At 55.5% G+C, this 115,343-nt stretch carries 104 protein-coding genes and 5 pseudogenes (2 of these 109 cut by a window edge); 60 read left to right on the top strand and 49 right to left on the bottom strand.

Features of this window, described 5'->3' with window-relative positions; genetic code table 11:
• Positions 1-824: the 5' portion of an AraC family transcriptional regulator gene (locus EQW76_RS17080; RefSeq protein WP_143122992.1), read on the bottom strand. It extends 142 nt beyond the left edge of the window; 824 of the gene's 966 nt are visible here — the first part of the coding sequence; it begins with the start codon at positions 822-824; its stop codon lies beyond the left edge, outside the window.
• Between the two features lie 1,334 nt (positions 825-2,158).
• On the opposite strand from EQW76_RS17080, the gene EQW76_RS17075 reads away from it, so the two are divergent.
• The 5 genes and pseudogenes from EQW76_RS17075 to EQW76_RS29800 all read left to right on the top strand — a co-directional run.
• The gene (locus EQW76_RS17075) at positions 2,159-4,081 is read left to right on the top strand and encodes a HAMP domain-containing methyl-accepting chemotaxis protein (RefSeq protein WP_143122991.1); all 1,923 of its coding nucleotides are present in this window, start codon (positions 2,159-2,161) and stop codon (positions 4,079-4,081) included.
• Positions 4,081-4,563 (top strand): chemotaxis protein CheW, encoded by a 483-nt coding sequence (locus tag EQW76_RS17070; RefSeq protein ID WP_142831083.1) that lies wholly within the window; start codon positions 4,081-4,083, stop codon positions 4,561-4,563. The genes EQW76_RS17075 and EQW76_RS17070 overlap by 1 nt, the downstream gene beginning before the upstream one ends.
• 159 nt (positions 4,564-4,722) lie before the next feature.
• Positions 4,723-6,423: a PAS domain-containing methyl-accepting chemotaxis protein gene (locus EQW76_RS17065; RefSeq protein ID WP_142831084.1), complete on the top strand. Its 1,701-nt coding sequence runs from the start codon at positions 4,723-4,725 to the stop codon at positions 6,421-6,423.
• A 1,069-nt stretch (positions 6,424-7,492) separates the two neighbouring features.
• Positions 7,493-9,376: a HAMP domain-containing methyl-accepting chemotaxis protein gene (locus EQW76_RS17060; RefSeq protein ID WP_244616975.1), complete on the top strand. Its 1,884-nt coding sequence runs from the start codon at positions 7,493-7,495 to the stop codon at positions 9,374-9,376.
• A 1,141-nt stretch (positions 9,377-10,517) separates the two neighbouring features.
• Positions 10,518-10,666: pseudogene (locus EQW76_RS29800) on the top strand (IS5/IS1182 family transposase); the annotation flags it as partial.
• A 200-nt stretch (positions 10,667-10,866) separates the two neighbouring features.
• Here the strand turns inward: EQW76_RS29800 and EQW76_RS17045 are convergent.
• The 4 genes from EQW76_RS17045 to EQW76_RS17030 all read right to left on the bottom strand — a co-directional run bounded on the left by EQW76_RS17045 (position 10,867) and on the right by EQW76_RS17030 (position 12,976).
• The gene (locus tag EQW76_RS17045; protein ID WP_142831122.1) at positions 10,867-11,301 is read right to left on the bottom strand and encodes a transposase; all 435 of its coding nucleotides are present in this window, start codon (positions 11,299-11,301) and stop codon (positions 10,867-10,869) included.
• Between the two features lie 551 nt (positions 11,302-11,852).
• On the bottom strand, positions 11,853-12,296 hold the full coding sequence (locus EQW76_RS17040) for a PIN domain-containing protein (RefSeq protein ID WP_142831086.1): 444 nt from the start codon (positions 12,294-12,296) through the stop codon (positions 11,853-11,855).
• Positions 12,293-12,553, bottom strand: a complete 261-nt coding sequence (locus tag EQW76_RS17035) for a type II toxin-antitoxin system Phd/YefM family antitoxin (protein ID WP_142831087.1) — start codon at positions 12,551-12,553, stop codon at positions 12,293-12,295. Before EQW76_RS17035 ends, EQW76_RS17040 begins: the two co-directional genes overlap by 4 nt.
• Positions 12,554-12,589: 36 nt before the next feature.
• Positions 12,590-12,976 carry an SDR family oxidoreductase gene (locus EQW76_RS17030; RefSeq protein WP_244615414.1) on the bottom strand — a complete coding sequence of 129 codons (387 nt, stop codon included), beginning with the start codon at positions 12,974-12,976 and terminating at the stop codon, positions 12,590-12,592.
• Between the two features lie 223 nt (positions 12,977-13,199).
• Here EQW76_RS17030 and EQW76_RS17025 point away from each other — a divergent pair, with 223 nt between their 5' ends.
• Positions 13,200-14,732 (top strand): altronate dehydratase family protein, encoded by a 1,533-nt coding sequence (locus EQW76_RS17025; protein WP_142831089.1) that lies wholly within the window; start codon positions 13,200-13,202, stop codon positions 14,730-14,732.
• A 12-nt stretch (positions 14,733-14,744) separates the two neighbouring features.
• Here EQW76_RS17025 and EQW76_RS17020 read toward each other — a convergent pair whose 3' ends face one another.
• On the bottom strand, positions 14,745-15,740 hold the full coding sequence (locus EQW76_RS17020) for a GntR family transcriptional regulator (protein ID WP_143122990.1): 996 nt from the start codon (positions 15,738-15,740) through the stop codon (positions 14,745-14,747).
• A gap of 302 nt (positions 15,741-16,042) precedes the next feature.
• On the opposite strand from EQW76_RS17020, the gene EQW76_RS29410 reads away from it, so the two are divergent.
• Together EQW76_RS29410 and EQW76_RS17010 are read left to right on the top strand one after the other, a co-directional pair.
• A complete protein-coding gene (locus tag EQW76_RS29410) occupies positions 16,043-16,231 on the top strand; it encodes a hypothetical protein (protein ID WP_203452798.1) in 189 nt (62 codons plus the stop codon).
• A 480-nt stretch (positions 16,232-16,711) separates the two neighbouring features.
• A complete protein-coding gene (locus tag EQW76_RS17010) occupies positions 16,712-17,038 on the top strand; it encodes a metalloregulator ArsR/SmtB family transcription factor (RefSeq protein WP_142831091.1) in 327 nt (108 codons plus the stop codon).
• A 331-nt stretch (positions 17,039-17,369) separates the two neighbouring features.
• On the opposite strand, the gene EQW76_RS17005 is transcribed toward EQW76_RS17010, so the two are convergent.
• Positions 17,370-18,134: a lytic transglycosylase domain-containing protein gene (locus tag EQW76_RS17005; protein ID WP_244615416.1), complete on the bottom strand. Its 765-nt coding sequence runs from the start codon at positions 18,132-18,134 to the stop codon at positions 17,370-17,372.
• 1,092 nt (positions 18,135-19,226) lie between these two features.
• Between EQW76_RS17005 and EQW76_RS17000 the strand changes: the two genes are divergently transcribed.
• From EQW76_RS17000 to EQW76_RS16980, 5 genes are all read left to right on the top strand, one after another.
• A complete protein-coding gene (locus tag EQW76_RS17000; protein WP_142831093.1) occupies positions 19,227-20,378 on the top strand; it encodes a hypothetical protein in 1,152 nt (383 codons plus the stop codon).
• 171 nt (positions 20,379-20,549) lie between these two features.
• Positions 20,550-21,638 carry a glycosyltransferase gene (locus EQW76_RS16995; protein ID WP_142831094.1) on the top strand — a complete coding sequence of 363 codons (1,089 nt, stop codon included), beginning with the start codon at positions 20,550-20,552 and terminating at the stop codon, positions 21,636-21,638.
• A gap of 905 nt (positions 21,639-22,543) precedes the next feature.
• On the top strand, positions 22,544-23,464 hold the full coding sequence (locus EQW76_RS16990; RefSeq protein WP_142831095.1) for a hypothetical protein: 921 nt from the start codon (positions 22,544-22,546) through the stop codon (positions 23,462-23,464).
• A 99-nt stretch (positions 23,465-23,563) separates the two neighbouring features.
• Positions 23,564-24,253 carry a hypothetical protein gene (locus EQW76_RS16985; protein ID WP_142831096.1) on the top strand — a complete coding sequence of 230 codons (690 nt, stop codon included), beginning with the start codon at positions 23,564-23,566 and terminating at the stop codon, positions 24,251-24,253.
• 136 nt (positions 24,254-24,389) lie between these two features.
• Complete coding sequence (locus tag EQW76_RS16980) at positions 24,390-25,418, top strand: glycosyltransferase family 2 protein (RefSeq protein ID WP_142831097.1); 1,029 nt, start codon at positions 24,390-24,392, stop codon at positions 25,416-25,418.
• Between the two features lie 25 nt (positions 25,419-25,443).
• On the opposite strand, the gene EQW76_RS16975 is transcribed toward EQW76_RS16980, so the two are convergent.
• Positions 25,444-26,901: an efflux transporter outer membrane subunit gene (locus EQW76_RS16975; RefSeq protein ID WP_143122989.1), complete on the bottom strand. Its 1,458-nt coding sequence runs from the start codon at positions 26,899-26,901 to the stop codon at positions 25,444-25,446.
• A 711-nt stretch (positions 26,902-27,612) separates the two neighbouring features.
• On the opposite strand from EQW76_RS16975, the gene EQW76_RS16970 reads away from it, so the two are divergent.
• Positions 27,613-28,761 (top strand): glycosyltransferase, encoded by a 1,149-nt coding sequence (locus EQW76_RS16970; RefSeq protein ID WP_142831099.1) that lies wholly within the window; start codon positions 27,613-27,615, stop codon positions 28,759-28,761.
• A gap of 263 nt (positions 28,762-29,024) precedes the next feature.
• Positions 29,025-29,828, top strand: a complete 804-nt coding sequence (locus EQW76_RS16965; RefSeq protein WP_142831100.1) for a YdcF family protein — start codon at positions 29,025-29,027, stop codon at positions 29,826-29,828.
• A gap of 30 nt (positions 29,829-29,858) precedes the next feature.
• Here the strand turns inward: EQW76_RS16965 and EQW76_RS16960 are convergent, their stop codons facing one another.
• From EQW76_RS16960 to EQW76_RS16950, 3 genes are all read right to left on the bottom strand, one after another.
• Positions 29,859-30,791 carry a 1,3-beta-glucanase gene (locus tag EQW76_RS16960; protein WP_142831101.1) on the bottom strand — a complete coding sequence of 311 codons (933 nt, stop codon included), beginning with the start codon at positions 30,789-30,791 and terminating at the stop codon, positions 29,859-29,861.
• Between the two features lie 23 nt (positions 30,792-30,814).
• Positions 30,815-31,912, bottom strand: a complete 1,098-nt coding sequence (locus EQW76_RS16955; RefSeq protein WP_142831102.1) for a glycosyltransferase family 4 protein — start codon at positions 31,910-31,912, stop codon at positions 30,815-30,817.
• 101 nt (positions 31,913-32,013) lie between these two features.
• Positions 32,014-33,348: an NAD(P)-binding protein gene (locus tag EQW76_RS16950; RefSeq protein WP_142831103.1), complete on the bottom strand. Its 1,335-nt coding sequence runs from the start codon at positions 33,346-33,348 to the stop codon at positions 32,014-32,016.
• Positions 33,349-33,843: 495 nt separating this feature from the next.
• On the opposite strand from EQW76_RS16950, the gene EQW76_RS16945 reads away from it, so the two are divergent.
• Entirely contained in the window at positions 33,844-35,283 is a 1,440-nt protein-coding gene (locus EQW76_RS16945; protein WP_142831104.1) for a lipopolysaccharide biosynthesis protein, read from the top strand.
• Between the two features lie 450 nt (positions 35,284-35,733).
• Here EQW76_RS16945 and EQW76_RS16940 read toward each other — a convergent pair whose 3' ends face one another.
• The 4 genes from EQW76_RS16940 to EQW76_RS16925 form a co-directional block, all read right to left on the bottom strand.
• Positions 35,734-37,467, bottom strand: a complete 1,734-nt coding sequence (locus tag EQW76_RS16940) for a Wzz/FepE/Etk N-terminal domain-containing protein (protein ID WP_142831105.1) — start codon at positions 37,465-37,467, stop codon at positions 35,734-35,736.
• Entirely contained in the window at positions 37,464-39,503 is a 2,040-nt protein-coding gene (locus EQW76_RS16935; protein ID WP_142831106.1) for a glycosyltransferase, read from the bottom strand. The genes EQW76_RS16940 and EQW76_RS16935 overlap by 4 nt, the downstream gene beginning before the upstream one ends.
• Complete coding sequence (locus tag EQW76_RS16930; protein WP_142831107.1) at positions 39,500-40,903, bottom strand: hypothetical protein; 1,404 nt, start codon at positions 40,901-40,903, stop codon at positions 39,500-39,502. The genes EQW76_RS16935 and EQW76_RS16930 overlap by 4 nt, the downstream gene beginning before the upstream one ends.
• A 335-nt stretch (positions 40,904-41,238) precedes the next feature.
• Positions 41,239-41,961, bottom strand: coding sequence for a sugar transferase (locus EQW76_RS16925; RefSeq protein WP_142831108.1), 723 nt, complete (start codon positions 41,959-41,961; stop codon positions 41,239-41,241).
• 316 nt (positions 41,962-42,277) lie between these two features.
• Here EQW76_RS16925 and EQW76_RS16920 point away from each other — a divergent pair, with 316 nt between their 5' ends.
• The gene (locus EQW76_RS16920; RefSeq protein ID WP_142831123.1) at positions 42,278-43,351 is read left to right on the top strand and encodes a glycosyltransferase; all 1,074 of its coding nucleotides are present in this window, start codon (positions 42,278-42,280) and stop codon (positions 43,349-43,351) included.
• 52 nt (positions 43,352-43,403) lie between these two features.
• Entirely contained in the window at positions 43,404-44,786 is a 1,383-nt protein-coding gene (locus EQW76_RS16915) for a polysaccharide biosynthesis/export family protein (RefSeq protein ID WP_142831109.1), read from the top strand.
• 661 nt (positions 44,787-45,447) lie between these two features.
• Here the strand turns inward: EQW76_RS16915 and EQW76_RS16910 are convergent.
• Together EQW76_RS16910 and EQW76_RS16905 are read right to left on the bottom strand one after the other, a co-directional pair.
• The gene (locus tag EQW76_RS16910) at positions 45,448-46,686 is read right to left on the bottom strand and encodes an FAD-binding protein (protein ID WP_143122988.1); all 1,239 of its coding nucleotides are present in this window, start codon (positions 46,684-46,686) and stop codon (positions 45,448-45,450) included.
• A 735-nt stretch (positions 46,687-47,421) separates the two neighbouring features.
• Positions 47,422-47,835 (bottom strand): helix-turn-helix transcriptional regulator, encoded by a 414-nt coding sequence (locus tag EQW76_RS16905; protein ID WP_224129640.1) that lies wholly within the window; start codon positions 47,833-47,835, stop codon positions 47,422-47,424.
• A 798-nt stretch (positions 47,836-48,633) separates the two neighbouring features.
• On the opposite strand from EQW76_RS16905, the gene EQW76_RS16900 reads away from it, so the two are divergent.
• Positions 48,634-49,191, top strand: coding sequence for a fasciclin domain-containing protein (locus EQW76_RS16900; protein ID WP_142831111.1), 558 nt, complete (start codon positions 48,634-48,636; stop codon positions 49,189-49,191).
• A 69-nt stretch (positions 49,192-49,260) separates the two neighbouring features.
• On the opposite strand, the gene EQW76_RS29040 is transcribed toward EQW76_RS16900, so the two are convergent.
• The 3 genes from EQW76_RS29040 to EQW76_RS16890 form a co-directional block, all read right to left on the bottom strand.
• Entirely contained in the window at positions 49,261-49,419 is a 159-nt protein-coding gene (locus EQW76_RS29040; protein WP_153816490.1) for a hypothetical protein, read from the bottom strand.
• Between the two features lie 161 nt (positions 49,420-49,580).
• Positions 49,581-50,840 carry a flagellar hook-length control protein FliK gene (locus EQW76_RS16895; RefSeq protein WP_161991068.1) on the bottom strand — a complete coding sequence of 420 codons (1,260 nt, stop codon included), beginning with the start codon at positions 50,838-50,840 and terminating at the stop codon, positions 49,581-49,583.
• Between the two features lie 660 nt (positions 50,841-51,500).
• Entirely contained in the window at positions 51,501-52,631 is a 1,131-nt protein-coding gene (locus tag EQW76_RS16890; protein WP_142831963.1) for an alkene reductase, read from the bottom strand.
• Between the two features lie 96 nt (positions 52,632-52,727).
• On the opposite strand from EQW76_RS16890, the gene EQW76_RS16885 reads away from it, so the two are divergent.
• A complete protein-coding gene (locus EQW76_RS16885) occupies positions 52,728-53,642 on the top strand; it encodes a LysR family transcriptional regulator (RefSeq protein ID WP_142831962.1) in 915 nt (304 codons plus the stop codon).
• 353 nt (positions 53,643-53,995) lie between these two features.
• Complete coding sequence (locus EQW76_RS16880; protein WP_142831960.1) at positions 53,996-55,018, top strand: SDR family oxidoreductase; 1,023 nt, start codon at positions 53,996-53,998, stop codon at positions 55,016-55,018.
• Here the strand turns inward: EQW76_RS16880 and EQW76_RS29795 are convergent.
• Positions 54,932-55,828, bottom strand: a complete 897-nt coding sequence (locus EQW76_RS29795) for a transposase (protein WP_244615532.1) — start codon at positions 55,826-55,828, stop codon at positions 54,932-54,934. The genes EQW76_RS16880 and EQW76_RS29795 overlap by 87 nt on opposite strands.
• A 50-nt stretch (positions 55,829-55,878) precedes the next feature.
• Between EQW76_RS29795 and EQW76_RS29790 the strand changes: the two genes are divergently transcribed.
• The 3 genes from EQW76_RS29790 (at position 55,879) to EQW76_RS29780 (ending at position 56,869) form a co-directional block, all read left to right on the top strand.
• The gene (locus EQW76_RS29790) at positions 55,879-56,307 is read left to right on the top strand and encodes a recombinase family protein (protein ID WP_341799002.1); all 429 of its coding nucleotides are present in this window, start codon (positions 55,879-55,881) and stop codon (positions 56,305-56,307) included.
• 90 nt (positions 56,308-56,397) lie between these two features.
• Positions 56,398-56,643, top strand: a complete 246-nt coding sequence (locus tag EQW76_RS29785) for a hypothetical protein (RefSeq protein WP_244615531.1) — start codon at positions 56,398-56,400, stop codon at positions 56,641-56,643.
• Positions 56,636-56,869, top strand: coding sequence for a hypothetical protein (locus EQW76_RS29780; RefSeq protein ID WP_244615530.1), 234 nt, complete (start codon positions 56,636-56,638; stop codon positions 56,867-56,869). The genes EQW76_RS29785 and EQW76_RS29780 overlap by 8 nt, the downstream gene beginning before the upstream one ends.
• 795 nt (positions 56,870-57,664) lie before the next feature.
• On the opposite strand, the gene EQW76_RS16860 is transcribed toward EQW76_RS29780, so the two are convergent.
• Complete coding sequence (locus tag EQW76_RS16860) at positions 57,665-58,993, bottom strand: PLP-dependent aminotransferase family protein (protein WP_143122986.1); 1,329 nt, start codon at positions 58,991-58,993, stop codon at positions 57,665-57,667.
• Between the two features lie 100 nt (positions 58,994-59,093).
• Between EQW76_RS16860 and EQW76_RS16855 the strand changes: the two genes are divergently transcribed.
• The 6 genes from EQW76_RS16855 to EQW76_RS29775 all read left to right on the top strand — a co-directional run bounded on the left by EQW76_RS16855 (position 59,094) and on the right by EQW76_RS29775 (position 64,661).
• Entirely contained in the window at positions 59,094-60,074 is a 981-nt protein-coding gene (locus EQW76_RS16855; protein ID WP_142831956.1) for an ABC transporter substrate-binding protein, read from the top strand.
• Positions 60,075-60,113: 39 nt separating this feature from the next.
• Positions 60,114-61,007, top strand: a complete 894-nt coding sequence (locus EQW76_RS16850; RefSeq protein WP_142831954.1) for an ABC transporter substrate-binding protein — start codon at positions 60,114-60,116, stop codon at positions 61,005-61,007.
• Entirely contained in the window at positions 61,004-61,933 is a 930-nt protein-coding gene (locus EQW76_RS16845; RefSeq protein ID WP_142831953.1) for an amino acid ABC transporter permease, read from the top strand. The genes EQW76_RS16850 and EQW76_RS16845 overlap by 4 nt, the downstream gene beginning before the upstream one ends.
• A complete protein-coding gene (locus EQW76_RS16840) occupies positions 61,930-62,724 on the top strand; it encodes an amino acid ABC transporter ATP-binding protein (RefSeq protein ID WP_142831952.1) in 795 nt (264 codons plus the stop codon). Before EQW76_RS16845 ends, EQW76_RS16840 begins: the two co-directional genes overlap by 4 nt.
• 99 nt (positions 62,725-62,823) lie before the next feature.
• Positions 62,824-64,005, top strand: a complete 1,182-nt coding sequence (locus tag EQW76_RS16835) for a M20 aminoacylase family protein (RefSeq protein WP_142831982.1) — start codon at positions 62,824-62,826, stop codon at positions 64,003-64,005.
• A 344-nt stretch (positions 64,006-64,349) separates the two neighbouring features.
• Positions 64,350-64,661 carry a hypothetical protein gene (locus tag EQW76_RS29775; protein ID WP_244615529.1) on the top strand — a complete coding sequence of 104 codons (312 nt, stop codon included), beginning with the start codon at positions 64,350-64,352 and terminating at the stop codon, positions 64,659-64,661.
• Between the two features lie 64 nt (positions 64,662-64,725).
• Here the strand turns inward: EQW76_RS29775 and EQW76_RS29770 are convergent, their stop codons facing one another.
• From EQW76_RS29770 to EQW76_RS16815, 3 genes and pseudogenes are all read right to left on the bottom strand, one after another.
• Positions 64,726-64,905, bottom strand: coding sequence for a hypothetical protein (locus EQW76_RS29770; protein ID WP_142831950.1), 180 nt, complete (start codon positions 64,903-64,905; stop codon positions 64,726-64,728).
• A 12-nt stretch (positions 64,906-64,917) separates the two neighbouring features.
• Positions 64,918-65,252 (bottom strand): annotated as a pseudogene (locus EQW76_RS29765) (PIN domain-containing protein).
• A 38-nt stretch (positions 65,253-65,290) separates the two neighbouring features.
• Positions 65,291-65,584 carry a type II toxin-antitoxin system prevent-host-death family antitoxin gene (locus tag EQW76_RS16815; protein WP_142831978.1) on the bottom strand — a complete coding sequence of 98 codons (294 nt, stop codon included), beginning with the start codon at positions 65,582-65,584 and terminating at the stop codon, positions 65,291-65,293.
• Between the two features lie 403 nt (positions 65,585-65,987).
• On the opposite strand from EQW76_RS16815, the gene EQW76_RS16810 reads away from it, so the two are divergent.
• The 15 genes from EQW76_RS16810 to EQW76_RS16740 all read left to right on the top strand — a co-directional run bounded on the left by EQW76_RS16810 (position 65,988) and on the right by EQW76_RS16740 (position 81,556).
• On the top strand, positions 65,988-67,133 hold the full coding sequence (locus tag EQW76_RS16810; RefSeq protein WP_244615528.1) for a transglycosylase SLT domain-containing protein: 1,146 nt from the start codon (positions 65,988-65,990) through the stop codon (positions 67,131-67,133).
• The gene (locus tag EQW76_RS16805; protein WP_142831946.1) at positions 67,130-67,501 is read left to right on the top strand and encodes a TrbC/VirB2 family protein; all 372 of its coding nucleotides are present in this window, start codon (positions 67,130-67,132) and stop codon (positions 67,499-67,501) included. The genes EQW76_RS16810 and EQW76_RS16805 overlap by 4 nt, the downstream gene beginning before the upstream one ends.
• Before the next feature lie 2 nt (positions 67,502-67,503).
• Positions 67,504-67,824 carry a VirB3 family type IV secretion system protein gene (locus EQW76_RS16800; RefSeq protein ID WP_142831944.1) on the top strand — a complete coding sequence of 107 codons (321 nt, stop codon included), beginning with the start codon at positions 67,504-67,506 and terminating at the stop codon, positions 67,822-67,824.
• Between the two features lie 3 nt (positions 67,825-67,827).
• Complete coding sequence (locus tag EQW76_RS16795; protein ID WP_143122984.1) at positions 67,828-70,347, top strand: VirB4 family type IV secretion/conjugal transfer ATPase; 2,520 nt, start codon at positions 67,828-67,830, stop codon at positions 70,345-70,347.
• Positions 70,325-71,497 carry a transglycosylase SLT domain-containing protein gene (locus tag EQW76_RS16790; RefSeq protein ID WP_142831940.1) on the top strand — a complete coding sequence of 391 codons (1,173 nt, stop codon included), beginning with the start codon at positions 70,325-70,327 and terminating at the stop codon, positions 71,495-71,497. The genes EQW76_RS16795 and EQW76_RS16790 overlap by 23 nt, the downstream gene beginning before the upstream one ends.
• Before the next feature lie 22 nt (positions 71,498-71,519).
• Positions 71,520-72,311: a conjugal transfer protein gene (locus EQW76_RS16785; RefSeq protein WP_142831938.1), complete on the top strand. Its 792-nt coding sequence runs from the start codon at positions 71,520-71,522 to the stop codon at positions 72,309-72,311.
• The gene (locus tag EQW76_RS16780; RefSeq protein WP_142831937.1) at positions 72,308-72,550 is read left to right on the top strand and encodes a hypothetical protein; all 243 of its coding nucleotides are present in this window, start codon (positions 72,308-72,310) and stop codon (positions 72,548-72,550) included. The genes EQW76_RS16785 and EQW76_RS16780 overlap by 4 nt, the downstream gene beginning before the upstream one ends.
• On the top strand, positions 72,526-73,599 hold the full coding sequence (locus EQW76_RS16775) for a type IV secretion system protein (protein ID WP_142831935.1): 1,074 nt from the start codon (positions 72,526-72,528) through the stop codon (positions 73,597-73,599). The genes EQW76_RS16780 and EQW76_RS16775 overlap by 25 nt, the downstream gene beginning before the upstream one ends.
• 58 nt (positions 73,600-73,657) lie before the next feature.
• Positions 73,658-74,392, top strand: a complete 735-nt coding sequence (locus EQW76_RS16770) for a VirB8/TrbF family protein (protein WP_142831933.1) — start codon at positions 73,658-73,660, stop codon at positions 74,390-74,392.
• On the top strand, positions 74,389-75,222 hold the full coding sequence (locus EQW76_RS16765; protein ID WP_244615526.1) for a TrbG/VirB9 family P-type conjugative transfer protein: 834 nt from the start codon (positions 74,389-74,391) through the stop codon (positions 75,220-75,222). Before EQW76_RS16770 ends, EQW76_RS16765 begins: the two co-directional genes overlap by 4 nt.
• 8 nt (positions 75,223-75,230) lie before the next feature.
• Complete coding sequence (gene virB10 / locus EQW76_RS16760) at positions 75,231-76,568, top strand: type IV secretion system protein VirB10 (RefSeq protein ID WP_142831931.1); 1,338 nt, start codon at positions 75,231-75,233, stop codon at positions 76,566-76,568.
• Positions 76,565-77,614: a P-type DNA transfer ATPase VirB11 gene (gene virB11 / locus EQW76_RS16755; RefSeq protein WP_142831929.1), complete on the top strand. Its 1,050-nt coding sequence runs from the start codon at positions 76,565-76,567 to the stop codon at positions 77,612-77,614. Before virB10 ends, virB11 begins: the two co-directional genes overlap by 4 nt.
• Positions 77,583-80,393, top strand: coding sequence for a type IV secretory system conjugative DNA transfer family protein (locus EQW76_RS16750; RefSeq protein ID WP_142831928.1), 2,811 nt, complete (start codon positions 77,583-77,585; stop codon positions 80,391-80,393). Before virB11 ends, EQW76_RS16750 begins: the two co-directional genes overlap by 32 nt.
• An 84-nt stretch (positions 80,394-80,477) precedes the next feature.
• Complete coding sequence (locus EQW76_RS16745) at positions 80,478-80,822, top strand: hypothetical protein (protein ID WP_142831927.1); 345 nt, start codon at positions 80,478-80,480, stop codon at positions 80,820-80,822.
• 392 nt (positions 80,823-81,214) lie between these two features.
• Positions 81,215-81,556 carry a helix-turn-helix transcriptional regulator gene (locus tag EQW76_RS16740; RefSeq protein WP_142831925.1) on the top strand — a complete coding sequence of 114 codons (342 nt, stop codon included), beginning with the start codon at positions 81,215-81,217 and terminating at the stop codon, positions 81,554-81,556.
• A 35-nt stretch (positions 81,557-81,591) separates the two neighbouring features.
• Here the strand turns inward: EQW76_RS16740 and EQW76_RS16735 are convergent, their stop codons facing one another.
• The 5 genes from EQW76_RS16735 to EQW76_RS16710 all read right to left on the bottom strand — a co-directional run bounded on the left by EQW76_RS16735 (position 81,592) and on the right by EQW76_RS16710 (position 84,792).
• On the bottom strand, positions 81,592-82,107 hold the full coding sequence (locus tag EQW76_RS16735; protein ID WP_142831975.1) for a hypothetical protein: 516 nt from the start codon (positions 82,105-82,107) through the stop codon (positions 81,592-81,594).
• A 425-nt stretch (positions 82,108-82,532) separates the two neighbouring features.
• A complete protein-coding gene (locus tag EQW76_RS16725; protein ID WP_142831922.1) occupies positions 82,533-82,844 on the bottom strand; it encodes a hypothetical protein in 312 nt (103 codons plus the stop codon).
• 216 nt (positions 82,845-83,060) lie between these two features.
• Positions 83,061-83,468, bottom strand: coding sequence for a hypothetical protein (locus EQW76_RS16720; protein ID WP_244616974.1), 408 nt, complete (start codon positions 83,466-83,468; stop codon positions 83,061-83,063).
• Entirely contained in the window at positions 83,465-84,088 is a 624-nt protein-coding gene (locus EQW76_RS16715; RefSeq protein WP_244615525.1) for a thermonuclease family protein, read from the bottom strand. The genes EQW76_RS16720 and EQW76_RS16715 overlap by 4 nt, the downstream gene beginning before the upstream one ends.
• A gap of 23 nt (positions 84,089-84,111) precedes the next feature.
• On the bottom strand, positions 84,112-84,792 hold the full coding sequence (locus EQW76_RS16710; RefSeq protein WP_142831918.1) for a nuclease: 681 nt from the start codon (positions 84,790-84,792) through the stop codon (positions 84,112-84,114).
• 115 nt (positions 84,793-84,907) lie between these two features.
• Here EQW76_RS16710 and EQW76_RS16705 point away from each other — a divergent pair, with 115 nt between their 5' ends.
• The 5 genes from EQW76_RS16705 to EQW76_RS16685 all read left to right on the top strand — a co-directional run bounded on the left by EQW76_RS16705 (position 84,908) and on the right by EQW76_RS16685 (position 88,858).
• Positions 84,908-85,240 carry a hypothetical protein gene (locus EQW76_RS16705; protein ID WP_153816493.1) on the top strand — a complete coding sequence of 111 codons (333 nt, stop codon included), beginning with the start codon at positions 84,908-84,910 and terminating at the stop codon, positions 85,238-85,240.
• A gap of 80 nt (positions 85,241-85,320) precedes the next feature.
• Entirely contained in the window at positions 85,321-86,070 is a 750-nt protein-coding gene (locus EQW76_RS16700; RefSeq protein ID WP_142831914.1) for a ParA family protein, read from the top strand.
• Between the two features lie 76 nt (positions 86,071-86,146).
• Entirely contained in the window at positions 86,147-86,479 is a 333-nt protein-coding gene (locus EQW76_RS16695) for a hypothetical protein (protein WP_244615524.1), read from the top strand.
• Positions 86,480-86,562: 83 nt separating this feature from the next.
• Entirely contained in the window at positions 86,563-86,877 is a 315-nt protein-coding gene (locus tag EQW76_RS29145) for a hypothetical protein (protein WP_244616973.1), read from the top strand.
• Positions 86,843-88,858 carry a hypothetical protein gene (locus EQW76_RS16685; RefSeq protein WP_143122982.1) on the top strand — a complete coding sequence of 672 codons (2,016 nt, stop codon included), beginning with the start codon at positions 86,843-86,845 and terminating at the stop codon, positions 88,856-88,858. Before EQW76_RS29145 ends, EQW76_RS16685 begins: the two co-directional genes overlap by 35 nt.
• 114 nt (positions 88,859-88,972) lie before the next feature.
• On the opposite strand, the gene EQW76_RS29760 is transcribed toward EQW76_RS16685, so the two are convergent.
• From EQW76_RS29760 to EQW76_RS16665, 4 genes are all read right to left on the bottom strand, one after another.
• Positions 88,973-89,101 (bottom strand): transposase, encoded by a 129-nt coding sequence (locus EQW76_RS29760; protein WP_244615534.1) that lies wholly within the window; start codon positions 89,099-89,101, stop codon positions 88,973-88,975.
• A 170-nt stretch (positions 89,102-89,271) separates the two neighbouring features.
• On the bottom strand, positions 89,272-89,484 hold the full coding sequence (locus EQW76_RS16675; protein WP_142831910.1) for a hypothetical protein: 213 nt from the start codon (positions 89,482-89,484) through the stop codon (positions 89,272-89,274).
• A gap of 29 nt (positions 89,485-89,513) precedes the next feature.
• The gene (locus EQW76_RS16670; RefSeq protein WP_142831908.1) at positions 89,514-90,053 is read right to left on the bottom strand and encodes a hypothetical protein; all 540 of its coding nucleotides are present in this window, start codon (positions 90,051-90,053) and stop codon (positions 89,514-89,516) included.
• Between the two features lie 204 nt (positions 90,054-90,257).
• The gene (locus EQW76_RS16665) at positions 90,258-91,262 is read right to left on the bottom strand and encodes a class I SAM-dependent methyltransferase (protein ID WP_142831906.1); all 1,005 of its coding nucleotides are present in this window, start codon (positions 91,260-91,262) and stop codon (positions 90,258-90,260) included.
• A gap of 292 nt (positions 91,263-91,554) precedes the next feature.
• On the opposite strand from EQW76_RS16665, the gene EQW76_RS16660 reads away from it, so the two are divergent.
• The 4 genes from EQW76_RS16660 (at position 91,555) to EQW76_RS16645 (ending at position 96,044) form a co-directional block, all read left to right on the top strand.
• Complete coding sequence (locus tag EQW76_RS16660) at positions 91,555-92,475, top strand: AraC family transcriptional regulator (RefSeq protein WP_142831904.1); 921 nt, start codon at positions 91,555-91,557, stop codon at positions 92,473-92,475.
• 74 nt (positions 92,476-92,549) lie between these two features.
• Entirely contained in the window at positions 92,550-93,764 is a 1,215-nt protein-coding gene (locus EQW76_RS16655) for an MFS transporter (protein WP_244615523.1), read from the top strand.
• 9 nt (positions 93,765-93,773) lie between these two features.
• Positions 93,774-95,174 carry a hypothetical protein gene (locus EQW76_RS16650; RefSeq protein WP_142831902.1) on the top strand — a complete coding sequence of 467 codons (1,401 nt, stop codon included), beginning with the start codon at positions 93,774-93,776 and terminating at the stop codon, positions 95,172-95,174.
• Between the two features lie 381 nt (positions 95,175-95,555).
• Positions 95,556-96,044, top strand: a complete 489-nt coding sequence (locus tag EQW76_RS16645) for a helix-turn-helix transcriptional regulator (protein WP_143123038.1) — start codon at positions 95,556-95,558, stop codon at positions 96,042-96,044.
• Positions 96,045-96,135: 91 nt separating this feature from the next.
• Here EQW76_RS16645 and EQW76_RS16640 read toward each other — a convergent pair whose 3' ends face one another.
• The 4 genes and pseudogenes from EQW76_RS16640 to EQW76_RS16625 form a co-directional block, all read right to left on the bottom strand.
• Positions 96,136-97,371: a CapA family protein gene (locus EQW76_RS16640; RefSeq protein ID WP_142831898.1), complete on the bottom strand. Its 1,236-nt coding sequence runs from the start codon at positions 97,369-97,371 to the stop codon at positions 96,136-96,138.
• An 81-nt stretch (positions 97,372-97,452) separates the two neighbouring features.
• Positions 97,453-98,298 carry a transporter substrate-binding domain-containing protein gene (locus EQW76_RS16635; RefSeq protein ID WP_202617178.1) on the bottom strand — a complete coding sequence of 282 codons (846 nt, stop codon included), beginning with the start codon at positions 98,296-98,298 and terminating at the stop codon, positions 97,453-97,455.
• A gap of 111 nt (positions 98,299-98,409) precedes the next feature.
• Entirely contained in the window at positions 98,410-99,120 is a 711-nt protein-coding gene (locus EQW76_RS16630; RefSeq protein WP_142831896.1) for an ABC transporter permease, read from the bottom strand.
• A gap of 4 nt (positions 99,121-99,124) precedes the next feature.
• Positions 99,125-99,790 (bottom strand): annotated as a pseudogene (locus EQW76_RS16625) (ABC transporter permease subunit).
• 248 nt (positions 99,791-100,038) lie between these two features.
• On the opposite strand from EQW76_RS16625, the gene EQW76_RS16620 reads away from it, so the two are divergent.
• Positions 100,039-100,950, top strand: coding sequence for a LysR family transcriptional regulator (locus EQW76_RS16620; protein WP_142831892.1), 912 nt, complete (start codon positions 100,039-100,041; stop codon positions 100,948-100,950).
• A gap of 781 nt (positions 100,951-101,731) precedes the next feature.
• On the opposite strand, the gene EQW76_RS30235 is transcribed toward EQW76_RS16620, so the two are convergent.
• From EQW76_RS30235 to EQW76_RS16595, 5 genes and pseudogenes are all read right to left on the bottom strand, one after another.
• A complete protein-coding gene (locus tag EQW76_RS30235; protein ID WP_348539568.1) occupies positions 101,732-101,839 on the bottom strand; it encodes a hypothetical protein in 108 nt (35 codons plus the stop codon).
• A 279-nt stretch (positions 101,840-102,118) separates the two neighbouring features.
• A complete protein-coding gene (gene treS, locus EQW76_RS16610; protein ID WP_142831890.1) occupies positions 102,119-104,194 on the bottom strand; it encodes a maltose alpha-D-glucosyltransferase in 2,076 nt (691 codons plus the stop codon).
• A gap of 95 nt (positions 104,195-104,289) precedes the next feature.
• Positions 104,290-104,784 (bottom strand): cupin domain-containing protein, encoded by a 495-nt coding sequence (locus tag EQW76_RS16605; RefSeq protein ID WP_142831889.1) that lies wholly within the window; start codon positions 104,782-104,784, stop codon positions 104,290-104,292.
• Between the two features lie 218 nt (positions 104,785-105,002).
• A pseudogene (locus EQW76_RS29750) lies at positions 105,003-105,113 on the bottom strand (transcriptional regulator); the annotation flags it as partial.
• A gap of 16 nt (positions 105,114-105,129) precedes the next feature.
• The gene (locus EQW76_RS16595; RefSeq protein WP_142831887.1) at positions 105,130-105,330 is read right to left on the bottom strand and encodes a hypothetical protein; all 201 of its coding nucleotides are present in this window, start codon (positions 105,328-105,330) and stop codon (positions 105,130-105,132) included.
• A gap of 434 nt (positions 105,331-105,764) precedes the next feature.
• Between EQW76_RS16595 and EQW76_RS16590 the strand changes: the two genes are divergently transcribed.
• Positions 105,765-106,691, top strand: a complete 927-nt coding sequence (locus EQW76_RS16590) for a TIGR03571 family LLM class oxidoreductase (protein WP_142831885.1) — start codon at positions 105,765-105,767, stop codon at positions 106,689-106,691.
• Positions 106,692-107,441: 750 nt separating this feature from the next.
• Entirely contained in the window at positions 107,442-108,359 is a 918-nt protein-coding gene (locus EQW76_RS16580) for a DMT family transporter (RefSeq protein ID WP_142831883.1), read from the top strand.
• 96 nt (positions 108,360-108,455) lie between these two features.
• Here the strand turns inward: EQW76_RS16580 and EQW76_RS16575 are convergent, their stop codons facing one another.
• Together EQW76_RS16575 and EQW76_RS16570 are read right to left on the bottom strand one after the other, a co-directional pair.
• On the bottom strand, positions 108,456-108,854 hold the full coding sequence (locus EQW76_RS16575) for a hypothetical protein (protein ID WP_142831881.1): 399 nt from the start codon (positions 108,852-108,854) through the stop codon (positions 108,456-108,458).
• A 582-nt stretch (positions 108,855-109,436) separates the two neighbouring features.
• Complete coding sequence (locus tag EQW76_RS16570; RefSeq protein WP_142831879.1) at positions 109,437-109,751, bottom strand: cold shock domain-containing protein; 315 nt, start codon at positions 109,749-109,751, stop codon at positions 109,437-109,439.
• Positions 109,752-109,989: 238 nt separating this feature from the next.
• Here EQW76_RS16570 and EQW76_RS16565 point away from each other — a divergent pair, with 238 nt between their 5' ends.
• Complete coding sequence (locus tag EQW76_RS16565) at positions 109,990-110,415, top strand: DUF4174 domain-containing protein (RefSeq protein WP_161991008.1); 426 nt, start codon at positions 109,990-109,992, stop codon at positions 110,413-110,415.
• 1 nt (position 110,416) lies between these two features.
• Here the strand turns inward: EQW76_RS16565 and EQW76_RS16560 are convergent, their stop codons facing one another.
• A complete protein-coding gene (locus EQW76_RS16560) occupies positions 110,417-110,815 on the bottom strand; it encodes a copper resistance protein CopC (protein ID WP_142831876.1) in 399 nt (132 codons plus the stop codon).
• 835 nt (positions 110,816-111,650) lie between these two features.
• Between EQW76_RS16560 and EQW76_RS29745 the strand changes: the two genes are divergently transcribed.
• Together EQW76_RS29745 and EQW76_RS29740 are read left to right on the top strand one after the other, a co-directional pair.
• The gene (locus EQW76_RS29745) at positions 111,651-111,842 is read left to right on the top strand and encodes a hypothetical protein (protein ID WP_209185758.1); all 192 of its coding nucleotides are present in this window, start codon (positions 111,651-111,653) and stop codon (positions 111,840-111,842) included.
• Between the two features lie 587 nt (positions 111,843-112,429).
• Positions 112,430-112,738 (top strand): annotated as a pseudogene (locus EQW76_RS29740) (hypothetical protein).
• A 427-nt stretch (positions 112,739-113,165) separates the two neighbouring features.
• Here the strand turns inward: EQW76_RS29740 and EQW76_RS16545 are convergent.
• The 3 genes in view from EQW76_RS16545 to EQW76_RS16535 are tightly spaced (at most 15 nt apart) and all read right to left on the bottom strand, a layout consistent with a single transcriptional unit that may run on beyond the window.
• Complete coding sequence (locus EQW76_RS16545) at positions 113,166-114,518, bottom strand: LLM class flavin-dependent oxidoreductase (protein WP_202617176.1); 1,353 nt, start codon at positions 114,516-114,518, stop codon at positions 113,166-113,168.
• Positions 114,519-114,533: 15 nt separating this feature from the next.
• Positions 114,534-115,310, bottom strand: a complete 777-nt coding sequence (locus tag EQW76_RS16540) for an ABC transporter ATP-binding protein (RefSeq protein WP_142831860.1) — start codon at positions 115,308-115,310, stop codon at positions 114,534-114,536.
• Positions 115,307-115,343: the 3' end of an ABC transporter permease gene (locus EQW76_RS16535; protein WP_142831859.1), read on the bottom strand. 809 nt of this gene lie beyond the right edge of the window; only the last 37 of its 846 coding nucleotides appear in the window; its start codon lies beyond the right edge, outside the window; its stop codon occupies positions 115,307-115,309. The genes EQW76_RS16540 and EQW76_RS16535 overlap by 4 nt, the downstream gene beginning before the upstream one ends.

The raw sequence follows: 115,343 nt of genomic DNA, 5'->3' as shown, positions 1-115,343 counted from the left end.
GCGCCGTCCAACCTTAGTTGCCTTTCATACTGACTGATCGTCATGCCAACGAACTGCCGAAAACCATATTGCAGACCGCGTAGACTAACACCACAAATATTTGCTAACTGGTCGACTGTGTGTTCCTGATGTGGGCATTCTCTCATGTATTCGATAGCGCGCCTTACGTGCCGGGGCGCTACAGTTACGTAGGGTTGCGAGAGACTGTCCGAAAAATTGTGTGGCCAAGCCTCAAGCACAAGATCGACGATGGCATTCGACATCTGCTTTGCAGCAATTGGTGTCTGGTCTATCATGGATCCGAACGCGCTTTCTGACAGGAACGCATTGATTGCCGCGATGCTGTGGATTTTGCCGCTGCCTCTATCCACAACAGATTCAAATGTCACGGTAGCGGTTATCGGTCGGTCCAGAAGCAGGGACAGGCGCTCGATGATCAGTACTCGGTCAACAGATAGCGTGGAATTCCGTAATCCCGAACAAAATCTTATGCTCTGGATTGACTCTCCAAACGATGCGGTTGCGAAGTTGGCGTTGGTTTCGAGAGGATATCTTCCCGCTCGGATTTGAACATCGCCGGAGGCAGGAAACATGAAAAAAAACGACGGCGCCTTATTCTCTATGGCAATTTCGAAGCCGGCCTTGAATTCGGTGGTATTGAAATCGATGCCCGGCAGCCGTCCGAAGACCCCTTTCATGTGAATGGTTCCGTCGAGGTGATCGGGCTCGACATGGCATGGAGAATACCTCCTGGCAAAAAACTCTGCGACTTCCCCTGCGTCGCGGTTAACGAACGACAGGACGGAAGATGCCACTTTGTTCATATCAGTTTACCAAGAAAAGCAGACATCAAAGATAGATCGCAACACAAGACAGACCCACGATCGCGGGTATTCTCTGGATCGCAGATTGGACATATACGAACTCTTGTTTAAAGGCCGAATTTTCATTTCTCACAGGATAATTGTCAGTCAGGATGGGATCCTTTCGATGAAAACCTTTATTTACAGCATATTTTCCACAGTACTATTCAAATCCTCCTCATGCCGCAGAGCAACAATGAACAACTAGCCCATCCGCAGTGGCCGATGGACATAAACTTACAGGACTGGTCAACGATCTGGTTCCAGGAAGCGCATCAATGCTTCACAATGTAGCCCCTCAATCGGGGAGACCACTGGGAGATCAGAATATACGAATTGGTATGGATCCGTCAAAGAGTGTTTTCATCTGCATGGGGTGAACCCTGACGAACAACGAATCTTGCGCAGAAAGCTTTCGCGACAGCATGCTTGAGCTCGCAAAGACGGGCGGTTTCGAGGCGCGCACATGGTGGCGAACTGGGAATGGTTACACTTCTATGGCGACATCAACTGAATTGTTGCCTCCTGGTCTACGGGACGAGCGGCTGGATGACGTGGGCCGCCCGGGCACTGGGCAGCTATTTCACCTCAATTTCCCGCGCAAGGTATTGCAAACTTGTAGCCTTAAAAGTTGGCTTTCGGGCGGACAAGGAATCCACAAAACGAAGCCGCTATACAGTCTGCGCATATAAAAGGAGGGAGCTTCTCAAATTATATTTTTATTAAAAACTTCAACTAATAGTGTCTCTTATAAGATTAGATTTACGCCTTCGACTTCTATTCGCAGATACAGTCTATCGAATTTGAGGGCCCTGTAAGGATCTGTCTCAATATAATTCCATATTAGATCGGTTTCAGAACTATGGTCGCCAAAACCTCAATCTATCGAGAGGCCAAGATGCAGCAAAACTAACGAAATTCTCATTTTCCTCTTTGGCATAAGAGGCGTATTTTTACGTGAATCTCCCCTGTAAGACATAAGTGCAAGTCTTCATGATAAAATTCGAGCGCAAGCGCATGAAAAAGAACGAGTTTCACCGTAGCTATTGACGCGAGGTTGCTCACCCAATCGACAGGTATTCAACCTGTCGCAATAGTTGAAGCCTTGCAATCTGCGCGATTAGAAGTTGCGCAGAAGAATCTCTGGATTCCAATCTATTGACCCGTCTTGAATGCCTACCGTGGGTTGGCACGCGAGTGAAACTTAGTCTGTTTAATTGACGCGAGACCAAGTCTCTTCCTGCCAGTCCTTCACCAACAGCACAACGAACCATTCCGTATAAAGGTATACGATCGTGAAACGACCTACTATCAAAACTGCCTTACCTTCCGTTCTTCTGCTGATGGGCCTCATCTTTGTGGGCTTCGCCACCTATGCCGTGAACCAACTGGAGGCGATCAATGGGAATGTTGCCGATATCGCCGGTAACTGGCTCCCTAGTGTGACTGCATCAATGGGCATGAACGTCGCGCTGGGTGACATGCGCGTGGCATATAGAGATGATGTATTGTTCACGTCTAAGGAAGAGATCGCTAAGGCAGAAGCGGCGATAGCAGCAGCGTCAACGGACTTTCTCGATGCCAAAGCGCGTTATGAGAGCTATCCGATGACCGATCCTGAAGTGGCAGCGATAAAAGAAATTACTGAGACGTTTGGCCAGTATCAAAGTGCCGGGCGGGATGTTATCATCGCATCGAAGGCAAACAATGACGCACAGGCAACCTCACTTCTTTATCAGAAAATGAATCCTCTTGGTTCTGCAATCGGCGATGACATCGATTTTCTTGTCAATTTGAACGCGAAAGGCGCAGCAAAATCCTTCAAGGACAGTCAATCTGCCTACAGCACCACGTTAACGATCACCTACATCGCTATTGCGGTGGCGCTTTTGATCATCGGCGCGTCGATCTATTTCGCCTTCTTCGGGATAGCGCGTCCGATACAGGCTATTACTCGCTCCATGACACACCTTGCCGCCGGCGACACTTCCACGGAAATTCCTTTCGCAGGGCGCGCCGACGAGATCGGCGAGATGGCAGGCGCGGTAGAAGTCTTCCGTCAGGCAGCCGTGAGCAACAAGCGCCTGGAACAAGAAGCCGAAGCCAGTCGTCTGCAATCGGAAAGCGACCGAGTTCGTCTAACGGAGGAAGCGGAAGCGGCGGCTCAGCAGCGCCTTCATGAAGCGACCGCAGGTCTAGCATCCGATCAGCGTCGGCTGGCGGCTGGCGAACTTGATTTCCAGCTCAACAGTGCCTTTGCACCGGACTTCGAAGCCTTGCGTCATGATCTGAATGGTGCGATCACACAATTGGGTGAAACGCTGCGGGCCGTCGCTCACGCCGCTACGCAGATCGATAGCGGCTCGCGCGAGATCAGCCAAGGTACTGAAGACTTGTCGAAGCGTACCGAGCAGCAAGCTGCCTCGCTGGAAGAGACGGCAGCTGCTTTGGATGAGATCACGGTCAATGTCTCGAACTCATCAAAACGCGCTGAAGAAGCAAGAGGCGTCGCTGGGCAAGCAAATACAAGTGCTGCCCACTCTGGCAAGGTGGTCGCCGATGCTGTCGGTGCGATGCAGAAAATCGAGCAGTCCTCCAACCAGGTCTCAAACATCATCGGTGTCATCGACGAGATTGCGTTCCAGACCAATCTTCTAGCGCTCAATGCAGGTGTCGAAGCCGCCCGTGCTGGGGATGCAGGCAAAGGCTTTGCTGTCGTCGCGCAAGAGGTGCGGGAACTTGCACAACGGTCTGCCCAGGCTGCAAAGGAGATCAAGGAGCTGATACGCAATTCGTCCGTCGAAGTCCAAAGCGGCGTCAGGCTGGTCAGCGAGACCGGAGAGGCGCTGAAGACCATCGAAAGCTTTATTGTCACTGTGAACCAGCATATGGATGCAATTGCCACTTCCGCACGCGAACAAGCAGTCGCTCTTGCCGAGGTCAACACCGCCGTCAACCAAATGGACCAGGTGACCCAACAAAACGCTGCCATGGTTGAAGAGAGCAATGCAGCAAGTGCCAGGCTTGCTGGCGAATCCCGGGGTCTTCGCGAACTGCTCAGTCAATTTCAGCTCGGCGGCAACATGGCATCGCAGACTGCGGTGCTTCGGCAAACAGCCTCGGCCATGGCTGCACCTCGGCGCGCTTCGCCTTCAACAAACCGGGCGGCTTTGCGCGGCAGCCTCGCTTTGAAATCTGAAGCATGGGAGGAATTTTGATGCTCGGTTCTGGTAGCAAAAGCCTTAGTGCAGGCGAGACACTGGAGATCATTGCTTTCCGCTTGCACGATCAAGAGTTCTGCGTGCGCACGACGACCATCCGCGAGATTCGCGGATGGGGACCGGCGACGCCTGTTCCCCGTGCACCTGCCGAGGTTTTGGGTGTGATGAATTTGCGTGGAACAGTCATCCCGATAATCGATCTGGCAATGAAGCTCGGGATGCGCGCCACAGAGCCGAACGAACGCAGCGCGATTGTCGTCGCGGAGGTCAATGGCATGGCAATGGGGCTGGTCGTCGATGGGGTTTCTGACATTCTGACAATCGCTTCATCCTTGCTGCAACCGGTCCCCGAGATGGGCGCGTCTGCATCAGCTGATTGTTCGGACGGGATTATTACCCGGGAGAGCGGAATGATCTGCTTTCTCAATCTCGAGCGGATGCTTCAAGTGACGACTGTAGAAAATCAGATTGCGGCGTAGCTACCGCGTTCACTGCCATTAGCACCGCCGCTAAATTTCGTCAGATAGGTTGAATTTCTCGTGGGAAAAGAGTCATGCCGCAGTGCAGGGATACCGATCCGCACGTCATAGAGAGCCGGATTGTCATCCGGTAGCGAGGGTCCCGAAATGAGCTTCTTGATGACCGGCTCCAACAGCGATGCCATCGTCTCCTGTCTAGACAGATCCCAGGCTATCATAGAATTCCGCATGGACGGAACCATCCTGCGGGCCAATGCAAATTTCTGCTCTGCATTGGGCTATGAGCCATCGGAGATAGTCGGCAGGCATCATCGTATCTTCGTCGATCCGGTAGAGGTGGTCTCTCGGGAATATCAGCAGCTTTGGGAGAGCCTGCGGCGCGGGGAATTCCAACGCCGCCAATTCAGGCGCATAGCCAAGAGCGGCAAGGAAATCTGGATTGAGGCATCTTACAACCCGGTGCTGAAACGAGGACGCCCTTTCAAGGTGATCAAATTCGCCACAGACATCACCGCTTCAAAGCTAAGGTCGATGGACGACGCGGGCATTATTACCGCACTGCAAAACACCCAAGCTGTGATTCAATTCAATCCCTTGGGGGAAATCCTCGACGCAAACGATAACTTCTGTAATGCGCTCGGCTACAACATCTCGGAAATCCTAGGAAAACACCACAGAATGTTCTGCCCTGCAGACTATGCGAATTCCGAAGACTATCGCCAGTTCTGGCAAAAATTGGGCCGAGGCGAATCGTTCGCAAATGAATTTCTGCGAATTGGCAAGGGCGGCAAGGAAGTCTGGATCCAGGCAGCCTATAACCCGATCATCGACACAAATGGTAAGGTCTGCAAGGTAGTTAAAATCGCAACCGACGTCACCGAGCGGATGGGAGCTTTGTCATCCGTGGCGGGTGCATTGAAGGCGCTTGCCAACGGTAACCTGATGCAGAACCTTGAAAAGCCATTCGTACCAACAATGGAGGCGCTTCGCCAGGATTTGAATGAGGCGATCGCTAAACTGCGGTCTGCGATGCAATCCGTCGGACACAACGCAAAGGTTATTGCATGCGGATCGCGCGAGATCCGGATCTTTGCAGACGAACTGGCCCGACGCACCGAACGGCAGGCTGCAGCGGTCGAACAGACCGCAGCAGCACTTGAAGAGATTACCAGTACGGTGTTGGATTCGAACCGACGCGCGGATGAAGCTAGGTCATTGGTCGCCTCCGCTAGTACGGATGCCGAGCGCTCCGGTCTCATCGTTAAGAAAGCGATCGTAGCGATGGGCGAAATCGAGGGTTCCTCTCAGAAGATCTCCAACATTATCGGTGTTATCGACGACATTGCCTTTCAGACGAACCTTCTTGCCCTCAATGCTGGCGTTGAGGCCGCGCGTGCCGGAGAGTCCGGCAAGGGGTTTGCTGTCGTTGCCCAGGAAGTCCGCGAACTGGCGCAACGCTCCGCCAAGGCCGCCAAGGAGATCAAAATTTTGATCAACGCGTCTGGCGAACACGTCAAGCGCGGTGTCACATTTGTCGGGGAAACGAGCAAATCGTTGACGTCGATTGTTGGCCAAGTCAAGGAGATTGACCGCGAGGTTGAGGCGATCGTCAAAGCCTCGAAAGAGCAAGCCATTAGCCTCAAGGAAATCAATCAGTCTGTCAATATGGTGGATCAGGCCAACCAGCAAAACGCGGCATTGGTGGCAGAGTCAACTGCTGCTAGCTATGGTCTGGCGCAGGAAGCGCAGGCACTGTTCGGCTTACTTGGCCAGTTCCAGGCCGAACTTCCAACGAATAACCCCGCCGTGCAACCAGACAATACAGCATTCCACCAGCAGCATCGCCTGCTCGCGCTTTGATGACGAGGCTGAAAATGGAAATGCCCCCGAAGCCAGCAAGCCCTGCAGAAAAGAAGGAAGAATTCTGAGCTGGCATCGGCGGCACGGCCAATTGGAAAAAAGTCAAAGCAGCACGTCACAATGCAAGGACTTTTGGGCGTTTCTCCGATAGCTCGGCAGGTAACCGAATTTCAAAAATGTTTTGCCGACGTTAAGAACATACGTGCCTCGACGAAACTCAAGCTGTTCACCCGAAATTTGCCTATTCTGATGCGAAGCCGGCAAGACATTTCGAATTCGTGCCAGCGACGATTTCGGCGTGTATGCTGCTAGTCGCGTGGTCAAGCATGAGTTCTTTGCGCAGGGGTGAAGAAAGTTTGCTTTCGCGTGCTCTCGCCGGATAACTCGTTCCGTTACCCGTTACCCGTTACCCGTTACGCGTTACCCGTTATCCGTAAGCCGCAGCATTTGTCGTATATATTGCATGGTCAGCTTTCCTTTTGCATGGCATGTATCCCCTCATGGATATCGAGGCGATACATACCAAGGTTGCCGACCTAGGAGAACTTGAGTGCCAGAGACTAGCCGAATAATGATCGGAATGGGGGCAGGTTTCTGAGCCGGATCCGCATTCGGACTTTTCTCCGAATTCAGGATGACCATGGGCACCAGATCGGGCAGTTTCTCCGCATTCATCTCTGCAAAGCTACTCGCATAGCGAATTTCGACGGTGAGGGAATTTATGGTGAGTTCCAGTCCAACTTTCCTATGGAAACCCTTTTTATATAACTCATTTGACGATCTGTCAGACTCTCATAGCGCAGTCTGGTCGAAATATACTGCGAGTGCTTCGCACCCATGTTTAGACCGAACTCCAATGAACGTCGCACTGCTGCAGCGCTGATCTTGCCGTCGAACTGCTTGTTTCCCGTCTTCGAACGCCGGCAGCTCTCGCCTCGGGTGCGGCGCTTACCAATCACGCAAAATCGTATCCGAATTATGCAGATTTTCAGAATACTAACGGCCGACTAACCTTTAATTTACGACGTGATCCCAAATATATATGCACCCTCTAATCTGGGAGTTTGCTGTGCGTTTCAGAGACCTATCGGTTTTGTCAAAAATCCTCGCCCTTCTAGTGCTGCTTGGGGCCGTTGCCGTCGGCGCCATGGCCCTGACCGGCGAAAGACTGAAGGAAACCGACCGTGCCTATGGCGATCTGATCGACGGCAAGGCGCGAGCGGCGGGCCTTTACGCTACTGCAAACCGCCAATTGGCGTGGACGGAACGATCGCTTCTTCAACTGATCTGGTCAACCGCGCAGGACACCAATGACCTCCACAAGGCAGAGTATATCGATGGAGCCAAAGCTTTCGAATCACTTCTCGTGGAGACAAGAACCCTTCTTCCGCAAGAGGCGAACGAAATCCAGGGGTTCGAACAACGCTTCCATGCCCCGTTCTCCGACGGTTGTGACAAGGCGATGTCGATGGGAGCGGCATCAACGACACTCGAAGGCAACGCCAAGGCGATGGCAGAAATGAATCGATCCTGCGCGCCTGAACTTGCTTTGCTCGCCAAGGACATCACGGCATCCTCCGCACTCTTGCTCAAGGATGTGGCGCTGGAAAAGACCGCAATCGGACATGCGACACACAACATGATCCTCTTGACATACGGGCTCGTTTTGGTCGGACTGGCTGTCGGGTTCGGCATTGCCGTGGTTGTAGCGCGAAGCGGCATAGCAAATCCGATACGGACGCTAATCAACGTTACCGAGACAATGGCGAAAGGCGTTTTCAACGTCACCGTTCCGGGCGTCGAACGGCGCGACGAACTGGGCGCGATGGCGCGTGCCGTCGAGGTGTTCCGTCAAGGGCTGGCAGAGACCGAAATGTTACGCTCGTCACGAGATCAGGCCACGGCAGCCGAGGCAAAACGCCTGGAAAAGCAGCGCATGGCGGAAGCGGAAGCTGCAGAACATCTCAGATTCGCCACATCAAATCTGGGAGACGGCCTAAAGCGGCTCGCCAGCGGCGACCTGTCGTTCCGACTGACGGATGCGTTCGCGCCAGATTTCGAAATGCTGCGTCATGACTTCAACCGCTCTCTTGAACAGCTTAGCACAACTCTGTCTCGGATATCCAGCTCCATTGCCACCTTGGACAGTGGAAGCCGCGAAATCGCCGACGGTGCAAACGATCTCTCCAAACGCACGGAACATCAAGCAGCGTCGCTGGAGGAAACGGCCGCTGCACTGGACGAGATTACCGCCAACGTCAGCAACTCGACCAAGCGAACGGAAGAAGCCCGCTCCGTCGCTGCGCAGGCCAATCAGTCGGCAATCAGGTCGGCGGAAGTGGTGACACAAGCTGAGGAAGCCATGCGAAAAATTGAGGAGAGCTCACAACAGATTTCCAATATTATTGGCGTTATCGATGATATAGCGTTCCAAACGAACCTTTTGGCCCTAAACGCCGGCGTCGAAGCCGCGCGCGCGGGCGATGCGGGAAGGGGATTTGCAGTAGTCGCGCAGGAAGTGCGCGAACTCGCTCAGCGCTCGGCCAACGCGGCAAAAGAGATAAAAAACTTGATCCAAAATTCCTCGACAGAAGTAGAAGGCGGGGTGAAGCTGGTGCGGGGTACTGGCGAAGCATTGAAGACAATTGCCGGGTACATTGCTCAAATCACGACTCAAGTTGAATCGATCGCGATATCGGCGAAGGAACAGTCAGTGGGTTTGGGGGAGGTCAACACTGCGGTCAACAGCATGGATCAAGTTACCCAACAAAACGCGGCCATGGTCGAGGAGTCGAACGCAGCCACATCGTCACTGGTGCAGGAAGCAGCCAAGTTGCGCGATCTCGTCGATCAGTTCGATCTCGGTAACGTTAGCGCTCCGCAGGCTTTCACGGTTAGAATGAACGGATCGGCCATGGCCGGAAGATCTCTCCACCGGTTGGAAAGCAGATAGCCGATCGGCTATTTGCGTGGTTTTTCCAAGAGCTGAAGATCTACACAGATCAACTTCGGCGGGCATTCTAAACGCCTAAATGCAAGGCGGCTCTCTGGCAGCAGGTTGCAGGACATGGGCAAGAGCACAAGTGTAAGGCTCAGAACCCCGATTTGTTGGGAGCGGATAATGCGTGGACAGCCTGCCTTTTGGGAATTGGATGATCGTTACGAGCGGCTGAGTGCCGTCGGCAATCCCACTGAGCCCGCCCGACATTTTAACGTGACACCACAGGCGGGCAATGAGGGCCTGGCATTCCCAGGAGCGGAACTGTGCATCCACCCGAGCCGGTTCTTGTCCTCGCTGGACTAGCGCCGGCGGCGTTCTACAGACGTGATCACTCCAATCGAATGCTTCGTCATAGGACTACTCCAACTGTTTGCGCTAGGACTTCCTATGTTCCCATCAACTTCGCAAGACGGCCTTCACCGGGGGCGCATACGTCTTGCGGGCGCAAAAAAGTTATTCCGTTCAGTTCAGGGGTTCGAGTTTGGATTCCCAGACCTTGGACTCGCGCCTTTTTTGCGATTGAGCCCGCGGGGAGGATGGGACCTCACCGCGGGCTCTGTTGGCATCGCATATCTCCGGAAGTCATTTTCCGAAACATACATCGTTTACTAGACTTACGAGGAGATCAAACGGAAATACGCAGTGAGCGCTTAACAGCCGAGATCGACTTACCGGAGCAATGTAGACTTCATGTCAACATTCCACACCCCGAGTTTTGGCAATCCAAACTTGCCTGTGGCTTTATGAAAACCCGTATGGATATACGAAAAATGCATAGCATGCCTCAATAGTGCAATAATGTCTGCTAAGTCCACGGCTTGGGACGCGACCGCACATTTCTCTCTTTGAAATGTTATACATAGTGACGCATTGCTGGCCAACGCAGCCATTTCTTAGGCGGCATTCGCACCTCTGCCGTTACCCCTTGGCGTAGCCTTTAGCCCGTGGTTCAGAGAGGATTTTATGTCGCAACCTCAAACTTTGAGCGTGTGTCCGTCCTAGGGGTCGTTCTCGCATGGGACAGAGGCCAGCACCAGCCCCTCGAGATGTCGGCTCTGGAATTGACGCAAGTTGCCATTTGCAGGAGCAGGACATGCGAGGCAGTGATATCCAAACGGCGGGTCTGTTTTCTTATTGGAGCTGCGAAGCACGCGTTCCAACGAACGATCCCCTGCCGCAGTCCGCGCGATTTTAGACGAGGCGTTGGAAGTTCTGTCCCCAAATTTCGAAGCTATGTTTTCAGGCGACGATGGAGGAGGTGGGCAAGCTCCAGCAGAGGCCACTCCATTTTCACTCGAGAATCGATACGCGTGCAGGAATGGCACCTATCGGACAATTTCCCAGACGGCTGTACCAGACGACGGCTTCATCCACGCCGTCGGCCGCGTGACCGAGGAACGGTATGTGGCGGCAACGCTGCGCCAAACCGAGCTAGCATTGCTTCAGGCCCAGAAGATGGAAGCCATCGGCAATCTGACGGGTGCTGGAACCCGCATCACGACGTCTGAGCCAATCTCCAACGTCAAAACCTGCACCTTCGGCCCGTCGGAGGCCAGCTTCGGCAGCGGCAACCGATTGACAGGCTCAGGCGCATCCGGAGCGATTGCCAGAGGTACGCATGCCGGCTCGATACCATCGTGCGCGGACGGCGTCGTTGCCGCCGCAAACGGCAGCACCAGAATGCCGTCGCGCACCTGACGTCGCCAATCGGAAAGCTGGTTTGCTATAACGCCGTGACGGCGCGCGACCTCAACAACGCGAACACCAGGCTCAAAGCTTTCCGCCACGATCCGCGCCTTCACATCATCCGGCAAACGCCGGTTTCCGCGGCGCGGCTCGACAACTTCGTAGCGACCAACAAATCCATCATCTGCCATGCAAATCTCCAGATACAACTGAAAACCTTCTCGCATATGCAGCGAGCTCAAAATACACCAAATCAAATGGGGCGGAGACGGCGCTTACGCCCATCTCGACTTTCGTGTCTGCTGGTGACGGCATCTATATGGTTGTTGCAGGATCAATACAGCCGTTTCATGTGACGGAAGGCGCCATGAGTTGAGCACGCTGATATTTGCGATAGATTGGGCGAGATGGCTGATGACAATTTCCTTTTCGGGAATGACGGCAATCATCTGCCCTTAGTGCCCGTGAGCGAAGTATCGAAAGGGTTGCATGTCTTTGCGGTAAACCGATGGCCGGGTATTTTGTGCTTCGCCCCTATGACCCATGGTCCAGCAAATATAGCCATACCCGTTGGAACCGTCGAATGAGTGCAGACGGCGGTTTCCAACGGGGAAGTAAGCATCGCGCCCCTGACGCTCGAACTCACGCGAGTCAGATCACTCGCCGAGGTACTTGGCCTGGAATGCCTCGGCGGGCGCCTAGAGAAAGCCACCAAGATTACAAGCTTTAACAGTCGTGAATATCAAGGCGCGACCTGATCCGGGGATTTAACCGCCACTCCGAACGACAAGAAGTGTTTCAAGTTCTTAGTGATGATCGTCAAATTATGAACACTTGCAGTGCCAGCAATGATCGCGTCTGCAGCGCCAGGCCCATATCCTGCGGATATGGCTTTTGCTTCCAACCTGCCGGACTCAAGTGCGACAACATTGTCGATAGGCAGTATGTGATCGCCGTTTCCAGCGATTAGCCCCAGCAGCCAGCTTCTTATCCCCGCCGCCTTCGCTGTGGCGCCTTTCGCCTCTAACAGCCGAATGCCTTTTTCGATCTCGTGAATTGTCATTGCGGACATATAAATAGCGTCTAGCTGGTCTTGCTCATCAGCCCACTTTGAAAAGCTCTCGGACGCGTCGGCATTATATGGCGAAAACAGTGAGATGGCGTTTGTATCGAGGAGGAACCTCACAGGTCAACGTCACGCGAGGGGGTTGGATTGCGAGCGAACACGTCCTCGTCGAGATCGACCGGAAATGTTTTCAGGTGTTGAACAAGACTAGGGCGATCCTTCCGGAGTGCCTTTTTTGCCGCCTCAGCGGCTCTCACGCTGACGAGGACCGCGGTGGCGCGCCCATGCCGCGTAATTGTCACGAACTCACCGCCAGCAGCTTGGTCAATTTGATGCGAGAAAGACGCTTTCGCGTCCTTTAAACTAACCGTCGACACTATGGCCTCCTCTAAATCGGGTCACAAGTGACCTATTTACTCATCAGCCCGCATAAAATCAAGATGGTAGTGGACGAGGCAACTGGGGTGCTGCACTGCGAACACGAGGGATCGGACGTTCAGGCCGAAGGTTATATCGAAATGATCTTCGGAAATGTCTCCAAGGGGTGCGTATTCCGATAGGCCTGCATTGACGACGAGCACGTCGATCCGGCCTCGGTCAGACCGGATCTGCTCAAAGACGCGCTGAAGATCTGCGTCGTTGCTGGCGTCTGCCTGGATCGTGGTGATGCTAGCTATTCCGCCTGGGTCTGGTTCGCTTTCCGCGCCCTTGCGGCTGGTCGCGTAGACTTGTGCTCCCTCTCTGGCGAACCTCTCAGAAACGGCTCCGCCGATGCCACTGACACCGCCCGCAACCAGCACCGAAGGTGATCTGCAAAGGATGCCTAATGGTGATTACCAGAGCGTGCGCAATGCGCGATCGATGAGCAGGGGCCGGTAGTCGGGAGAAAGCCAAAATTGAACTGCTAGCCCAAGATGCCCTCCCGTCAAGCTCGTCTCCCAATTTTTCTTGACGACAGTGATCTAACATGATTGCTTATTGCCTGCAAAAGTCATTATTTGAAACTGTTTCTAGAAGGCAGCCATGCCCATTTCGAACTCACCGGTGATCCTTCTCAACGCCCTTGACGACGTAGGCGTGGCGCGTGCCATGGTGAGGGCTGGCGCAGCGACTGGCATTGACGGCCTTGTCGCAGCAGATCAGATCCCGCGTGGTCACAAGATCGCAGTACGTGACATCCCGGCCGGTCAAGAAATCCGAAAGTTCGGCCAGTCGATAGGGATTGCGACGCAATTCATTCCAGCCGGCGGTCATGTGCACCTCCACAATCTTGCCGTCATCGAATCCGAGCATCAGCACCAGTTCAGCGTCGATATCGAGGAAAGGGGCATGCTGCCCGAGACGGCGCGCCGCACGTTCTTGGGCTTTGATCGTGGCGTAGGCGGCATCGGCACACGCAACTTCATCGGCATCATCACAACGGTGAACTGTTCTGCTACGGTTTCCAAGGCGATTGCAGAGCACTTCAACCGGACTGGTGGGCTTGAAGGTTACGACAATGTCGATGGTGTCGTTGCGCTAACCCATGGCGGCGGCTGTGCGATCAATACCAAGGCAGAAGGCTACCTCATGCTGATCCGCACTCTGCAAGGTTATGCGCGGCACCCCAATTTCGGCGGAATCCTGATGATCGGACTTGGCTGCGAAACCAACCAGATCGGCCCGATCCTCGAACACTTTAAGCTGGAGGAAGGCAAGCGCTTGCGCACCATGACGATCCAGCACCTCGGCGGCACACGCAAGACGATCGCGGCGGCCAGCGAGATGATACACGACATGCTGCCGGAGGTGAACGCTGCGAAACGCACGCAACAACCCCTTTCCGGCCTGAAAGTGGCGCTGGAATGCGGTGGTTCTGACGGTTATTCCGGCATTTCCGCAAACCCGGCGCTGGGGTACGCATCCGACCTAATCGTGCGCAATGGCGGCACTTCGGTCCTCGCTGAAACGCCGGAAATTTATGGCGCCGAGCATCTGCTGACCAGTCGTGCTGCAACCCCGGCCGTCGCAGAACAGCTGCTGTCGCGGATTGATTGGTGGCGTGATTACACAAAACGAAACGGCGCTGAACTCAACAACAATCCATCGCACGGCAACAAACTTGGCGGATTGACAACAATCCTCGAAAAGTCATTGGGCGCCGTTGCTAAGGGCGGCACCATGCCGTTGAAGGCCGTCTACGAGTATGCCGAAATCGTCACTGAACCCGGCTTAGTCTTCATGGATACGCCCGGATACGATCCCGTCGCGGTAACGGGCCAGGTGGCCGGCGGCTGCAATGTCATTTGTTTCACGACCGGCCGCGGTTCCGTCTCCGGCTTCAAGCCTGCCCCCTGCATTAAGATTGCGACCAACAGCGAAATGTATGAACATATGCAGGAGGATATGGATATCAACTGCGGTGGCATTGTTACCGGCGAGGATACGATCGAGGCTGCGGGAGAGCGGATATTCGAAGACATCATTGCCGTCGCATCGGGCAAGAAGACACGGAGCGAAATCTACGATTACGGCGACAACGAATTTGTTCCGTGGCAGGTCGGCGCGGTGACCTGACCAGCGAATAGATCAAACGATGAAGCTGCAATCGTCCGGCTGACAAGTTTGCCGCACGGTCGCGGCTCGCTCGACAACCTTAGATTTGGACCCGTGGATATGGCTGCGCATGGCCAGCATCAGCCCATCCTTGTCGCGACGGCGCATCATGCGGAAAACGGTGATATGCTCGGCCAGAAAGGGTTCGTATTCTGGCATCTCCATCCGGATACCGAGCACGTGCTTGCTCAGCGTGAGAATGCAGTGGGTGCGCTGCAGAATACTGAGAAGCTCCTTGTTCGGGCAGGGCTGGATGCTGCGAACATGCAGATCCAGTTCAAGATCATACATAATCGCGGACGAAACATTGGGATAGGTCTCGAGCGTCTGCGAAAGGCGCGTTAGCATCCTGTCGATATGATCGTCCGGCACCGCATCCATGGCGCGTGCAAGCGCCAATGGCTCGACTTGCTCGCGGACTTCGTAAAGATCGGTGATGCGGCGGCTGTCCAAGGGAACAATAGACCAACGGAAGCTGTCATCCTTTTCCGTGATACCCAGTGTTTCAAGTTTGACAAGCACATCTCGAGCGACGGTGCGACCGACCCCGTAGCAACGGGCCAGCTCCAACTCGTTGATACGAAAACGCCCGAAAAAAGATCGATGGACAACGATTCGCTCCACATCCTCGTAAAGTGCCTGCCATGCAAACAAAGGCCTGTCCTGCGCATCAACGAGGTGTCCGAGGCTTTCTGTGATATTGACGCGCTTAATCTTGGTTCCAGCCGGGCCGACGACAAAACCGCGGCCTTCGAAGCGGTTAATCAGGCCATCTGCTGCAAGGAGCCTTAGAGCTTGGCGGACAGGAGCTCGGCTGCTGCCCAGAAGTTCGGCGAGAGGGCCTTCCAGCAAGACGGTACCAGTGGAGACGCGTCCGCCTAAGATGTCATCTTTCAATTGGTTGTAAAGTTCCTGGTAAAGGCTCCGCTTGCGCATGGCGTTGACGGGTTCAAGATCTGAAACGGTCATTCCGGCCGAGATCCTCCTTCCCTCGTTCTTTTAACGTCAGATGAAAAGACGGCAAATACTCGAAAATCGACAGAGCGACAATCAATGAGAATTTTTAGCAGTCTACGCATTTCTTCCAAGAGGAGCAATAAATTCCAAATTGTTAGATCAAGGAACCGATAACAGCGGCGAAGTAAGAAGACCGCCGAGAGTTCCAGTGGTAGACAAGGCGTGTGAGTTTTCCGGCATCAGACTTCAAAAAACACCTGCTCGCTATTTGATGTCCAGTCCTGATCAACGCCCGCCGAGTTACGCGCCGCCAGATGCAGATCGCCGGATCGAAAACGCTCAGCGCATTCCTGAGGACGAGCGCGGAGCTGATGCTTGCGACGTTTCGGGATATCCGGGTGGAGGGTGCGGCTGACGGTGTGGAGTTTGACGTCGATGCGCGTCGTGTCGATCGTATCCGCCAGCGACGCCTTTGCCTGCCGCAGCTCGTTCTGCTCCTGTAGAGATTCGACTTCGGCGATCAGATCTCGTTCCTTGACTTCTTCTCCAAGCGAGGCGTTGACGGCCTATAATTACCCCGTGACCTGTGCACCAACCTTTGCCGATCGGGACGGTTCCAGAATGCCGTTGGCGTTGACTGTTTCGGTAAGCGCTCCAGGAGAGCACCAACTCTGACAGCTCGATTGACATCCCGATCGCTGAAGACCATTTGATTAGCAATGCATGAGTCTCTGGACGCAGTTCCTTCACCACAAGGCCGCCGCACGGATTATCGAGGCGGCGCAAGTCTCATTCGATTGAATAGACGTAAATTAATTCACGCGAGGCATGTGAAAACTCTCACTTCTTAAAGTGGAGTTTAATGTAAGATTTATAATGTTTGCGTCGCGTCAGGTTGGTGATCCTTGCGCGTTTCGCGCGGGGAAAGCAACAATCATGAGATTGGCTGCCTGCAGGATAGGATTGGATAGGATAGGATGTCTATGGCTACGAGACGATACCAATCTGTTTTGAACATCCAGGAGGCCGCCGCGCTTCTCGATGCTATGGCGAACGCCAACAGACTCCATATTCTCGATATACTTTGCCGAACCGAGATGTCTGTGGGGCATCTCGCCAAAACCATCGGCCTCAGCCAGTCTGTTCTGTCACAACATCTCGCAAAGCTTCGGAGCGCCAATCTCGTCCAGAGGCGCCGTGATGCGCGAAATGTCTATTACTCATGCAATTCTGAGCCGGTCTTAAAAATTCTCGACATACTTGCCGAGGTCTTCGACGACGACATTAACGAAGCTCGCCGCATCGCCTAAGAGGCTGCGGACCCTGAAGCAGTTCGACGCCGAACTGACGAGCCTTGGTTATGAAGGCCAGTACAATCCAGTGCAGCGTTCGCTTGCAAGTGGAGCGCCGCTTTGCAGATCGAGCTGCAGGCGATTGGCTGGAACGTTCGCGCCTGGCGAAGCATTTCAGTTCGTTTTGTCGGAGGACTGGGCGATCATTGGAAGCGAGCGAAGAGAGCTGCAGGTGGCGCATGCCAACCTCGGCTATTCCAGAGCGTTGGTCGCCCGGTCATATCCCGTGCAAACGCACGAGATGCTGTTCGTTGCGCACGCTAGCTCAGGATGTCTGCGCGTTCATGCATTAAAAGTTCTTGAACACCAAACATGGAAAACCGGCGCGCTCCACAATTTTGCAGGCGTCTTCCGCATCTCTACGCTGCGTCCTTCCTATTCGAGCAGAATAGCGCGGTTTATATCCAAAATCCCGATCTATCTTGCGCAGAATCAAAGGTGCCTCCGTGTTTAAAGGGGCCGGCAACCTGGCAGAGATCCGTGTAAATAACGCCCGCGCAGTCACACTATTTGGTGCTGCTGCCAATTGTGCTCCCCACGGCATCCAAACACCTTCAGATTGATCTGCTGGCTCCACGAGACGTCGTGTGGCAGCAAGCGCGACGCAGGCATCCATGAACGCGCGGTGTTCGTCAAGTGGCGGAAGGATCAGGTCGCTCGGCGAGCGCCTCCACTCGTCTGCGGTGTGCCCCGTGATCCCAAAAACATAGTTCCTGGATTCCAACGGTAAGCCTCCGACAAGCAGGAATGTCGAAACACGCTGCTCTCCAGCATTATAGGCTGCAGCTGCGAGTCCAAGATTACCGAAGCGGGTCCGAAGCTTCATCAAATATTGGGATGATGCCCGGAGGGCCTCCAATACATCAAAGCTGTCCTTCAGACCACGAAGCGCTGCGGTAGCCGGCATGAACTGCGCTATGCCCTGAGCACCCTTTGGGCTGATTGCTTCCGCCCTAAAACGGCTTTCGCGCCATATTAGACGTGCAAAGAAGTCAGGCGGTAGCTGGCTTCTCGTCGCAAAGGTTTCCATCGCGCTGCAAATGTCGCGGTTCAAGCTTCCGGCATGAATGCAAAGTACCCGACCTGGGGCGTCAACCATCGAATAAAGACAAGCCGGGCTGGCTCTACCTCCCCACGCAGCGACTGTAGATAACTGAATGAAAAGGCAGATGGTAAGGGTTACGAGACCGGCTGGGGCGATGCGCCTTATCAAGGGAAGCTCCCCGAACCTTGCACCGCTTTTCGAAGGTGGATCTGCGGTTGAAACCTAGGCCTTATCTCACTGCCACAGTCGACGCATTCGCGAAATAATGCAAAGGGAAAATACGACGTAAGCGTCTAGAAGGCTCTCACCGCGCTAGCTTTTTCTTTCCCTAAATGGGACAATGGAACTCGCGCTTGACGCCTGTCAGTCTGATAGATGACTGGTTCTATGGGGCTTCCTGAAGGGCAGAACATTGCTCTCCTCGAAGTCGTCAACCAATGGTGCCAGTCTCGGCGCAAAAACCGCTAGCAGAACAAACATCGACGACGCTGCGGCGGGAATACTAAGTAGTGCGATCATCGCTAACCCTAAAAGTGTTCTACAACACGGAAGAGCAGACCGTACGTCTTGAACCTTGCGCCAAGCCGCACGAGGAGACATCTTGTGCGATGTCTGCTCGATCGACGTCCCATAAAAGGCGACGGCATTGAAAATGGCAACAGTATGAGATCTGGCATGCCCCTCGTGCAGAACGAAACTCCATCTCGCTACGTCCTCCAAGAGCTGCGAGATTAAGCACCTATTGCGGCCCACAGAGATCGCGTCGTTCTGCGCGGCGCGCGGACACCGTCCCTGTCACAGATTGGCCGACCACCCGCCGCTCGCATCATCTGGCAAAAGCAAATATTTCCGATAGAATAGAGTATTGGGTTTCGATGGGGTGGCTGGAAGATATCTCGGTCAGAATAACAGGCATCACTTGACATTCCGCAATATTTTTGGAGTAAAGTTATTCCGGTATGGTTGACTCCATGAGTAATTAATCTTACCCGATTAAAATAATGACACTGACATGCTTGTGTGTAGCCAAAACTAGTTCCTAGTGAACGCGGCTAAAAATGTCTGAAAAGCTATCCATCTGTTTTTATGCAGGAATGTGTTGTGGATGAATTGACGCAGGAGTTGTATATCGCGTCGCGCAAATTGCAGGAAAGCCCAGTGGCAATCCGGGTTTTTGCGTTTACACAGGGAGCCACCAGTTGGGACGCATTCGCTCAAAGATGCGAAGCGTCTTTCCGTTGCGCCTTTCATGCATCCCGGATGTGGCAGATTGACTACAACCCGTTGATGAGACTGGTGCGGCTGGACATTATATTGTGTACCGCCGATGATCAGGTGAAAATCGGTCAATGTGCGGTCGGAATTCGTAAGAGCGACCATGTGTTCTGCGATGCCATTCAGGTGCTCCCGGACTATCGGCATCTTTGGTCGTTGTCGATGCGGGCGGTGCTTAGCCATCTGGGAGATGGATACTATCGCTATGGATCTGACTGGTGTCTGGATAAATGCCGATCTGCGGAGCTCCACGCGCTCGCTGGAGTGTCCGTCATATCGACAGCGGCAGTCGATATGATTGCGATTGATTTCAAGCGGTGGGAGAGTTTTGATGCTTTTTACAAGGAGGTCAGCAAAAATGCCCGGCGAAATGTCCAGAAAGCCGAACGGTCCTATCCAGGCCTTGATTTTGCAATCCGCCGCCAATGGCAGATTTTCTGCGACCTCGTTCCACTTGAGCTTTCTAGACTTCGCCTTTTTAAAAAGAAGCGTATTTTGACGTCGCGAGCGAGCCTGGTCATTCGGTCGTTGAGCCGGGTCCTTACCACCTCAAAGTTTAGCTTCACCGCTCGGAACGTCAGCGGTGACAAAACGCTGGCTCGCTTTATGGGAATTACGTTTGGACCGATCATGTTCTTCATGGAGGCCGCAGCGGCAGAGGATCACGGCAGTGGTGCCGCGTCGCACCTTCTAAAGTGCATGATAGAGACAGCTTACATGCAGACGACTGGTCGCGGCATGTTCGTGTTTGGACCTGACAATCACGAAAACGATGCGGACCCCGTGTGGCAGGGACTTGCGCGTTCGAGGTTGCAATGGCAAGCCAAGTCGTATCCGATCTCGGTCGTTCAGTGTCTGTTCAAGAATGGCGTTACAGATGCGGGGTTGAGTGAAGGGCGGCAATCAGATTCTTCGTATTTTGTGACAAAAACGGAGAGATTGAATGGCCTGGACACCCTTCACCCTGCCTCATCATGATAGAAGCCGCATGCGCTAAGGCTTGCTGGTTATCTGCTTTCCTTAGTGGATTACATGAAGGTATACAAAATCACTACCTTAAGCTTATATCTTGCAAGGGAGTAGCAATTTAAAGATTGCCGACGGTGCTGCCCTCAGAATAGTGCCGGATTACTAGGGGGGTATCGGAAAATGCGCGTTCTTCATTTGGCCAATCATTGTCATCATGGACATGGAAACGTTCACCTTGCTGTTGATCTAGCCTGCATTCAGGCGGCGAGTGGTGACTTTGTGGGCTACGCGAGCCATGGGGGCGAGTACGAACAGGGTCTAAGCGCGATGGGGGCGCATCATATTAAACTTATGCAGCGCGGCAAAAATCCATTTAAATTGGCGGCTTCGCTTGTTTCTCTTTCGCTTCTGGTAAGGCGGAGTAAGTATGACATTGTCCATGCGCACATGATGGCCGGCGCGATCTTTGGTTATTTCGCGACTAGATTTTCAAACGCTAGGCTGGTCACGACGGTCCACAATTCCTTCGACAAACATTCGTCGATCATGAAACTTGGCGATAGGATCGTTGCGGTCAGCAATTCAGATACGGCCCGCCTTCGTGAAATGGGCTTCAAGAAAAGTAAGGTTGATGTGGTACTGAACGCAACACTGGGCGGCTTCAGGACAAGCCTTTTACCGGATAAAGCCGTATTCGAAAAACCGCCAGGAATACTTATAACGACGGTATGCGGCCTTCATGCGCGAAAAGGTGTGAACTTTTTAATCAGCGCTTTCGCTGTGTTGGCGGCGAAATATGAAGTCACACTTTGCGTTGTGGGCGATGGACCCGACAAAGACGAGTTGGAAAGGCAAGCCGAAAAGCTTGGCCTAAGCGGTCGCGTTAGATTTTTGGGTCAGATCAACAATCCAGCCACCGTGCTAGCTAAAACGGATATATTTGTGCTGGCGTCCCTAGCTGAACCATTAGGTCTCGTAAATATCGAAGCCCGTAGCGCTGGATGCGCAATAGTTGCAACAGAGGTCGGAGGGATTCCCGAAGCCCTCGATGAAGGGCGGGCCGGGTTTCTGGTTCGGCCAGGCGATCCAAAAGATCTCACGGAAAAATTGGAAATCCTTTTGAGAGACCCTGAGTTGCTGTCGCAGATGAAAGGGCGCGCCTCGTCGAATTTGGATCGGTTTTCCATAACCAACCTATATTTAAACTATAGTGCGGTCTACGGCAGAGCCCTCACGCGCTCAGCGGGTTCTTTGGGCACTTTGCGATAGCAAGATGAGGTTTCGAGAAAGCAGCATAGCCATCGTTCCGATCACTCAAACCTCCACCGAGGTGGTCGATGCTGCCGGGATGGCGATGGATCTCTGCGTTACCGCTCATGATCGCGACGGATGCACCCTCCTGCGCCCCAGCCCAATCTTGAATAGACACGCACTTCTCGGTCGAGAGCTAAGCCCAGGAAAATGCCCGATGGCTGCAAAGATCGCCTGAAGATGGGCTGCGTCGACAACCGTCGAACTGCCGAGCGTTATGAAGGAGCGCCCTCGCAAACTGCACCCGGCAACGGAATTAAATTCCGTAAAGTGCATTACCAAGTCTACTCTATAGGGATTTAAACCGACTTTGCATTCCCGCCAATGGAATAAAACAAGTAAGCGCCCCTGAGGTACAGGGGCCCCAAAAAAGCAAGCTTCCAGCTAGGCCATAAAAATACAAACTGAAATAAAGGAAAAAGAAGGTACAGGATGCAATACACGTTCTCATTATGATCGCGCCAGGGTCTCCACCACACCTGCTAATGAGGTCGTCAGTCTGCATCTCTGAGTAATTGTACATTTTCATAAGGCTATCTATTCTGCGTTGCTTCGGAGTTCTGTCTTGAATGCTCAACGTTCCGGAATTGCAGGACTTATGCTTCTAATTGAATTGATGGAGTTCGCCATTTCATCAGATAAGCGTTTATAGTTGGGTTTGTGACGGCTATCGCTGCTCTATCCGAACAACAAAAGCGCAACGTAAGCTTCCTTTTACGATTATTCTTGTCCATCGTGCAGGCTAATATACGAAGGAAGAGTGAATTATGTCAATTTTAATCGGAAATTAAGCTTGAAATATTAAGACTGTGCGATAGTGTGAGCTCCAGCGTTGTGCCAATATTATTCGGTCGGAGGTTTGCATGGCTCCTGTATTGGCACCCACATTGGCGGTGGTGCGCTGTGGAGACCAAAGTCTTCATGAAAGTTGGTGCGGAGAAGGACGGCAATTCGATGTGGCGGTAAGTTACTTCGGAACTGACGAAATAAAGCTATTTCCTGAAGCAAATTATGTGCATCGCGGCAAGGGCGGGAAGTGGGACGGGATCTATGGCTTTTTTAAAGAGCATCCTGAGGCACTGACAAGTTACGAGTACTTCTGGTTTCCAGACGACGATATCAGGGCTACGACCAATGATATAAATCGACTGTTCGCGGCGGGTCGGAGTTACGGTCTCTTAGTGTATCAGCCATCTTTGGACAGCAATTCCTATTATTCTCATCTGATCACGCTTCAGCACCCGAGCTTTGACCTGCGGTATAGCAACTTCGTGGAGATTATGGTGCCGGTGCTCAGTCGAGCGATTCTGGCAAAGACCCTGGAAAGTCTAAAGGATTCCAAGAGCGGTTTCGGAATGGATTTCGTTTGGCCAAAACTGGCGGTTGAACTTAGCGGAAAGCTCGAATCCGTTGCTATTCTTGACAGCGTGACCGTCTGCCATACACGTCCTGTGGGCGGAAAGTTGCACCAGTTCATCAAAAAGGTCGGGGGCAACACCGCAAACGATGATCTGGTCTCCACCCTCGGCCGGACACGCATGAAGCGTGACTCGTTGATCAATGGCGTCGCCGTGCCTCGCATACGTGTCTTATCTGGTGTGGATATCAGCGGAGCTCATCTGTCTGGTCCACGACTTTCGGTGCGAATTGCGGGCGATCTCATCGGACGGTACCGCAACGCGGTCCAACCCGTCTATCTGACGGCAGCCGTCAGGCACGCGTTGAAGTCGCTTACTTTGCCGATCGCTGCGCCAGATCGGCCGATGGCATCTGAACCGTCATGATGCGCAAATGGTCAAGGAAAGACTCAGCTTCTGACGCCGTAACAGTCCTCGACACCTTCGGCGGTTATCGTGGCGTGGCTTCACTGAAAAGGACAGGCAATGGCCATAATTCGTCCTAACAGATCGAAAACACTGAGCACTGCCGTCTTTGAACTAAATGATCCAGTTTTGGTAGGGACCACGTATCCTGATGAGATCGTCATTTATTGCGGTTCCTATAGAGAACTATGGCGATCTGTGATTGTGTGCGCGGTGCTTGTCGCTTGTTACACAGCCAACATTTCGGCTCAGCAGCACGGTTTTTTTCGCGAGAGCGATATGCTAAACCATTGGGTGACAGGTCTATTTTGTGTGTTCCTCAGCATCCTGGGGTGGTCTGTGGGCAAACGAAATCCGTGGAAGCCACTCTTCACAGTGAGGACCGACGGGATCGTCTACCACCGTTTCTCCGGTCAGATTATTTATTGGTCGTCAATCAAGCAGGTCACGCTGCGCGCAGCAGGGGTCGCCTCACAGGCCTCCATGATCGACATCCTCATTAAAGATGAGGCTGACCCGATCCTTGTGCGAAGAGCGACTGTGAAAAGCGCGTTGTTTTCTCATGTGCCGGGAAAGCCGAATATAAGTATTCCAGACCAGCCGATAGGTGGTTTGCCTTGCACGGATTTGAAAAGCATGTTGCTTCGGGCACACTATCAGCATTCGCATCCAGATGTCGACGCCACCAATGTCGTATCGCTTTGCGCGTTTCGATCGAAGAAAAGCCAACTGAAATCTCTTCCGGAGTAAGCCTCGTGTCCATCATCGTTCGAGTTGCATTTCGTTTCTGCTCACATCGTGGTCCGCTGCGACGTCACGATCATGGCATGGGTGCTCAGCGACAACGGGGGCATCGTGGTTAGTTTATGTGGCTGGAGTGAGATCAATGATCGTCGACGGCAAGCCGCGTTTTAGTGTCATTATTACCTGCTACAACTATAAAGATTATGTAGCCATTGCTATCGAGAGTGTCCTCAATCAGCCAAGTGCTGATTTTGAGCTCATTGTGGTCAATGACGGATCGACCGACACATCGTGGAGTGTCATCAGCCGCTATTCAGACAGAATAATAGGAATTAACACCGAAAACCGCGGCTTTATTTCCGCGTGCCTTACCGGTCTCGCGGCGTCCCGAGGTCAATACGTCCTCTTCCTCGATGCTGACGATATCTTGGACGAAAAAGCTCTTCTGACTGTGTCCCCCTATCTGGAGCCCGATGTCACGAAAATTCAGTACATGCTGCAGCCCATAGATGCACAGGGACAAGAGATAGGGGACGCCTTCCCGCGTTTGACTCCCGATTACGACAATCGAAAGATGATCGAGAGTATCAATCGTCACGGATATTATCCTACTCCGCCAACCTCAGGCAATATTTACCGTCGCGATGTGTACCTGACGATTGGCGCCATCGACTACGATTTCGGAATTGATGGCATTGCTTACTTAGCAGCCCCTTTCAAGGGCCGGGTGGTGCACATTGATCAAGCTCTGGGACAATACAGGATCCACAATAACAATATGTCTGGGTTTGGTTCAAGTTCTCACCTCGGGATGGAGAAGACGATGCGGGTATTTCGATTGCGCCTTGCACATCTTGAAAGGCTGAGCAGGGACGGAAAACTCTTGGACGGCGCGATGTTTGAGATGAAGCCTGATTATTTGTATCTGGTGGAGCATGAGGTTTTTGCGCAAATCCTCAAGGGACAACGTATCGATCTCCCCCTTCTTCGTCGGTATTGTCAGCAGATTGCGCAATCATTTTCGAGCGTCGAGACCCTGTCTCGATATCTGGTCGCCGGCTTGTTATTTCTGTTGCCCAACAGTGCTGCGCGAGCCATTGTTGAGTTCAGGATAAATCCTAAAAAAAATTCGCCGCTACGCACGATGATCAAACGGCTGTTTCGGCGATGATCCCTGTTTTTACAGGCAACTTCGACTACTCGTTAGAAACGCCGAGTTTTGCAACATGCTTTTCGGCTGCGGGACGCGACTGACCCTTGCTATCCGTCGGTAAGATAAGCCCGGCGCCAATGGCGACATTTAAAGCTGCGTAGTCGGTTGCAAGTTGCTGGACTGCAGCAGCCAGATTTTGCTGGGCATTGGTAACGGAGCGTTGTGCGTCAAGAACATCTAGTAATGAGGAAGCTCCGTCCTTATAGCTTGCCGTCGACAGCGATACAGCGTCGCGATAAGACCTAACCTGGGCACGCAGTGCTGCTATTGTTTGCGGGTCGCGGTTGACGGCCACCAAACCATTTTCGACTTCTTCGACGGCGGTAAGCACAGTTCCTTTCCATGTCAGGTAGGCAACCTTGGCGTTGGATTCGGCGATTTTTACGTTTGCCCGCAGCAGGCCACCATCGAGAATTGGCAGGTTTAAGGCCGGGCCGAAAGACCAGGTGGTCAAGCCTCCGCCGCGACCGGCCGTATGGATGTAAGAGGGGGAGATACTGCCATTGAGTGTGATGCTGGGTAGCAGCTGGGCTTGAGCGATTCCTATCTGTGCGACAGCGGCGGCGAGTTGTCTTTCATCACGACGCACATCCGGACGATTGCGGATCAAATCCGCTGGGACACCCGCAAAGACTCCACCTTTGTATACTGGCTGCGTTTCGCCGCGTTTCATCAGCTCAAGAATTTCGGCTGCTGGCGCGTCAAGCAAGGCCGCGATGTGGTGAACCTCCCGGCGATAGCTTACTTCCAAACCGGGAACTTCCGAAAGTGTCGAGTTGACCAGTCCCTCCGCCTGAACAACATCCAACCTCGAAGCAGCGCCGGCAGTGAGCTGGAACTTTGTAAGGTTAAGCGTGTCTCGTCGAGATTTTAGGTTTTCCCGGGCGATCGAAATACGAATCTGATAGTAGCGCGCATTTATGTATCCGGTGACCACGTCCTGCACGTAAGCCAGGCGGGCGACATCGACAGTCGCAAAGGCAGCATCGAGCGAGTCCAACGCACCCTCACGGGCTCGACGGTACTGCCCAAAGAAATCGAGTAGCCATGAAGACGTTGCTCCCCCGCGAGACGTACTGGTGCTGCTCGCCGCTGTGCGGAGATTTCCCGTTTCACCGCTTATGGTTTGGTCCGCGCCAACTGCGATGTTTGGCAACCCACCAGATCCAGCGACGACGACATCACCTTGGGCTGCGTTGATCGCCTCAATCGCAGATAGAATGGTAATATTCTGAGAGAGTCCCCTGGTGACAAGCGCCTCCAGTGTCTCGTCGCTATAGGCGCGCCACCATTCCCTGGAGACGATACCATCAGAAGATCCGGCGCTCGGCTCTGAAAAAGTGGCCGGCAAAGGCATGATTGGCGGCTTATAATCAGGGCCACTGACGCAGCCCGAAAGAACCAGGAGGATGGCAGGAGCGCACCTTGAAATAAAAACCACGCCAGATCCCCCAAAAGCTTGTTTCAGCGAGGAGATCGCACCGTTCTGGTTATCACCACCTGAATCGTGTTGCTGCGCCTCGAATCGAAATTCACAAAACCATTCGCTCCGTCAATGAAGCCATTAATGGGTTAATAAAACGTATCATTCAAGTATGGAATCACAGAATGAAAGTTGTAATTCAAAAAAAACCTTTGACGGAATTACACAGTCGTAGCTGTATATAGCATATGGTGAGTACAGATAGTCTAGAAGATGGAATCTAGCCTTATTTCTAAACATGAGATATTTTGAATATTGTAAATCGTGTTGCGGGCATGCAGAAAAGCGGAAGGCGCTGCAAGCTGCGTTTCGCATATAGCCATGGTGCACGCGTTACAAAACGGTAAGCTGGACGATATTTTATGCCAAATATTTCTCGTGGTGTGACCGAAGACGGCGCTTAAACTGTCATGAGCAGGTCACGGGCACCATTATTCGCACCCCGCCTCTTTGGAATTTGATCAGTCATATTTCGCAGTCATTCTATTTCGAATGAAATAAGAATTCAATTGCCCGTTGATTTGCACTAGGGGTAGATAAGATAATAGCTCTGGAACTTGCGGAGGCACTCCTCCTCAAGGTGCTGAGTTAGACGTTATTTTGTGAAAAATGGCCTGAAAGAACATTCTATTACGGTAATTTATCTTTAGGCGGAGTTTTATATCGCTAATGTCGTCAATCGTCGTAAATAAAAAAATAAAAATATTATATATACAACAAAATACTAAATCATTTGCCGGCGTGGAACACGTTGTGGATACAGTTTGCTCTGAGATTAGTCGCAAGTTTGGTGCTTCGATCGAATTGGATGTGCTCTACACATCCGAGCACAAGAATAGACCGAAATCCCGTCCCGCTTATAATGAGATCACCCGCATCAGTCGAAATACTCTTCATATGATGAAAATTTGCCGGCGCACCGTGTCATGCAAGGACTACCAGCTCGTCGTCGTGCCTCAGATAGAACCTGCAGTTCTAGTGATGATCGCGTGTCTTGGTATCCCTCAGCGTATCGCCGTCTATTTGCATGGAAATCCGCATAGGGAATGCAGTCACTGGAAGGCGAAGGTGTTATTTTTCCTCATGAAGTTCTATTTTTTGCGGCACGTGTCCGACGTTTTTGGAACTTCGCCGCGGCAGTTGGAAAGCTTTAGAAAGATGTTTGGCAGTGAGGTGCGCCAGACCTGGCTGCCAAATCCCGTCAGACGGTTCGACGATCAATCGAATTGTGCCATCGATCAGGACTTTGTGACCTTCGTCAATGTGGGGCGCTTCACCCACCAGAAGGGGCAGGATATTCTGATATCTGCATTCTCGGAGTTGGCAAGAATACGAAAAAACGTAAGGCTGAGGATCGTCGGATACGGAGAAGACGAGGCCGCCTTGCGCCAGCAAGTTTCACAACTGAACATGCAATCTGTGATTACTTTTGACAATCTTCCGGACAATCCAGCTCCCGCGTTGTCAGCGAGCGATGTTTTTGTTTCAACATCGCGCTGGGAAGGATGGTCGTTGGCGATTTGCGAAGCTCTGCGATTTGGCATGCCGGTGGTCTCCACTGATTGTCAGTTCGGTCCTAGCGACATCCTCACCGACGAAAAGCTGGGACGTCTGGTTCAGGCTGATAAGATTGAACAACTGGTGGCCGCTATGGCTTATTACGTCGACAATCTCCGCTATGAGAAAACGTATTCAGATTATCGGAAAGCTTATGTTTCTCGCTTTGACGTCGATCGGATCGTTGATGTCCATGCAGCGGCGATACTGACAGCCGCGGGCAGGGCACCAGTGAAAATGGGAGACGTACCGGCGTTCTAGGCTCGGTGATCGGTTAGAAAGTGTGAAAGCCGGTGGCGCAGGTTTGGCCGTCCCTCGAACCAATTGGCAGAGCAAGGCTATCGAGCCCTCTAGTCGGCCATCACATGAAACCGGTGAGAACCGATAATGAGGTAGCTAAGACGGTTGGCTGACCGTAGTCCAATCGTTGACGGAGACTTTGGCATTGGCAAGTCAATTCACGGTGGGAACGTCGTCCGAACGCTCCGACTTCCAGGAAATCTAATCCTTTTTAGGCGAACAAAATGTTCATTATTTCAAAAGTCATTTGGATACTTCTGCAACCTTTTTCTCTTTCTCTCATTTTTTGCGTCTTCGCACTTGTTGCCATCTGGTTCCGCAGACGGCGGCTCAGCTTGTTGCTTGTCCTGGTGCCGGCTTCCATTCTTCTTGTCGCTTTGTTCACAACGACCGGGGTTGTCATGGTTGAAGCTTTGGAGGATCGCTTTCCGCGCCCTTCTGCTGATCCACTCGATGTTCAGTGCGCCATCATATTGGGGGGTGGTTTTACCAACGACGTTGATACAGTCCGAGGGGGATACGAAATGACGGATGCGGGGGACCGGTTTGTGGAAGCACTCCGACTGGCCAACAAGTTTTCTGCTATGCGCATTATCGTATCAGGAGGGGACGGTTTTATTACCGGCGGTTACTTGGGAGATGGAATTATCGCCGAGAGGATGTTCACTGTCTTTGGAATCAAACATGACAGGCTACTGCAAGACAGCACATCCCGCACGACCTTCGAGAACGCCATCAATACCAAGAAACTCCTCGAGGCCAATGGTTTGTCCCACTGCCTTCTCGTTACCTCTGGCTTCCATATGCCGCGGTCTGTTGGTATATTCCGTAAACTGGGTATCGATGTGATACCATGGGTTACCGATTATCGCACAATTGGAACGGAGAGCTTGCGATTTGACATATCTCAGCCGGAGGCAAACGCATCACTCCTTGGCGTGGCTGCGAAGGAATGGATAGGCATGGTTGGCTATTATATGAGTGGTCGAACCTCTTCGCTCTACCCAGGTCCTAGTCAAAATCAGTAAGAGCGGCGCGACACCAATAACGGTCTTAGTTCAGGTGTAGACCCGGACATAGTCGACGCGCATGTGGGCCTCATAATCGTTTGGATCTAGCTGAGTGGGATAGGGAACGTCGGCCCGCAGCGCCAATGTTAGTATCGGCCAGTACACATCGTTGTTAGACTGCATCTCGGCTGCTCTTCCGATCGTCCAGTTTACAGGTTCGAGGGTTTTGGGGTCGATAACTGGCTTGCGCTCGAAATAGAGCCTGAACTTTGCGTCTTTCACAAGAAGTCCGTAGCGGAAATATCCCTTGGTGATGTCGACGTCGGTCGGAACGCCAACGCCTTGGTGATGCTCGTTCGGTTGTCCCCATTCGTGCAGGTAAGCCCCGTATAGATCACTTTCCGATCCCTTTTGCTCGACGATGTCGAGCTCGACAGTGGTCTGTGGGTGAAGAATGCTTCTGCCGTTCATCAGCCAGAATGCGGGGAACGTCAGGAAATGGGCCGGAAACCACATTCTTGCTTCGAAATATCCCTCTCGCCAGCCCTGCAGGATTGTCCCATCGGGCTTGGCTGTCTGAATGTTCCCAGATACCCACTGATATTCTGGATTATCGTTGCCATAATAATTTGGCACATTCATTTTGCGACCCAGATGACGGACCGACATTTGCAATGCCTTGCCATTTTCTGTCGAGGGGTCGTCAATGATCGCATATGGATTGTAGCCATCTTCGCCGTTGATCCGACTGAACGCTGATCGTCCATAAAAGCCTGTATCAGATGTGCTTGGTTTTGCGCCGGCGTACCATATGGCGGGATCCAACATGGCAAAGTTCTCGTCAAATGTCAGCGACATGTCCTTGGTGGGGTCTTCGGTTTCATCAGCTTGCACATCAGTGCCTATCATGATCAAGGTGCCTGCCGCTGCAAGCGCTGCCGATCCAATCAACACGTCGCGCCGGGATTTCAAAACTGCCATCGTATCCTCCAGGTCTATCAGTTTCATTTTGTTGCCGGGTACGTGGAGCCGCTTACGATCGGCGACTTGTCACGCAGGGCGCTCTTGTAAACGTCGAGCGTTTCGGCAGCCACGCGCTTTATAGTCATGCGCTCAATGTTGAACTGGCTCTTGCGTTGCCATTCCTCAACCAGCGACGGGCTTTCAAATAAACATCTAAGTACTCTTGCCCAACCGACGATATCTCTCGGCTCGACAAGCAATCCTGCCGCACCGAACTCAATCAACTGCGGTATGCCATCGACGTTCGCTCCGATGATTGCACACCCCGCCTCCCGCGCTTCCGAAAGCACAAGGGGCGCGGGGTCGGCATGCGAAGGCAACGCGAAAATATCCGCACTTGCCATCCAACGGAAAGGATCATCTTGTGGACCCATAAAAAGGATGGCGCTGGCGCACTCCATCCTTGAAGCCATGTCGCGATATTCTTGCTCGAACGGCCCGCCGCCAATCACATACAGCCTCGAGTTCGGGACATCCCGGTGCGCTATTTGGAACGCCTCGAGCAGATCTGGGAGCCCCTTCCTGGGGTGCAGGCCGCCGACGAAAAGGACGTTGGGAGATTGCAATGCCAATTCAACATGTGTTCGGTTCCCGGAACGGGCACAACCGATTGTTCCGTTCAAAACCACACGCAGGCGTCGAGCACTGATGCCACGCTTGATCATGGAAGCGCCAACCGCGTCGCTCACCGCTATGACGCGTGAACCCAACCCCATCAAGATAGCACTTTTCTCAAACTCATTGTGGACAGTTGTGATGAGGGGAACGCCCGCGATCTTGCACACCGGCCATGCGAGCACTGCGCTCGTCATCATATGGGCGTGAACGATATCAGGTTGCCAATTTCGGACAAAAGCGCGCAAGGCAGCAATTGACCTGAGTGCGGACAGGGGCGAGCGCTGATGGGAGAGAGTGGTCTGAGAAACCGAGTTTTGAGATAGCAGCTCATCGAAATCTCCGCCCCCGCTGGCCAAACAGACATTATGTCCCAGCTTGGCCTGAGCGCAAGCAAGATCCACTGCTGCATGGACATGGCCGTTGGAGCGATTTGTGTGATTGAGAATATGCAATATGCGCAAATACGCCTCCGGGCATTTTGTGGTGATTGCTGGACTTTCAAGCCACGTTCGGACTGCCGCCACGTCAGGTCAGAGAACCGGGCGTAAATTGAAGCAAACGGTTAAGCTGCTGGACGGAGCGCTTCTTCGGCCTCCACAGTTGAAGATCGTGCAGTGGGTTGATAATTGAACCCGCCTTGTCGACCGAAAGATTCAATGCCGAATACGCGCAGTTTTTCTATTGCCTCTGCTGCATGTTGGGCGGCTCCCCGTCTGTAGATAGGATAGGCATGGCTAAGCACGCGGGCGCCTTCCAATCTAAGCTCGCCTTTGAAAAGGCCGTTTTCAGAGACGTGTTCACGAAAATCTGCTTCAGCGCTCTCAATCGTACCGCCTGCGTGATGGGCGATGACCTCGGCACCAAAATACTCTCGAGCGTCAACCAGGCCGTAAAAATCCGAATGCATAGTCAGCCGCTTCCAAGCGCCTTTGTACGAGAAATTGTAGATAATTGGCTGGCGGAAACCGCGGTCGCCTTTGAAACTGAAAAACAATCCGATCAGCGTTATTGTTTCGAGAGGAGGGCCGGGGTCCAAGCCGCATAGTGCGACCGTCCGTTCGATCGGAATGGTAGATATAAGTCTGCTGGTGACGACGATCCGATCTTTCGTGCGCAACCGAAACTGACTTCCGGCTTTCTCAATGCTTCTCATTTGCGCCGACAAACTGACAGCGACCCCCTCGGTCTCAAGCTTGTCAACAGCCACTTTATACAAAGCGCTGAAGCCGGCTTTCGGCCTGGCCAATTGCCGATTTGGTTTGCCCGAAGGTCGTCGCGGGAGCAACCGCGCTAGTAGCTTTCGCAACGACGCGTGCTCGCTGATCCACATCATGCGCTTTTTGGCCAAATCGATATCGATCTCTGTGGTCGAGATGCCGTAGAAGCGCTGCATGTACGACTCCAGCCCAGAACGTCCCAGCAGGTATTCCCCTATCCAGAAGCGCGCAAAGTCGTGCGCATTGTCCATTCGCCGCCTGAAGAGACGAGAAAAGATGACCGATGCGAATATCCTGACGGTGCCCACGGGGCCACTACCAAAGATGTCATCGCGGATCGAGATTGGATAGCTCGTCACCATTCCCTGTGGGTTCAATCGCGCCCACTCCGGCTCAATTGGTAGATACAGAGATAGCAATTCTGGGAAATAGAACAGGAGCGGTGAATCATCCTGGAAAACTAAGCTGCCAATATCAAAAGTATAACCATTTGAGGACCAGTCCAGGTGGTTTCCACCAACGTGCTCATAGTCGTCAATGATGAGAATGTTACGGTGTCCTTGACGCGATAAAATGGCCGCCGATACGAGCCCCGATATTCCAGCACCAAGTACAACTGCGTCAAATTCTTCCTCAAGGAAATAGGATGCGCGGTCCTGATGAATAAGGTTGTCGGTCATAAAACGTCCCCGCTCCGCCGCTAAATTTATGATATCTCAAAAAAAAGAATTTTAAAGTCTAATTGGCAGAACAGGCGAGATATCTGCATCGTTGTTGAATTTGGTTCTGATCGTAGCGCACTATTTGTCCAAATATCCGAGATTTTCTTTGACTATGGCTGAGCGGACCGATTTTATATCCTGTAGCCTATATGTAGGAAAACGTGGTACGTCTTGGTGATGCATTTCCAGTGTTCTTCGACGTCTCCGTTCGTACTTGACTGATATTTTCGCGATCAAAGGATGGATAAGTGCAGCGCCAACGCCTTGATGCCCCCAAGTCCAAAGCTCGATTGCGGGTGACGGCCGATTTTCTGCCGGTAGGATACTCTCTAGAAAGGTCGCTTTCGAAGATTGGCCCTGCTTGCTGTTTTTCGCTCAGCATTGCCCGACGCTCTTTTGTGAAAGTAACGTTGCGTGGCTGCGTTTTGTCACGTGCCAACCAAGTGAGCCACAATGCTTGCCTTTAAAGCGGTTCAGGGTGCTAGCTGGCTAATCGTCTCGCGGTTCGCAGGAAAAATAGTCGACTTCTTTACATTGCTAGTTTTGGCACGGATTTTAACACCATCGGACTTCGGGCTAGCCGCCTTGGGTATGTCTCTTGTTGCAGTGGTGGACACTGTGCTCGAGATGCCCGTGACCCAAGCGCTATTGCGCTTAGACGTAATCGATAAGACGCATCTCGATACGGGTTTTACGTTGAGCATCCTGAGAAGCGTACTGATTGCGATCATCATCTTTTGCGCTGCATGGCCCTTTTCATTCTTCAATGATAACAGCGCGCTTGTACCCCTTGTCGCAGTTTTGACGGTTGGCCCCTTCGTCAAAGGTTTCAACAGCCCCGCGATGGTTCATTTCGCGCGTGATTTGGACTTTAGACGGGCCTTCATGATGGAGTTCAGCGGCAAATTTTTCTCATTCTTTTTGACGATCTCGATCGTCTTATTGGGCGGTGGATACTGGGCGATTGCTGCGAATTTTGTGTCAAACTGCATCATTTCGGCAATCGTATCCTATGTACTGGCACCCTACAGGCCGGCATTCTCACTGGCACGCTTCTCAGACTTCTCGAGTTTTATAGGTTGGTTCAGTGGGTCTCAGCTTGTCTCCGCATTGAATTGGCAATTCGACCGCGTTTTCATCGGAGCGGCCACAGATAATGCAACACTTGGCCGATACGCGATTGCAAGCGATTTGGCTGGGTTGCCATCGCAGAGTGTGATTGGGCCTGCCATGCAGTCTGTCATGTCAGCATTTTCGCGTATTTCCGGGGATGTGGAGCGTCTCAGGCTCGCATTTTTAAAGACTGCCCGTTTTGCGATGTTGATATCGTTGCCGATCTGCGTGGGGATTTCCCTGACGGCAGATCTGCTGACGGAGATATTGCTTGGTGCAAAATGGCAAGGTGCTGCGCCGGCACTGAGTATCCTCGCCCTGTCAGTGATCACGACGCCGTATTTCCAAACCCTTTATTCGGTGGGTTTGGCGGTGAATCGCCCAAATATTCTCTTCAAACTAAATGCCATAGACCTGATGTTGCGGATTATTCTAATTTCGACGGGTATCTTGCTCTACTCCTACATAGGCGCGAGCGTAGCGAGAGTGCTCCTGTCTGTCATCATGTTCGGCTTCTACGTTTTGGAGGCTCGCCGATTGCTGTCGCTCAACATAGTTGTTCAGTTAAAAAATCTCTGGAAAGTGGGGGCAGCCAACGGGTGCATGGCGGTCATCGTTCTAGCATTGCGTTACCAACTTGTCGGGTATCCATTGAACCATACCGTTGAGTTGGTGATGGTGTCTGCGGCTGGAGCAGTCGCCTATACGCTTTCCCTTCTGGCACTGGGGATGAGACTTTCCGTCGGCCGCGGCAGGTTCGAAATCATTGACCAGGCATGAAGCCCTGCTTGACCGCGAAACCGGTTGACGTGACCGCTAGTGTGGTCGGCCAGTTCGTCCGTCGGGGCTGATCGTTTCACCCTAGCGGGGACCGGAATTCATTGGGTTGAAGCCGCCAAAACGCTTCATTACTTTTCCGTTGTCCGAATTTCGATGGTGAAGTAACGCGCTAACAAGCATAGGACAAGGAATAGTTAGGGTCGATTTGAAAGCCCCGGAATTTCCTCAACTTGAAAAAGCACTGTTCAGGGCGCTGCATCCACAAGCACACCGCGCTGGTAGTTGGTTGTAAGCATAATCTGACGGGCAGTGGACGCGGGACGTCGCGGGCTGCGTCTTGAAGCAGTCGAGCGAGACAGCATTCCTTCGATCAAGGTTTCGTCTGTCATCTGGTCGAGCGCCACCACCGCAGCATTTTGCTGGTTCTCAGGTGGCGGTGGCTCGCCTTTACTACGCCTTGGCACGGTTAAGGACGGTCCCAATTACATTTGCTCCGGCCCTGCGCAGTTGTTGAATTGTGTCAATGGCCTCATCGATTGTCGTGCGTCCCTCAGTAACGACCACCACAACAGCATCAGCATGTATGGCCAACGCCAACGCGTCTGTCGATCCTGTCAGCGGTGGCAGATCTAACAAGACATCGCTGGAGATGCGAGCTGTTTCAATGAGACGAGAGACTCGACGATCTCTGAAGTCGGCGAATAGATTTGATTCCGCATTCTTCGAGTGAATAGGGAGGACGGCGATGTCATCACAGTCGCCATGTGTAAATATGACTTCCTCGGGCTTCACGTCTGCGATCAAGATGTCCGCGAGATTCGTCGCCATGGATGTCTCTTGCGAGGCATTGTCAGGCAATTCGTTCACATCAGCTTTGAACAGTGTGACATGGCGGCCGCTATGGCTGATCAATTGGGCCAAACTCAAGCAAAGTGTCGACGCTCCGCTCGGTGCGTCCCAGCTGGCTATGGCAACGACGACGCTTCGTTCGCTGCGGACCGACGAGCAAGCAATCTCGATGGACGTTCGAAGATTGCGGACTGCAGCAGCGTATGGACTGCGGGGTTGACCAACAACCATGGCAGCTCTGTAGCCATCTGACCGCCAAGTTGCATTGCTGCGGCTACCTGCATCCGGAAGGATGCCGAGGCAGACTACACCCGTCTCTCGTGCCAACTCCTTGGCACTGCGAATTTTGCGGTTGAAGGCCAGGTTAAGTGCAAGGCTGAACAACCCGATCAATAGACCCAGCACTCCTCCCAAAGCGATGATGAGTGAGGTCCTGGGGCCGGACGGGCTCAACGGCGCCAAGGCTGCGCCAATGACGCGGGCATCCGCGTCCGGCGTTCCGATCGCTGGTAACGCTCCGTTTTTGATCGCTGTTGTGGCAGCGTCAACCTGCGCGTTGAGTGCATCGAGACGCCATTGTAAGGCCTCGGTACCGGAGATTGCCATCTGCAATTTAAAGGCGACGGATTGCAAGATGTAGGCTGAGACGGCCGCATTCGCTACAACTGCCGGCAAATCTCTCTCAGAGGATGAAAAGTCTATTTCTATGACATAGGATTGGCCAAGACGGCGAGCCTCGATGTGTCTGGTAAAGTTCAAAAATGCCGCCTGGCGAGCATCAGTTGTCTTTCTAAGCTCTTCCTCTACCCCCAGGCCGACAGGGGTGGGAGTGGCCTCTGCCATGTCGAGTGCCGTGGAAGTCCAGGGAAACGCGGACCTCAACCGGCTTTCCGCCACAGCCCTTAAACTGGAGAGCATTACGCTCACCTTGGATGGAGGGCGCGGACCGAATTCCGGATTTTTCTGCAGTTCGAGCGTGTCGAACACGGTACTCAAAAGACGCTCGGAACGAATGATTTGCAATTCACTGTCGGCGCGGTTCAAATCGAGCCCCTGTGCACCGCCGTCCTGACCAGACACGGCAGCTTGGCGCCGAGGTTCCAGGAGAAGGGTCGCCGTCGCTGTGTAAACCTTCGGAAGCGAGTGCGCATAGACCACTCCGAACGCAAGACCGACTGTGGTAAAGACGACAAGTTTATATTTATGACGAGTTGCAAGCACCCCAGCTGAGCGTAGAAGTGCAAGTGGTCCTTCGTTGACAGTTTCTGCGGGGGTAGTGTCAAAGCGCCATAGTCGCGAAGCGCGCTCCCAAGGTTGCGGACTGTTATTCGTCATCTCGACTTCGCTCCTACATTGACTTTAAGCGTACGGCTTGCAGAGGACAGCATTGCGGCCTTCTCAGGCGTGATTTTCCCACACACCACATCTGCGATGGCAATCAAGTTGCCCTTGGCTCGCCCGCGTCGGTCAATAAACGGCTCCGGCTTCAGGGCTTTTACGAAATTGCTCAGCATGTTTGCACCGATGTGCGTAAAGACCCGCTTTGACGACATGGTACCCTTCAATAGGAGATAAATGGGATTGGCGATCTGAGAGTAGCCGAGGCGGTCTCCTGCGACGCGGCCGCTTTTGACTCCCATATGGACGCCGAAAGCATCAGCGCCCTTGACGAGCCGACCGCCCGGTTTTGCAATGGCTGCTGCAAAATCCCGGTCCTCAAGCCAGCCATACAGTACCAACCGCTCATCGAAGCGCGTGTCGCCAATGGCGCTGACGCGAAACGCCATATTGCAGCCGTAAGGACTGTAGGGCTCTATCCATGTCCAATCGCAAGGCGGGGCGGAATCGATGAGACGGAGGCCCTCGTCGAAGGAGACGGCATCTCCAGTGATGCCGTCTTTGAGGACGCGACCGGTAAAGCCAATGACCTGGCTTTCGTCGCGAAACGTCGCGGCGGCCTTCCTAAGCCATTCTTTATCTGCGATGAAATCGTCGTCGAAAAAAGCCACGATCTCGGCAGTCGGCGGCAATGCGCCAAGCGCGGTGTTTCGCTGTGCGGCAAGACCCGGAGGGCCCGTCAACACGGTCACCGCCGGGTTGTCAACAAGATCGCCGGCATCTGCAAGATTGACGCATGAGACGATCAATGCCTCAGGCGCAAATGTTTGCGTACCAAGCAGATATTGAACAGTCGCCTTCACAACCTCAGGCCGTCCCCTTGTCGCGACAACCACGGCCGTGCGGGGAAGGCGTGGCTGCGGTGGATTATAGGATTGTGCCTGCGACGAGGGTCTCTCGAGCAAATCGAGATAAACTGCAGCTGCGTCGCACCATCGAAAGCGTTGCGCTTGCTCGTGACCGCGCCCGACAAGATCGGTACGCAATTCGGGCGAAAGCACCAGGGCCCGAATGCTGTCGACCCAAGCCTTAGCATCGTTCGGGGACGCCATTAGAGCTGCATCTCCACAGACTTCGGGCATGCTGGCACAGTCGGACGCGACAACCGGGCAGCCGCGCGCCATAGCTTCGATAATCGGAAGGCCGAAGCCCTCCGTAAACGATGGAAAAGCTAAGCAGAGGGCATTGTCGAGTAGATAGGCTAGATCGTCGTCTGTCACGCGCCCGATAAATTTTACGTTGGGCCGACTTTGAAGAATGTCGGCCGCGTAGATTCCATCTCCGCCACCGGCAACCACAAGATTGATTCCAATCGCATCCAGATCTGGCGCCGCATTGACGAGCAACGACAGATTTTTGTGGCGCGCCCGTGATCCCAGAACCAGTACAAACGGACGTCCTGTCGTTGCTTCCAGGACTTGAATGAAGTCAGGTGCAATCTGGGCTTTTGCCGGATCCCATTTCAAGGCGTGTTCATGTCCATTGGGAATAACGGCAATATCTTTGAGGGAGACGGGCAAATGCCGTGCGATTTGACGGGCTGCAGCGTGAGACACGGCGGTGACGCGGGCTGATCGTTGCGCCAGCACCGGCTGCAGTGTCTGATAGGCTGCGCGGAACGTGCGCCCGTAGCTCTCGGGGGACGCAAAGACATTTGCGTCGTGAATACACAGGATTTGATCGGTCTTTAAAAGCGGCGCCGTGTTGCACAGGTTCAAAAGACGCCCCTGGCATCGCACTGGCAGTATGATTTGCTCCCAGGAGTGGCCAGCGAGTGGGCCAGCCTCAATGAGGCTCAGATTCGCCAAGCCGAGATCGCGAGCGCCCCGTGGCGATACAATCTTCACGCGCTTCGCAGATGTCGCCAACAACTGATCCAACGCTTTGACAACATTTGTCGCGTACCGCTGCACGCCAGTTGCCTTCTGGACAAGGAAGCGACCGTTGATCGTGAAGGATGCCGTCTCACTCATGACTTAACTCCTAGGAAAGGATAGGGTATTGCGGCTGTCCGTGTCGCGCGCTCTGGCTCTGCTGTGGCTAAGGCTGCCAGCAGATAGAAGAACAAGCCTTGGTCAATTGCCGAAGACACCAAGAGATCTCCGAACATCAAACCTAGACAGCCATTACGGGCCGAAAGCCGGACATCTGCGGTAAAACTTCCAGGAAGGCCGCGGCGCTTGAGCAAAGCACCATAGGTAAAAGCGCAATAGAAAAATAATCCCGGTAGCCCGACATTTGACAGCAATGCGAGCAGCAGGCTCGAAGTACGCGCGGTCCCCAGACCAACACCCAAGTAATAGCTATCTACAAAATTCTTAATGCCGAGCGCGTTCCAAGAATTGCGTTCAATCCCTGAATCGGTTGACGCTTTACCAAGAACAACGAGGTCGGCGTAATTGTAAACGATCTTCGACAAAACAGGGTCGATAGCGACCCAGAGGCAAACCGCCAGCATGATGATGGGAAGGAAAATAATTGCCGCTGTTGTTAAACTGCGAGTCTTCTGACGACCGCTCAACGACAGGGCGGTCACATAAAGAAGAACGAGGATCACAGGAGCGCCGGCCAGGCCTGTCGATGACGTGGACAAAACGACAAGGATAAGCGAGATCAAACCGGTAAGTCCGGTCAAAAAAGGGCGTCTGCCACACAGCCAAAGCGTTGTGCAGAAAGCAAACGTACCAAGCGCCGTGCGTGCGAACGATGACGTTTCGGTAAATGATCCGACGATGCGCTTGACACCTGCAACCTGTTCATCCGTATGAAGCGTGTATCGTGCGTTTCTCATGAAGCTCAGAACCGCTTGAGTTCCCGTGCTAAAGGTTGCGATATCGAGAAAGGCGAATACGACAATGAGCACCGAGCAAGCCAGCAACCCCGCGACAAGAGAATTGAAGCCTCGATGAGTTGATGCAACGGCAACGGTGATGGTAAAACAAATAAAATTACCAACCATGTAAACGCTTTGCGTCAAATTGCTGGACACAGTGGTCAGGGGAACGGTGGATCGAGTTTCGCCATAGACTGTGCTGCCAAGCGGCACGATCTGTGTAGCGCCTTCCAACAGGCGCGGTAAAAAGTAGGCGCTGATCAGTCCGTAGATGACCAGACCAGCAAGCCAAAAGCCAGGCTCGGAGGGGCGCAATGCCTGGACAAGGGCGCGCGCCTCCTCGCGCCGGGTCATGACACCCAATGCCAGAAAACCAAGAATAACGTGGCCTGGTTGGATATTCGCTGCGCCAACGAGCATTGCCGCAGATGCGCCGAAAATCGAAGCGATGGCCGCCGCGATAATTGTTGTGTTACTTCCCCGAAGGAGGCAATAAAATCCTATCAAGATCGTTGCAATGCCGATCGGCTCGACACTCATGCCAGCACACGCAACGGTGTCGCCACAGACTGATGGCGAAGCCAGAAATATCTGCTGAAATGGTTTCGAACCACCGCCATCAACTGTACTCTATTAAACACGATATTTCAGGGGTTCGGTGAGCCTCACGTCGACGCGTCCATGTCTGGTGAGACATGCCTGTCAGAGGTCGACATCGGTTCACCTCTATCGGTAGTCTTTACGCTGCGACCACGCGCCGGCCGTAGCGTTTATTTATTGGTCGTCGTACCGACCGCATGGCACGACAGCGTTGGTCTTTGACAGCACTTGTTCTTGAGAGCGAAGAGGCGGGAAATGGTTGTCATCTCCCATGCTCAATAGCTGCCACGCGTACTGAGAACGGCCGGAATAGTTTTTGCCATAATGACGAAATCGCCAACTAAACTTCGCTCTGCCACGTAGCGAACGTCAATTTCGACACGCTCGGAATAGCTTGTCTCGCTTCTGCCGCTCACCTGCCAGAGACCCGTCAATCCCGGTCGAACGGCTATGTAGTCAGCAATGTGAGGTCCGTAGAATAAAGTCTCGCTTTGTGTGATAGGGCGAGGACCCACCAAACTCATATCCCCACGAAGCACATTCAATAGCTGTGGAAGCTCGTCGATGCTGCTGCGACGCAAACTGCGCCCAAATGCCGTTACCCTAGGGTCTTTCTTGAGCTTTCGACTCGCATTCCATTCTGCTTGTATCTCTGGATTATCCTTCAGGTGCTTCTCCAGGACCTCATCGCTGTTTTTCACCATAGTGCGGAACTTGAAGCAGTGAAACGGCACGCCGCGCTTTCCGATGCGGCGATGGGCTATCAGGATAGGCGCCCCTTGGGTCGCCAGTAAAATCAGGGACACCATTGTGATCAATGGCAGCAACGCCACCAGAGCGATTAAGGCTAAAAAGGCATCTATCAGGTATTTGAAGAAACTTCCAAATCTATCCTCTGCTTTTCGGTGATCTACAGTTACCGGCGGCGGGATAGATGCAATATTCGCAGTAGGCTCCTCCGATGCGTCAAAGCCAGTGATCAGATCGACGCTTTTCATTCGATACTCCTCAATGAGCCAACGCTAACCACCTACGGAGGCTCGGCTTTACACTCTGAAGATAGGTTAACAAGTAGTAAAGGGTTTGACAATAACATAATTAAACAGCATCATTTCCTCGCGACATTTAAACGTAGGTATGCAGTTAATCAAAATTCGGAGTCGTCCGATATATTTAGGTGAAGCAAACTGAATATGTTCTTGGATGAAGTATGGTTTATGGTCCTTTTGCTTCATATTCGCGAAGCACAATTCAATAACATAATCAATGGGGTTGCGTTTGCGTGTAGCTATAATACATTACTGGCTTGTTGGAATGCGTGGTGGCGAAAAGGTCCTCGAAACACTCTGCAGGATGTATCCATCTGCTGATATCTACACACATGCATATGACCCAACGGTCATATCAGAAGTAATAAAGAGTCATAAAATTGTCACTACATTTATAAATCGGCTGCCATATTCTACTAAGCTATATAAAAAATACCTTCCATTGATGCCAATGGCCTTAGAGCAACTTGATCTAAGTGAGTATGATCTTGTGATAAGCAGTGAATCGGGGCCAGCAAAAGGAGTTCTGCCTATGCCGGGCGCGGTTCACGTCTGTTACTGTCATTCCCCCATGAGATACATCTGGAATATGTATAATAAATATTATGAGAGCTCTGGATTGGTCACGCGAATGCTGATGCCTCCGCTTGCTCACTACTTGCGCAACTGGGATGTTGCGACATCTAACAGGGTCGATCACTTCTCTGCTAATTCCGCAACCGTTGCTCAGCGTATCAAAACTTACTACCGGCGCGACGCCCAGGTAATCCATCCTCCTGTTGATACCAATGCATTCAAGGCGGCCGCCATGCATGATGTCGGCGATTATTATCTGATGGTCGGAGAACTGGTCAGTTACAAGAGGCCGGATTTGGCCGTGATTGCCTGCAACCTCCTGAAAGCCAAGCTTGTCGTGATTGGCGGCGGAGAGATGCTCGAGCGAATAAGAAAACTTGCTGGACCGACTGTGACTATCTTGGGGCCGCAACCGTTTGACGTATTGAGGCACCACTATGCCCATTGCCGCGCGCTCATCTTTCCAGGGGAGGAAGATTTTGGGATTGTTCCTGTGGAGGCCATGGCCAGCGGTCGTCCTGTTATCGCCTACGGGAGAGGAGGGGCGACAGAAACGGTTATCGCGGATGAAAGCGGGGTCTTTTTCGATGTCCAGACCACGGAGGCGCTTATAGACGCCATCGAGAGGCTCGAAAAGATTGATTTCAATCCCGCCGCTGCTGTCAGGCGTGCCGGAGACTTCACCACCAATGCCTTCGTGGAGAGGTTTGGCGCTTTTGTCGATGAGGCGATCAGTCCCGCTCGTGCGATGAGGACGGCATAAAGATGCTGATTGCGAAGATTGCCAAACATCAAAGTTCAATTGGGGTGTAACCATGCGTTCAGCAGTTTGGGAGAGAGCCACGTCTAACGTCTTGTTGTTGTGCCAGCCATTGCGACGGCTGCGTATAACCCCAACCTGGCGCCTGCTGCTTGGATCGATTTTCGGCCTGGCGATCCTAAGTGGGTATTCTGCCCTCGCGGAAGATTACATCCTCGGTCCTCAAGATAAATTGAAGATCCGGGTGTTCGAATGGCGACCGGTAACCGGCACCGCATTTGAATGGGTCCCGTTGAACGGCGAGTTTGTTATCTCTGCCGCAGGAACCCTGTCGCTGCCGATTGTCGGAGTGGTACCGGCGAGTGGGCTTACCGTCGATCAGATCTCAGATTCGATTGGCGAGCGGTTGAAGAACCAAGTCGGTATGCAAAAGCGACCAAACGCCTCGGTTGAAGTGTCGGAATATCGGCCGTTTTTCATCGCAGGTCTGGTGACCAAGCCTGGAAAATACGCTTATAGTCCTGGCCTGACGGTGGTTCAGGCGCTCTCCATGGCAGGGGGGATGACAGGTCCTGTCGATGTGAACGTGATGGGTCTGCAACGTGATGTGCTCACAATGCGGGGTGATCTTCGTGCTTTGAATATCGAGCGTTTTGGGCTCCTTGCCCGCCAAGCGCGGGTCGATGCCATCATCAACAATCAGCCTTCCGTTGTCTTTCCTCCAGAACTAACGACCCATTCGGGTCAGGCAATTGTCGATCGCATCATGAAAGAAGAGGCAGACCTCTTCGATACACGCCAGCGGTCGATCAGCGCTGAGATCGTCGCACTCAATGAAGCAAGAGTTCTTGCTTCGAACCAGATCGAGGCGCTGCAGTCGAAAGCCACGTCCCTGGCAAAGCAGATTGACTTGGCCAGTAAAGATCTTGGAACCGTCAATAAGCTGGTATCTGCCGGACTGAGCGTGTCGGCGCGATCCTTGGGCGCCAGCCAGAATCTGGCAGACCTCGAAAGTCGAAGTCTTGATGTTTCGCTGGCCAATTTGAAAGCCCAGCAAGACGTTGCGAAGGTTGATCGGGACATAACCGATTTACGCAATCGCTACCGTGTGGATGCGTTGACCGAAGCCGCGGACGTCAGGGCGAAGATTGGAGCCAATGCTGAGAAAGTGCAGACAACGCGCGCGCTTTTAGACAATATTGCGCTACAAGCGCCTATGGTCGCCAACTCAGCCGTGGAAGACGGGTTGCAGTCATTTGAAACGACGATTGATCGACTGGTGAGCGGTCATACCAGGACCCTCGCGGTGGGCGACAATGACGCGGTCGAACCCGGCGACCTCATCCGGGTTGAAAAATTGCCCGAGACAAATCTCGGTGCGCCGCAGACAAATTCTCGCAGGCCGGGCCCGTCAGACCAAAAACGCGACGGCTTTTAGAACCGGTCTTCTAAGTTCATCGATTTTTATCGCTGCGCGCGGGCAGAGATTTGCATAAATCGGGCGACTGCTATAGACAAGATTGCACTGCTATTGTTGGCGGGTCTCGGAGCTAACTGTTGATGCATTGGAGTTTCTTAGTCTGGATTTTGGTGGGCATGGTGTGCGCCATCAGACTTCCAATACTCCATTTCACGCTTGTCGTGATTGCCGGCGTTTGCGTCTATGCAGTCCTTTTTCAGTCGTCTTATGTTTCCGCCGGACAATTGTTGGTTTGGTGCCTCATCTACGGCGCGCTTCTGCAGTTTGGGTATGTGTGCACACACTGTATCTTCTATCTCACCTACATCAGAACGGCGGTCAAAGAACGACGCTCGTCCAGTCAAAAAAATCGGTCCGGATCTTAGCCTGATTGAATGTGCTGATCGAATATTTCCAACGACACATGACAAAATCTTTTTCCTTCCCAATCTGGTGAGGATGTCATCTGTGCTCCGTTAAGCGCTCGATAATAGCCACCCTTAGCCCTTGTTGGTTGCGATGGGAATTGACAACTGGCCCCACCGATATTGTCTTGAAAGACAATTTGCCGGTCAAATCACACAGTCTGACCGTCACAACCATCTGGCACCCGGTAGAAGGCAAGGTGACGCGCGCCGCGTTAACGGATGGTTTTGAAGAGGTCATTTTTGTCCAGCGAGCGCCTGACGCAATCGAATGCTTCCCACTGAGGAAACGCCGATCTCATATAGGCTTCGTCCGGAATCTTGTGATCTTTTCCCCAGTGCGGTCGGGCTGAAAATGAGCGCATGAGATCCTCGAAAGGGCGCAGGATCTCATCTTGTTCGCTTCGTTTAATCATCCAATAAATATTGAAACAGACAGCATCCTGGCCCGCATTTGGGCCAAGGTAGGACAGGTTATTGCCCTTGACGAATTTCATTTCCATAATTTTTCCGAAGTTTCTGCTAGCAAATTGACTTGCTGCGATACGATCCACAACACGCTCCCAGTCCTTCGTGTCGACCGAATATTGCATACTGATCCGAACGTCACTTTTTGATCGTGCTTTTGTCGCCGGCACGTTTGAGCGTATTATGTCTTGAGCCAAATGCACAGCCGGGCGGATTATCGATCTCAGCATCGACTGCCGTCTTGGCTCCCAAACTGCATTTCGGTGGCTGACATAGGGATTGAAGCCCTCATGCCTATCTTGCCGCTCTTCCAGGCAATCGACCTTTATCTTGTTTGTGCCGAGCGACCAGTGGACCCAGACGTGCGAATATCGCGACAACACGGCAGTGCGGGTCGCCATAAATTCGTCGAGGTCGATCTCAAGTTTGGTGTAGCGGACCCACGGCATATCAATTGCTTGAAAAACGACTTTGGTGATCACCCCAAGCATGCCGACTGAGACCCTGGCCGCACACATCTCGGCCTCAGACACCAATTTTCTATCGAAAGTCTTGAGCTCACCGGAGGCAAGCACGACGTCCATCGACACAACGAAATCGGACATCGTACCGCTCCGGTGGTTTGTGCCGTGCGTCGCCGTCGCCACCGCACCGCCCGCTGTCATTTCTGGAAGAAAAGCGAGTGATGGTAGACACAGGTTTCGCCGACCGAGCGCGCGTGTAATATCGCCCATGCGCACGCCGGCGTCGACCGTTATGGTCTTTGCAGCCCTATCGATGACACAGAGCCTTCGCAATCCATCCAATTGCAGAGAAATTCCATTTGTGAAAGAGTGTTCAGACCAAGAGTATCCAAGGCCCATAGGCCGAATTTTCAAACCGGAAGATGTCGCATAAGTCACAGCGCGAATGACATCATCTATAGATCGCGCGTGTATTACCTTGGCTGGATAGAAAGTCTTGAAGCCATCATATATATATACCATATTTTATCCAAATACAGAACTACGATTGCGACGAATGAAGAAACTTTCTCGAAGGTATATAAATGAAATTGCACCGTCTACATAAAATCTGTGCGCCTGAGAAATTTATTTAACTATCCCGAAAGATCATGCAATAAAGATGAAAGCGCATTCATCTTATATATTGTTTTGCCTTTCGGCGGAATATTTCCGAATAGTATTGCCAGCTTTTTCTGATCAAGTGACACGTTTTGATATGATATTGAGTGTTCCAGCATGCCGACCGCTGGCAGATTTCCAACTCTTGAAGACTATTTATTGGGTTGTACTGCGAAGGGTTCCGCCCGATAATTTTATCCTGTAAATCCTGTAAATCCTGTAAATCCTGTAAATCCTGTAAATCCTGCACCTCGCGCGTCGATGGGCGACCTTGGCCTATTACGCTCGCTGCTGCCAACCTTTAAACTTTGCCCAATGCGCGGCAGAGTTTCACCGAAGTCGGCGAGATCGTCATCCTTAAATGGATGCGAGAACCTTTGTGGTCCCAATGGAACCATTCTTTCGTACCGTCAGCGTGGACTGTCCGCAGGTAAGTGGCCTCACATGTCGAATTACGGTATTCTCCGCGAAAGTTTATTCATTGGTGAGACAAAGCCCCTTCACGCCGCCAATGTCGGCGGCAGGCTGTGGAGTAACCTGCCGTATCGGACGAATGGCGATGATTATCGACGACACACTCGGTGGGTGCTTTAGCAATCAATCTTCAGCGTGGTCCTTTGCCAGCGCTGCGACAAGACCTATGATGCGCTTTCTGATTTCTGACGATCGGATGCTCGAGAACGCACGGTTGAGATTGCTGCCTTCAATGGTGGCAACGAATTGCGTCAAGTCCCTGAGCGGGGATATCGCATCGCCATCGTCGTGATCAGGTTGCTGCTCATTTCCTTCAAAAAAATAAGAGACGGGGACTTCGAGGATCCGAGCGATGTTGCTCATACGACTGGCACTGACGCGGTTGGACCCCTTCTCATATTTTTGCACTTGCTGGAACGTGACGAACAAACCATCAGCCAAGACAGTCTGGCTCATTCCCTTGATCCTGCGCTGCAGCTTAATGCGCCTTCCGACCTCAATATCGACCGGATCTGGTTGTTTCGAACTCGCGGTCAAATGATCTTTTTCCTTTTCAGATCGACGGTCAATCGTTATCGATTTATTGAATAGCCTTGGAATGAGCAATGATTCTTATGCCGTTCATGCATATCCCGGCCGAAATTCTCCGAGTTTGTTAAGAAATACCTTGGTTATTATCTCAGTCTAGCTTGACAGATATGCAGGGCATTTGCCCTTACGACGATCGTTTCGTGGCTTCATCGAGGGCGTTCTGTGCCGTCATTATACGCTTACTTCAGAAGCGGAAACATCAGGGTCCGCACGTCCCATCCCCGACGCTCTCACTTTTGACAGGTCAGCCGCAGCACACCAGGAATGCGATGACCATTCCGAGAGCGATAATCGCAACATTTGCAGAAACACCTTCATGGCGGACAGAAATGCAGGGCGGGCCAGGTTGCCGCGCAGCCGCGGTATCGCAAAAGCACAGTTGCGAAACAGGGATCAACGGTAAAGATGCCAAGATGAGAGCAACAGTGCGGTTTTCGTTAGGTGATCGGACTCGTTGACTTGGAGACGTCGTGCTTGATCCCTATGTCTTCCCATTCGGCGACGCCGGCTGAAGGCAATCTCTATCGCGAGACCTTCACACGTGTGCCGTAACGAGGGTGGACTTGTCTAGCAATAAAAAGTTCGCTCTCAGTGCTGCGTTCCTGTGTCGTCAAAATTTCATATTTGCTTTGAAACCATTGTTAGCGAAGGGCCGTAGCTATCGCTGTATCCATGACGGATACGCGCCATCGGCGTTAGGGAGAGGCCTTTATTCGAGGGGCCAGAAAAACCGGGAAGAATTCCATGATCAAGTCCACACTACGCATAGTCGCAGTCGCGGCTACGCTTGCAGCAGGCACCATGCTGGCACATGCCGAAAACCCAATGGTTGGTGGCGCGGCAATGTATGCTGACAAAAACATCGTCGAAAACGCTGTCAACTCAAAGGACCATACGACACTGGTTGCAGCCGTCAAAGCGGCGGGCCTCGTCGAAACCCTGGAAGGTAAAGGGCCTTTCACCGTCTTCGCACCAACCAACGAAGCCTTTGCGGCTCTGCCGGCAGGTACGGTCGACACGCTCCTGAAGCCTGAGAATAAGGACAAGCTGGTCAAGATCCTGACCTGCCACGTGGTTGCTGCCGACGCCATGGCGGCGACCGTCGAAAAGATGATCAAGGACGACGGCGGCAGCCACAACATCAAAACCGTCGGAGGCTGCGTGCTCACGGCAAAGGAAGACATGGGCAAGCTCACCCTGACGGATGAAAACGGGACCGCCGCTACTGTCACCATCGCTGACGTGAAGCAGTCGAATGGTGTCATCCACGTCATCGACAAGGTACTTCTGCCAAAGATGTAGTCCCAAAATTGGGCGCATTCTATGCGCCCAATTGCCAGGGCCACGCGTGTCGCCCGGACTCAGAGCCGCTTAAATAGCTTGCGGCGGTTGCCCTTCTCGATTTTCATTAGGATCGAAAGGAGATGCTGCCATGAATATTTTGCGGCTTTTGTTGGAGGGCAGTTGCGCCAGTGGCTGGAGTGCCGGCAACTCTGCAACAATCACCGGCGCTCCACTCTCGATGGTCACTTGCGACCGTTCCGATCTTGTTGCGACGGGCGACACGACATCGGCTGAAGATCGCAGGCTTGATGTGCGGTCAAACTTGTGCAACGCTCGCTACCTGCGAAGTGTAGATGAGCCGACCACTCGACTGCCAGGCAACATTTGGTCAAGGCGTGGTCAAAGTGTCAGAGATAGACGCCCCCGGCACGAGCCTGCTGAGCACCGCCAGCAACGCTATCGTCCGTACCCACGTTACCTGCGCGCGAGATACCATCTTGATCACCGGCCTGTCGTCCTGAATTCTGTCTGCGAGCCTGGCCATCGCTGCCCTGCCCCTGGCTTGTGCCGGGTTGTTGCTGCTGCTGGCCCTGGGGGCTCTGCTGGTTGTTGCTCGATGTTTCCGGCGCGGTGTAGGTCACGGTCATGCGATCGACGCTGTAGCCCTGCTGGCGCAGTGAATCGATCATCGCGCTCTGGTCGTTGCTGAGCTGCCTGTAGGCCTCGGCAGAATGGACCTTGAGATCGACGGAAAGCTGCTCGCCCGAAAGCCGCATGGTTGCGGTGACAGTCCCCAGATTATCCGGGTTCATCTGAATTTTCAGAGTGTTCATGACTTTGCTGGCACTGGTCGTCGCCGATGCTCCGGTCAGCGCAGCATTGGGCTGCATGGCCGCTGCCCAGTCCTTGTTGCCCGTCAGCGAATTGGCGACCAGTGCCGAATTCGAGCCATCGGCGAGGCCGACGAAGCGTCGGGAGTCGAGGACAGTGACGGTGGCCCCGGTGTCGCCGCTTGCCGATTTGATGTCGAGCTGAGGCGTATCGTCGGCATTCCGGCTCGCAGAGAGATCCAGCGACTGTACCTTGCCACTCGCCCGGTCGACGTTAAACGTTACGGGGGCGTCACCGTCGGTAGATGTGCCGGCAACGGCATTGCCCTGGCCAGCGCTGCCCATTGACGGCGCCAGCATGGCCATGCCCACGGCAACGGCGTCGCCGCTGTCGTCCGCGGCGTCGGCCGGAAGCGCATTTGCAACAGAGGCCGCGCCGGGATCGATCTTGCCATTGCCGGTGTGGAGCTGCCCGGCTGCGGCAAGGACGCTGGCGGAGGTCTGCGCGGGGATGGCAGCGGCCGACAAACCGGCTCCGAGCAGCGACAGCACGTCGGTCACGGCACCGCTGGCGGCATTGGGGTCGGATGCATTGGCATCGGCGTCCTTGCTATCGTCGGCGGCAGCGCCGCTTTTGCTGCCCTTGACGCCGGGAAGATCGCCTTTGACGGGCGTGGCTGGCTCGCCTGTCGCCGCGCCGGCAACGACATCGGCCAATTGCTGGGCAAGTCCAAGTGGCGAAGTTGCCTCAAGATCGCCCGCTTTCACCGAGGCTCTGGATGTCTGGTCGTTGACGGCGTTGGCTGCCGCGGCGAGAAATTGCGCGGAAGCATTCACGCTGTCATTGCCGGGCCATTGCACTGCAACTGACGGGAGTGCCAACGACGTTGCATTCGCCTGATTTTGATCGCCTGATGCGCTTCCTGCAGCGATGGCCTTTGCATCGCCCGTTGTCGGCGTCGTCAGGTTTTTGCCATCCTGATCACTTGCCGATCGGTCGAGAGCGTCCCCGAAGCCATGCGGGTCATCACTCTGCCTCCCGTTGCCGCCAATTCCATTCTTTGGAGAATTCACACCGACTGCGCACGCCGAACCCGTTGCCATGCTGACGTCCGCCATATCTTTTCCTTTTTTCCCCGGAACTCAACTGCAGAAAAGCGCACACATGGGCATGTGTCTAGGATGACTATCAAAGAAGGATCCCGCCGGTTCGACGTTGCTAATCGAATTGAACCGCTGTTGCGGGCTCCTTCATTCTGTCGCAAACGCTATTTGCCATTTGTGATATTTGATGCGGTTGCCTCATTCAGGCCTCTGCCTCAGGCTTAATCCTTAGAACTTGCGTCAGGCTTTGCGCATCATGCGGATGCCGAGAGGGTACATCCTGAGGTTGAGGAGTTTTAACGAGCGCCCGTGGCTGGGGACGTTCAGATACAATATTGGCCCCTCCCGCGGCAGTCACAAGAGGCCGGACGTGATCCGACCTCGAGAGACAGTTCACGCGGCGGCATAGGGCGGGTAATCGATGTAACCGTGGGCATCGCCACCGTAATAGGTAGTGCGATCCGGTGGGGTCAGCGGCCAGTCATTTCGCAGCCGGGCCACGAGGTCCGGATTGGAGATGAACGGCTGGCCGAACGCGGCCAGATCGATCGTGCCGTCTGCGATCAGCTTGTCGGCGCGCGCGCGTGTCATGTTGCCAGCCAGGATCAACGCCGTGGCGGGAAGGCTCTTGCGGAAGTCGCCGAGCAGACGAACGATGCTGTCAGAGACCGTCTCTCCGTTGGTGTCCTCGCCTCCGACGTAGCCCGATTGGTCCATGATATGGATGTAGGCGATGCGCCGTTCGCCAAGCGCCGCGGCCAGTGCCGAGTAGGTCTCCTCGATCTCGCCGTGATGCGGCATGTCGAATAGCTTGCCAAAGGGCGACAGGCGGATGGCAACACGCTCGCGGCCGATCCGGGAGATCGTGGCATCCACTACTTGGAGCGCGAACCGCAGACGGTTTTCCATCGTGTCGGCGGCGTAGCGGTCCTTGCGATCGTTGACCTCGGGGTTGAGGAACTGCTCGAGCAAGTAGCCGTTGGCGCCGTGGATTTCGATGCCGTCGAAGCCTGCTTCAATGGCGTTGCTGGCGGCATTGGCGAAGTCGCCAATAACACGCTCGACCTCCTCTGTCGAAAGCTGGCGTGGTTTCGTTGTTTCGATAATGGCCGGAATGCCGTTCTCATCGTATCCAAAGGCGGTCGCGCCTTTGGCGATTTTCGAGCTAGCGCTGACGGGATCGATGCCACCTGCCTGGATCGAAGGGTGGGACACACGGCCGACATGCCATATCTGTGCGAACATCCGGCCGCCCACGGCATGCACGGACTGTGTCACCAGACGCCAGCCGGCAATCTGCTCGGGCGTGAAGATGCCGGGATTGAAGAGATAGCCCTGACCCTCACGCGAAATCGGAGTGCCCTCGCTGACAATCAACCCAGCTGTGGCACGCTGCGCGTAATAGAGGGCGATTGTCGCGTCGGCAGCATCGTGTGGAGCGCGCGAGCGGGTCATTGGTGCCATGACCACCCGGTTGGCAAGCTGCGTTCCGGAAAGATTGAATGGGGTGAAAAGATCTGTCATGCGGTGTCCTCGTTTCGAACTGACCATCTTTATAACGCCTGTCGCGCAAAATATTTATAGGCTACAGTTCCGATCATTGCGGAAGAAAGGTGGTTTATGGCAGAGCCCGTCGATAGTCTTGCCTCGCTCCGAGCGTTCGTAGCCGCAGCCGACACCCGAAGTTTCAAACTGGCGGCCCAGGAGCTCGGACTTTCCTCCTCGGCAATCGGCAAGGCCATTGCGCGGCTGGAGGGACAATTGGCGACGACGCTGTTCCATCGAACGACCCGCACCATCTCGCTGACCGAGTCGGGCGCCATCTTCCTGGTCCGCGCCCGCAGAATGCTGGAAGAACTTCACGCCGGAGAAGCAGAGTTAGCGGAAGCGGCGGGAAGCCCACGTGGCAAGTTGCGCGTCAGCCTTCCTTTGACCGGCTCGCTCTTTACCAGGGCGCTCGCGGCGTTTGTCGCCGAGTACCCACAGGTCGAACTCGATCTGGACTACAGCGATCGCATCGTCGACGTTGTCGAGGAAGGTTTCGACGTTGTGATCCGGACCGGGCACACCGGAGACTCCCGGCTGCTTCACAAAACCCTCGGTAGCTTTACCTGGCTCCTTGTGGCAGCACCCAGTTACCTGGAGAAGCACGGAGAGCCGAGAGCGCCAGGGGAGCTTTTTGACCATGTCTGCCTACGCCAGAAATTTTCGTCCGGACGTATAGCCCCGTGGCCGTTGAAATCTGCGCCGGGACAGCAGGTGCCGGTTAGTCTGAGCGCAAGCGTCATCGACCCGCTCCTCGATCTAGCTCAGCGCGGCGGGGGTATCGGATGTTTTCCGGAATTCCTCGTGCGAGAAGGGCTGGCAAACGGACGGCTACGCTGCATTCTTGAAAATGAGGTCGACCGTAACGGGGTCCTGACGATGTTATGGCCAGCAAGCCGTTTTCGTGTGCCGAAGGTCCGTGCTTTTGTGGACTTAGTGTCGAACGAGGTCAGGGCGGAAGTCGCTGGTGCTAAGCGGCTTTTACTATGAAGATCCCGACCTTATGTTTATTGCACTGGTGCTCAAGAGCTAGCGCCGTCAGACCTTCTGGCCTCGGTCCGGACGGCCAAAGCTTTGCGCCGAACCCGCTACGTGCGCCGGCATGAAGACGGCCGCTTCTTGGCTTGGATGTCGCCGGCGGTGATCGAATACAGCACCATCTTAAGCCAAGCTCCAGAGCTGCCCACCCTTTAAGATCGAGCGCCCGCACCCGTAAATGACCACTCGGGGTTTTGGTATCCCTGCTATTTCCCAACTATTGCCCGATTAAATGCCTGATGACGGAGCCCTGGAACGGAACGGCTCATAACTGGTTGTCCGGTGACTCAAAAAAGGAATATGCAATGACCAAGCATGACGAGACGTCGCCACCAAAATTATCCCGCCGGGCCGTCGTAGGCGGTGCTACTGCAGTCGTAGCCACTGTGGCTTTGGCATCACGCCAAACAAACGCGGCGCAACCATCTACCGCAAATCCGACTGAGGTGAAAATCAGCAACCCGACAGAGCTCTATCCAAAGCCACCGTTCAAATCGCAGACGCAGCCTTGGCCTGGCCTCGCTAGCAAGATGGATCCCAAGCCAGATCATGGCGAGACTAGCTACAAGGGATCGGGACGTCTTGCCGGCCGCAAGGCCCTGATCACCGGGGGAGATTCCGGCATGGGGCGCGCGGCAGCCATAGCGTTCGCGCGTGAAGGTGCAGACGTTGCAATCAGCTATCTGCCCGATGAGGAGCCTGATGCCCGTCAAGTCATAGAGCTCATTAAACGAGAGGGTAGAGTAGCAGTGGCGCTACCCGGCGACATCCGGGACGAAGCGCGTTGTGGCAAGATTGTCGAGGAGGCAGTGCGCCAGCTTGGTGGGCTCAATATCCTCGTCAACAACGCCAGTCGACAACAACAGCGCCCGTCGCTTCTCGATCTCTCCAGCGAAGATTTTGATGCAACGATGAAGACCAATCTCTATGCGATGTTTTGGCTGACAAAGGCGGCGCTTCCGCATCTGCCAGAAGGATCGGCTATTATTCAGACAACGTCGGAACAGGCTTACGACCCATCCGAAGACCTGGTCGATTACGCGATGACGAAGGCTGCGATGATGTCCTTCACCAAGTCGATGGCAAAACAGCTCGGCCCGAAAGGCATCCGTGTCAATGGCGTCGCCCCTGGACCGATCTGGACACCGTTGCAGGTAAGTGGAGGTGCCACGCAAGTCAAACTCATGTCCTTCGGCGGCAACACCCCGCTTGGCCGGCCTGGCCAGCCTGCCGAATTGGCGTCAATTTACGTCCAACTCGCCGCTGCCGATGCGAGCTATGCGACTGGTCAGGTGTACGGGGCAGCCGGCGGCAGTGGCCAACCGTAAATGCAGGGGTAGCAAAGAAATCAGCTGCCAGTCGATCTCGCGGCGGAAGAGCGCATCAATGTACTGGTAGGAGACCGATTTATCGGGACGATAGAAGGTCACGTCTACCCTTTTGCGCATGCGCGGCATCAGCTTGATCACGAGTATGCGCGCCAGCCAGAAGACGGGTTCGCTCTGACACTGCGTGTCGGGATGCAGGGAGTCCGGCTGGACGGTGGAGCGGTTTTTCAGGAGGCCATCGAGGAGATGGATGGCCTCCCAGACGCCGTATGGAATGAAGGTCATGAACAGCGCAATGTAATTGTCGGAGATATAGTGGTAGGCAATGCCACCGTGGGCGCCATAGCGTATGTGCTGCCAGACCAGCAGATTGTTTTTGCGCAATAAAATGTGAGTGCTATCTGCGATCACCGCCTGACCGGCGTCCCACAGTTTCGGCAGCTCGAAACGGTCATAGACATTGATCAGGTAGGTCATTGGAGCCTCGAGCTTGATTACATCGATATGCTGGGCATTGAGCCAGCGCAGGGTGTCGGCGCTGGCGATGCCAATGGCATAGCGGGCGGTCTGGAGATCCTGGCGCGCTTCAGCAAACCCGCCAGCGTCAGGCGGCCGGAAGCACCCCGCGCTTTGCCGCGGATAAAGACGAGTTCGACTTCGCTCAGACCGTATCGGCGTTCCAGCTCCTATCGGGTGAGACGCTCGTCGGAGCGAGGGTAGGCAGTGCGGTCGATCGCTGTCATAAAGGTGTCCGGAAAAGGGTATGCCGAAGGGGTCGTGGAAACTGCCTAAATCAAGGCTGCGGGGCATAGCGTTCCGCCGTCCGGAAAGGAATACGTTAAAGGACGGCTTAAGCCGGCATCCACACCGCAGCAAAACCATTCGGAGCTCTATCTGCGCGTTTCCAAGCCCGACCAGAAACCGGACCTGAATGTGACGGACTGCGAGCTTATGCCGAGCGCGCCGGTCTCGATATAGTCGGAGACTATTGCGACATCGCCGTCTCGGGACGCAAGGAAGGCCGCCGGAGGCTCAACGCCCTGATGACCAGCGCCCGCAACCGCGAACTCGATTGTGTGCTGGTCTGGAAGTTTGACCGCTTCGCACGCTCCACGCGCCATCTCCCTACCGCTCTCGAAGAGTTCGACCATCGCTGCATCCGCTTTCATCAGCGTCCAGGATCAGATCGATACCGCCAGCCCGATTGGCCGGGCCATGTCCACCATCATTGGCGCCATGGCCGAACTGGGAGCCATCCCTGTTCAGCGAGTGGGTCACAGCCGGAATGAAACCCGCCGCCGCCCGCGCAAAAACATCTTGGCCGGCCGAAACTCCTGCGCGGTTGGTCAGAGAAATCGAAACGCTTGCGGCCTTCACCGATGACCATGGAGGACGGTACGCCGGTCCTCGGCAGTCTGGAAATCAAGGGGCGGTTCCTGGTTCTCATGGTCAATTCCGCCCAAAGGGCGCGGAGAGGCATCGAGCTCCTGCAGAACGTTCTCGGCAAAATGGTGCACACGCCGCTCACCAGCATTCAGACCATCGAACAGGCTAAACAAGCCTACGCGGGTTGGAAAACGACAGCTGACGACATCCCATTGGAAGTCGCCGCCACTCGTGCATGACAAGCTCGACAAGCAGTACCATGCCATCCTCGACGAGCCCGTTTGCATGCTCGGCAGCAAGTCCCCGCGTGCCCCCGCCGGTACCAAGGTCGAGCGCGAAAAGGTCGCCGAGTGGCTCAAATATCTGGAAACTCAATCCGCCAGCATCGGCGCAGACGACCCCATGGGCACTTATTATTTCTCATGGGTGTGGGCAGAATTGAGAGTCGAGGATCTCAGGCGATGAAACCAGCAGCCCAAGGTTCTTCTTGACCGGTCTTACATGTATCCTGCTTCTACCCTGATTTCGATCACTTTGACCTCGGCGGGAGAGGCGGCATTTTCCGCCACCGCGGCGGGGAACGTTTTGTAAATGCCTCAGCCGCTCAGCATGCTGCGCATGATGCCTTAGGCGAGCCGAGAGCTCGCGGCAGTCCCTCAAACGCAGTTGGCGACCCAGGGTCTCCTAACGCATAGAGACCCGAAACGCGTCCCAAATCCACTGAGCCAGATCACTAAGACGCCACCGCACAAGCCCATCCAGATATGGCGTGGGGCCGCGCTCAATGCTTTGTGCAAGGGCTGTGCGCTGGTCTTCATTCAGCAGTGACGGCTTGCCCGGAGCCGTTTCGTTAATCAGCCCGTCGGGACCGCGTGCGTTGAGCGTACCAGCCAGTTGCGCACGATCTGAACTGTCACACTGCCGATCCAAGCAGCATTTGTGCGAGAGCCGCCGAGCACGATCGGTATCTCGCCTCTGCCGAGCCAGACGCCGCAACCCATCCCCGTCATCGTCTGACCGCAAAGAAATCGCCGAACCCATCGCAAACCCCTGTTTCGCCATCGATACAGGCTCGCCGGATTTTGGAAATCCCAAGATTCTGCATTATTAAAGGTCGGTAGAAGTCTGTGACATCGATAAAAAGACCGCGGATGCCGCGTCATGAGGCGTGGTTTCGACGCGCTTCGTCCAATGGATGACAGATGTCATCGGGGTGACCAGGAATCGACGAGGCGCCATAGCTTGGAGCTCAGTTCAGGCTTAATCATGAGACACTCCGAGGGCGATCGCATCTGCGACCTCTATGCAGCGATCGGAGAGCGTCGCGGTCGCAACCCGCAGGTAGTTGCCCGGCAACAGCGAAAACTTGGCTCCGGGATAGACGGCGATCCCGCGTGCCGCAAGAGTGACCATCGCGAAAGCTTCAGATGAAACAGGAACCCACGCGCAGAGGCCGCCGCCGTGTGCTGCATCTATGTTCCGATCCTGCAGCGCCTGGACGAGGTCACCACGCCGCTGTGCATAAATCGCCTTGGCAAGCTGCAGAGTTTCTTGTGTTGCCGGATCGCGAATCAGCCAAGCGCCGGCGGCCTGCAGAATGCGACTCGTCCAGCCGGCGCTAAAACTGCGGTAGGACTGGATCTGTTCGACGATCGCCTGTGAACTCGAAAGTACGGCAAGACGCAAGTCCGGTCCGTGCGTCTTTGAAAAAGAGAGGATGTGGATGACCCGCTCAGGAAAGAGATGCCCAAGCGACTGCCGAGGCTGGTCGGCAATGTCGGCAACACCATCGTCTTCGACGATCAGCGTATCGGTGTGTCGAAGGATTTCGGCTAGGCTGCTCATTCGCTCGGCGCTGACGCTTTGGCCGGTGACTGAGTGCACGCGCGGCTGGAAGACGAAGGCTACGGGGCGGTACTTCATAGCTGCCTCAAGGGAGGCGGGCAGGGGGCCGTGGCGATCGCATTCGACGGGAACAATGCGGGCACCACGATCTTCCAGAATGTCTAAAAGTCGCATGGCGGTTGGATTCTCGATCGCTACGGCGGCGCCTGGCATGACCAAAGCGTTCATCATCGTATAAACGGCGTTATAGCCGCCGTTGGTTGCGAGAAAAGCCTCGGGCTGGTAGGGCCAGGTCTCCCGGACGGCGGCTTCCAGTTCCGGCAAGATACGGCTGCGTTCATAACTGTTCAGATTCTCTGCGGATGCCCCATAGACCATCGCTTCGGTGAGCTTTGGAAGCAAGGCTATGTCCGGTACCGCAGCCGTCAGGTTCAGCACGTCCATGCCGTAGTTGCCGGAGCTTGCAAGCCGTTCAGGCTTTGCGATGAAACGATCGCCGCGCACCCATGTGCCGTTGCGTCCGCGGCCGCTGATAATTTTCTGGCGTCGCAACTCGCTCCAGGCTTCAGAGATCGTCGCGGGGCTGATACCGAGCGCAAAGGCGAGATCGCGGATGGCAGGCAGCTTGGTGCCGACGGGCAACGCGCCGCCGCGGATGAGCGCGCTGGTCTCGATCGCAATACCCCGGATCGTCCGATCGGTTATTTTTTCAGCAAACCAAACTGCATCCCGAATTTCGCTCATTTTTCCATCATATTTAATGTTCAATAACGTAATAACATTTGATCAGCTTGATTTGAACATTTAATCATCGGCCTACAAGAATAATTCTGAGTGGATACCGATGACGATTACTCTTCGACTTGCCCTGCGTGACTGGGACTATATGACGCCCCTTATCCTTGGCGATGTTTCGTCGTCGAAGCTCGATATCAAGGTCGAGCGCGTCGGCACGCTCATCCCCCATGTCGGCAAAAGCGATACATGCGACGCGGCTGAAATGTCGTTCAGCCGCTATGCGCAGTTTTGCCTCGACGGTGAAAAGAGCGTGGTGGGCATTCCGAATTTCATCATGCGCGGTTTCCGCCATCGTTGCGTTATCACCCTAAAAAACAGCCCAATTACCGAGTTTTCGCAACTCGCCGGCAAGCGTATCGGAGTAACCGGCTGGCGTGACTCGGGCAACACATGGACGCGTGCCGCTCTTCGCCGCGAAGGTGTCGATGTCCAAGACGCGATGTGGTTCGCGGGGCGACTCACCGAGGCGCACCCGATCACAGATCGTCTTGATGGCTTCGGACGGGAAGGTCGCATCGAGGCAGCTCCTGGCGAGCGACCCATGATTGATCTCTTGATGGAGGGCACGCTCGACGCCATCTTCACACCTTTCATGCCTGATGGCTTTTTTGCCAAAGACTCCCCCTTTCGCCAGCTTCTTTCCGATTTCCGAAGCGCCGAGCGTCGATATTTCAAAGAGGTGGGATATGTGCCCGGCATGCACCTCATCGGCATCAAGGCAGAGATCGTGGAAGAAAATCCTTGGATCATCTCCGAACTGAGTGAGGTCATCGACGAATCCCAGCGCGTTTGGTTGAGCAAGCGCCGCAAATATGCCGATACCTCGCCCTGGATGTTCGACGAACTGCTTAAGTCCTCGCTTGAACTGCCGGAAGGTTGGGACGCCAGCGGCCTTGCCGCAAACCATAAGATGATTGTCGACTTCGCCGGCGAACTCCACGCGCAGGGCATCCTGCCGAGACAGCTTTCACCGCTCGAACTCTTCAAATTCGACACCGATGGCAGCCGAACTGCCCTCGCAGTGTAACTTCGATCACCAGAACGGCCATCAAAAAGGGGAACGACCATGTCGCTGAAAACAATGACCTCCTACCTCGCCTTGGCAGGCATGATCATTTCGGGCGCCGCGATGGCTGAGGACGCGGCTTTGCCTAAGCTATCGGTCAACGCGGACCTGCATGCCAAACTTCCTGATGCCATCAGGACGTCAGGAAAGATGATCTCGGTCAACAACGGTTCGTTCCCTCCCTACGAGATAGTAACCGGCACCGTGATGACCGGTGCCAGCGCCGATCTGACTGAAGCACTCGGCAAAGTGCTCGGCGTCAAGATCGAGCACGAAACCGTTGGTGGTCTTCCGGCATTGCTAGCCGGCGTGAATTCCGGCCGCTACCAGTTCGCCTTCGGGCCGGTCGGCGACTACAAGGATCGTGAATCGTCCAATGACTTTGTCGATTGGGTGCAGGAATTCGTTGTGTTCGCCGCTCAGAAGGGTAACCCAAAGGGTATCACCTCACTGGATACAGCCTGCGGGCAGCGTATATCGGTCATGGCAGGCGGATCTGCCGAGCGGGTGATCAAGGCTCAGTCTGACAAGTGCAAGACCGACGGAAAGAACGCTGTCCAGGTACAGTCCTACACCGACCAGCCGAGCTCGATTTTAGCCGTCCGCTCCAAGCGCGCCGATGCATTCTTCTCCTCGCAGGCACCGCTCACCTATTTCGTGAGTCAGGCCAATGGCCAACTCGAACTGACCGGCATTGGACAGAAGAACGGCTTTGAGGATATTTTCCAGGGCGCCGTCGTGCCGAAGGGGTCGCCGCTCGGTCCGATCATGGTGGATGCCATAAAGGTGCTGATGGACAACGGCACCTATGCCGCAATCATGAGGAAGTGGGGCCTCGAGAACAATATAATCAAGGCGCCTGGCATCAATCTCGGCGGACAGCTTCCCAAATGAGCACGAATATCGAACCCCATGCACCGCCTTCGGGCGGTGCAGACTTCCGCGATGTCGCAACGGCCTACACACCGTTAAGGAAAGGGCGCCTTGCCCTTTGGGCGGTCATCGCGATCATTGTTGCGGATTTCACCTGGATCGTCGCCAACAATAAGAATTTTGGGTGGCCCGTGGTCGCCCAGTATTTCTTCGATCCAACCGTCATCAGTGGCCTTTATGTCAGCCTTGGGCTGACTGTGATCGCCATGGTCATCGGCGTCGTGCTCGGCCTGTTGATCGCCATCATGCGAATGTCCGATGACCGGCTGGCAAGCGGTTTTGCCTCGCTGTTCATCTGGTTCTTCCGCGGCACGCCGCTGCTGGTGCAGTTGATCTTCTGGTACAACATGTCGACGCTATTCCCACAGCTTTCGATTGCAATCCCCTTCGGCCCGTCGCTGATCAGTTGGGACACCAACTCGGTCATCACCCCGATAACCGCGGCAATCGTCGGCCTCGCGCTCAACGAAGCAGCCTATATGGCGGAAATCATCCGCGGAGGTCTCCTGTCGGTTGATCGCGGCCAAGCGGAAACGGCCGAGGCTTTCGGAATGACCAAGGCGCGCGTCCTGCGGCGGATCGTCATCCCGCAGGCCATGCGCTCGATCGTACCGCCGACCGGCAACCAGCTGATCAGCATGATCAAGGCCACGTCGCTGGTCAGCGTCATTGCCATGGCTGACCTGCTCTACTCGGTACAGTCGATCTACAACCGGACTTTCGAGATCGTACCCATGCTGATGGTCGCCGTTCTCTGGTACCTCCTGATTACATCGGTGCTAAATATCGGCCAGAGCTATATCGAAGCTTACTACGGTCGCAGCGACCGTCGGCCCGGCGGCACGACAAAGACTGTTGCAGTTCCCAAAGAGGAGGCGAGCCATTGACCGCAGTATCCACTGCAGCTGGAGATACCGCAAGACCGCTGGTGCAGGCCCGTAACGTCCACAAATCTTTCAACGAACTCGAAGTGCTGAAGGGTATCGACGTCGACATCATGCCGGGCGAAGTGGTGGTCGTTCTCGGTCCGTCAGGCTCGGGGAAATCCACCTTCCTGCGCTGCATCAACCATCTCGAAGCCATCCAGCAGGGATACATTGAGGTGGATGGTGAGCAGATCGGCTACACGGTCCGTAACGATCGGCTCCAAAAGCTTTCCCAAAATGGAATTGCTCGCCAGCGCCGCAAGATCGGCATGGTGTTCCAGCAGTTCAACCTCTACCCGCACATGACGGTGCTGCAAAACATCATCGAGGCGCCGGTTGGCGTTCACGGCGAAAACCGCAAGGCTGCAATCGAGAACGCCAAGCGCCTGCTGGAACGTGTCGGCTTGTCGGAGAAGGCCAATGCCTATCCACGCCAGCTGTCCGGTGGGCAGCAGCAGCGCGTAGCGATTGCCCGTGCCTTGGCGATCAAACCAAAGCTGATGCTCTTTGACGAGCCGACTTCCGCGCTTGATCCCGAATTGGTCGGTGAGGTGCTGGCGACGATGAAAGATCTGGCAAAGCAGGGCTTGACGATGATCGTGGTCACTCACGAGATCGGCTTCGCCCGCGAAGCTGCCGATCGGGTTGTCTTCATGGATGGTGGCCACATCGTCGAACAGGGCACGCCTGAAAATGTGATCAGCAACCCGCAACACCCGCGCACGCAGGCCTTCCTGTCGCGATTCCTGTGAGGCCGCGTGCTCAGCGGTCTCTCACGTCGGGCCCATAGAACAGCCGGCCCCATTGCACGGTCGTCTCGGTACAGAGCATGCAAAAATATTGGAACTAAAATGACCATCGATAACGATTTCGCCCGCCTTTCGGATTTTGAGCCAATGGACGACACACTACGCGCTATCCGCCGGCATCTCCACGCCCATCCCGAGCTGTCGTTTGAGGAGGTGGAGACTTCCCGTTTCGTTGCCGACAAATTGGAAGGCTGGGGCTACGAGGTGGCGCGCAATGTCGGTGGCCACGGAATCGTTGCCCGTATGACGGCTGGAGCCGGCAAAAAAAGCATCGCCATTCGTGCCGATATGGACGCTCTGCCGATCATGGAGCAGACCGGCAAGGCGTATGCCAGCCAAGTGCCGGGCAAGATGCACGCTTGTGGTCATGACGGTCACACCACGGTATTGCTGGGCGCTGCCGAATATCTCGCGCGCACGCGAAAGTTCAACGGCACGGTCAATCTCATTTTCCAGCCCGCCGAAGAAGCCGGTGGCTTTAGCGGCGCCCAGGCGATGATTGATGACGGCCTTTTCGAGCGCTTCCCGTTCGACGCCATCTTCGGCCTCCATAACCACCCGGGCGCGCCCGAAGGCAGTTGGCTGATGCGCTCTGGACCGTTGATGGCGGCAGCCGACACCGTTGAAATCCGGATCACCGGCAAGGGAGGCCACGCCTCGCGCCCGCATCTAACTATTGACCCGGTTCTGGTTGCCTGCAACCTGGTCGTTTCGCTGCAGTCGGTGATCTCCCGCAACATCGACCCAACCCAGACGGCCGTTATAACAGTCGGCGCCATCCACGCCGGCGAGGTCGCCAACGTCATACCTGAATTCGCCAGGTTGCTAATGACGGTACGCTCGTTCGATCCGAAGGTTCGTGAGACCCTCGAACTTCGCATCAAGAAACTCACGCAGTCTCTCGTCGAGGGCTTTGGCGCAGGCGTCGAAATCGACTACACCTACGGCAATCCGGTAGTGGTCAATTCTGAGAAGGAAACCGAGTTTGCCAAGATGGTGGCCGAGGAGCTGGTGGGTGCCGGAAACGTTGCGCTTTGTCCGCTCATTCCAGGCAGCGAAGACTTTTCGCATTTCTTGCAGCATAAGCCCGGCAGTTTCCTGCGTCTCGGCAACGGCACGAAATCGGCTATTCTACATAGTGCCAAGTATGATTTTGCCGACGACAGCCTGACCGCCGGCGCAGCGATGTGGGCGCGGTTGACAGAACGCTACCTTGACGAATGAGGAATAGACTGCATTGCCGGAGACGCACATGCCCGATAATGTGCGCTGCGGGCCACAGCGGTAAAGGCCAGGTAGCGCCAACAGAAGTTGATGTTGGTCCACATCCGGGACGGCTAGCCAACACTTAACTCGGGCTCCCCTGCGCAGATATCGGCTAGGAACTCTGGGAAATGCCGCACCCGGGAAGGGATGCGGTGTCCTCCGGCAATGATTGCGTTGATTGGAAGAAGGGGCGGCGTGTGCTTATCGAGAATTCGCGCCACTTCCCCGGAGGCTAGCACAGCTGTGAGTAACCAACTTGCGTGGTGAGCGATGCCTAGACGCGAGCGGGCCGCGCCCCGGACATGTTCCGCATCGTTGGTGCGGAACGAGCTCGCGCTCTCAACGGTGAGCTGCTTACTGTCAACAGTAGAATCGTACCCGACAATATGGCCCTGATGGACGTTGTCAATCCGTTGGTGCGCGTGCAACTCCTTCAGCATTTGCGGCGTGCCGTAGCTGGCGGAGGCCAAAGTTATCATTCGCATGTCGCCTATTCGTCAAGCAACCATAGAGGAGACGGAAAGTTGGCCAATGTGGATCGCGATATCGATCCTCTCCTCGATAAGGTCGACGTGACGGCCGAAGACCCCAAGTTTGATGGCGACGGGCGCTGATAGGTTTTGCCTGCCGTGAATGCGTTGTGGCCAACAGCCTGCAAGATATCGTTCTCGGTATAATTCATGTTGCGTTCGTTACTTGAGCAGAGGATACGAGCCCGATATCGAGCGTAAAATGGGAGCCGAGGCTTTCCTCAGAGGACCTGCTGTCGGCGCAAAACTGAAGGACATGCCACTCGGCAAGAGAGATGAGTTCCTTAAGCCGTTCGGCCGCCTCGACAGGTTCCGCGAGGATCTTCATCCGTCACACCTCCTACCAGACCCGCTCATACAATATCGTGTCGAACGCCAGATCCGTCGAGACGAAGGTGGAATACTCCAGCCGCGCCTGGGCGGCGAGTACGCGGTCCTACGGATCGCGGTGATCCCAGTCGAAACGGCTGCAAGCTCGGCATGCAGATCGCTGATGGCCCAGGTCTGCAGTCCGCTTGCTGTGACGGCGCCCCTAAGTTCCTGTGGCTTGAGGTCGAGCTTGTTCAGGCGCATAATGTTGTCCAGCTCATAGAACGTGACCGCGCTGACGAGGACAGCGTACGCGTTGTCCTCAATCATCGTTCGTGCCTTTGTGGACAGGCGATCACTGCCAATCGTTCACCAGTAGACGGCGTGGCTGTCGAGCAGGATTTTCATTGCGTGGTTTCGCTACCGTCGGATTTGCCTTGCCATATGCCGGTATCATCGTTCCAGTCGCCTGCATCGATGGCGGACTGCTCGGCATCCTGGGTATCGAACAGATCGTCGGGCAAGCCACGATGGCGCAGAAGGCCAAAGGGACGCTTGCCGCCGTCGACCGCCGGACCGATGCGCGCGTAAACTTCATTGCCCAGCATGATGACGATCTCTTCACCCTGGTTCGCACGCTCAAGAACCTCGGCAAAGTTCTTACGCGCCTCGCTGATCTTGTAATGCGTCTGGGCCATCGTCTCATCCGCTTTCAGGTTGAAAACGATCATACCACGACACCGTCATGCGTACGATCAACATCTACATCTCACCTCCGATAAGCAATATATGTCGACGATACAGACGGAATTGCCTAATTTCGTGTGCCGGATCTCTGCGGGCCGCTCGGACACTGATGCAAGCTCGGTGCTGGTAAAGGACGGGACAGCTGTCCGCTTTGCTCGCATTTGGGGGCTCTGACAACCTCAGTATCCCTAGACGCCGGATAACTGGTCGCCCCAATTGACATGCCTCAGGAAGCGCTCCTTCCCGGGCAGCTCCTTCCAGATAATTATACTCCAGTGAAATTTTGCAGTTGATTTCCGTGGCGAAATGCGGTTCAAATACTTATACCGCAGTATAAGTGTCGTTGGTTTTGCCATGGATCGTATTCCGCTTTCACCTGTGAACAGACCGCAGATAACATGGTCGCCAAGAAGACTATGGTTTGCCGGCGCTTCGGCTGCTCTGCTCACCGGCTTTGCATCGGGCCCTTCTGACAGCAGCCATCATATCGCTTCGGGACTATCTACACAGGTCAATAAGTCTAGTGGCGTAGGCGCGACTGTAAGAAAGCCTGCGGTGCTGTCGGTGGCAATCCCAGCGTCTGGATCTGTCGCGATCAAGCAGGCTGCCGTCCCGGCACTTGAAGCGACGAACTTCAACCAGCGCTTTGAAGGGCCGCGCGACGAAGATCGGAAGTGGGATAGGGCTCTTCTGTTTGAGGTGGACGGAGAGTCGGATAATAATCCCTCGAGCTTACCTGGAAAGGCGCCTGATAGCGCGACTGCACGGCGCGAACGCACCGTGCAGTCGCCCATTGGTGCTCATTCTATTGAGAGCCCGCCAGCATCTCCGGTCACGGACCTGGGCACCAGCTTGCATGTCGATGCCAGCGGGTCAACAGCACAGGCTCGCCCCGATCTTTTATCGGGCATCCCCACGGGCTTTGCGAGGCTCGCGCTGGCGATTGCCGCGACGGATGGAGTTGATCCGAACTGGGTGCTTTCGGTCATGCGGGCCGAGAATGGCGGCTTCGATCCGGGCTTGGTGAGTTCTGCTGGCGCCATCGGATTAATGCAGGTGATGCCACGCGTAGGCAAAGCCTTCGGTGCCAAGGATTTGACCGATGCCGAACAAAACATCCAGGCAGGCACGAGGTTTCTCCGGTTCCTTATCGATAAGTACCGAAATCCGGTGCTGATCGCCGCGGCCTATAATGCCGGCGAACCCAACGTCGACCTTCGCCACTCCCTGCCGCTGATCCGCGAGACCGCCGACTTTGTCACACGTGTCGTGGGATACTATACCGGCACAGCGGTCAGGCAAAGGCATCCGCAAGCTGTCCCGCCCTCAGCGCCCGTACCCATCTCGCCGCGCGCCGGGCCTGCCGAGCGAGTTAGATCCCCAATGCTTGTCTTCTCTGCTGCACAGCCGATCCCGCCGGACGCCCGTCCTCAGCGTGAGGAAGGGCGTAGAGATGTTGGCGGACCAGTCAAAATCGTCAAGGAAGAGGTGTCTAAATGAATCCCATCGCGTTCGCAGCCCACACGGCCGCTCTCTATAGCAGCGTTGCCTGGTCCTCCATGGCTCGGCGGAAATGGCTCGGCAACGCCGCCATTGTGCTTGCGGCGAGCCTGATTCTGCTCGCCGCCCAGTACGAGCCGGCGGCGGCACAGAACCTCGATCGTCTCCAGCAGGCGGCTGATCGGCTGGTGCAATTCTTTACGGGCCCGTTCGGCCGCTCGGTCGGCGCGATCGCCTTCATTGGCATGTTCCTCGCAGCGGCCTTCGGATACTGGTCGTGGGGCGCGCTCCTGCGTGTCGGCGGATGCCTTGCCGGTATGTTTGCCGCAGCCGAACTCGTTGACTTCCTCGCCGGCGGGGGGACGTGAGCATGGCGGGTAATGATTCCGACGGGCGTGACGACTACATCGAATCCCATCCGGTTATTCTCGCGCTGACGCGGCCGCCAACAGTAATGGGAATACCCTACACATATTTCCTGGCGGAATGCTTCATCTCGCTGATGGTGTTCTTGATCTTGGGATCGATCCTATGGTTCCCCGCATGTTTCGCCATTCTACACGGCATCCTCTACGTGCTCACCGTAAAACTCGACCTCTGGTTCTTTGAGATCGTCGGTCGGCTGAGCATGTGCGGCGTCAATCCTCTTGGCCGGAAGCTCGGCGGTGGCGTCAGAACCTACGGGGTGTAAGCGATGAACACGATGGCGAGATCGCTGAAAGGAAGTCTGTCGAGGGGCTGGGAGATCTTTGCGGATCGCCGTGTCGCGACGCATGTCCCATTCTATGTGCCGATCGAGAACGGCATCATCCGCCTGAAAAACGACTGCCTCGTCTCGACCGTAAAGCTGACCGGCTTTTCCTTCGAGACGGCCGACATCGAGACAATCAACATGCTGCAGCGACAGCGCAACGCCGCCTTCCGCGCGATTTCTTCGATCGGCAGCTTTGCGCTCTATACGCATGTCGTTCGGCGCAAGGTGGCGCCCTCGTTACCCTCGGCTTTCGCCGATCCTTTCATGCAGTGTCTCGACCATGTCTATCAGAAGAGCATCTCCAAGAACGAGATGTTCGTGAACGACACCTATGTCTCGCTGGTTGTGCGGCCGATGTTCAAGAAAGGGTCAGCTCTTTCCCGGATCATGGGCGCCGGCGGCACCATCGTGCGCAAGGAACAATTCCGTGCGATGCGCGACAAGCTGGTCGAGGCGACGCGGGCACTGGAGAAATCGCTTGGCATCTACGGTCCGAGGGTCCTTCGCGACGTGCAGCGCGTGTACGCGGACCTCGGGAATAGCAGGACGATATTCCGTGATGTGTCGGAAGACATGGTGATCGATGAGATCGCGCAAAAAGTCTGGTTCTCCGAACAGTGCGAATTCTTCTACACACTTCTGAATGGCGGACGCGTCCGGCCGATCAGGCTTGGGACGATCCCGGCCGATGAGTTGCTGCCAGCGCGCAGGACATCGATCGGCAACCGCATCATCCATCTGCAGGGCGACACGCCCGATGACGACCGCTATGTGGCGATGGTCTCCCTGAAGGAGTATCCGCCCGAGACTGGCGCAGGCATGCTCGACTATGTCCTCAAGCTGCCGTTCGAGCTGGTGTTGACCCAATCAATGTCCTTCGTCGATGATATGGCTGCGCGCAGTCGGATAGAACGACTAGACCGCCAGATGTCGAAGGCCGACGAAGGTGGATCCAGCGTGCAGGCCAATCTCGACATCGCTCGCGACGAGCTCGCACGCAAACGCGTCGCCTTCACCGAGCATCATCTGACCATCATGCCGATTGCCAAATCGACAACGCAGCTCGACGACGCGGTGGCACTGATCGGAAACGAACTTGGTGCGCTCGGAGCGTCATATGTCCGAGAGGATCTGAATGCAGAACCGGCCTACTGGGCGCAGCTTCCCGGGAATCAGGCTTATATCGCGCGCCGGGCTTTGATCTCGACACTCAACTGCGCGGGCTTAAGCAGCTTCCATGCCTATCCCTATGGCAAGCCGGACGGCAACCACTGGGGCCCGGCGATCACCATCTTTGAGACGACCTCCGGCACGCCCTTCTTCTTCAACTTCCACCAGGGGGATGTCGGGCACACGACAGTGTTCGGACCGACGGGATCCGGCAAGACTGTCATCATGGGCTTCCTCATTCTGCAGGCCTATCGTGTCAGCCCGCGCCTGAAGACAATCGTCTTCGACAAGGATCGCGGCCTCGACATCATGGTGCGGGCGGCGGGCGGAACTTACATGATGCTGGAGCCCGGCAAACCCTCCGGTTGGAACCCATTGCTTCTCGATGACACAGAGGGAAACCGGGTTTTCCTGTATGGGCTTTTGAGCTTCATGCTTAAGCCGTCGAAGGAAGGCGAGAGCCTGACGCCGCAAGAAGAATCAATCATCCGCAGCGCGATCAAATCTGTCCTCAAGACGAAGGACAGGTCGTACCGCCGTCTCTCGTCGTTGCGGGCACTGCTTGCCGGCAGCGAGAGAACGGAAGGCAGCCTGATCGCCCGGCTCGACAAATGGGTCGACAAGGGGCCCTATGCCTGGCTCTTCGACAATGCCGAGGATATTCTCGATATCTCGAGGCCGATGATCGGCTTCGACATGACTTCGATCCTCGACGATCCTACGGTGCGCACCGCAGCACTTCTCTACATGTTCCATCGACTCGACGAAATCTACGACGGCAAGGCACCGATCATCAATCTGATGGATGAGGCCTGGAAGCTGCTCGATGACGATGAGTTCAAGCGCACGCTAAAGGATTACTTCAAGACCATCCGGAAAAGGAACGGTCTGGTGATCTTCGGCACGCAGTCGGCCGACGATGTGGTGCGCTCGAGCGTCAGCCGCACGATCATCGAGCAGACGTCGACGAACATCTTCTTCGCCAATCCGAAGGCTGACGAAAGCTCTTACATGGAGCACTTCGGCCTATCCCGGGCCGAGTTCGAATGGGTCAAGAACGGGGATCCGAATTCGCGCTTCATGCTGATCAAACAGGCGAAGAACAGCGTGATTGCCCGCGTGGACATGTCCCACATGCCCGAGTTCATCAAGGTGCTGTCAGGCCGGGAGGAGACGGTGCGTGAGGTCGGGATGCTGCTAGACGAGCATGGAGAGGATCCGAAGAACTGGCTGTCGAAATTCTGCGACTGGAACGTGGTAGCGGTCGATGAGCAGCGCAAAGCGTCTTGAGAGAGTTGCAGTCGGCGGTTTGGCCCTTGCTGCGGTTCTTGCTGGCAGTACGAGCCATGCGCAGGTGCCGGTCATCGACAATGCGCGCCAGAAGATCCAGCAGGCGACGTTGAACTGGTACCAGAGCTATCAGGCCGATACCCGGAAGCTGAAAGGCGCCTCGGGCGGCACGGCCGACAGCGTGGCACCCGGTCAGGGTTCCGGCGCGCCCGATGACTGCTCGGCGGACGGCATGGCGGGCGGCACCGCGCCGGCGGCGCCAGCTCAGCGCACGCCGAGCCATCAGGAAGTTGCCAGCATGGTCGAGGATGAGGCAATCCGGCAGAGCGTCGATCCGAATTTCGCGCTGGCGATCGCCGAGCAGGAATCCCGCTTTCGCCAATCCGCCCGCTCTGCGGTCGGAGCCACCGGCGTCATGCAGCTGATGCCAGGGACAGCCGCTCAGCTCGGCGTCAATCCCTACGATACACGCGACAACATTCGCGGCGGCGTGAAGTACATCAAGCAACTCCAGGGGATGTTTGGCGACCGCTACGACCTGATCGCCGCCGGCTACAATGCCGGCCCATATCGGCAGTCGCTGCAGAACGGTCAGGTCCCCAACATTCCCGAGACCCAGGACTACGTCAAAAAGGTCTCTGCCTATTATGCGCGCAACAAGGCTCAGAATGGTGACCGCACCCCGACGCAAGGTGCCGGCGAGCCGGAAACCGTCAGCTACGGGAACGGATGCGGCGAGCAAATCAAGAAAGCCGTTGACCGGAATATGCAGGCGCAGGTCGAGCGCGGTTCGGTCTGGAACGAGTTGCTCGGAAAATCGACCGAAGCGAACCAGCAATATCTTCAGCGCCTAAAGGCTGGCCTTCAGTCGTCATCAGCGAGCCTGCGCGGGACTGGCGGCGGCAATGGCAAAGATTACGACGGCTCGCTTGCGATGGCGCAGATCCAATGCCCGACCAATATCATTGATACCGGCGGCACGCGCTGCTTTGCGGTGCCGTCGAGCGCGAGTACCGAGCAGATCCAGCGCTGGCTCTTCGACCTGCAGGAACAGGCCCGCGCCGATGGCAACGTCGCGACTTTCTCGGTGATGCAAGATCCCGCCTTGGGCCTCGTAACAGTCGTCGATGCCAGACCCACCGCGAAGTGAACGGACAGGAGAGGACAGTTACATGAAGATATCACTCTTAGCGGCGACTTTGAGCTTGTTGGTTGTCGCTCAGGCGCAGGCACAGGTCCCTGTCAAGGATTCGGAAAACATCTCGCTCAGCGAGGAGATCAAACGACTATCGTCGGAGATCCAGCAGGACACATCCGTCGTCAAGGACAACACCACGAAAACTCTGGCAGCGATCACAGGCGACCGGACGCAGGATGCCAGCCAGTTTGCCAAGCTTGCGACCGGCAATGGCTTCAGCATGGGACAGGCGCCGGATTTCAGCACTATCCTATCGAGCAACCAAGCTGTGTTCGGGGGGATCGGCAGCCAGTTCCAGAACACCGCGGCCAAGCTGATCAACGGCCTCAACCTGGTAAAGATGGTGGTCGATAGCGCCAAGGGCGGCGGGCTGTCAGGCGCCAACCAAGTCTATTCGCAGGGAATTAATGCACTCACCACGCTCACCGCGCTCACCGACGCAATGAACAGCGCGACGAAAGACCGGCAGAACTCGTTCATGCAGGCCACGCAACAGATCGGAACGGCAAAAGACCTGAAAGGGGCTCTGGAGCAAAACACCCAGATGGTGCTTCAGGGGAACCAGACCGCCAACGAAGCCGTCGGCTCGTTAAACAACCAGGTCATGCTGCTGAACCAACAATACAAGGCAGCGCTCGCCACCTCATCGCAGAACCTCAAGACCTTCGCTCCGCTTCCCGACAGCGTGATGCGTGACGGCGGAACCGCGCCACAGGGCAGCTCGGTTCGTGATCAGTTGAAGGCTTTCGAGGAGCAGAACCATTGAGGGTCACCCACTTGCTGGCGATCGGCTTTGTCGCGCTTACCGGTTGCGCCGGGAAATACGAGCAGCTGGCGAAATGCTCGGCCGACGAAAACCCTGTACCGGCACCCGGCTACGGGACAGAGCTGAAGCCGACAGCTGCGGAGGTGGCGGTCGAGGCGGCAACCAAAAACGATTGCGGCCCAATGCGCCCCGTCAATCAATTCCAGGATGAGACATGGATCCCGTCAGTTACGCGATAAATTTCTATGGTGATGCGCTTCGATATTTCGACAAGATCAACGAGGCGTCTCTCGAAAGAGCATGGGGTTTGTTTGCCGAGAACAGCAATCTGGAATCCGACATACTGGCGATCTTCCTTATTCTCTACTTCCTCTGGGGCGCGCTCGGACTATCCAGCGTTTCCCTGCAGGATATGGCCATTACCGCCTTCAAGCTTACACTCGCCTATGCCCTGATCATGTCATGGGCGATTTTCTACGACAATATCGGCCAGTTCGTGTTGTCGGCACCGCAGGATCTTGGCTCAGCCATTTCCTCGGCAATGGGTGGTCAGTCGGCGGGTTCGGATATCGCGAGCCAAGTCGCCAGCATGGCGCGCAAGGTCTACGACTTTGCCATGCAGCTCTTCAATTCCTATGAATCCGGATGGCTGCCGAACGTCACCGGCGCCGTCGTCGTTTTCATCGTTCTTGTGTTCGGCCTGTTGCCGATGTTGCTGATCCTCACCGGCGTCACGCTGTTTGCCAAGATGATCACCGCTGTCATGCTGGCGATCGGCCCGATTGCCATCCTTTGCTATTTCTTCGGAATCACGCGGTTTGTCTTCGACGCATGGGTGAGGGGTGTCGCCTATGGCATGTTCATGCTGCTCTTCACTTACATCATGGCCGGGCTGTCGTTCGGGTTCCTGATCGGCATGATGGACACGATCAACGGCGACATGGCCACCAAGGAAAACGCGCTAGCGATCGTGCTTGCCATGGTGCTTTATCTGGCCCTGATCTCTTATTTCATCTTCCAGGTCCCCGACTTTGCGCGCACGTTTTCCTACGGCACCGCATTCTCTGGTGTTCCGGGCGGCGGCGGGGTTGATACCGCGTACAGTGCTGCCCGCAGACAGTTGGCCTCCAGCAATTCACGCGCCGGCCAAGCAGCTGCAGTCGGGCTCGGCATGCTGGCTGGACCGAGAGGGGCCGTTACGGCAGCAGCTCTTGCTGGTCGCGGCGGCATCGCCGGCGCCGGCGCCCTCGGTCGGATGCTGACCAATCGTCGGCGCAGCAGCGAATGACCAAGAGAGCAAGAACGGCTTCAAATTTTTCAAAAATAGCGACTTCGAGGTTCGAGACTTGGCATTGTTCAGACGGCAATTGAAGGCGGCGCCAGCCGACCGTGTCCCCGGTCCCCAGGATATCTACGACCAGCATCTTTCCTGGGGCGAGAAGAACCGCTCCCTTCGCACCTTGATCGGTCTCATCCTGCTGGTCTTCGCAGTGGCCGGCTGGATCGTCGCCGGCGTGCTTTCTTTTTCGGTGGCGCAACTGTTTCCGCTCGTGCGCACAGAGGTCGTGCCGCTGATCGTCGATAAAAACACCGGTTACATGGAAACCGTCACCACACTCGACAAGGTCCGCACGAACGTCTCCGAGATCCAGGCAGTTCGCGCCTCGTTCGTCGGCAATTATGTCATCCGCCGCGAAACCTACGATCCACGCTATCTGTCCGAGAACTTCGACATGATTGCGCTGTGGTCGGAGCCGGGTTCGCCGGCGTTCAAGGATTATTCGGACTGGATGAATCCCTCCAATCCCAGAGGTCCGGTGAAGACGCTCGGAACGACTGGTGAGATCAGACCGGAAATCCTGTCGGTCAATCCACTCAATCAGACGACGATGTCGGTCCGGTTTGAAACGAGAGAGCGCCAGCGTGGCGGCGAGGTCGTCAACCGGTGGTCCGCAACTGTTCGCTATAAACAGATCAACCTTCCCGCCAGCAATCGGGTCCGGCTTTACAATCCGCTCGGCTTCGTGGTCACCGAATATGTGAAGGTCCCCGAGACCATGCCTTCGGGGCTCGTTCAATGAAGCGCAGGATGTGGATAACCGCCCTGTCGCTGTTCTTGGCGAGCTCGGCTGCCCAGGCTGAACTTCTCGCCCGCCCCGGCAGGCTCGACCCCCGGGTGCGGACACTGCCGTATTCGGCAGAGCAGGTGTTTGTTCTGACCGGCACCTACGGGATGGTCACGACAATCCTGTTCGGCGCGGACGAACAGATCACGCAGGTCGTCGCAGGGGATACAGTGTCCTGGCAGATCCTGACATCGGCCGATCGCCGTTCGCTGACCCTGAAACCGATGGAAAAGGACGCCCCGACCAACCTCTCGGTGGTGACGACCAAACGCACCTATTCCTTCGACCTCGAAGTGAACGACAGCAAGTCTATCCAGAACCAAACATACAACCTGCGATTCATTTACCCGGAAGATACCGGCCTGAAGGGAACGGCAGAGCTCTGGAAGCAGGCCCAGGACGCCGAGCGAAATCCGAACATCAAGAATATTCGCCGCGACAAGGTCAATTACGACTACGGCTTCAAGGGCAGTGATGCAGCCAAGCCGCTCTGGGTCTTCGACGACGGGCTGAAGACCTTCATGAAGTTCACAGGCGATGTGCCCGCCGTCTTCATCGTCGACGCCAAACGTCGAGAAAGCCTCGTGAATTATCGACGGGAGGCGGATTACATCGTCATCGACACTGTCTCGCGGCAATGGACGCTGCGCTACGGCACTGAGAACGAGACCTGCCTGTTCAATCTTCGCACAGCCCCTGCCGATGTGCCGGCCCCGATCGAAGGTGCCGTGGCGCCAAAGCGGCTCGGCTCCAGTGGGCTCCGGTCCGAACCCAAGTCACGATAGGAGGCACGATGTCGGATCCGAACTATCACTCGATCGACACCGATACCGCAATTGGCGGCCAGGTCCGGCGATCCGGGATCGGGTTGATGCGTCCGATGGCTGTGGTGGTCGCGATCGCCGGTATCGGCGTTGTTCTCTACTTCCTGTTTTCCGGCGGTGAGCGGGAACCGACCGTCGACACGACGCCTCGGGAAGAATTCCGCCCGGTTCAGGCGCCGAGGAACGAGGGCTTCAATCCGCCGGCGCCGCCGCCCTTGCCGACCGTCCAGGTACCAGAGGCTCCTCCGCCCCCGCAACCCCCGCTGCCGGAACCAGTCGTGCCGGCCCCGGTCCAGATCGCGCCGCCGGTCGATGTCGATTGCTCCAGGGGAAACAATCCCGACAATCCAAGATGTATCGAGCTCGCCCGACAGGCGAAGCTTCTCGAGCGTGTCCGCTCGACCGCTGTCGTCTTCGATCAATCCGAGCAGAGGAACGGATCCGCATCGGCTTCCTCCGATGCTTCGGGAGCCGGCCTGGTCGGCGCGAACGGCTCGTCTGGGGCGCCCTCCGGTGGAAACCCCGATGCCGGCGGCGCTACAGATGGCGACCGCGCCTTCCTGAAGGCGATGGGTGGCCAGGGAGTGGAGGTCTCGACGGCCACTGAGAACCGGCGCATCGATGCCTGGATCCCGCAGGGGACGATGATCCGCGGTACGCTCGAAACGGCTGTGAATTCCGATCTCGCCGGCATGGTGAAGGCGATCGTCCGGGAGGATGTCTATTCCTTCGACGGCCGCCACATCCTCATTCCCGCAGGCTCCTCGTTGATCGGCGACTACAAGTCCGGTGTCGAACGCGGGCAGGAGCGCCTCTTCATCGTCTGGACCCGGATGATACGTGGCGATGGTGTTTCGGTCCAACTTGGCTCCTACGGCACCGACCGTCTCGGCCGCTCCGGCATGACCGGCGTCGTCGACCGGAAATATTGGGAGCGGTTCGGGCCGCCGGCGCTGATGACGATGATCGGCGGTGTGACTCAATACATCGCCCAGCTCGGTCAGAAACAGGATCGCAATATCACGATCGTCAATACGGACGGAACCGTGACCAGCATTCCCCAGGACAACGGAACCACCTCGCAGGATCGCGCACGCGAGATCGCTGCAGAGACCATCGCGTCAGGCATTCGGCAGCTTGCGACGGAGGCGTTCCAGGACACTAAAAACATCAAGCCGACGATCCATATCGCCCAAGGCTCCGATATCACCGTGTTCGTCACACGAGATCTGGATTTCTCCGATCTCTATCCAGACCCGGTCCGCGAAGCGTTTGAGCGCTTGCGCAGAAAGAAGCTCGGCAAATGAATGCTCGTTTATCGATCTCCGCCGAACAACACTTCCTGTCCGAGGCGCTCGAGCCCATCAAGACGTTTCTTGACGATCCCGGTGTGGTCGAGATCTCCTGTCAGCGCAGCAATGAGATCTGGCTGGAACGCATCGGTCAGCTCAGCATGGTGAGGCAGGCGGTCGATGGGCTCGACCAGGAGGCGATTCGTCACATGGCGTCCCGCGCGGCGTCGTTCACCAAGCAGACCGTCAATGCCGAGAACCCGTTGCTGTCCGCTACCCTGGTCGATGGTGAGCGCGTGCAGTTCATCCTCAATCCGACCTCGGCGACAGGACACGCTTTTTCGATCCGCAAGCAATTCATACGCCGGTTCGATCTCGACGACTATGAAAAGGCCGGCGCGTTCCGATTCACCAAGGTCACCGGCGACGACTATATCGACGATGTCGATATCGAGTTGTCACGTTTGCTGCGGGCCGGAAGGGCACGCGGATTCTTAGAGCTTGCGGCTGTCCATCACCGCAGCATGTTGATCTCTGGTGGCACGTCGACCGGCAAGACAACGTTTCTCAACACCATGCTCACCGCCATTCCGAACAACGAGCGGTTCGTCTTGATGCAGGATACTGCAGAACTGGAGCCTTGCCAGGAAAACGTCGTTTCACTGCTGGTTTCGAAAGGAGGACAGGGCGAGGCCCGGGTGACGATGACCGATCTCCTTGCGTCGGCGTTGCGCCTGCGGCCGGATCGCATTTTTATGGGCGAGCTGCGCGGTGACGAGGCCTTCGACTTTATCAACGCGATCAATACCGGCCATCCGGGCTCGATGTCGACGATCCACGCCAACTCACCGCATCACGCTTTTAACCGACTGTCGACGCTGGTGCTCAACAGCAACGTCCGCATGGAGCGCGACGACATCATCCGCTACATCCGCTCGATCATTCCGATCGTGGTCCAGTTGAAGAAGAGCGATGCCGCCGGTGGCCGCGGTGTCAGCGAGATTTACTTTGCCGACGAGGTGGATGAAGATGGCAAGCGTCGACACGGACACGCAGGCTGATCGCCCGAAGTGGACGGAGCTTCAGAGAGCTTCGACCTTCACTTTTCCGGTCGCCGTACTCGGGGCTTTCGCGGTGTGGCTGTTGTTCTTCACGCTGATCTACGACGCCTATGTTACGTCATTCGGATCGACCTCCTATTACGACTACATCGCTCAGGCTCGTCTCCTCGATAGCCTTGTTTATACATGGTCCATCGTCCGGGCCCGCAACACGGTCGGGCTGTCGCTGCTCGCCCTCTCCCTCGCCACGCCGTTCCTGTTTTTCCTGCTGTGCCTGTGGATGCTGAAAGGGGGTAGGGCGCTATCGCGGAAGATCCTCTATCTCCTTCACATCAGGTCGATGTTCACCCTGATTGCACACTCGGCACTCATCTTCGCCGCCGCCTATGGCGGTGTCGCCGTCTACGGGATCGTTTTTTACCTCGTGGCGACAAGGGCCGGCGGACATGTCGATATTGCCGACTACTATAGCAATCACCTTGCAGCGATGTATCAGGCACCCTTCGGTGCGACCGACGCGGCAGGCGCATATCGGAAGCCCTCGCGACAGACAGTGCTCGGCGCACTGGCGGGCCTGGGGGCAGCAGGCGCGCTAGTCGGGGTTCCAATCGGTGCCGCGATCCAGAAACGCCAAAGGATGATCATGGGCAAAGCGCGGCTGGCAACCTTAAAAGATGCCTCCGACTTTCAGTTGCGTGACAAGTATGGCATCGTGCTCGGCTTGAAACAGGGGCTGCTTCTGCGCAATGACGGCGACCAGCATGTGATGGTCATCGGCTCGCCTGGACAGGGCAAATCGCGCGGCTTCGTCATCCCGACCATGATGAGTTTTAAGGGCTCGCAGGTCGTTCTCGATATGAGCGGTGAGCTTTTCGAGGAAACCTCAGGCTACCTTAAGGACAGGGGCTACGAGATTTTCCTGCTTGCACCGGGGTCCAATTTCACCGACGGCTACAATCCGCTGGATCTGATCAGTGCCGATCCCAACCAGAGGATCACAGACCTGCAGAAGCTCACGCAGATGCTGCTCCCGGAACGTCTGCGATCCGATTCCTCCGATTTCTGGGAGGAAAGCGCCAGGATCCTGCTGACGGCAATGCTGGGTTTCGTGCTCGAATGCCCTGATACCCGCAAGTCGCTCAGCGAACTCTACCGTATTCTCAACTCGATGTCGGATGAGCGCAAGGTGATCATTCAGCTTCTGGAAAACTACGAGGCCGTCCTGTCCGACCAGACCCGTATGCAACTGACCAAATTCGCCGGGCGCCACGAAAAGCTCGGGGAGGGCATTGCAGCGGAGATCGTCGCCAAGCTCAATTTTCTGCAGAACCCGCTGGTCGAGGCACTGACATCGATTACGTCAATCCCAATAGACGCCATCAGAAAACGGAAAGCGGTGATTTACGTTCAGGCCGACTGGAATGCCATTCAGATCTACGAACGGCTGATCTCGATGTTTATCCAGCAAATGGCCGACAAGCTCGTGCAGATGGGACGGTTGCGCAACGGCGAGCACGAAGTACTGATGATGCTCGACGAGTTCGGCAATGGTGGCCGCATCGACACTGTCCTGACACTCGCGCCGCTGATCCGCAAGAACGGCGTTCGCTTCGTGTTCATTCTGCAGGATGGCGCCCAACTCGAACGGCTTTACCAGCGCTCTGGCCAAAAGATCCTCATGGGTGCATCGACGATTAAGCTGTTCATGAACTTCCAGAACCAGGAGGACGCGACGGCGGTGTCGATGGCAGCCGGCAGGACGACGGAGTGGGTCGAGCAGTCATCCTATACCCATCGCCATGGTCGCCGCGATCGATCGATTGCAAAGGTGCCGGTTTCGGTCGATCTTTTGCCGGTTAATACGCTGATGATGATGAAACCCGAGGAGGCGATCCTCCAGGTCACCGGCATGCCGCTGATGCGTATCATGAAACTGGACTCCGGTGGCGAGCGCATGTTTTCGAAGGCGCGAAAGTTCAAGCCAGCGACACGGCCATGCATGGAGCCGGTCGAATGGACGATCGCTGATAGCGACGCAGTCAAGCCAATCGTGGCGGACCCTGAGGCGGCCATCCCTTCGAAAACGAGAAGCCCGCCGCCCGGGACTCAAACCGAGATCGACTTAGGCGCCGTGCAGCGACCGCCGCAACCACAGAATATGCGCTTCATCGTCAAGGACGGGGTACGCTACGTCTATATATCATCGCTCGACGAACTTCGTCATCGCCTGGATCTCGACGAGAAACGTGAGGCCGGTGTCAGTCCGGAAGACCTGCCCAAGGGGAACGGCGTGCGGGAACCTGATAGCCGAAGGAACGGGCCGGCCGGCCGGCAGGAGAAAGACGCCGGAGGCAACCGTGCTCCTGTCCTTGCCGAGGAGGGTAGCGATGTCGAGATTGATATCGATCGGGAGAAGCTGGCCCGTAGCGTCTATTCAGGATCTCCAGGAAAAGCGCGAAATCCACCAGGTCGCACTCCGGATTCTCGAGACCAAGGCGGCGAGCGCTCCATCGGCCCGGCCATTCTTCAACGTCAAGAGGTCCGGGAGGTATTCGGAGCGGATATCAAAGCCTTGAATGACGTGATTTTCCAACGGGCTGATGGCGCCTCATTCGAGCCAGCGACGCTGAACGCCGATGTCGAGCTTTTGATTGGACGTCTCTGCGAACGCCTGGCGAGCGAGAGTTCAAAAGCCATTCTGCAGGAGTTCGCTGACGTTGCGCGAGATCCGCTGGGTGAGGAGAGGACGCAGGTCGAGACCGATGGTGGCGTCGACTAGCTGATAGGGTTGGCTTGTCAGTACCGTTCTGTTGTCCAAGCCCTCTTGCAGGGTCCACAATAGTTGCCAAAAAGGGGAGATGCCGTGGCGGAAATCAAATACTTCAGGCGTGGAGGTCTTTCGAAAGAGGAAAGCCTCAATCGAATTGTCGACGCTGCCAGAAACGACGGTGGCCTTTGGTTGATGATCAAGGAGCGCGCAATGGAGACACGCGCGCTGACGGTCGAGTTCGAAAGGCTGGGGGCGAACCCCGGCGAAATGGACAGGCTATTTCCAAGGCGCCTGACACCGACGATCTCTGAGCTGGTAGACGAGCTTGTGTCGTCCATCGCTGCAGGCTGTCCGCCGGAAATGAGGGTTCTTGTTCAAGATGCGTTGCTCCAGGCAGCGAACGCGGAACTCGATGCGAACAGGAGGCGGCCGTCGTGAAAAGACGGGACTGACGAGATCATCTCTCTCTTTGTTGTTCGTCGACCATCGCTAGAGGACTTGCAGACCGGCTGCGCGTAAGCCTGCACAGCGCGAAGCCGTCCGCTCGAAATCCACGTTTGGCAGAGGAAGGAATGCCAAGCTACCGCCGGTCCTCTTGCACGGGCCGAGCGCAGCAGTGTAAGACCCGTGAGGACCGTGTGCACAGGTATTGAGAGACAGTCAAAATAGCGTTTAGGCATAAGCCTATCGTTTCGCAACGACGACAGGAATTGGATGAGCAGCGAAACCTCGAGAGCATTCCCCATCGGTCGCCGCAACGCCACGTTCCATGGCTGCGACATACTATACGGCTGTCGCCCAATGCGATCTACGGTGGAGGATGGCTGTCGATGCCACGGCTGAAGGGCGATGCCTCCAATGACCGGCAAGACGTCCCGCGCCTGACATCTCTTTCCTTTCAGGAAAGACTTGCCATTGGTCTGGACCGTTTGAAGTCCGAGCGCGGATTGACCAACAAGGAGCTCGGCGAGCAACTCGGGGTGTCGGAAGCCTATATGTCGCAAGTGACCCGCGGAATGCGGGACGTGAAGCTGACCACGCTCGACAAGATGACCCGAGAGTGGAATGTCACGATAGAGGATTTGTTCACGGTTACTGACGACGATCTCGCCCGCATTGCTGCGAAGAAGGCGCGCCGAAGCAAGAGGAAGCCCCCCAAGCCAGTTTCCTGAGTATCGCTGCCGTGGAAGCAACGTCGCGCCAGCCACTAATGGTCCAAATCGAACCAAAATCGCTCCTTCACACCTTTGTCGTTCGGGATATCGAAAAAGTAGGGCTCATTCCGTCGCGGCCTTGGTGTCGCAATTTGTTCGATACAGCTGTCGCCCCGATTACCGAAAACGCGTCGTACAGTTGTAACCTTGAGCGCCGCGTTGGATCCACGCTGACTTGGAGACCGACATAAATCGACGGTCTTGATGCATTGGTTGGGTTCACCCCGCAAACCGGCGTCGCCTTGCGAACTGTAACCGGCCGTGGTTCCGGCCGGGCAGTCTTCAAAGATGTCATGGCCGGGCTTGCCGGCATTGGCTTCATGGCAGACCGGCCACGAAAAGGCCGGGTCATTTATCGCGGCAATAAGGCGCGTCATCGGCGCAACGCAGTAGGGAACGCTATGCCAGGATGGGTTTTTAGATGCCGCGCATAGCAGAACCTGGCATCCCCAGGACACGTCGTCGGCCTTTGCGGCGGTGCCAGCCGAAACAGAGGTCGAGCCCACCATCAATATGGTCGCAAGTACGAACGGTCTCACTCTATGGCTCCTTTCCCATGGTCATTGGACCTGCGCCCCTGTTTCGCCGATTATCGCGAACGACAGCATTCCAGGTTGTGTCGCCCCGGCGAATGAGCCCCTGGCGGGTGTGATCAAGTCGGTGCAGGTCACGCCCGGTTCGGCTTGACGCGTTTTACACTTCGAAATCCGGATCGAGCGGTCGGATCTGGTAATCGCAGCTGATGCCTCCTCATCGTTGGGAGCGTCACTTGCGACTTCCGCTTACCCTCATCCTTCAGCCGTAAGATCTCATGCTCAAGCTCCGACGCCTGGCGGCTTCGCGCCATTTCGTTGACCGCGTAGCCGGCAGCTGTTCCAACAACAAGACGTAAGCCACCACGACAGCCCACCGACTGACTTGTTCGCCGTCACAGTCAGTACCCCTCGACGCCCAGCCGCCTCAGGACGTTGGCCGGGTTGGTTTCGCAATCCTTTTTCCAGTCGACATGCTGGGCGCATGCATAGGCATATTGGCTGAGGTCGGCTGAAGAGAGATCCGCGAGCGTGTTGCCGACTGCCTTCCACTTCTGCACCTCCGCTGGATCGCAGCCGGCGCCTGCGGCACCGCAAAAGTCTGGATTACGCTGCTCGATCTGCGTCCGGCTAGTGCTTTCTTGTCCGGTCGCCATCGAAGCACAGCCGGACAGCAGCACCATCGCCATGGCGGTTTTTGGAAAGTGGCTCATTCAGCCTCCGTGCGTGTTACTGAGCGACAGGGAATTGTTCGGGCTCACAGGCAACGGCAGAGGTAAGCCGCTGTCGTGGTCTGGCGAAGGGCCTTTGTCCGTGTCTCCAGTGGCCACCGATGCGGTGTAAAGCCACGGAGGAAGCAGATCTGGCGAGGACCAGACGCCGTAACCGAGCCCTCTGGCCTTCCTTTCAATATCGAAATAGGCCGGCACCTAAGGCTCGCCGCGATAGTTGAATGCGTAGCCTATGCCTTCTGCAATCGCCGTCGCGGCAAGGTTCGTCTCCCCGACAAAACAATGGGCGAGGATCATGCCCCTTCCGTCGCGGTCGATCGGAGTACAATTGACGTCGTGTCCGAGTGTACGAAGGATCATCCATGCGCGCGCAACCTGACCCGCTGGCCACGTTACACCATCGCTCAACGCCGTCTGTTCGATGCGAGGGGCTTCATATCCGGCAAGCCGCACCGCCTGTCCGCTCCTTTTGAATTCAAACGTCGTGGTATCAACGACCTGAACTTTTCCATAGATCTGCCGGGGCAGGTCGGCCGGACGGTTCTGCCCTAGCGATCCTGTCGCCGTCAGTGTGAACAATATAATTGAGAACGGTACAGTTCTCATCGCTGCGCTCCGGCAATTTTTGTGAGGACCGGGATCGGGTGCGGCATATCCGAATACGCCCAGAGGCCCGCGCGCGCTGATCGCGCACTCTCCTCCGCCACCCTATATCCGGGGACGATCAACTGACCGGTGTCGTCAATCGCCGCAAATCCCCATCCCTGGGCAATCATATAGGTTGCCAGATCATAACGCCGTTCACCTGTCGTCGTCTGGCAGGCAACCACAGCGTTGTTCTGGTCGATATTTCTGATCGTCGTGCAGACCGGCCTGGTGTCTCTTATCATTGCCTGCGCCATAATGAGGTTGAGCTGGCCACAGTCTCGCACAGCGCCCGGGGAAATCGTGACAGACGTCCCTCGAAGACACGTCTGCAGGCCGTAGAGACGATATCGCCGTCCGCCTGAAACCCAGGTATCGCCTGTTTCGAATTGCGCCTGCGCTGGAAAGGGAGCAAATCCAGTTTGACCCTCGATCTTGCTGTCCTCGACTAGACCTCCACCTCCATGCGCCTGAACCAGCGTGATCGGAGCAGGGCGTGCCGCTCCAGGAAGGGTCGAGCCTCCAAGCATGGGCATGATGGTGATCCCGGCGTAGAAGCCAGAAGCTAGGAGCGTGGACATCAATATCAGGAACCTCATCCGGATCATTTCATGGAAGGATTGGCGCGATGGCGTTCACCGTAGGGGTGGACGAAATAGGTATTTGCCCAGATTCCGACCCGCTTCCTGTGCGCATCTTCCTCAACCTTGGCATAGTCTGGAAATATCGGCCAGCCGGCGCGGTCACGTGCTGCGAAAGCCAGTCCCCTGCCGATGAGCGTCTCGGATATCGATTGCACTGCACCATCCTTGTTGAAGAAGCATTCGGCATAATGCACCGGCGGCGTGCCCCGATTTTGGCCGAGGACGTGGCACGGAAACGCGTCGCCTGCCGCCGCCTTTGCCTCGGCGAGTACCGCGATCAACCCGGCCAGCGAGATCATGGCGCACGTCGCCTGTAGGCCTGCAAATGCAATCTGCTCGGTTGAAAGGCAACCCTGAGCGCCAGCCAATTTAACCACCGTCCCGTCGGAGGCCAGAAACGCGCTGCCGCCCAACGCGCTCTGAGGTCTGATTGTTTGAAGATGAAGTCGCGTGGCAAGCGATGACGTATCGAGGGGCGTCTGCGATGCAGGAACAAGATCTTGCCCCTGGGCATAGGCCGTTTGATATTCGCTGACGAACTTCGCAGCCGTATCATCCTGTGCTGCGAGCGCAATGGCCATCGTCGCATTGGCAAATGTGCAGAAGAATAAGCAGTTAAACCACCACGCGCCAGGATTCATGCTCGCATTCCGTAATCTGTTGGCAATCTGAAACATGCACAAAATTATACTGCAGTGCAAGTCTGGAAAATCATCGGCGATTGGGTTATGTCTCTTGGGACTACGGAACATGCGCATGGAGAAAGGCGATGTCAGCATACCGGAAGGCTCTCAGGCTAATAACCTTCCCATTTCGGGCGGCGTGGGTCCTGATTTTGATCACGAACCTTTTGGTCGTATCGGCTGTCTGGGTGTCGTTGGCAGCATTCGTTTCATACGGTCTTGCTTTGACGATTTCATACGCCTTCCTTCCGACGGAGTGGACCCGGGGGCTTTGGCATTGGGCGGCAGAGCTCTATGCCCAATCCGGTTGGTTCAGCGCCGCAACCACATTCTGTTCCGTGCTGCTTTTACTGCCGATCCTGAAGTTCTGGCCGGCCAGAGACTCGCAAGCGAAAATAGCGCGTGAGCGCAAAGCGACACGGCAGAATGCCGATCTGATCGCTGCGCGGCAGCAACGATTAGCGAAGCTTCGGGAATGACGACGCCATGACAGTCAAACCACTCTCGCTAGCCATCTCGACGTTCAAGGGCGGTGCCGGAAAATCGACCTTGAACATCAATCTCGCAGCCGAATTTGCCCAACAAGGACACCGGACGCTGCTGATCGATTGCGATGAACAGGAGTCATCGACGCGCTGGTACAATGTCTCCACGAAAAGGGGACTTCTTCCGACCAACGGGACCCTGCTGCATCTACGCGTGGCTCCGGAGGACAGGTTTGTGGATCGCCTGGCCGACGCACCGGAGGCCGATATCCGGATCTATGATGTCGGCGGATATGTCCATCAACGCGCAATCGACGTTTATTATGAGTGTGATGCTGTTCTTATCCCGGTTATACCGGAGCCGACGGCCGCGACCTCGGCCATCAAGGTGGCGACAATCCTGAAGGAGATTTCCAGAAAGCGGGCTGAGGGACCAATTCCGTACGCTGCGATCTGGAACTATGTCGACATGATCGCGCTCAAACACAACCGCTCGCTGCCCGAGGTTCACGCCATCCTCACAAGCGGCAGAATTCCGGTAGTGGACACTGTTGTTCGCAAGAGCAACCACTTCAGCGATGTCGGAGCCGGCTTCGGCTCGCTCTATTCGAAGCTCGCCAGCATAGAGAATAATCCGGTGCTGACGCCGTCGGCAAAGCGTCGCGCCTCCGAGAGCGTTCTCGACGCGATAGATCTTGTAAAAAGGATCAACAACGAATTCATCAACCTACTGCAGGTGGAGGCCGCATAGCGCAATGTCGAGGGAAAGAATACCGGCTGGAAACATTCTCGCTCTTGGTCGATCTAGAGAAGATCGGGCGAAGGACGTGGAGGAGACGGCGACCTTCTATATGCCAACCAACGTCGATCTTGGAAAGCTTATGCCCGAGGAACCTCCTCGAACAAAAGAACAGCAGGCAACCGTCCGCGGCGCACCGCAACAGCGCCGTACGTCTGGCAAAAACGTCCGGACCAGCCCTTCAAAGGAGGGAAAGAATCCGCCTGCGGGCAGCCTCATCACCAAACGAAAACGTATTTCGCTTTATCTCGACGACGACGTGCTCACAAAGATCTTTCGGGTTTCGCTCGAGCGTCACGAGCAACTGTCATCGGCTACGCACCGGTTGATACTTGAGGCTCTGCAGGCGAGGGGGCTATAGGAGAGATGCGCCAACCGGCTATTATGTTCCGTCTACCACCGCACGTCCTGGTTAATGTGGAGGCCCTTGCCAGACGGCTCGATGTGTCTGCCAACATTGTCGCCAAGCTGATCGTCACGCGGGAAATCATGCATGTTCCTGCAATGCTCGTAGAACATGACCGGCAATTGGCAAATATGCACCAGTTTCTGCGCGAACTGGCCTTTCGAAACGAAGCGTTTCTCTCCGACAAGGGAGCCGAGATTGCGGCAGTCGAGCCGATTATGGACAAGCTTGCGCAGGTCATGGCCGCTCTCGACGCCATTCGCGATGCAGCTTTTGTCAGACCGTCAACCTATATCGCCGACCTGATCGGGAAACACGATGAACGACCTTTCCAGAAGTCGCTCCGGATCTAGACCGGGCTGTCGTCGGCTGCCAAGCTATTTCGAGCTGATCGACGACGAACTGCGTCGACGCGGCGGGGGCGGGGGAGTAAAAAGGTCGATACCGGCGAGACTGGCCGCTCCGTTGACGAGACAGGGCGGGGCGGCTGCGGCATTCAGTCGAGCCGCCGGCAACAACGCCGTTGTGGTCAAAGTCCTGTCTTATGGTGCCGGTGCTAGTTCGATGCGCAACGTCCTTGCCTACCAAAGCAAGGAGGAGAAGGCGCGCGACCAGGACGGCCGTGAAGTGTCCGATCTCAATGCCACGGTGCGGTCATGGGAGCGCGAGTTTGGAAATCGGAAAGGCAGCGATGATATTCTTCGCTTGGCTTACGAGCTCGAAAGCGCAGACCGGGAGCGGGTTGCCCGCGCCCTCGGCTCCCTCGCCGACGAAGGGTTTCGCAGGGTCGGCGATATCGACCGGACCTATGCTTTCAGTGTGGGCGCGAGTGTTAAGGGTGGTACGCGTCTGCATTTCGCTCTTGTCATTGCCCATGAGAAAAAGGATCGATCGGACCGCAGCAGCCGAAATCGCATCGCCGCCGAAATCGACAACGTAGGTGCGATCGACGCTCGTTTGAACAGGGTGTTGAGGCAGGAAGGAATCACACCAGTTTCGCGCTGTCCGGTTGAATTTTCATCTGGCCCGAAAGGCCTGACTGCGACCTTTCACGCCATGCAGCGAATAGATGCGGAGGTGACGATCTCGACGAAGACGCATGTCGAGGAACGCCCTGGCGCGAGCGGGCGCTACAAGCAGGGCACGGCGCGGCGGGAAGTTAGCACAAAGGATCACAAACAGCTGACGGCCGAGAGCAAGATTATCGGCGCCCTTCTGCAGACCCGCCAGCCGAGGGATTTCATGCACCTACTTTTGTCTGGACCAGCCAATGTCGATCGCGACCAGTTCGTCCTCGCGGGGCGTGACTTCCTCAAGCAGCAATTTGTTGGGCATCGCTATGCCTACGCCATCCATAACCGAACCGATCACGGAAAACATCCACACCTTCATGTCATCGTTGCGCTGCGCAACACCAGTGGAAAGATGCTTAACCCCAACATCCGCGACTTCACCGAATGGCGCTCGCGCTTTGCGGAGAGGGCGTGGGAGCGTGGCATCGCAATCGGTCTTCACAAGCGCGTCGACCGTGCAGCCCCGCCCCCCGTCAAACGATGGGAATGGGAAATGTTTCGGCGGATGGGAGCAACCGCGCCGTCAAATGTAATTGAGAAGGTTAGGTCGAAGATTCGCGACACGCCGACCGCACCGAAGCATGAAGGCGCACGGGTGAGGCTCGACCAGAGCCGACGTTCAGTCGAGCGCGTCATTCAGATGCTTGAAGGGGTCGCCAGGGACAGATCAGCACCCAGTACGGCACGAGAACTGAGCCATGATCTCTGCATCGGTCTTCGGCGCGAGTATGGCAGGCTTGAAGCAGCGGTCCGCGAGGGCCGTGATCCCACACGGGAGAAAGGTGAAGAACACATGCTGCGGTCCACACCCATCAGCGCCACCCAGGCAAAGGCAGCCAAGGAAACGATAGCGACAACCGCCAGCAATGCGGCAGCAAAAATCACGGATTCGTCCGATCGGCAGATCTTTGAGCAGGCGACGAAGATCATTGGAAAGGTTGTCGGACTACAGTTGGATGCAAGGGTTGCAAAGCAGCGGGATCGTATCGATGCAAGCCAGGTCAAGCGCAAGTCGGAACCCCTTGAAACAAAATCGGCCGCCGGTCGTGACCACATCGACGAGCTTAGAATAGTGAACAAGAGCTCGAACAATCGCTCTATCGATGCAGCTCGCATCGCTCGCTCCAATACCGAGCGCGACCGACCTGAAAAAGATCGTTCGGATAGCGAGCGGTCAAAAGTGCAGCAGCGCGATAGGGAGATTCCGAAATCCATCAAGCTTCGCCCGCCTCAGGAAAAGGACAGAGAACGCGGCCGCTGATGTCGTTATTAGGGGCTACCGACGATCGATCGGCTCACACTTAAAAAACTGACCGATTGCTGCAGAAAAACACATCTCATCCCTATCGTTTTAGCCGTGCTTGTTCGGGATAGCCTAGACCGCCACGGTTTCCCAAACCCCGGCCTTGCTACAACGCCGGAAACGACGATAGATCAAGTTCCAACTCACATATTTGGGCGGAACATCGGGCCACGGCGCTCCGCACCGAAGCCGCCAAAGGATACCATTGATGATCGTTCGATTTTGCTCAGGAGCCCCCCCCGACCACGGCTTTCAGGCTCTAACGGCAGCAAGTCTTTCAGAACCCGCCATTCCACTTCAGTGAGATCGCCCCAGCCCAAGTCTGCCCCCAACTAGCAGCCTCGATTCAACCATCTCTCATTCCGGCAATATCAGCCACGTTTCCGATCCGGGCTGAGCGCCAAAACTTCGATGCCATCTGGTGCATAGGCCTTTCCGTCCGCCATCCGAATATACATTTCATCAAGCGGTCCCTCATGACCTTGCTTAGCCGTGATCACTAAAATCCAGAGAGGATCAGTTCGAATGTCATAGCCGCCGACCGTATTGCTCAGCGTTCCGATCTGATCCCAATCAACGGCCATACTGCTACCCCCCGATCTCAATCTCGATTCTACCGCCACCGCCCACTATGGTCGACGTCAAACGCCAATTTCTCCCCGATGCCTAGGATTCGTCCGATGGCGCTGGAAAGCGAGTCCATGTCGGTAATTTCAATTCGATCAGGTTGCGACTTAATTTCGTTGAGAATATTCTCATCGCCTCTCCCGCTAGAACATAAAATTCCCAAGATGCCCGCTTCTTTTGCCGCACGGATAGATTTCACTAAACTGCTGACAATCACGACACTACCTTTATCGGCCCCATAGCACTCGATGGCTCTGAAAATCATGCGCGTGGCGGTATTGGGTCGCGATTTGTTTGAACCTTGAAGTTCGGTTCCGTTTGGTTGAGACGAATCCGTGTCCGTGATCCAGAAATCGGGTCGTGCTCCCCGAATGGAAAGCAACTCAAAGAGGACTGCCATCACGGTCGAAATTTCTGATGTTCCGGCCCCTTCACTTCGGCGCGAGATAAAGCCAAAGTGAACGTTAAGTTCTCGGATTTGTTTTAGAACTTCGACGAATTCGTGATTGATATCCTTCAGCGTCATGTCTCTGGATACACCTCTATGCCTCAGGAGGAGACCTTCTTCCTCAAAAATAACTAGGCCGGCAGAAGCAATTCTTCGTAGTTGGCAAATCATACCTTGACCACCGGGGCCAACAAGGTCCCGCCTTTTTGAAGTGTGCACATATAATCAGACGCTGGCTAACGAGTCGGGGGCTGTTTCGCCGCCATGTCTGGTCATGGTTGCCTAAAGGCTAACACCTTGTGTTTGCTGCTTCGGATTCGGATAAAGCCGATGAGGAAGGTCAGTATAGACATATTCTCCTGGTATTGCGGCCGGGCACAGCTTCGATAGAAAGAGGTCGAGATTTTTTGCGCTGTTGCTGGACACAAGCGAATAAAAATTGCCGCTGTTCCATGTGACGAATGTGTGCTCGAAAAAGCGACTCAGTGTCGCGGCTATGTTCGCCAAGCTGACTTCGTTTCGATTCATTCGTGTTAAAACAGTTTCTTCTTTTTTTCGAATGTCGGAAGGGGTAAAAAACCGAGCCTTGAAGCCGTGGTCCTTTTGCCGCTCGCGCCGATGGTATTCCTCGGCGTCGTCGTGCCTGAATTTTTCGATGAAGATGAAAAGCCCGTCTTTTCTGAGATGCTGCGATACAAAGCGAATTTGATCGAAGCGATTGGGCGAATACATCTGAAACGTCGTGTCCTCGACGATGATGTCAAAGCCGCCAGTGAATGCGCGTAGCTCATCATCATCTTGGATTTTTCGCGCAGTCAGATGATGAAATGGTCCGTGAAAAAATGTGGCATGCGGAGGAACACCGTAGGCGTAGAAACTTCGCAGATTCTCGACATTTGGGCTGCAAGATAATGTGTCTATCCTGCCATTGCCGAGTTCGGCAATCACGCGCGCCATCGTGCCCTCTGCTGTTCCCAATGTGTAGAGCTTCAACCGTCCCTTTCTGGCTCGGGCATATTTGAGGATTGCACAGCCCATGCGGCATTCCTCTTCGAACCTATAGGGTATGCTGCCGAGATAGTGCTGATCGAATGGCCCTTGCCGTAGCGGATGAAGAGCTGAAAAGCGCTTAAATGTTGAGTCGAGCGGGAAGAGCCGATAGTCGAGCTTCGGTGGCCGAATGGGCATGCCAGTTTGACCAGCTGCCGTTGTCGAAAAGAATTCCGAGAGCTCGTTGAGACGGGGTGCGCGGTCGCACTCCACTATGAAATCTTCAAATCCGTGCATGCGAAAGACCTGCCTTTCTCTCGCATTATCGCAGCCTGCTCATTTGAAAGACGAACTTCAGAAATTCGAAGCGCCGGCGCTGATGTGAATTATCAACGACACCAACGCCCTTTTTGCGACAATGCTCGGCCGAAGCATGACCGCGCGCTCTGGTTTCTTGCATCCACGATTTTGATCGGCTTACATGAAATTGATATGAAATTCGACCTCAGGTTAGAGGAGGTTTGATCGGCAACTTTTAGTCAGATATGCTTGCCTCTACACCGATCTTAAACAGGAGAAGCCAGTCAACTTGGGGATCGTTCCGGCCGTTCAACCCGAAAAAATAAAGCAGTCGCAAGCGCAGGTCATCCTTCACAAGCAAGGTCGTTGGAGCCACGCGCGTGCCGATGTCGTTCGTCGGATCGGCTTAGCTCGGCAGGAAATCGACGTGGTAACGGATCACCACCTGATTTTTCTCAACATACGCGGTGCGGCGAAGTCCGGCGAAAATCATATTGACGGGCGAAATGTCGGCTTTACTCCGCGTCAGGACGGCTCACTCGTTTACGTTCCGCCTGGCTGCCGCTGGAGTGGTTGGGACGAGGGCGACTGCGAGGCCTGTTATCTCATGATAATAGTGGCGAGCGAGTTCTTGTCCGACTTATCTGCAAGGTTGCCGAGTGCGGGAAGCTTGCGTCCGAAGCTCGGTTTCAGGGATCTGCCAATACAATGCTTAGTGCGTCAGATTGCCCGCGAGCTCTTGAATGACGATCCTATTACCGACCTGATCGTCGAAGGACATCTAACGGCCATCTTTGGACTTTTGCAACGTGGCTCTCGAACATCGGGCAAGGCGCACCGCGGAGGCCTGGCGCCGGCGCTGCTCAAGAGAGTGATTGAAAAAATCGATGCGTATATCGAGCGACCTCCAAGCGTGCGCTTGCTCGCTGAAGAAGCAGGCGTGACCTACGAGCACTTTTGCCGCGCATTCAAGTACTCGCAAGGCATAACACCCTACGCCTTTTACAATATGCGTCGCCTCGAGCGCGCCAGCGACCTTCTTCGTACGACAGCGATGACTGTAACGGAGGTGGCGCTTGCCTGTGGCTATGCGAGTGGAAGCCATCTCTCGACCAGATTTCGACGCGATACGGGGATTTCTCCTGAGGGATACCGTGCTGTCTGGAGGGAACCTGCTCGTTCCGAGCCAAGAATAATATCAATTTCATGAAAGCCGCAGGCCCCTGAGGGGACTAGAATGAAATCATTCTATTGCCAGGAGGGCTTGCTGATGGGGTCGGGATATTGATACGCGGCGCAATCGAGCGGAAGGCCGCTTGCCGCATCTTATTGTTCTGCGTGGTGGCATCGTCTGTCGGCCGCAATGCCTATTTTGTGCTAACGGCATGGATCGCCGTCGATATTGGCCACAGGGCGAGCGCTCTTGCCATTCTCCTCGCGCTCGGCAGTGCCGCCGAATTGTTGACGAGTAATGTCGGCGGCGCGGTGGTCGATCGATTTGATCGCAGCATTGTCTGTATGATCTGTGATCTGCTGCGGGTGGCGCTGATGGTATCGACCGGAGTAGGTTTTTCGTTTGTGGACCCCCTCCTCATCCTATACATTTCATGGATCATCTTTGCTGTCATCGACAGAACCTATTCGACGGCATTACAAGCCATGATTCCGTCGATTGTCGGTGCCGAAAAGCTCGAGTCATTCAACTCTGCCTCGTATGTTGGAATGCAAGCAGGCAATTTGCTCGCAGCCATTGTCATGGGAGCCGCTCTGACCGCTATGGGCATGGATCTGGTGCCTGTCCTACCTGGCGCTTGCTTTATTCTCTCTCTGTTGGCGTTGCGGGCTATGCGCAGCCGAAGGCAACTCTACTCTTCCAAACAGCTTGCTATGAGCGGCGGCATTCGTTACCTCGACCTCTTGCCAACGACGTTCACACTTCAGTCGCTGAAGGCCAACGCATCTATATACGCTCTGATTTACACAATGGGCATGCTTGTGAGCGTGCTCGCCTCAGCATATGTGATCCATGAACTGGACGGCACGGCGCTGCAATTTGGCTATCTTGAGGCGGGATGGGCCTTTGGTTCAATCTCTGGGTGTGCGAGCTTTTTTTTGGGCCGTCGGCATTGGTGGCAGAACATTCTTGTTCATTTGGGGCTTGCTGGCCTGTTTCTTCTCGGTTTTTGGATGGTCCCAGGCGTTGTCTTGGCGGTCTTTCAAATGACGATTCTTGGTATGAGCTATAATATCGCGCGTGTTCTGATCGACGTGCAGGTTCAATCCGTTGTCCCAGTTAGTATGCTGGGACGTGCTCGCAGCCAGATCCACACACTTTGCATGGCTGTCGGGCTCTTAACCTATGGAATCATCGGCTTTTTCGGTAACACCGTCCTGCCTTCACAAATATTCGCGTATTTCGGCGCGGTTATGATCGCCGTTGCTCTCGTCCTTTACTTTAGGATGGATCGGGGAGGGCCGCTGAAAAGCCGGCTTGTTTGAGGAGTAGAGATGTCGAGCGAAGCAGAACTCGTATCCAAGGGCAAGGTTTTGGCTCTGATATTTGAGCTTTTACCCTGGGCTCGACCGTTCGAGCAGGCGCCGGTGGAAGCTTATGCCAAGTCGGTCTTCTCTGTTGCGCGCCATCATCCCGCTTGCGCCGCTCGCAGCCAAGCCATGTCGCTGTTGCAGTCACGGATTGGTGCGGTGGCGCGGCGCCGGGGTTTTTCGGAAGAACAAGCATCTCGACTTGAAAGAGAGATTGAGTTCGCGCCCGTCCTGCAGACCGGTCCGCACCTTCACCTTTTGATTGAGCCCGATGCATTCTATACCCATCTTTTCTCATTGATGGGACTGCGCGCCCATGGCAGGAGGTGCTACATCTCCTATGGTTGTTCGACCGTAAAGTTCGTGGAACGCGGCCGTAAGGGTCCTGCTTGGCTTCAAATTGAAGGCGAGGCAATCAATGTCTTCGGCCTGTCGCGCAGCAAGATGATCCCCTACAGCATTTTAGGCAGAAACAATCGCTACAGCTTCCGACTTCAAAATGCCGACAAGCCCGGCCCCGACTCAGACGCAATTTCCTACCTACGTGCGAGCTTGCCCGCCGACGCGTTTCCTTCAGCATCTGAGGCAATCAAGGCGGCTAACATCGAACTCTGGAATCGCTATTTCGACCGCCGGATCGACTTCCTTCAGTTCGATGATGATGATGTTGCCGATCTCGTGAGAGATCATCTTTGCAATGAGCGGTCCTGGTTGCGGACGGGGCTGATCGAGAACAGACCTTTTGCTATCAAGCTGCTCGATTGCATCGATCAACTCGCCGGTTCGACGTGGCAGGGTTGGCTTAAGAACTCGACGCACTTTTTCTGGGGCTCTACTAATGGGCGGCTAATTCCGCTCTGGCTCGATGGTTGCGTTCTCCGTTCGAGAGGTGCGGATGACATCAGAATTGACTTTCTATCGGAAGGTCTGATCGAGGCCTTGGCGAAGCGGCGGATCGTACCGAACCTCCTCCTAATGTTTATCGTCACATCGATTCTGCCCGGCGTTCGTGCACTTGGCGGAAGTCGACACACCGTCTACTATCCTTTGATGCGCTGGGCATTTTGTGAAGCGCTGAGAGGCCAGGATCATGATGCGCAACTTCTCACCGCGCTGGCCGAGGACGAGCGACCGGGCGCGTGGGCCCACCGAATCATCTCCTCGCCATGCGAGCCATTTTCGCTCTTGAACACCGTCGGCGACGCCGGCGTTGAGACGCTTCTCGACCGGTTCGGCCACATGCGTATTGACGAAGCTGTCGGATCGCTGACAAGCTTCACAAAGGATCCTTTATGGGCGGAGCTGGCCGCAGCTTTCGCATCAGGAAAGGTGAGCAAGGGTTGCCAGCAATGGGCATTTTCCTGATCGTGCTGTAACAATCCACCGCGACACCTTATCTGCGAGGTTGTGAGCTTTGGCTCGATGACGAACTCGCACTCCTGACCCGAAGTCTTTGAATTTTGTGACGAATTCGGTTGCGCAGCGAGCTTATTTCAACTATCTTTCTCGGCGGGGCGGTACGCGCTGCCTTGGGGATTAGAACCCCCTGCTAGCGGTTGGTGCCGGCCGGTACGGCATCACACTTCTTAACCTTTGTGGTCGGGGAGCCTGTGGCGCATGTCCAGGTTCCTCGGAACTAAAGGCCATTGGGCCGTCTAGCACGGTGTTCTAACTCCCCGATCAGTGGGTTAAGCGAGTTTTCAGCGGGGGCGTACCGCATGAAACTCTCCAGTCGGGGTGTCGAACATGAATAGCCACATAGCAGCCATTCAGATCCGATCATCGAGGCGGGCGCAAGGCACGCTATCGCGAACTGAACACGACACGGTTCATCCAGTCGATCTCCATGTCGGGCAGCAGATTCGGATCCGCCGGATACAGTCGAATGTATCGTTGGGAGATCTTGGTGCCGGCATCGGTGTCAGTCTGCAACAGGTACAGAAATACGAAAGTGGCAGGAACCGTGTCAGCGCCTCGATGCTCTACGAGGTTGCAAGTCGCCTCGGCGTCCCTGTTTCAAAGTTTTTCGAAGGCCTTCCGGATCCGGTAGACTCTGAGGGCAGCCAAATCACAACCGAGATCGATGAAAGGATTGCCTATATTTCCACTGCGGAAGGGCGTCGTCTGATTGAGGACGTTTTGCTGCTTCCGGCGCGTGTCCGCAGCCGCGTTGTCGCTCTCGTCACCTCAATTGCTGAGGAAGAAATGGAAGAGCAACTCGGGACGGATCGTTAGTGTAGACGAGTGTGAAATTGGCGGCTGTAGGGCCGCCACTCCTTGAGATTGAGACGCACAACGTCAGATCTTCTTATTTCCGCTTCGAGCCTTACAGAACGATCCGACCGATACCGTTCTCTAGAGACAGGAGAGTGCCGAAGCCGGCACTACGGTCGGCGAGATCTTTGAGAATCTCGTCCGCCATCTCGCCGTCGACCAAAACAGGAAAGGGGAGTCGATCGCGGTCTTGGTCGGCCAGTGCCTCGGTTCCGCCGATCACGATTGGACGCAGGTTGATGTCTTGCAATCGCCCACCGGGGCCGTAGTTGCAGGTCGCTACGACACTTTTCCAGACTTCCGCCGGGCTCCATTCTCGTTCCTCCTTCTGGGTGTGGAACAGAAAATTTCCGAGGCCATAGAAAATCGGTGTGTCTCGATATATCTCGATTGCTTGCAGAACTGGTGCGCCATGGCTGACGAAAAGGCCTGCGCCTGCGTTCACGCACTGATGGGCAAATTCCTGGACCCAAGAGGGTACCTGCTGCCAGCTCGGCTCCCAATGGTGGTGATGCAGGTACACGATGACAAATGTGTCGGTGCTTGCTTCTTCCACGATCGCGGAAAGCTGGGCCCAGGCGCTATGTCTGTCGATCACGATATGGCGGACATTGTGATCGGCTTTACGAAATGTCGTTCCGTAAAAGTCTATTTCGATGTTGTCATCGACCTCAGGCGAATCCTCGGGTTGGGCATAATTGGCTCTTTCCAGATTTGAACTTAGAAATCGGCTTTGTATGGAGCGAAGTATGTTGAATGTTTCCACCTCTACATCGAATACTCTTGAGACCTTCAGTCTGTTGATGCCGGGCCTTGCCATCCGGCCCTGGCTTGCATCCTCAGCATACATGAACGACGGTCCTGGGCCGGCATCCATAGCAATCAGTGCCACGCTCCTTAATCCGAATGTTTTTTTCTGAGGCTTGGCGGCACGACTCTTATCCGCACCGATACCGGCATGAAGAAAGTCTTGTAACGCCACCTCCTCCAGCGTCGAAAGGATTCCGGACGGGCCGAGATCAAAGGCATGGTTGTTTGCCAAGGCGAGGCTGTTAAATCCTAACTCCTTCAGAGCTGGTAAAACCTCAGGTGCGGAGGCGCCGAAGTATGAGCCCTTGAGTGGCCAGCCGCCATAACGGCCATAAATGGTCGTCTCAAGATTGGTGAAAGCGACGTCACTCGCCTTAAGAATCTGTGCGATGTCATGCAGTCTGGGGTCACTTATCGTTCTCAGATCGTGACGGATTAGTGATTGACCAGTCAGGGCAATGGAAAAGGGCGAGGACATGAAGTCTCCCTTGATTTTTTGATAATCGATAAGCTATGCGTTCAGCCAATTGGCCAAGGAAAAAGCGCGCGGAGTGCGCCTCTAGTTCGAAGCCTGCGGTGAGACGTCAATTTTGAACCATTCCTCGCTCAGCCGCTTCAACGTTCCGTCTCGCGTCGCAGCTTCAATGGCGCTATTAAACGCGGTGATCAGGTCCTGATCATTCTTTCGCAGGCCGACACCGACGCCCGGTCCCCACAGGCCGCCCGAGAGCTGTGGACCGTATAACGTTGCGGTTTCGCCATCCTTGCTATCCAGGAATGCTTTCCATGTGAAGTAATCGGCAAGGCCGCCGTCGATCCGCTCGGCCACGAGATCTAGATGCATATTGTCTTGGGAATCGTAGCTTCTGATCGTCGCGACCTTACCGAACAGCTCATTCAACACGGCCTCCGAATTCGAAGATCGCAGAACGCCAAGGGTTTTGCCGGCGAGCGCCACGCGAAGTTGATCAAGCATGGTCTGCTCTTCGGCATCGATGCTCGTCAGGTTCAATTTCTTCGATGTATCGGTCGCAGGCAGGTTGAGGTTCTTGCGCACGACGAGTTGGTTGAAACCTCCGGCGTAGGGCTGAGAGAAGGCGATGGACTTCTTTCGCTTTTCCGTAATCGCCATGCCTGACATGATGGCGTCGAACTTGCCAACGGTCAGCGCCGGTATAATGCCGTCCCAGTCCTGCGCTGCGAAAGTGCATTCCACATTCATCCGCCGGCAGAGTTCACGCCCGACCTCGATGTCAAACCCGAACAGCTTACCTTCGGCATTGATGGCATTCCAGGGCGGCGACGCACCTTCGGAAGCGATGGTGATTGCCTTTCTATCCATCGCGACTGAGTTGGTGGCGCAAATCAGCAGGGACAATAGAGCGAGCATTGTGGTTCGTTTCACGACGATAGTCCTTTCATTATTGGGTTTGAATCTTACGGTTCTGATAAGCCAGCGTTGACCCCGGGCTTAGCTTCGCGTTCCAGCGGTAGCGAAGGGTGGCTTTGGTGGGCGCTATTTTGAACGGCCCGGGATGGCGAGGGGGGGGTTGGTTGTGCGCGCCCAGTGCATTTCGAGAACCCCAAAAATCTTCGTAATCACGAGGGTAAGGAACAGGTAAAGACAGCCGGCGACAACGAAGACTTCGTACGGGGCGAACGTCTCGGAGACCAACTGGCGTGCGAGACCGGTTATCTCCAGCAAGGTGATCGTGCTTGCGAGTGAACTTGCCTTCAGCATGCCAATGACTTCGTTCGCGTAGGCTGGAAGAACAATGCGGATCGTCAGCGGGAAGATGATCAACCGAGCCATATGCAGGCGCGACATGCCCAAGGCTTTGGCCGCCTCTACCTGGCCTTGCGGGATCGCACGGATTCCGCCGCGAAGAACTTCTGTGGTATGGGCAGCGCTATTCAAGGTGAAGGCAATGAATGCGCACCAGAACGGTTCTCTTATCAAGGGCCAGAGAAAACTCTGCCGGATAAACGGAAGCTGCGCGACGCCGTAGTAGATCAGAAAAAGCTGCACAAGCAGTGGTGTGCCGCGAAAGGCATAGGTATAGGCAAGCACGGGTGCAGAGGCCCAGAGGTTGGATGACGCGCGCAGGAAAGCCAACGGTATCGAGATCGCAAAGCCCGAAGCAAGTGATGCAAATGTGAGCGCCATCGTCAAGAGGAGGCCTCTGGGAAGGGTGAAAAGTGCTTCGAGGGCTACTGTGGTACTCATCACGTCAGCCTTTCGCGCAGGAAAGGGAGTACCGACGTTCGATCAGCTTGAACGAGAGCAGGGAGAGGCTCGTGAGCGTAAGATAGATTGCGGACGCGGCGAGATAGAAGGGAAGGGGCGCGCGCAAGGAACCTGCGCCTACATAGGCAACACGCATGACATCCGTCAGCCCCACGACTGAGATCAGCGACGTATCCTTTATCAGGGAGATACAAAGATTACAGAAGGCGGGTAAGGCGATTGGGATCATCTGGGGAATGATAATCAGGAGCCATACCTGCCAGCGGGACAGCCCGAGTGACATGGCCGCTTCCCTTTGGCCCGCCGCAATTGCGTTGATAGCCCCACGGAATATCTCTGCAGCATAGGCGCTGAACACGACGGTCAAAGCCGTTACCCCGGCGGCGAACGCATTGATCTCGACGTAGCGACCAACAACCGCGCTGAGGAGAGCCGTTCAACCAAAATACATAAGGAGAATAATGAGGAGTTCGGGAACACCTCGAACAATCCCCGTATAGGCCTGCATACCGCCTGCGAGAGTTTTTCGGCTTGAGTTTCTGAGAATTGCGATAAGCAACCCTAATGTGGTTCCAAGTGCGCAGCTCAAAAAAAAGACGATGAGCGTGTTCGTCAAGCCATGAAGGAACTGGTCCGTAAAGTCTAACAAATCCTAAGCTCCTATTTTCATCGCGAATAGTAGATATTCATAAGTATACATACTGCTCAATACTTCACTTGAGCTGTACATGTAACCATATGGCGAAAGAAAAGTCTCTGTTAACTCATGATTAATGTGACTTATATCTAAAAATATACTTTGCCTTTCGGCCGTCAATTTATAAGATGAGAGAAATATCGATAAGTATGGCTTATGGCCCATTGCGTTGCGCGATATGGGCTGGGGGATGGACGCCTATGGAGATCGTTGGATCAACGGTAAGGATCCGTCAGCTTCAAGTCCTGAGGGAGGTCCTGCGCGCGGGATCGGAAAGGCTTGCAGCGCGAGCGTTGGGAATATCGCAACCGGCGGTTAGTCAGAACGTCAGGCAGTTGGAGGAGGCGATCGGCTTTGCACTCTTTCGTCGCGAGACAAACAGATTAAGTCCTACCGACAAGGCATGGGAACTTCTGCACACAATCGATGCGGCGTTCGCGGGGCTAGACCGGATTGGACCGTCGATCGAATTTCTGCGCAACAACGATACGCGAGTGATTGGGATCGCAGCGCCGAGCGCGTTCTCGTTCGGGACCTTACCGAGGGTTGTCAAGAGCATCAGAGAGACAAGCCGTTCCTATAAAGTGCAGGTCAAATCGGGCAGCTATCAGCAGATTGCTGACCATGTTCAAAGCGGTAGGGTGGATCTCGGGATCTCACGACTGCCGCTAGACGAACGCATCTTCGATTGGATGCCAATTGGTGCGGCGACCAACGTGTGTTTGTTTCCACCAAATCATCGGTTCGCATTGCAGCATGTGGTCACCGCCAAAGATCTTGTCGGTGAAGCCATTATCGACATCGACCCGCAAGTTGCGTCTCACCAGATGAGCGTCAATGCGCTGCGACATATAGGAATTCAGCCGGAAATTGTCGTAGAATATGACTCGAATGGTCACGATGTCGGCTACGTAAAGGCAGGGATTGGCATCTCCATTTCGAACGAGATTATTGCGAAGGAATATGCCAGTTTCGGCATCGAGTTCCGGCCGTTCCAGCCAGGAGCAGTATATCACTATGTTATTATCTGGCAGAAGGAGCGGAAGCTGAGTGATGCTCTTCGATTCGTGGCCGAGATTCTTGTCGCAGCGGCGGTGGATCAGGCTCGCTAGCCGTGCTGCACTTGCCGTTCCAATATGGCCGCTCCCTCGGCTGAAAGCATCGAGATCAATAGATTGGTGCTTAAGGAAATTTCCATGAAATAATTGCTTCTTGTCCTGGGGTGGCTGTATGTGGTGGTCGAATGCGGCTTAACGCGCTTCGACGGGCAAATGGCGGCGTCACACTAAAAACTTTGACCGAACAACCTCAGCCAGAAAGTCAAGCAGATGTCGATTGAGGCGATCAGGAACGGTTGCAAGAAGCCCGTGAGGCTCACCCTCATACTCGATCAGGCGGGCAACCACGATACCGGCCGCCGCTGTGCGGCTGGAGGGGCCGGTTGGTACGGTTTTTATCGTTTGTTCCATGGATGACTAAGGTTGGGATTGTAAAGGAAGCGAAATCGCTACGAAAGTCCGTTCGGCTGAAGGCGTCGACGCAGTCGAGCGTGGCCTTGGGACTGGCCATGGTTCCGAGAGTGAACGACCAATGGAGGATGCCATCGCTCACAGGGCTGGTAACCTATCCAAAGGCGTAGAATGTTTTCGCAAATTCCTGAAGGAAGACAACGCGGTCCTTGCGGGTCTGGGACTTCATGCCCTCGAACACACGCGTCGTCCTTCAGAAGATAGCCCGCAAGGGACGCTATAAGGACGGACTTGGGCATGCGAGATGCGCCATGGCGGCTCAGATAGCGGGCAATTTCGCCACCCCCATCGAGAAGCCGACGAGAGCAACCTCATTGAGATCGAGTGCCTCCAATACGGCGGCAAGATCGCCGGTATACGTGTCCTAGTTGTACCCATCCGCCGGATGTCCATATTGGCCAAAGCCACGCCGATCATATGTGATAACACGGTATCCAGCCTCCAACAGAGGTAGGGTCTGAAATTCGAACATATCACCGGTCAGCGTCCAACCATGAATGAGAACCGCGGGGCGACCCTTGCCCATTTCCTTCACCTGTAGTTGCACGCTATCTTTTGTTTTCACAAATGCCGTGATTATCTCCTCGAATCAGCCTCTGAATAGCTGCTGAAAGTGTCACATGTTCCGCGGAATTGGGCTCACTCTGCGGTTGGATGTTGGCATGCCTCCGCCCGTGGTGCCTTGGCTTTCATTTTTGAACTGGTGATTGTTCCATGGGTCTGACCCTGACGTTGTCGGCTCGTCCATCGTCTATCCTTGGCCCAATGTCGGCAAGGCAGCGACCACGCGAAGTGAAAGTCCTTCATAAGGTTCGAGGTTTATCGTCAGCTCTCCAGTCTCCGGCAAGTCGCCTTCGATGGTTTCGTGGATCATGTCGATTACAGGGCCGGAAGCCTGATTTTCCAGTTTGACGATTTCCGAAATGGGTGTGTTCCCAAAATTCAACGCGGTGATCTGCGTCCCGCGATCTTCCGGAAGCTCATGAACCATGATCAGAAGCCCCGGTGAGTGAACATCGGGGATCGCGATCTGGCGCGACATTGCAATGCCATATGCTTCCCTGACCGACAGCAGCTTCTTGAGTTGAGATGCAAAAGAGCCCGGCTTTTCGAGCTGATCGGCAAGAGAACCATACAGCGACTTTGCCCTAGGGAGGCCATGGGAGGAACGCTCGACATGGGGCAGGGTGCCCATGAGGTCATAGGCGCCACGGTGGATCCACCGTGTGTCCCCGTCCGCCACGAGTGACCCGACGCTTTCGATGGGCAGTGGTAACGCCCCCACGATATCCCATCCGGAAAGCGCAAAGATTCCCGGCTGAAATGCGTTGTACATAGCTAGAAGCAGGTGGACTTTCTTGATCAGCTCAACGTCATCGTGCGAAAGCTGCGTGAGATCCTCGATGTTCAGAGCGGCTGCAATCACGCTAGCTGTCGTGCAGGAAACGCCATTCGTCACAAACTTTTGATTGTAAGTTGCCTTGGCTCCGCTCAGTCTCTCATACATCGTCTCGCGCAGGTGGGTTCGAAGCGTTCTTCCTTGCCAGGTTTGCCCCTGAAACGTGTAGATGTCGTCGGCGTGCAGCGTCCAAAAGTGGACAAGCTCGAGTGTCAGCTCGTCATGGTTCTGAAGAGCGTGGATGAGGCTCGCAGGGTCAATCCCGAACTCGTGGACAGTACGCAGCATCATTCTCAGGAATTCGGTGTCGCCAGTAAGCAAGGCATGGTGATAGGCGGGTCGCGTAACGAAGTCGTAGGAGAGATCTGCCCCCCCTTTGGACATCGTGGCGATGTCGTCGACCGCGAGGTTCAATTCCTGAAACGAGAATGCACCTGCCTTTCGGATCACACCCGCCAAGAGTTGATTGCCGACGACCGACAGAGGATGTCCTTCAGACCATGCTTTTCCGGAGCCCAAACCTTCGACCCCAAGGAAGCCATTCGCATCCAAACGCAGACCTCGTGCGCCGAGCACATCGATAGAGTGAAGGGCGTCTCCGACAATCATCTGCTGCGCTGCGAACGAAGGGTCGAGCCAATTGAGGCTCGGCTGGCCTTCCTTGAAATAATGGAGGTAAACCCATCGCCGCTCTACGCCATCGACACCTAGAACGGGCGGGGTCGCGCTCCAGTCGGTTTCCTTGACGCCGGGTTCAAAGAAGATGACCCGTTGCAGATGACCGACGATGTAGCCCTTTGCACAGAGGGCGTCGACGGCCGGACCGCCCAGATTTGCCGCGTCCTTGCCTTCCTCGACCTCAGGCAAGAGGCCCCAGTCCTCAACGGCGATCTCGACCATGTGATAAAGGCCGGGGTAATCCTCATAGGCTCTCTCCGCCAATCGGAAATCTGGCCCTTTACCAGTGTGTCCGGGGATCACGTCGTCGAGCACTACGGCGTTAAACGCCGCTGCCATGCGCCCGAGATTCACGAATTCCTCTTGGGTCCCGAAGGCCGGGTCCGTGCCGACACCGATCCTGTCAAAATGACCATCGACAGAAGGCGTCAGTTCGTCGCCCCTCCAACCACCCGCCTGCTTCGTCGGCCCGATATGAATTGCTTTTATCCCGACGTTAGAAAGGCTGGACCATAGCTTCGCATCGCCTAGGGCCGCGAGCACCGACCCGTCGCGGTCGGTTATGATAGAGCTGGGGTATGCGGAAAACCAAACCGAGGCGATCGCCGCTGCCGATCGCGGGTTGGCCTCTCCGTACCGGCGCTGCCACATACGTGCCTTACCTCCGTAAAGCGCAGCTCGTTCCCGTGCGTAGGCCAACATAGAGTTTGTACGAAGTTTCTGCGTATATTGGGTGTCTTGATTGCCCATATTCGACCTCAAAAGTAATTGCGATCTTCGGACCAGATGAATAGTCGGCCGAACTCGTTTTTAATGCTTGGCGCGTTAGTCGGGGGAGCGTCCCGCTATTCTGTCCATATTTTGATCAGGGGTCCTAAACGTCCCATCATAGGATCTTTTCCCGGTATCCTTACCCGCGCGATCTGCTTGAGTTGCGCTTCAGAAGCGGCCGAGGTCCGGATGTCGGCTTCTTGACCGGCCGGATATGCACCAATCATGACAAAGTCGCTGGTCGAACTGAGCTTCTTGTGCCCAGTACCTGCAGGGAGCGCCAAGGCGTCGCCAGATCTTACGGTCACCTCAAACCCGCTCATACCTCCAATCAACAAATCGGCTTCCCCTGAGGCAACCCCTAGCACTTCATGCGCCATCGAATGATAATGATGATAATTGAAAACACCGTTGCGCCAGATTCCTTCCCAGCCATTCTTGGCAAATAGCTGTTCAAACCCACTGGGAGCGTCCATTGGGTCGATGGCCGATTTGTATAGCAACACCGGAAGCTTGGTGTTGTTTGGGACCCAACCGCTGGGCTGAAGAAAAATTCGCTCGACGTCCATGATACCCTCCCCGCTGAGAGCGCAACGAAAGGAGCACTCAAAATGTTCCTTAGCCTAGGTGAGACGGGAGGATACTGCGGCGAATGGTAAGGATCCCCCGTCCGCGCACAGACACCAGCGGCGAATACTGGTGGAACCTTCGAAGGCAACGCCTACTGTTTTGGAGATCTCGAAGGCACTGGGAAACCTTCTCGTCTAGATACGATATTCCAGCCCCCAGCCGGACGGTTTAGGAAAGAGCATGATTTTCCATCTTGGAATACCCAAGCGATCTCAATGGCAAAGCCCCTCTCGCCGAGAGAGGACGCTTCAAAGTTGGAAAAGACAATCGTTCGGCAACAGGCACTACTGACGTGTCCGAAGGCTGTAGTCCAAGCGGCTGAGTGATGTCGGCTCCATACGAGACGGTTCATCTACCGTGCCGGAAATCAGGGCCTCAGCGCCAAGATCGATCCCGACGTTGAACGGCTGGGAGTTGATCGCCGCGATCTCCGCCGCGAGGCGGTTCAATTCTGCAGCTAAACCTTCGAAGCGGTTAATGGTCATGAGTTCCTCCTCTAACAAGGCGACCAAAAGTTGCAATCGAAGACAACACACTTTATTTTCTGCAGGAGACCGCTGTGATTGCGGCCTGGGCAACATCCAGTCCGCAACAAAGAACTTCCGGGACCAGGCAGTTTGCCGGCATAACATACGCTCAAGCACCGAAGCTGGTCCACGATGCAAGCTGAATGCCCCTCGCAATTGAAGCGTTGCATGTATCGAGACCTCAGCGCCTATCGCATTCAAGACAAGCGCCGCCGATGAGCCCGCCGGCTTCATTCACGGAGACGCTACAAGAGATCCTCATGTTCGTGTGGGGCTCGCATTGTTTTTCGCTTTGTAGCGCCGATATGTGAGGTATCGATACTCGACGCCATTCTGGTGGTGACCAGATCGTTTTGAGATCATGTGCCCTAGAACCACAGCTCCGGTGAGAAATGCTTTTAACGCCCGGTCGCCTTACACTCGGCATAGTCCTGCCGATTCAGACCAGCCATACCCATGACTTTAACTATCCCAGTCAGATAGCGATCGCGCGCAAGGCCGACGAACTCGGATTTGATGCACTTTGGGTGCGCGATGTGCCGTTGAACAGCGATAGTTATCCTGATCCCGTAGGTCATTCCGATCCTTGGGTGCTCCTAGGCGCTCTGGCAATGGCGACCACAAACATCCAACTTGTTACCGGAGCAATCGTCCTGCCGCTTCGCAATCCCTTGCATATTGCGAAGGCCGCGCTCTCCGTAGGCGCTCTGTCGGGCGGACGTTTCGTCCTCGGTCTCGGTTCTGGCGATCGTCCTTCTGAATTCGCGGTATTTGGAGAAGAGTTCGATCGGCGAAAGGAGATCTTCCGAAGCAACTGGAGACGTCTAGCTGCGGCCTTGGGGCCTGACGGTGAGGTGCTGGACGGTGACGGTAGGGTTCAAGTTGAATTCTCAATTCGGCCGTTGAGAGCAGAAAGCGCTATTCCGTTTCTATCTGTTGGATCCGCCTCGCAGTCGCTGGAATGGATAGCCAGGACTGCCGCAGGTTGGGCCACATACTACCGACCCTTGGCAGCACAGGCGGATCGCATCGCGTTGTGGAAGACCGCAATCGGCAAGGTAACCACTGACTTTAGAAGTTTCAGCCAGTCCATGGTGCTTGAACTCGTCGACGATCCGGACGCGAGCACCGAACCTCTCGGCCTCGGTATTCGCACCGGACGAAAGGGGCTGATCCGGTATCTCGACGAGATCGGGAACCTTGGTGCAAACCATGTCATGCTGAATATCGTTCCTGGCACTAGGTCGGTGGACGAAGTGCTGCAGGAGATCGCGGAAGACGTATTGCCCGACATCAACAATTCGAAGCCGAGGCTGTGATTTGAGAGATTTTGTCCGAACTGCCGTTGAACGACGGGTCCTGAGCCTTACTGGTCAGAAGATAGGCCGCATCGAATACGACCAGCCAAAAGGCGATTCCGGACTGTTCGGGCCCGGTTCTGTCTGCTGGCGGGTCAATTGGCGATTTTCCTTCGATGCTTGTCGGCGGGATTTCAATGCTTCTCCCTTCAGATGTTCCATTTACTTGCTATCGTGAGGGGCTGGATCACTCGAATTTCCGCGACGACATGCTTGGACGCTTCCGGAGGACTGCCCGGTTCGTCTCTGCGACGACCTTCGCACCCAGGGAACAGGCGACCGGCGAGATCGAAAGGGTCAACCGGATCCACGCCCATATCCGCACGCTTAGGATGAGAGTCTAACGTGTGTTCAAATCAATGCTTCTCGGCAGAATCGTATATGGCTAGCCAAACCGCCTCCAGCTTGGCCGCTGTCGATAGTGCACCACCGACCCGAGCGATTGGCCTTACAGGTCGATGCCGACGGATGTGATGCCATTCCCCTTGTCGTCGATGTGTCCAGCAAAGGCTGACGATTTTAAAACAGATACTCGTGTTGCGTCGTGGCTTCCGTTGCTGATTGAAGCCGGGATTCGAGCCCCTCCTTCTGTCAGCTCGCTGAGATCGCCAGATGGGCTGGCGCGGCTACCTTATTTGATGGTAGTGGCGCACTTGGTCGATAATGTTGCCTGATGCGATGGTGACCGCCGGCTATTTGGGAGGAATTCGTATGAAGCCTGCAGTAACCGCCGGGAACCTCGGCAATGCCGTAATGCTCGGCGTGGTCCTGATGCTTTTCGGCGACCTTCTCTTTGCGGTAAACGACGCCGTTGGGAAGTGGCTTGTTGCGAGCTTTGCTCTGGGCCAAGTACTCGTGATGAGGTCGGTAGGCTCATTCATCGTCCTGATGCCAATGATTGCACGGCAGGGGCCGAGGGCGTTGCTGGATGTTCGGCAACCGGGCGTGCTGTTCGGCCGCGCCGTCATGGCGACTGCGGATGTATCCCTTTTCTACGCGGCGGTGGCCTATCTACCACTTGCCGACGTGATCACCTTCTACATGGCGGCACCGATCTATGTCGCTGCTCTGTCGCATTTCCTTCTGGGCGAGAGGATCGGATGGAGGCGTTGGCTTGCTGTCGGGGTTGGATTTGCGGGTGTGGTGATCGCGCTGAGGCCATCGACCGCGATGTTTACCCTGCCTTCGTTATTTGCTGTCGCCGGGAGCATCGGTTTCGCCCTGACACTTATCTTGAGCCGTTATCTTCGATCGACAAGCGACACCGCTCTTGTCACCTCGCAGACGCTCGTGGTTATGGTAGTGGGCATAATTCTGTCGGTCAGCGACTGGCGGGAGGCCGGGTTCGATATTTGGATCGCAATGCTTTTCCTCGGTGTCGTCGGTACTTGCGCCCATCTTCTGCTGACGCGCGCACTGAAACTCGCGCCGGCCTCACTGCTCGCCCCACTGCAATATACACTTTTGCTGTGGGCGGTCGTGTTTGGGTTTGTGTTCTTCGGCGACATTCCTGACGCCCAACTTCTAGCCGGCGCTGCGATCATCGTCTTTGCTGGCCTATTCATCTTCTACCGAAAAAACGTCAAAGGCGAGGATGCTCAGCCAACCATTCCGTTGGACGGCCGCTGAGCAGGCCGTTCCGATAGGATTGCAGAGGGAACAAGCTTCAGCTTGAAACGGGCATAAGTCACATGGTCGATGTCCTCGCGCGGAGGGGCTCAAAGATCAACCGTTCGCCCCGATGCTCTGGCGCAGCGTTTCCGTAATGCTGATGAGATTGCTTCCCGGCTGAATGGTCGGACAGGGTGCCGGTTTGCCCTTCTTAACAGGCTTCGGGGCATTCTTTTTCTCGGCGATCATTGCCAGCAGGCCCTCGTAGACCGGGTCCTCGACCATAACCGGCGACCAGACCTTTTTCCGTTGCTTGATAAGCTGCACGAGCGGCATCATTTGCGGCTCGGCCTCGCCAGCAAAGCTTTCGAAGTAGCTATCCTCAGCCCGGACCTCATCTTCGTATTGCAGGGTCGAGAGCACGATGTCTTCGCCGCGCGGCTCAAGGGCGACTGCCCTTCCCTGGGATCCCAGCGCCAGCCAAGAGACGCCAACGACGTTGGAAGCGGCCATAGCATCGCGATAACGGAGTATGCCTCCTGGCCGACTGGTTCATTCGGGGTCAGGTAACGTGGCTGTTCCAGATAGACCCATTGGACCGAAACCTTTGGCGCGAACATCTCGAGATCGGTCGTGCGAGTGCTCTCAAGGGCCACGCTGTCGACGTCTCTATTGGTGATGAATGTCGTGGTCGCTCTCGCCGCAGGCATAGCCCTTGGCCTCGGCATCTTCGCTGACAGGTCTCCCAGTGACGCCGTCGACATATGCGCTAAAGACCCGTTTTCCTGTCTACGATTAATGTCTTCGGCGAAGATCCGTTCGATGTCATCGATATGGGAACGCCTTTTTTTGACGCCGTCTTCTGGTCACGATGCCCCGCTATCCGGCCGCCTATGGATACGGATCAGGGGACATCTCGATGAGGAATACAGTCTTCAATGCGGCGGCAATTCACCTTGGCTTTCGCACTTCCGTCTTGCGCATCCAGTAAGGCCCCTTGGAGTGCTCTCTTTTGTGAGAGGAAGTCGGGGCGAGCCTCGATTGCAGAATACCAATGGCTTGGGAAATGAACCGCGAAGGATCGCTTCTGGCAGGCTACGCCCGGCGTAAACCCCATTCGCGCTCGAAGAGCTCCTCCTCATCTAGGAGTTGCGTCTTTGCCATAGCCTTCGGTGGATCATTACGCTCGATCAATGGTAGCGGTGCCGCAATAACTGCGACTTCTTCGACAAACTCCTTACCCCCACGGTTTGCGACCGAAAAATTGACCGCTGCGCCAGGCTCGAGTGTCCCAAGGCCGGCCTTCTGCAGCACCTTGAGGTTGATGTAGATGTCGGCACCGCCGTCTGACGGGATGACGAATCCGAAGCCTTTAGCGGCGTCGAACCATTTCACGGTTCCTGATTGCATATTGTTCTCTTGATGTTGGCCATTTTCTGAGAAATTGTTGGAAACGCGCGACCGCAAATAGATGCGGAAGACAGCTCGCAAATCGCTCGCTGACGCGGCACTTGCGCATCGTCCTCACGATTCTCGCAAAATTCGCCCTGATTTGCAACCCAGCGGAAAAGCGACACCATTCGTGCCCCGACAAACTCGAACCCTGCGGGTTTTCGGGCGTTTTCTTCGGATGAAACGGAGATCGAACATGAGAACCTTCCTTATCGCATCCGCCATCGTAATCGCGGCAGCTTCAGTTGGCCAGGTATTCGCTCTGGACGAGCTCGCCAAATACCGGTCCCAGAACCGCGTCATCATCCTGTTCGGTGGATCAGGAGACCAGAAGCTCGCGAAACAGGTCGAGGTCTTGAAAACCCAGGAGAGCGGTCTCGCCGAGCGCGACGTCGTGGTGATGACCGTAGTTGGGGACGAGGTAAGACCGGTGCATGGGGATGCCACTGGCGTCGATGCCCGCAAGCTGAGACAGGAAGCCGATATCAACGGCAACACGTTCGAGGCTGTTTTGATTGGCAAGGACGGCGGCGTCAAGCTGCGCAGTCTCGACGTCGTGACGGGCGGCAAACTATTCGAATTGATCGACAGCATGCCGATGAGAAAGGCCGGGCGGGGCTGATCTACTGCTGGGCAACGCCCGGAACTCCTGTCGGCATGGGGTCAACGACGAAATCGTACCCGCCTACGTCCACCAGGCCTTGGATCGAGACCGCCCGCCAGCGGATCGAATACGTATCCGGGCGAAGAGGGGTTGAAAGGGGGATTTCCAGATCGGTGCCATTCTCGCCGGTACGGAGGTCGCCGATTGTCACGCGAGCGCCGCGCGAGTTCCTGATCTCCACGATCGTTTCTTTCAGGCGGACGCGTTGGGAGAAGGCCAGAACCATGTTGAAGCTGGTGACGTTGGCTTGCTCATGCGCATCAGGCTGAGAGTTCTCGAGCCGGGCGCTCGCGACAGAAGGCAGGCCGAGGAGCACTACGGCGGAGATGCATAGTCCAATTCGCGAAAGCTTTTTCATCGCCCATTCCTTCGGGAACCTGAACGTCAGCCATGCTGCCAGGTTCGCACCGCTCGAGATCGTAGATCATCGATTGCTAAGTGCGTCTTGGCAAAAATGGTTAGCAAAGTGTGGTGCGATAGGTTCCTGCTACCGCGATGCAAGAAAGCAACAGGCAGCCAGCCGACATTATCTTGAAGTGCACCGCGCGATCGCTCGGCGCCGGTTTCAAATGGACCCGACCGTCCCGTGAGACCTCTGGTCACTTAGTTCCGGCTGACGCAGCGGTAGGTGGCGCGATCAAATTTCGCCCCTTCATGGAGCGCTCTCGAGATGCCCCAGATTATGCCGGCCATCAAATGGCTCCGGGGGTCCGTGTGTTCATGATGCGACCTCCTACAAAGTCTCCGACGATGCGACGCGCGAAGGTTGCTCGCGTCCGAAGTGGATACGGACCCCGACAAATTCGCACTCCCTCACGGCATGTGAGGGACCGGTTCGCTGATGATGATGCCGATGGTTTCGCCTTGGCGTTGGAAGCTTTCAACGGCGCGTTTCGCAGCGCCCGACGCTCCGTTCCCACGTAGCCAGGGCGGTCGTTAGTGGTTCGGGGTCGACGGCCAGGAGTTGCGACCGGAGAGTGTCGGAATGGTGAGGGAAGCGTGAGACAAAGTGGTCATGGATGTGGTCGAGCAGGAAGGCTTCGCTCATGGGTTGGGGAGGGTGACCTTCGTTGGCGTGTCTCAAGGATCCATCATAGCGCTCGAGGCGGTCGCGTCGGGACGCTGGAAGATCGGTACCCTCGCATCGTCTGCTGGGCGACTGGCCGCTGCCGCCTTTGCCCGCAACGGGGCGAATGGCAATTCTGCTTTTGCACGGCAAGGAAGACGAGAATATACCGTCAAGGGCACCCGGAGCGGCGGCCGGACAACTGAACGCCGCCGGGTGTGACGAGACGCTCGATATCGAGCCCGGCGTCGGCCACACCATCTCGATCTTTTATGCGCAGAAGGCGCTAGTGTTTCGAAAAACGAGATTCGCCACCTGACCACCTAACAGGCGGCGATGTCCGATCGCACATCTCAGAGTGAGATCGTCAGACTAGCGCGGCGAGCGGCACCGTTGCCGGATGCCTCCAGCAGCCGAGTAAGTGTCGCTCACGGCGTCGTACTCCATAGTGTATCGCCCGGCACACCATCTAATGTGTCTGATTTCATCTGGGGTCAGGATCGACGGTTCCGAGCTAGATTCTGATTTATCGTCGCCCGCGTATGCCGATACGGACTTCTCTCGCGTCGCTTCATTTTCGTCGTTGACCGGCATCCGCAAGGCAAAGGCGGGTGTCAGAACGGTGCCTACCAGAACTGCACTCAGGGTGAACATAGAAGCAAGTTTAGCGACTGTGGACATCGATGACACCGTTTGTTGTTCGCCAAAGCAACGGTGTTCGGGGTCTTTCCGTTCCGTGGGTCGGGCAACTTTCGTTTCAATAATCAATTTGCCGACGTCCGCTCACGTAAAACCGCGCTCGCGTCCCAGTCTGCCTGGCCAACCGGCGAGTCTCGGCGAACATGCGCCCGCCCGAACCATCGGTGCGTGTGGGCGTTGCAAATTGAGAATAAACTCGAGGTTCCAATGTCTGAAGACCGTACCACGACAATCAAGGCCGTATTCGGGACCCGCGAGGCGGCCGACCTGGCGATCGAGCATCTTGTTTAAGGGCACAATATCTCCCGGCCGGACATCTTCGTCCAATCGATCACCGAAGGGAACTCGGCCGGTGTAAGGCCATCGGGGGGCGACCTGTCGCACGAGTCTGAGAGCTGGGAGGATGGAGCATTAGGTGGCGAAGTCGGGGTTTCTGCGGACATATCTGTAAGCCAGGTCGCCAAGGGTCAGCGTACGTTCGGCGACGCAGGCGCTATCCGGGTGTCGGGTGGTTGACGAGCCGCGCAAGCCGGTTGTTAGGCCAAAGCCGTGTGCAAGCATCTCCCCGGTGGCCGCTCACGACCGCTTAGGGAGCACCTGTCAACCCTAAGGGGATAGACATCGAAGGCCTGGGCAGATCGTATCTCGCGCTGCTATGATTTCGATTATAGTGGAGGCATATCAATATTAGCATAAAGCCTGTTATTGGGCGCGACAGGTCCGCTCCATCAATAGGTCCAATTATGCCTATCCGACAGCCCGCCACACAGCCGTGTAGGAGAACACAGATATGGATTGCCAGGAAGCCTTGGAGCTTCTGTGATTGCGCCGTCTCGACGAAGCAAGGGGCAGGCTGGTCGCAGGCAGAGAGCATGTACGCACTCGAGGCGCTCATCGAGAGCTTCCGGACGAGCAGTTGAGGGTCAGCGAGAGTTCCGACTGTCTAGGACACCTTCGCCCGCAGCTCCGCTTTACCGAAGTATTGACTTTCGGGACGCGTGAGACCGAGGTGCTCGCGTAGCGTGGATCCCTCATACTTCGTTCGGAACAGCCCGCGAGCGCGAAGGATCGGGAGAACCTCGGCGACAAACACGTCGAATTGGTCAGGCAGGATCGGCGGCATGACGTTGAAGCCGTCGGCTGCACCTGTCGTGAACCAGTCCTGGATGATGTCGGCGATCTGCTCGGGCGTCCCCGAGGTCGCGAAATGCCCGCGTGCTCCTGCAAGCCCATGAAGCAGGGCTCGAAGCGTCGGACGCTCTCGTCGCACGATGTCTACGATCGAGACGGCCCGGCTTTGGGCAGCTTGGACGGTCTTCGGATCGGGAAAGTCATCTGGCGACAGGACACCATCCAGTGGCAGGTGCGACAAGTCCAAGCCGCCAAAGCGGTTGGAGAGCCTCGCCAGTCCGACCGACGGTTCTGACAACTCGTTCAGATCCTGAGCGATCCGTAAGGCTTCCGTCTCGGTCGAGCCGATCGTGGCGCTGATCCCTGGAAGGATGACGATCTGGTCGGACGATCGTCCGACGGCAAGGGCGCGGGTCTTTAGATCCTTGTAGAAAGCGCTGGCGGACATCTTGTCGAGGTGCGCGGTGAACACGGCTTCCGCATGCTCGGCGGCAAAGCGTCGTCCTGTGTCGGAAGAACCGGCCTGGATGAAGACTGGGCGGCCTTGGGGCGGGCGGGCGATGTTAAGCGGGCCGCGGACGGAGTGATGCTTGCCCTTATGGTCGATACGCTTCAGCTTTGACGCGTCGGCAAACACGCCGCTGTCGCGGTCGTCAAGAACCGCATCGTCAGCCCAGCTATCCCAGAGCTTCGATACGACATCTACAAACTCGAAGGCGCGCTCGTACCGATCGGCATGCTCAATCTGCTGGTCGTATCCGAAGTTGGGGCCGGCCCCGGTGACCCAGCTTGTTACGATGTTCCAGCCCACCCGGCCATGACTGATATGATCCAGAGACGCGAACTGCCGGGCCAGATTGAAGGGCTCCGTGTAGGTGGTGGAAGCCGTCGCAATCAGCCCGATCCTGCTTGTGGAACGGGCGAGGGCAGCCAGCAGCGTAATTGGCTCCAGGCCGCCGCCTGCCGCATGCGAGAGCCCGTCTCCTGCGGCCAGCGCGTCGGCAAAGAAGATAGCATCGAAGGCGGCTGCTTCAGCCTTGCGGGCAAGCTCGTCATAATAGTCGACGTCGGTCAGCGCCAGCGGCGAGGATTTCGGATGACGCCATGCGGTCTCATGATGACCGCGGCCATGGACGAACAGGTTGAGATGCAGTTGACGTGGCATGGAGGTCTCCTCCGCTCAGTGGAACTGGTCGACGCCGAGAGCGGACAGAAGCCGCTCGCGCATCTCTTCGAAAGCCTTTTCGGATCTCCGGCGCGGACGCGGCAGCGAGACCCTGACCTCGTTGATGATCTGCCCGCTGTCCATCACTAGCACCCGGTCGGCCAGCACGAGTGCCTCCTCAACGTCATGGGTGACCAGCAGCACGGTTGGCCGCTGTTCGGATACCAGCTTGAGGAGGAGGTCCTGCATTCGAAGACGAGTGAGTGCGTCGAGCGCTCCAAACGGCTCGTCGGCCAGCAGAAGAGCGGGCTGCCGTGCCAGAGCTCGCGCCAGAGCCACACGCTGCGCCTCGCCGCCCGAAAGCGTTCCGGGCCAGGCATCGGCGCGGGCGGACAGGCCGACGTCGGAAAGTGCCTTGAGGCTGCGCTCGGCGAGTTCTTTGCGGGGTACGGCGTCCAGCCCAAGGCCGACGTTTGTCACGACAGACTCCCAAGGAAGAAGACGCGCGTCCTGGAAGAGCACCGAGACGTTTTCCGGGACGGCTAGCTCGCCGTCGCCGTCGGCATCGTCATCGAGGCTCGCAAGCGCCCTCAGCAGAGTGCTCTTTCCGCAGCCGCTCCTACCGATGAGTGCGACGAATTCGCCTGCTGTGACCTCGAGGGAGACGTCGTTGAGGACGGTCCGACCGGCAAAGCTCCTGCTAAGCCGGTCTGTCCTGACGGCGACTGGAAAGGCAGGCCGCTCGACGGGGGAACGTCTGGTGACAGGATGAGAAATCGATACGACACTCATGATCCGATGACTTTCCTGTATCTGAGAGCGCGG

Origin of the sequence: Rhizobium sp. rho-13.1 (assembly GCF_007000305.1) — a bacterium.
GTDB classification, from domain to species: Bacteria; Pseudomonadota; Alphaproteobacteria; order Rhizobiales; family Rhizobiaceae; genus Rhizobium; species Rhizobium rhododendri.
Note: the sequence above shows the minus strand (reverse complement) of the source record. Positions and strands in the feature narration are given on the sequence as shown.

Bases quoted from the DNA above. Each gene is read 5' to 3' on its own strand.
- EQW76_RS17070 (WP_142831083.1), top strand. From the start codon at position 4,081: ATGCTCGGTTCTGGTAGCAAAAGCCTTAGTGCAGGCGAGACACTGGAG.
- EQW76_RS17065 (WP_142831084.1), top strand. From the start codon at position 4,723: ATGACCGGCTCCAACAGCGATGCCATCGTCTCCTGTCTAGACAGATCC.
- EQW76_RS17045 (WP_142831122.1), bottom strand. From the start codon at position 11,301: ATGGCAGATGATGGATTTGTTGGTCGCTACGAAGTTGTCGAGCCGCGC.
- EQW76_RS17025 (WP_142831089.1), top strand. From the start codon at position 13,200: ATGCCCATTTCGAACTCACCGGTGATCCTTCTCAACGCCCTTGACGAC.
- EQW76_RS17020 (WP_143122990.1), bottom strand. From the start codon at position 15,740: ATGACCGTTTCAGATCTTGAACCCGTCAACGCCATGCGCAAGCGGAGC.
- EQW76_RS29410 (WP_203452798.1), top strand. From the start codon at position 16,043: ATGCAGATCGCCGGATCGAAAACGCTCAGCGCATTCCTGAGGACGAGC.
- EQW76_RS17010 (WP_142831091.1), top strand. From the start codon at position 16,712: ATGGCTACGAGACGATACCAATCTGTTTTGAACATCCAGGAGGCCGCC.
- EQW76_RS16995 (WP_142831094.1), top strand. From the start codon at position 20,550: ATGCGCGTTCTTCATTTGGCCAATCATTGTCATCATGGACATGGAAAC.
- EQW76_RS16990 (WP_142831095.1), top strand. From the start codon at position 22,544: ATGGCTCCTGTATTGGCACCCACATTGGCGGTGGTGCGCTGTGGAGAC.
- EQW76_RS16985 (WP_142831096.1), top strand. From the start codon at position 23,564: ATGGCCATAATTCGTCCTAACAGATCGAAAACACTGAGCACTGCCGTC.
- EQW76_RS16980 (WP_142831097.1), top strand. From the start codon at position 24,390: ATGATCGTCGACGGCAAGCCGCGTTTTAGTGTCATTATTACCTGCTAC.
- EQW76_RS16970 (WP_142831099.1), top strand. From the start codon at position 27,613: ATGTCGTCAATCGTCGTAAATAAAAAAATAAAAATATTATATATACAA.
- EQW76_RS16965 (WP_142831100.1), top strand. From the start codon at position 29,025: ATGTTCATTATTTCAAAAGTCATTTGGATACTTCTGCAACCTTTTTCT.
- EQW76_RS16960 (WP_142831101.1), bottom strand. From the start codon at position 30,791: ATGGCAGTTTTGAAATCCCGGCGCGACGTGTTGATTGGATCGGCAGCG.
- EQW76_RS16950 (WP_142831103.1), bottom strand. From the start codon at position 33,348: ATGACCGACAACCTTATTCATCAGGACCGCGCATCCTATTTCCTTGAG.
- EQW76_RS16945 (WP_142831104.1), top strand. From the start codon at position 33,844: ATGCTTGCCTTTAAAGCGGTTCAGGGTGCTAGCTGGCTAATCGTCTCG.
- EQW76_RS16940 (WP_142831105.1), bottom strand. From the start codon at position 37,467: ATGACGAATAACAGTCCGCAACCTTGGGAGCGCGCTTCGCGACTATGG.
- EQW76_RS16935 (WP_142831106.1), bottom strand. From the start codon at position 39,503: ATGAGTGAGACGGCATCCTTCACGATCAACGGTCGCTTCCTTGTCCAG.
- EQW76_RS16930 (WP_142831107.1), bottom strand. From the start codon at position 40,903: ATGAGTGTCGAGCCGATCGGCATTGCAACGATCTTGATAGGATTTTAT.
- EQW76_RS16925 (WP_142831108.1), bottom strand. From the start codon at position 41,961: ATGAAAAGCGTCGATCTGATCACTGGCTTTGACGCATCGGAGGAGCCT.
- EQW76_RS16920 (WP_142831123.1), top strand. From the start codon at position 42,278: ATGCGTGGTGGCGAAAAGGTCCTCGAAACACTCTGCAGGATGTATCCA.
- EQW76_RS16915 (WP_142831109.1), top strand. From the start codon at position 43,404: ATGCGTTCAGCAGTTTGGGAGAGAGCCACGTCTAACGTCTTGTTGTTG.
- EQW76_RS16910 (WP_143122988.1), bottom strand. From the start codon at position 46,686: ATGGTATATATATATGATGGCTTCAAGACTTTCTATCCAGCCAAGGTA.
- EQW76_RS16900 (WP_142831111.1), top strand. From the start codon at position 48,634: ATGATCAAGTCCACACTACGCATAGTCGCAGTCGCGGCTACGCTTGCA.
- EQW76_RS16890 (WP_142831963.1), bottom strand. From the start codon at position 52,631: ATGACAGATCTTTTCACCCCATTCAATCTTTCCGGAACGCAGCTTGCC.
- EQW76_RS16885 (WP_142831962.1), top strand. From the start codon at position 52,728: ATGGCAGAGCCCGTCGATAGTCTTGCCTCGCTCCGAGCGTTCGTAGCC.
- EQW76_RS16880 (WP_142831960.1), top strand. From the start codon at position 53,996: ATGACCAAGCATGACGAGACGTCGCCACCAAAATTATCCCGCCGGGCC.
- EQW76_RS29795 (WP_244615532.1), bottom strand. From the start codon at position 55,828: ATGCCCCGCAGCCTTGATTTAGGCAGTTTCCACGACCCCTTCGGCATA.
- EQW76_RS29785 (WP_244615531.1), top strand. From the start codon at position 56,398: ATGACCATGGAGGACGGTACGCCGGTCCTCGGCAGTCTGGAAATCAAG.
- EQW76_RS16860 (WP_143122986.1), bottom strand. From the start codon at position 58,993: ATGAGCGAAATTCGGGATGCAGTTTGGTTTGCTGAAAAAATAACCGAT.
- EQW76_RS16855 (WP_142831956.1), top strand. From the start codon at position 59,094: ATGACGATTACTCTTCGACTTGCCCTGCGTGACTGGGACTATATGACG.
- EQW76_RS16850 (WP_142831954.1), top strand. From the start codon at position 60,114: ATGTCGCTGAAAACAATGACCTCCTACCTCGCCTTGGCAGGCATGATC.
- EQW76_RS16845 (WP_142831953.1), top strand. From the start codon at position 61,004: ATGAGCACGAATATCGAACCCCATGCACCGCCTTCGGGCGGTGCAGAC.
- EQW76_RS16835 (WP_142831982.1), top strand. From the start codon at position 62,824: ATGACCATCGATAACGATTTCGCCCGCCTTTCGGATTTTGAGCCAATG.
- EQW76_RS29775 (WP_244615529.1), top strand. From the start codon at position 64,350: ATGTTCCGCATCGTTGGTGCGGAACGAGCTCGCGCTCTCAACGGTGAG.
- EQW76_RS29770 (WP_142831950.1), bottom strand. From the start codon at position 64,905: ATGAAGATCCTCGCGGAACCTGTCGAGGCGGCCGAACGGCTTAAGGAA.
- EQW76_RS16815 (WP_142831978.1), bottom strand. From the start codon at position 65,584: ATGGCCCAGACGCATTACAAGATCAGCGAGGCGCGTAAGAACTTTGCC.
- EQW76_RS16810 (WP_244615528.1), top strand. From the start codon at position 65,988: ATGGATCGTATTCCGCTTTCACCTGTGAACAGACCGCAGATAACATGG.
- EQW76_RS16805 (WP_142831946.1), top strand. From the start codon at position 67,130: ATGAATCCCATCGCGTTCGCAGCCCACACGGCCGCTCTCTATAGCAGC.
- EQW76_RS16800 (WP_142831944.1), top strand. From the start codon at position 67,504: ATGGCGGGTAATGATTCCGACGGGCGTGACGACTACATCGAATCCCAT.
- EQW76_RS16795 (WP_143122984.1), top strand. From the start codon at position 67,828: ATGAACACGATGGCGAGATCGCTGAAAGGAAGTCTGTCGAGGGGCTGG.
- EQW76_RS16790 (WP_142831940.1), top strand. From the start codon at position 70,325: ATGAGCAGCGCAAAGCGTCTTGAGAGAGTTGCAGTCGGCGGTTTGGCC.
- EQW76_RS16785 (WP_142831938.1), top strand. From the start codon at position 71,520: ATGAAGATATCACTCTTAGCGGCGACTTTGAGCTTGTTGGTTGTCGCT.
- EQW76_RS16775 (WP_142831935.1), top strand. From the start codon at position 72,526: ATGGATCCCGTCAGTTACGCGATAAATTTCTATGGTGATGCGCTTCGA.
- EQW76_RS16765 (WP_244615526.1), top strand. From the start codon at position 74,389: ATGAAGCGCAGGATGTGGATAACCGCCCTGTCGCTGTTCTTGGCGAGC.
- virB10 (WP_142831931.1), top strand. From the start codon at position 75,231: ATGTCGGATCCGAACTATCACTCGATCGACACCGATACCGCAATTGGC.
- virB11 (WP_142831929.1), top strand. From the start codon at position 76,565: ATGAATGCTCGTTTATCGATCTCCGCCGAACAACACTTCCTGTCCGAG.
- EQW76_RS16750 (WP_142831928.1), top strand. From the start codon at position 77,583: ATGGCAAGCGTCGACACGGACACGCAGGCTGATCGCCCGAAGTGGACG.
- EQW76_RS16740 (WP_142831925.1), top strand. From the start codon at position 81,215: ATGCCACGGCTGAAGGGCGATGCCTCCAATGACCGGCAAGACGTCCCG.
- EQW76_RS16735 (WP_142831975.1), bottom strand. From the start codon at position 82,107: ATGGTGGGCTCGACCTCTGTTTCGGCTGGCACCGCCGCAAAGGCCGAC.
- EQW76_RS16725 (WP_142831922.1), bottom strand. From the start codon at position 82,844: ATGAGCCACTTTCCAAAAACCGCCATGGCGATGGTGCTGCTGTCCGGC.
- EQW76_RS16720 (WP_244616974.1), bottom strand. From the start codon at position 83,468: ATGAGAACTGTACCGTTCTCAATTATATTGTTCACACTGACGGCGACA.
- EQW76_RS16715 (WP_244615525.1), bottom strand. From the start codon at position 84,088: ATGTCCACGCTCCTAGCTTCTGGCTTCTACGCCGGGATCACCATCATG.
- EQW76_RS16710 (WP_142831918.1), bottom strand. From the start codon at position 84,792: ATGAATCCTGGCGCGTGGTGGTTTAACTGCTTATTCTTCTGCACATTT.
- EQW76_RS16705 (WP_153816493.1), top strand. From the start codon at position 84,908: ATGGAGAAAGGCGATGTCAGCATACCGGAAGGCTCTCAGGCTAATAAC.
- EQW76_RS16700 (WP_142831914.1), top strand. From the start codon at position 85,321: ATGACAGTCAAACCACTCTCGCTAGCCATCTCGACGTTCAAGGGCGGT.
- EQW76_RS16685 (WP_143122982.1), top strand. From the start codon at position 86,843: ATGAACGACCTTTCCAGAAGTCGCTCCGGATCTAGACCGGGCTGTCGT.
- EQW76_RS16675 (WP_142831910.1), bottom strand. From the start codon at position 89,484: ATGGCCGTTGATTGGGATCAGATCGGAACGCTGAGCAATACGGTCGGC.
- EQW76_RS16670 (WP_142831908.1), bottom strand. From the start codon at position 90,053: ATGACGCTGAAGGATATCAATCACGAATTCGTCGAAGTTCTAAAACAA.
- EQW76_RS16665 (WP_142831906.1), bottom strand. From the start codon at position 91,262: ATGCACGGATTTGAAGATTTCATAGTGGAGTGCGACCGCGCACCCCGT.
- EQW76_RS16650 (WP_142831902.1), top strand. From the start codon at position 93,774: ATGTCGAGCGAAGCAGAACTCGTATCCAAGGGCAAGGTTTTGGCTCTG.
- EQW76_RS16645 (WP_143123038.1), top strand. From the start codon at position 95,556: ATGAATAGCCACATAGCAGCCATTCAGATCCGATCATCGAGGCGGGCG.
- EQW76_RS16640 (WP_142831898.1), bottom strand. From the start codon at position 97,371: ATGTCCTCGCCCTTTTCCATTGCCCTGACTGGTCAATCACTAATCCGT.
- EQW76_RS16630 (WP_142831896.1), bottom strand. From the start codon at position 99,120: ATGAGTACCACAGTAGCCCTCGAAGCACTTTTCACCCTTCCCAGAGGC.
- EQW76_RS16620 (WP_142831892.1), top strand. From the start codon at position 100,039: ATGGAGATCGTTGGATCAACGGTAAGGATCCGTCAGCTTCAAGTCCTG.
- EQW76_RS30235 (WP_348539568.1), bottom strand. From the start codon at position 101,839: ATGTTCGAATTTCAGACCCTACCTCTGTTGGAGGCTGGATACCGTGTT.
- treS (WP_142831890.1), bottom strand. From the start codon at position 104,194: ATGGGCAATCAAGACACCCAATATACGCAGAAACTTCGTACAAACTCT.
- EQW76_RS16605 (WP_142831889.1), bottom strand. From the start codon at position 104,784: ATGGACGTCGAGCGAATTTTTCTTCAGCCCAGCGGTTGGGTCCCAAAC.
- EQW76_RS16595 (WP_142831887.1), bottom strand. From the start codon at position 105,330: ATGACCATTAACCGCTTCGAAGGTTTAGCTGCAGAATTGAACCGCCTC.
- EQW76_RS16590 (WP_142831885.1), top strand. From the start codon at position 105,765: ATGCTTTTAACGCCCGGTCGCCTTACACTCGGCATAGTCCTGCCGATT.
- EQW76_RS16580 (WP_142831883.1), top strand. From the start codon at position 107,442: ATGAAGCCTGCAGTAACCGCCGGGAACCTCGGCAATGCCGTAATGCTC.
- EQW76_RS16575 (WP_142831881.1), bottom strand. From the start codon at position 108,854: ATGGCCGCTTCCAACGTCGTTGGCGTCTCTTGGCTGGCGCTGGGATCC.
- EQW76_RS16570 (WP_142831879.1), bottom strand. From the start codon at position 109,751: ATGCAATCAGGAACCGTGAAATGGTTCGACGCCGCTAAAGGCTTCGGA.
- EQW76_RS16565 (WP_161991008.1), top strand. From the start codon at position 109,990: ATGAGAACCTTCCTTATCGCATCCGCCATCGTAATCGCGGCAGCTTCA.
- EQW76_RS16560 (WP_142831876.1), bottom strand. From the start codon at position 110,815: ATGAAAAAGCTTTCGCGAATTGGACTATGCATCTCCGCCGTAGTGCTC.
- EQW76_RS29745 (WP_209185758.1), top strand. From the start codon at position 111,651: ATGGCAATTCTGCTTTTGCACGGCAAGGAAGACGAGAATATACCGTCA.
- EQW76_RS16545 (WP_202617176.1), bottom strand. From the start codon at position 114,518: ATGCCACGTCAACTGCATCTCAACCTGTTCGTCCATGGCCGCGGTCAT.
- EQW76_RS16540 (WP_142831860.1), bottom strand. From the start codon at position 115,310: ATGAGTGTCGTATCGATTTCTCATCCTGTCACCAGACGTTCCCCCGTC.